At 38.0% G+C, this 115,343-nt stretch carries 114 protein-coding genes (2 of these 114 only partly in view); 43 read left to right on the top strand and 71 right to left on the bottom strand.

Going from position 1 to position 115,343, the window contains the following annotated elements:
• From ACLKML_RS01460 to ACLKML_RS01445, 4 genes are all read right to left on the bottom strand, one after another.
• Positions 1–1,293, bottom strand: the 5' portion of a protein-coding gene (locus ACLKML_RS01460; RefSeq protein ID WP_413283321.1) for a P-loop domain-containing protein. The gene continues 357 nt to the left of window position 1, outside the view; only the first 1,293 of its 1,650 coding nucleotides appear in the window; the start codon lies at positions 1,291–1,293; its stop codon lies beyond the left edge, outside the window.
• Between the two features lie 100 nt (positions 1,294–1,393).
• A complete protein-coding gene (locus ACLKML_RS01455; RefSeq protein ID WP_413283320.1) occupies positions 1,394–3,244 on the bottom strand; it encodes a putative bifunctional diguanylate cyclase/phosphodiesterase in 1,851 nt (616 codons plus the stop codon).
• Positions 3,245–3,473: 229 nt separating this feature from the next.
• On the bottom strand, positions 3,474–4,670 hold the full coding sequence (gene fabV / locus ACLKML_RS01450) for an enoyl-ACP reductase FabV (protein WP_413283319.1): 1,197 nt from the start codon (positions 4,668–4,670) through the stop codon (positions 3,474–3,476).
• Positions 4,671–4,758: 88 nt separating this feature from the next.
• Entirely contained in the window at positions 4,759–5,358 is a 600-nt protein-coding gene (locus tag ACLKML_RS01445) for an arylesterase (protein ID WP_413283318.1), read from the bottom strand.
• On the opposite strand from ACLKML_RS01445, the gene ACLKML_RS01440 reads away from it, so the two are divergent.
• From ACLKML_RS01440 to ACLKML_RS01430, 3 genes are all read left to right on the top strand, one after another.
• Positions 5,357–6,028 carry an ABC transporter ATP-binding protein gene (locus tag ACLKML_RS01440; RefSeq protein ID WP_413283317.1) on the top strand — a complete coding sequence of 224 codons (672 nt, stop codon included), beginning with the start codon at positions 5,357–5,359 and terminating at the stop codon, positions 6,026–6,028. The genes ACLKML_RS01445 and ACLKML_RS01440 overlap by 2 nt on opposite strands.
• 2 nt (positions 6,029–6,030) lie before the next feature.
• Entirely contained in the window at positions 6,031–8,484 is a 2,454-nt protein-coding gene (locus ACLKML_RS01435) for an ABC transporter permease (protein WP_413283316.1), read from the top strand.
• Positions 8,485–8,907: 423 nt separating this feature from the next.
• Positions 8,908–10,362, top strand: a complete 1,455-nt coding sequence (locus ACLKML_RS01430) for an NAD(P)-binding protein (RefSeq protein WP_413283315.1) — start codon at positions 8,908–8,910, stop codon at positions 10,360–10,362.
• Between the two features lie 83 nt (positions 10,363–10,445).
• Here the strand turns inward: ACLKML_RS01430 and ACLKML_RS01425 are convergent, their stop codons facing one another.
• The 4 genes from ACLKML_RS01425 to ACLKML_RS01410 all read right to left on the bottom strand — a co-directional run bounded on the left by ACLKML_RS01425 (position 10,446) and on the right by ACLKML_RS01410 (position 16,008).
• Positions 10,446–11,372, bottom strand: coding sequence for a biotin-dependent carboxyltransferase family protein (locus tag ACLKML_RS01425; RefSeq protein WP_413283314.1), 927 nt, complete (start codon positions 11,370–11,372; stop codon positions 10,446–10,448).
• On the bottom strand, positions 11,360–12,076 hold the full coding sequence (locus tag ACLKML_RS01420) for a 5-oxoprolinase subunit B family protein (RefSeq protein ID WP_413283313.1): 717 nt from the start codon (positions 12,074–12,076) through the stop codon (positions 11,360–11,362). Before ACLKML_RS01420 ends, ACLKML_RS01425 begins: the two co-directional genes overlap by 13 nt.
• Before the next feature lie 7 nt (positions 12,077–12,083).
• Entirely contained in the window at positions 12,084–12,827 is a 744-nt protein-coding gene (locus tag ACLKML_RS01415; RefSeq protein WP_413283312.1) for a 5-oxoprolinase subunit PxpA, read from the bottom strand.
• 418 nt (positions 12,828–13,245) lie between these two features.
• Entirely contained in the window at positions 13,246–16,008 is a 2,763-nt protein-coding gene (locus ACLKML_RS01410; protein ID WP_413283311.1) for a GNAT family N-acetyltransferase, read from the bottom strand.
• 216 nt (positions 16,009–16,224) lie between these two features.
• Between ACLKML_RS01410 and ACLKML_RS01405 the strand changes: the two genes are divergently transcribed.
• Both ACLKML_RS01405 and ACLKML_RS01400 read left to right on the top strand, forming a co-directional pair.
• Positions 16,225–16,809, top strand: a complete 585-nt coding sequence (locus ACLKML_RS01405) for an SPOR domain-containing protein (protein WP_413283310.1) — start codon at positions 16,225–16,227, stop codon at positions 16,807–16,809.
• A 177-nt stretch (positions 16,810–16,986) separates the two neighbouring features.
• Entirely contained in the window at positions 16,987–17,994 is a 1,008-nt protein-coding gene (locus ACLKML_RS01400; RefSeq protein WP_413283309.1) for a D-alanine--D-alanine ligase, read from the top strand.
• Here ACLKML_RS01400 and ACLKML_RS01395 read toward each other — a convergent pair.
• Positions 17,978–18,949 (bottom strand): tyrosine-type recombinase/integrase, encoded by a 972-nt coding sequence (locus ACLKML_RS01395; RefSeq protein ID WP_413283308.1) that lies wholly within the window; start codon positions 18,947–18,949, stop codon positions 17,978–17,980. The two genes, ACLKML_RS01400 and ACLKML_RS01395, sit on opposite strands and share 17 nt — an antisense overlap.
• A 96-nt stretch (positions 18,950–19,045) precedes the next feature.
• Between ACLKML_RS01395 and ACLKML_RS01390 the strand changes: the two genes are divergently transcribed.
• Together ACLKML_RS01390 and yciH are read left to right on the top strand one after the other, a co-directional pair.
• Positions 19,046–19,408, top strand: a complete 363-nt coding sequence (locus ACLKML_RS01390) for a DUF3319 domain-containing protein (RefSeq protein ID WP_413283307.1) — start codon at positions 19,046–19,048, stop codon at positions 19,406–19,408.
• Between the two features lie 2 nt (positions 19,409–19,410).
• A complete protein-coding gene (gene yciH / locus ACLKML_RS01385; protein ID WP_413283306.1) occupies positions 19,411–19,722 on the top strand; it encodes a stress response translation initiation inhibitor YciH in 312 nt (103 codons plus the stop codon).
• Between the two features lie 155 nt (positions 19,723–19,877).
• On the opposite strand, the gene ACLKML_RS01380 is transcribed toward yciH, so the two are convergent.
• From ACLKML_RS01380 to ACLKML_RS01330, 11 genes are all read right to left on the bottom strand, one after another.
• Positions 19,878–21,536 carry a putative transporter gene (locus ACLKML_RS01380; protein ID WP_413283305.1) on the bottom strand — a complete coding sequence of 553 codons (1,659 nt, stop codon included), beginning with the start codon at positions 21,534–21,536 and terminating at the stop codon, positions 19,878–19,880.
• Positions 21,537–22,175: 639 nt separating this feature from the next.
• Positions 22,176–22,346, bottom strand: a complete 171-nt coding sequence (locus ACLKML_RS01375) for a hypothetical protein (protein WP_413283304.1) — start codon at positions 22,344–22,346, stop codon at positions 22,176–22,178.
• A gap of 387 nt (positions 22,347–22,733) precedes the next feature.
• Positions 22,734–22,877 (bottom strand): YoaH family protein, encoded by a 144-nt coding sequence (locus ACLKML_RS01370; RefSeq protein WP_317715854.1) that lies wholly within the window; start codon positions 22,875–22,877, stop codon positions 22,734–22,736.
• Between the two features lie 41 nt (positions 22,878–22,918).
• Positions 22,919–24,100, bottom strand: coding sequence for a conjugal transfer protein TraF (locus ACLKML_RS01365; RefSeq protein WP_413283303.1), 1,182 nt, complete (start codon positions 24,098–24,100; stop codon positions 22,919–22,921).
• A gap of 63 nt (positions 24,101–24,163) precedes the next feature.
• Positions 24,164–25,021: a DUF2861 family protein gene (locus ACLKML_RS01360; RefSeq protein ID WP_413283302.1), complete on the bottom strand. Its 858-nt coding sequence runs from the start codon at positions 25,019–25,021 to the stop codon at positions 24,164–24,166.
• Between the two features lie 4 nt (positions 25,022–25,025).
• Positions 25,026–25,691: a response regulator transcription factor VxrB gene (gene vxrB / locus ACLKML_RS01355; RefSeq protein ID WP_413283301.1), complete on the bottom strand. Its 666-nt coding sequence runs from the start codon at positions 25,689–25,691 to the stop codon at positions 25,026–25,028.
• Positions 25,666–27,258 (bottom strand): sensor histidine kinase VxrA, encoded by a 1,593-nt coding sequence (vxrA, locus tag ACLKML_RS01350; RefSeq protein WP_413283300.1) that lies wholly within the window; start codon positions 27,256–27,258, stop codon positions 25,666–25,668. The genes vxrB and vxrA overlap by 26 nt, the downstream gene beginning before the upstream one ends.
• A 72-nt stretch (positions 27,259–27,330) precedes the next feature.
• A complete protein-coding gene (gene pntB, locus ACLKML_RS01345; RefSeq protein ID WP_413283299.1) occupies positions 27,331–28,707 on the bottom strand; it encodes a Re/Si-specific NAD(P)(+) transhydrogenase subunit beta in 1,377 nt (458 codons plus the stop codon).
• A 10-nt stretch (positions 28,708–28,717) separates the two neighbouring features.
• Complete coding sequence (pntA, locus tag ACLKML_RS01340; protein WP_413283298.1) at positions 28,718–30,253, bottom strand: Re/Si-specific NAD(P)(+) transhydrogenase subunit alpha; 1,536 nt, start codon at positions 30,251–30,253, stop codon at positions 28,718–28,720.
• A gap of 228 nt (positions 30,254–30,481) precedes the next feature.
• The gene (locus ACLKML_RS01335) at positions 30,482–30,760 is read right to left on the bottom strand and encodes an HlyU family transcriptional regulator (RefSeq protein WP_413283297.1); all 279 of its coding nucleotides are present in this window, start codon (positions 30,758–30,760) and stop codon (positions 30,482–30,484) included.
• Positions 30,761–30,858: 98 nt separating this feature from the next.
• Positions 30,859–31,230: a late competence development ComFB family protein gene (locus ACLKML_RS01330; protein ID WP_413283296.1), complete on the bottom strand. Its 372-nt coding sequence runs from the start codon at positions 31,228–31,230 to the stop codon at positions 30,859–30,861.
• A gap of 233 nt (positions 31,231–31,463) precedes the next feature.
• On the opposite strand from ACLKML_RS01330, the gene ACLKML_RS01325 reads away from it, so the two are divergent.
• The 3 genes from ACLKML_RS01325 to ACLKML_RS01315 all read left to right on the top strand — a co-directional run bounded on the left by ACLKML_RS01325 (position 31,464) and on the right by ACLKML_RS01315 (position 33,142).
• The gene (locus tag ACLKML_RS01325) at positions 31,464–31,910 is read left to right on the top strand and encodes a DUF1499 domain-containing protein (protein ID WP_413283295.1); all 447 of its coding nucleotides are present in this window, start codon (positions 31,464–31,466) and stop codon (positions 31,908–31,910) included.
• A 212-nt stretch (positions 31,911–32,122) separates the two neighbouring features.
• Positions 32,123–32,581, top strand: a complete 459-nt coding sequence (locus ACLKML_RS01320) for a DUF3069 domain-containing protein (RefSeq protein ID WP_413283294.1) — start codon at positions 32,123–32,125, stop codon at positions 32,579–32,581.
• Positions 32,582–32,920: 339 nt separating this feature from the next.
• On the top strand, positions 32,921–33,142 hold the full coding sequence (locus tag ACLKML_RS01315) for a hypothetical protein (protein WP_413283293.1): 222 nt from the start codon (positions 32,921–32,923) through the stop codon (positions 33,140–33,142).
• A gap of 79 nt (positions 33,143–33,221) precedes the next feature.
• Here the strand turns inward: ACLKML_RS01315 and ACLKML_RS01310 are convergent, their stop codons facing one another.
• The 3 genes from ACLKML_RS01310 to ACLKML_RS01300 form a co-directional block, all read right to left on the bottom strand.
• Positions 33,222–34,940 (bottom strand): SgrR family transcriptional regulator, encoded by a 1,719-nt coding sequence (locus tag ACLKML_RS01310; protein WP_413283292.1) that lies wholly within the window; start codon positions 34,938–34,940, stop codon positions 33,222–33,224.
• 74 nt (positions 34,941–35,014) lie between these two features.
• The gene (locus ACLKML_RS01305) at positions 35,015–35,248 is read right to left on the bottom strand and encodes a DUF3389 domain-containing protein (RefSeq protein ID WP_413283291.1); all 234 of its coding nucleotides are present in this window, start codon (positions 35,246–35,248) and stop codon (positions 35,015–35,017) included.
• Positions 35,238–35,678: a hotdog fold thioesterase gene (locus ACLKML_RS01300; protein ID WP_413283290.1), complete on the bottom strand. Its 441-nt coding sequence runs from the start codon at positions 35,676–35,678 to the stop codon at positions 35,238–35,240. Before ACLKML_RS01300 ends, ACLKML_RS01305 begins: the two co-directional genes overlap by 11 nt.
• A gap of 86 nt (positions 35,679–35,764) precedes the next feature.
• On the opposite strand from ACLKML_RS01300, the gene ACLKML_RS01295 reads away from it, so the two are divergent.
• Complete coding sequence (locus tag ACLKML_RS01295; protein WP_413283711.1) at positions 35,765–36,547, top strand: M48 family metallopeptidase; 783 nt, start codon at positions 35,765–35,767, stop codon at positions 36,545–36,547.
• Between the two features lie 233 nt (positions 36,548–36,780).
• On the top strand, positions 36,781–37,347 hold the full coding sequence (locus ACLKML_RS01290; RefSeq protein WP_413283289.1) for a PhnA domain-containing protein: 567 nt from the start codon (positions 36,781–36,783) through the stop codon (positions 37,345–37,347).
• Positions 37,348–38,014: 667 nt separating this feature from the next.
• Here the strand turns inward: ACLKML_RS01290 and ACLKML_RS01285 are convergent.
• A complete protein-coding gene (locus tag ACLKML_RS01285) occupies positions 38,015–39,742 on the bottom strand; it encodes a bifunctional metallophosphatase/5'-nucleotidase (RefSeq protein WP_413283288.1) in 1,728 nt (575 codons plus the stop codon).
• A 221-nt stretch (positions 39,743–39,963) separates the two neighbouring features.
• Between ACLKML_RS01285 and ACLKML_RS01280 the strand changes: the two genes are divergently transcribed.
• On the top strand, positions 39,964–41,604 hold the full coding sequence (locus ACLKML_RS01280) for a DUF2813 domain-containing protein (protein WP_413283287.1): 1,641 nt from the start codon (positions 39,964–39,966) through the stop codon (positions 41,602–41,604).
• 96 nt (positions 41,605–41,700) lie between these two features.
• Here ACLKML_RS01280 and ACLKML_RS01275 read toward each other — a convergent pair whose 3' ends face one another.
• Positions 41,701–42,174: a DUF1097 domain-containing protein gene (locus ACLKML_RS01275; protein WP_413283286.1), complete on the bottom strand. Its 474-nt coding sequence runs from the start codon at positions 42,172–42,174 to the stop codon at positions 41,701–41,703.
• A gap of 191 nt (positions 42,175–42,365) precedes the next feature.
• Positions 42,366–43,271 carry a LysR substrate-binding domain-containing protein gene (locus ACLKML_RS01270; RefSeq protein WP_413283285.1) on the bottom strand — a complete coding sequence of 302 codons (906 nt, stop codon included), beginning with the start codon at positions 43,269–43,271 and terminating at the stop codon, positions 42,366–42,368.
• A 214-nt stretch (positions 43,272–43,485) separates the two neighbouring features.
• Between ACLKML_RS01270 and focA the strand changes: the two genes are divergently transcribed.
• A complete protein-coding gene (gene focA, locus ACLKML_RS01265) occupies positions 43,486–44,952 on the top strand; it encodes a formate transporter FocA (protein ID WP_413283284.1) in 1,467 nt (488 codons plus the stop codon).
• Positions 44,953–45,033: 81 nt separating this feature from the next.
• Here focA and ACLKML_RS01260 read toward each other — a convergent pair whose 3' ends face one another.
• Positions 45,034–45,282: a DUF2164 domain-containing protein gene (locus ACLKML_RS01260; RefSeq protein WP_413283283.1), complete on the bottom strand. Its 249-nt coding sequence runs from the start codon at positions 45,280–45,282 to the stop codon at positions 45,034–45,036.
• A 141-nt stretch (positions 45,283–45,423) separates the two neighbouring features.
• Between ACLKML_RS01260 and ACLKML_RS01255 the strand changes: the two genes are divergently transcribed.
• Positions 45,424–46,062: a hypothetical protein gene (locus ACLKML_RS01255; RefSeq protein WP_413283282.1), complete on the top strand. Its 639-nt coding sequence runs from the start codon at positions 45,424–45,426 to the stop codon at positions 46,060–46,062.
• Positions 46,063–46,156: 94 nt separating this feature from the next.
• On the top strand, positions 46,157–46,945 hold the full coding sequence (locus ACLKML_RS01250) for a lipase family protein (RefSeq protein ID WP_413283281.1): 789 nt from the start codon (positions 46,157–46,159) through the stop codon (positions 46,943–46,945).
• A gap of 28 nt (positions 46,946–46,973) precedes the next feature.
• Here ACLKML_RS01250 and ACLKML_RS01245 read toward each other — a convergent pair whose 3' ends face one another.
• Genes ACLKML_RS01245 through ACLKML_RS01235 form a run of 3 tightly spaced genes read right to left on the bottom strand, consistent with a single transcriptional unit; the run spans position 46,974 to position 51,612 of the window.
• Positions 46,974–48,992, bottom strand: a complete 2,019-nt coding sequence (locus ACLKML_RS01245; protein ID WP_413283280.1) for a putative bifunctional diguanylate cyclase/phosphodiesterase — start codon at positions 48,990–48,992, stop codon at positions 46,974–46,976.
• Entirely contained in the window at positions 48,985–49,533 is a 549-nt protein-coding gene (locus ACLKML_RS01240; RefSeq protein WP_413283279.1) for a YfiR family protein, read from the bottom strand. The genes ACLKML_RS01245 and ACLKML_RS01240 overlap by 8 nt, the downstream gene beginning before the upstream one ends.
• Positions 49,534–49,542: 9 nt before the next feature.
• Complete coding sequence (locus ACLKML_RS01235) at positions 49,543–51,612, bottom strand: TonB-dependent receptor plug domain-containing protein (RefSeq protein WP_413283278.1); 2,070 nt, start codon at positions 51,610–51,612, stop codon at positions 49,543–49,545.
• 167 nt (positions 51,613–51,779) lie between these two features.
• Between ACLKML_RS01235 and ACLKML_RS01230 the strand changes: the two genes are divergently transcribed.
• Entirely contained in the window at positions 51,780–51,947 is a 168-nt protein-coding gene (locus ACLKML_RS01230) for a hypothetical protein (protein WP_413283277.1), read from the top strand.
• 100 nt (positions 51,948–52,047) lie between these two features.
• Positions 52,048–52,203 (top strand): DUF2986 domain-containing protein, encoded by a 156-nt coding sequence (locus tag ACLKML_RS01225; protein WP_413283276.1) that lies wholly within the window; start codon positions 52,048–52,050, stop codon positions 52,201–52,203.
• 13 nt (positions 52,204–52,216) lie between these two features.
• Here ACLKML_RS01225 and ACLKML_RS01220 read toward each other — a convergent pair whose 3' ends face one another.
• The 4 genes from ACLKML_RS01220 to ACLKML_RS01205 form a co-directional block, all read right to left on the bottom strand.
• Entirely contained in the window at positions 52,217–52,693 is a 477-nt protein-coding gene (locus ACLKML_RS01220; RefSeq protein ID WP_413283275.1) for an NYN domain-containing protein, read from the bottom strand.
• Between the two features lie 18 nt (positions 52,694–52,711).
• On the bottom strand, positions 52,712–52,843 hold the full coding sequence (locus ACLKML_RS01215) for a hypothetical protein (RefSeq protein WP_413283274.1): 132 nt from the start codon (positions 52,841–52,843) through the stop codon (positions 52,712–52,714).
• A gap of 124 nt (positions 52,844–52,967) precedes the next feature.
• Positions 52,968–53,354, bottom strand: a complete 387-nt coding sequence (locus ACLKML_RS01210) for a nitrous oxide-stimulated promoter family protein (protein WP_413283273.1) — start codon at positions 53,352–53,354, stop codon at positions 52,968–52,970.
• A gap of 344 nt (positions 53,355–53,698) precedes the next feature.
• Entirely contained in the window at positions 53,699–53,890 is a 192-nt protein-coding gene (locus tag ACLKML_RS01205; protein ID WP_413283272.1) for a hypothetical protein, read from the bottom strand.
• 257 nt (positions 53,891–54,147) lie between these two features.
• Here ACLKML_RS01205 and ACLKML_RS01200 point away from each other — a divergent pair, with 257 nt between their 5' ends.
• From ACLKML_RS01200 to ACLKML_RS01190, 3 genes are all read left to right on the top strand, one after another.
• Positions 54,148–55,830 (top strand): AMP-binding protein, encoded by a 1,683-nt coding sequence (locus ACLKML_RS01200; RefSeq protein ID WP_413283271.1) that lies wholly within the window; start codon positions 54,148–54,150, stop codon positions 55,828–55,830.
• A gap of 324 nt (positions 55,831–56,154) precedes the next feature.
• Positions 56,155–56,910 carry an SDR family NAD(P)-dependent oxidoreductase gene (locus ACLKML_RS01195; RefSeq protein WP_413283270.1) on the top strand — a complete coding sequence of 252 codons (756 nt, stop codon included), beginning with the start codon at positions 56,155–56,157 and terminating at the stop codon, positions 56,908–56,910.
• A gap of 484 nt (positions 56,911–57,394) precedes the next feature.
• Positions 57,395–59,476: a DUF4962 domain-containing protein gene (locus ACLKML_RS01190; RefSeq protein ID WP_413283269.1), complete on the top strand. Its 2,082-nt coding sequence runs from the start codon at positions 57,395–57,397 to the stop codon at positions 59,474–59,476.
• A 199-nt stretch (positions 59,477–59,675) separates the two neighbouring features.
• Here ACLKML_RS01190 and ACLKML_RS01185 read toward each other — a convergent pair whose 3' ends face one another.
• Entirely contained in the window at positions 59,676–59,975 is a 300-nt protein-coding gene (locus ACLKML_RS01185) for a DUF2218 domain-containing protein (RefSeq protein ID WP_413283268.1), read from the bottom strand.
• 35 nt (positions 59,976–60,010) lie between these two features.
• Positions 60,011–62,002: a TonB-dependent siderophore receptor gene (locus tag ACLKML_RS01180; RefSeq protein WP_413283267.1), complete on the bottom strand. Its 1,992-nt coding sequence runs from the start codon at positions 62,000–62,002 to the stop codon at positions 60,011–60,013.
• Between the two features lie 127 nt (positions 62,003–62,129).
• Between ACLKML_RS01180 and ACLKML_RS01175 the strand changes: the two genes are divergently transcribed.
• On the top strand, positions 62,130–63,107 hold the full coding sequence (locus ACLKML_RS01175) for a helix-turn-helix transcriptional regulator (RefSeq protein ID WP_413283266.1): 978 nt from the start codon (positions 62,130–62,132) through the stop codon (positions 63,105–63,107).
• 25 nt (positions 63,108–63,132) lie between these two features.
• Here ACLKML_RS01175 and ACLKML_RS01170 read toward each other — a convergent pair whose 3' ends face one another.
• The 5 genes from ACLKML_RS01170 to ACLKML_RS01150 form a co-directional block, all read right to left on the bottom strand.
• Positions 63,133–63,888, bottom strand: a complete 756-nt coding sequence (locus ACLKML_RS01170) for an ABC transporter ATP-binding protein (RefSeq protein WP_413283265.1) — start codon at positions 63,886–63,888, stop codon at positions 63,133–63,135.
• 7 nt (positions 63,889–63,895) lie between these two features.
• Positions 63,896–64,921: an iron chelate uptake ABC transporter family permease subunit gene (locus ACLKML_RS01165; RefSeq protein WP_413283264.1), complete on the bottom strand. Its 1,026-nt coding sequence runs from the start codon at positions 64,919–64,921 to the stop codon at positions 63,896–63,898.
• Positions 64,914–65,849, bottom strand: a complete 936-nt coding sequence (locus ACLKML_RS01160; protein WP_413283263.1) for an ABC transporter permease — start codon at positions 65,847–65,849, stop codon at positions 64,914–64,916. The genes ACLKML_RS01165 and ACLKML_RS01160 overlap by 8 nt, the downstream gene beginning before the upstream one ends.
• Entirely contained in the window at positions 65,846–66,700 is an 855-nt protein-coding gene (locus tag ACLKML_RS01155; RefSeq protein WP_413283710.1) for a siderophore ABC transporter substrate-binding protein, read from the bottom strand. The genes ACLKML_RS01160 and ACLKML_RS01155 overlap by 4 nt, the downstream gene beginning before the upstream one ends.
• Positions 66,701–67,930: 1,230 nt before the next feature.
• The gene (locus tag ACLKML_RS01150; RefSeq protein ID WP_317715796.1) at positions 67,931–68,974 is read right to left on the bottom strand and encodes a GMP reductase; all 1,044 of its coding nucleotides are present in this window, start codon (positions 68,972–68,974) and stop codon (positions 67,931–67,933) included.
• Positions 68,975–69,366: 392 nt separating this feature from the next.
• On the opposite strand from ACLKML_RS01150, the gene ACLKML_RS01145 reads away from it, so the two are divergent.
• Positions 69,367–69,876, top strand: coding sequence for a DUF2301 domain-containing membrane protein (locus tag ACLKML_RS01145; RefSeq protein WP_413283262.1), 510 nt, complete (start codon positions 69,367–69,369; stop codon positions 69,874–69,876).
• 58 nt (positions 69,877–69,934) lie between these two features.
• Here ACLKML_RS01145 and ACLKML_RS01140 read toward each other — a convergent pair whose 3' ends face one another.
• From ACLKML_RS01140 to ACLKML_RS01110, 7 genes are all read right to left on the bottom strand, one after another.
• Complete coding sequence (locus tag ACLKML_RS01140) at positions 69,935–71,416, bottom strand: NAD(P)H-hydrate dehydratase (RefSeq protein ID WP_413283261.1); 1,482 nt, start codon at positions 71,414–71,416, stop codon at positions 69,935–69,937.
• Positions 71,417–71,438: 22 nt separating this feature from the next.
• Complete coding sequence (locus tag ACLKML_RS01135; RefSeq protein ID WP_413283260.1) at positions 71,439–71,873, bottom strand: PAS domain-containing protein; 435 nt, start codon at positions 71,871–71,873, stop codon at positions 71,439–71,441.
• Complete coding sequence (locus tag ACLKML_RS01130; protein ID WP_413283259.1) at positions 71,873–72,877, bottom strand: response regulator; 1,005 nt, start codon at positions 72,875–72,877, stop codon at positions 71,873–71,875. The genes ACLKML_RS01135 and ACLKML_RS01130 overlap by 1 nt, the downstream gene beginning before the upstream one ends.
• Before the next feature lie 140 nt (positions 72,878–73,017).
• Positions 73,018–73,251 (bottom strand): hypothetical protein, encoded by a 234-nt coding sequence (locus ACLKML_RS01125; RefSeq protein WP_413283258.1) that lies wholly within the window; start codon positions 73,249–73,251, stop codon positions 73,018–73,020.
• Positions 73,252–73,488: 237 nt separating this feature from the next.
• A complete protein-coding gene (locus tag ACLKML_RS01120; protein ID WP_413283257.1) occupies positions 73,489–73,872 on the bottom strand; it encodes an NADH:ubiquinone oxidoreductase in 384 nt (127 codons plus the stop codon).
• A gap of 283 nt (positions 73,873–74,155) precedes the next feature.
• Positions 74,156–74,863 (bottom strand): HAD family hydrolase, encoded by a 708-nt coding sequence (locus ACLKML_RS01115; protein WP_413283256.1) that lies wholly within the window; start codon positions 74,861–74,863, stop codon positions 74,156–74,158.
• Between the two features lie 194 nt (positions 74,864–75,057).
• Positions 75,058–75,594 (bottom strand): hypothetical protein, encoded by a 537-nt coding sequence (locus ACLKML_RS01110; protein WP_413283255.1) that lies wholly within the window; start codon positions 75,592–75,594, stop codon positions 75,058–75,060.
• Between the two features lie 229 nt (positions 75,595–75,823).
• On the opposite strand from ACLKML_RS01110, the gene ACLKML_RS01105 reads away from it, so the two are divergent.
• Positions 75,824–76,288 (top strand): CreA family protein, encoded by a 465-nt coding sequence (locus tag ACLKML_RS01105; protein ID WP_413283254.1) that lies wholly within the window; start codon positions 75,824–75,826, stop codon positions 76,286–76,288.
• Positions 76,289–76,514: 226 nt separating this feature from the next.
• Here the strand turns inward: ACLKML_RS01105 and ACLKML_RS01100 are convergent, their stop codons facing one another.
• The gene (locus ACLKML_RS01100) at positions 76,515–77,117 is read right to left on the bottom strand and encodes an OmpA family protein (RefSeq protein ID WP_413283253.1); all 603 of its coding nucleotides are present in this window, start codon (positions 77,115–77,117) and stop codon (positions 76,515–76,517) included.
• Between the two features lie 177 nt (positions 77,118–77,294).
• Between ACLKML_RS01100 and ACLKML_RS01095 the strand changes: the two genes are divergently transcribed.
• From ACLKML_RS01095 to arfB, 3 genes are all read left to right on the top strand, one after another.
• Positions 77,295–77,921 (top strand): thioredoxin domain-containing protein, encoded by a 627-nt coding sequence (locus ACLKML_RS01095; RefSeq protein ID WP_413283252.1) that lies wholly within the window; start codon positions 77,295–77,297, stop codon positions 77,919–77,921.
• A gap of 10 nt (positions 77,922–77,931) precedes the next feature.
• Positions 77,932–78,405, top strand: a complete 474-nt coding sequence (locus ACLKML_RS01090; protein ID WP_413283251.1) for an FKBP-type peptidyl-prolyl cis-trans isomerase — start codon at positions 77,932–77,934, stop codon at positions 78,403–78,405.
• Positions 78,406–78,479: 74 nt separating this feature from the next.
• A complete protein-coding gene (gene arfB, locus ACLKML_RS01085; protein WP_413283250.1) occupies positions 78,480–78,899 on the top strand; it encodes an alternative ribosome rescue aminoacyl-tRNA hydrolase ArfB in 420 nt (139 codons plus the stop codon).
• A 22-nt stretch (positions 78,900–78,921) separates the two neighbouring features.
• Here the strand turns inward: arfB and rlmF are convergent, their stop codons facing one another.
• Positions 78,922–79,938, bottom strand: a complete 1,017-nt coding sequence (gene rlmF, locus ACLKML_RS01080; RefSeq protein ID WP_413283249.1) for a 23S rRNA (adenine(1618)-N(6))-methyltransferase RlmF — start codon at positions 79,936–79,938, stop codon at positions 78,922–78,924.
• Between the two features lie 140 nt (positions 79,939–80,078).
• Positions 80,079–81,722 carry a SulP family inorganic anion transporter gene (locus ACLKML_RS01075; RefSeq protein ID WP_413283248.1) on the bottom strand — a complete coding sequence of 548 codons (1,644 nt, stop codon included), beginning with the start codon at positions 81,720–81,722 and terminating at the stop codon, positions 80,079–80,081.
• A 529-nt stretch (positions 81,723–82,251) separates the two neighbouring features.
• Here ACLKML_RS01075 and ACLKML_RS01070 point away from each other — a divergent pair.
• The gene (locus ACLKML_RS01070; RefSeq protein WP_413283247.1) at positions 82,252–82,707 is read left to right on the top strand and encodes a methylglyoxal synthase; all 456 of its coding nucleotides are present in this window, start codon (positions 82,252–82,254) and stop codon (positions 82,705–82,707) included.
• Between the two features lie 86 nt (positions 82,708–82,793).
• Here ACLKML_RS01070 and helD read toward each other — a convergent pair whose 3' ends face one another.
• A complete protein-coding gene (gene helD, locus ACLKML_RS01065; protein WP_413283246.1) occupies positions 82,794–84,866 on the bottom strand; it encodes a DNA helicase IV in 2,073 nt (690 codons plus the stop codon).
• Positions 84,867–85,186: 320 nt separating this feature from the next.
• On the opposite strand from helD, the gene yccS reads away from it, so the two are divergent.
• From yccS to ACLKML_RS01045, 4 genes are all read left to right on the top strand, one after another.
• Complete coding sequence (gene yccS / locus ACLKML_RS01060) at positions 85,187–87,340, top strand: YccS family putative transporter (RefSeq protein WP_413283245.1); 2,154 nt, start codon at positions 85,187–85,189, stop codon at positions 87,338–87,340.
• A 148-nt stretch (positions 87,341–87,488) separates the two neighbouring features.
• Entirely contained in the window at positions 87,489–87,653 is a 165-nt protein-coding gene (locus ACLKML_RS01055) for a hypothetical protein (RefSeq protein WP_413283244.1), read from the top strand.
• A gap of 119 nt (positions 87,654–87,772) precedes the next feature.
• Positions 87,773–88,054: a hypothetical protein gene (locus ACLKML_RS01050; protein ID WP_413283243.1), complete on the top strand. Its 282-nt coding sequence runs from the start codon at positions 87,773–87,775 to the stop codon at positions 88,052–88,054.
• Positions 88,055–88,356: 302 nt separating this feature from the next.
• Entirely contained in the window at positions 88,357–89,028 is a 672-nt protein-coding gene (locus ACLKML_RS01045) for a PilZ domain-containing protein (RefSeq protein ID WP_413283242.1), read from the top strand.
• Here ACLKML_RS01045 and ACLKML_RS01040 read toward each other — a convergent pair.
• The 5 genes from ACLKML_RS01040 to ACLKML_RS01020 form a co-directional block, all read right to left on the bottom strand.
• Positions 89,025–91,589, bottom strand: a complete 2,565-nt coding sequence (locus ACLKML_RS01040; RefSeq protein WP_413283241.1) for a LuxQ periplasmic sensor domain-containing protein — start codon at positions 91,587–91,589, stop codon at positions 89,025–89,027. The two genes, ACLKML_RS01045 and ACLKML_RS01040, sit on opposite strands and share 4 nt — an antisense overlap.
• Positions 91,586–92,779, bottom strand: a complete 1,194-nt coding sequence (locus tag ACLKML_RS01035; RefSeq protein WP_413283240.1) for a substrate-binding domain-containing protein — start codon at positions 92,777–92,779, stop codon at positions 91,586–91,588. The genes ACLKML_RS01040 and ACLKML_RS01035 overlap by 4 nt, the downstream gene beginning before the upstream one ends.
• A gap of 18 nt (positions 92,780–92,797) precedes the next feature.
• Positions 92,798–93,073 carry a GIY-YIG nuclease family protein gene (locus ACLKML_RS01030; RefSeq protein ID WP_413283709.1) on the bottom strand — a complete coding sequence of 92 codons (276 nt, stop codon included), beginning with the start codon at positions 93,071–93,073 and terminating at the stop codon, positions 92,798–92,800.
• Positions 93,074–93,117: 44 nt separating this feature from the next.
• Positions 93,118–93,783: a YceH family protein gene (locus tag ACLKML_RS01025; protein WP_413283239.1), complete on the bottom strand. Its 666-nt coding sequence runs from the start codon at positions 93,781–93,783 to the stop codon at positions 93,118–93,120.
• 97 nt (positions 93,784–93,880) lie between these two features.
• Positions 93,881–94,045, bottom strand: a complete 165-nt coding sequence (locus ACLKML_RS01020) for a hypothetical protein (protein WP_413283238.1) — start codon at positions 94,043–94,045, stop codon at positions 93,881–93,883.
• Positions 94,046–94,323: 278 nt separating this feature from the next.
• Between ACLKML_RS01020 and ACLKML_RS01015 the strand changes: the two genes are divergently transcribed.
• Complete coding sequence (locus tag ACLKML_RS01015) at positions 94,324–94,638, top strand: DUF496 family protein (protein WP_413283237.1); 315 nt, start codon at positions 94,324–94,326, stop codon at positions 94,636–94,638.
• 351 nt (positions 94,639–94,989) lie between these two features.
• Entirely contained in the window at positions 94,990–95,235 is a 246-nt protein-coding gene (locus ACLKML_RS01010; RefSeq protein WP_413283236.1) for a YgjV family protein, read from the top strand.
• 86 nt (positions 95,236–95,321) lie between these two features.
• On the opposite strand, the gene ACLKML_RS01005 is transcribed toward ACLKML_RS01010, so the two are convergent.
• On the bottom strand, positions 95,322–95,789 hold the full coding sequence (locus ACLKML_RS01005; RefSeq protein WP_413283235.1) for a TetR/AcrR family transcriptional regulator: 468 nt from the start codon (positions 95,787–95,789) through the stop codon (positions 95,322–95,324).
• A 242-nt stretch (positions 95,790–96,031) separates the two neighbouring features.
• Between ACLKML_RS01005 and ACLKML_RS01000 the strand changes: the two genes are divergently transcribed.
• Together ACLKML_RS01000 and ACLKML_RS00995 are read left to right on the top strand one after the other, a co-directional pair.
• The gene (locus ACLKML_RS01000; RefSeq protein ID WP_413283234.1) at positions 96,032–96,340 is read left to right on the top strand and encodes a DUF406 family protein; all 309 of its coding nucleotides are present in this window, start codon (positions 96,032–96,034) and stop codon (positions 96,338–96,340) included.
• A 155-nt stretch (positions 96,341–96,495) separates the two neighbouring features.
• Complete coding sequence (locus ACLKML_RS00995; protein ID WP_413283233.1) at positions 96,496–97,098, top strand: hypothetical protein; 603 nt, start codon at positions 96,496–96,498, stop codon at positions 97,096–97,098.
• A gap of 5 nt (positions 97,099–97,103) precedes the next feature.
• On the opposite strand, the gene ACLKML_RS00990 is transcribed toward ACLKML_RS00995, so the two are convergent.
• Positions 97,104–98,210, bottom strand: a complete 1,107-nt coding sequence (locus ACLKML_RS00990) for a 1-acyl-sn-glycerol-3-phosphate acyltransferase (protein ID WP_413283232.1) — start codon at positions 98,208–98,210, stop codon at positions 97,104–97,106.
• Positions 98,211–98,399: 189 nt separating this feature from the next.
• Here ACLKML_RS00990 and ACLKML_RS00985 point away from each other — a divergent pair, with 189 nt between their 5' ends.
• Positions 98,400–98,996 (top strand): AraC family transcriptional regulator, encoded by a 597-nt coding sequence (locus ACLKML_RS00985; protein ID WP_413283231.1) that lies wholly within the window; start codon positions 98,400–98,402, stop codon positions 98,994–98,996.
• 29 nt (positions 98,997–99,025) lie between these two features.
• Here the strand turns inward: ACLKML_RS00985 and ACLKML_RS00980 are convergent, their stop codons facing one another.
• Together ACLKML_RS00980 and ACLKML_RS00975 are read right to left on the bottom strand one after the other, a co-directional pair.
• Positions 99,026–99,514, bottom strand: coding sequence for a hypothetical protein (locus ACLKML_RS00980; protein ID WP_413283230.1), 489 nt, complete (start codon positions 99,512–99,514; stop codon positions 99,026–99,028).
• Between the two features lie 35 nt (positions 99,515–99,549).
• The gene (locus ACLKML_RS00975; RefSeq protein WP_413283229.1) at positions 99,550–100,083 is read right to left on the bottom strand and encodes a nicotinate-nicotinamide nucleotide adenylyltransferase; all 534 of its coding nucleotides are present in this window, start codon (positions 100,081–100,083) and stop codon (positions 99,550–99,552) included.
• Positions 100,084–100,166: 83 nt separating this feature from the next.
• Between ACLKML_RS00975 and nadE the strand changes: the two genes are divergently transcribed.
• Both nadE and ACLKML_RS00965 read left to right on the top strand, forming a co-directional pair.
• On the top strand, positions 100,167–100,997 hold the full coding sequence (gene nadE, locus ACLKML_RS00970; protein ID WP_413283228.1) for an ammonia-dependent NAD(+) synthetase: 831 nt from the start codon (positions 100,167–100,169) through the stop codon (positions 100,995–100,997).
• A 135-nt stretch (positions 100,998–101,132) separates the two neighbouring features.
• A complete protein-coding gene (locus tag ACLKML_RS00965) occupies positions 101,133–101,468 on the top strand; it encodes a hypothetical protein (protein ID WP_413283227.1) in 336 nt (111 codons plus the stop codon).
• A 94-nt stretch (positions 101,469–101,562) separates the two neighbouring features.
• Here ACLKML_RS00965 and ACLKML_RS00960 read toward each other — a convergent pair whose 3' ends face one another.
• Positions 101,563–102,714 carry a YcbX family protein gene (locus ACLKML_RS00960; RefSeq protein WP_413283226.1) on the bottom strand — a complete coding sequence of 384 codons (1,152 nt, stop codon included), beginning with the start codon at positions 102,712–102,714 and terminating at the stop codon, positions 101,563–101,565.
• 185 nt (positions 102,715–102,899) lie between these two features.
• Between ACLKML_RS00960 and pyrC the strand changes: the two genes are divergently transcribed.
• Positions 102,900–103,928, top strand: coding sequence for a dihydroorotase (gene pyrC, locus ACLKML_RS00955; protein WP_413283225.1), 1,029 nt, complete (start codon positions 102,900–102,902; stop codon positions 103,926–103,928).
• 121 nt (positions 103,929–104,049) lie between these two features.
• Here the strand turns inward: pyrC and ACLKML_RS00950 are convergent, their stop codons facing one another.
• The gene (locus ACLKML_RS00950) at positions 104,050–104,772 is read right to left on the bottom strand and encodes an AraC family transcriptional regulator (protein WP_413283224.1); all 723 of its coding nucleotides are present in this window, start codon (positions 104,770–104,772) and stop codon (positions 104,050–104,052) included.
• 472 nt (positions 104,773–105,244) lie between these two features.
• Here ACLKML_RS00950 and ACLKML_RS00945 point away from each other — a divergent pair, with 472 nt between their 5' ends.
• Positions 105,245–106,162, top strand: a complete 918-nt coding sequence (locus ACLKML_RS00945) for a porin (RefSeq protein WP_413283223.1) — start codon at positions 105,245–105,247, stop codon at positions 106,160–106,162.
• Between the two features lie 237 nt (positions 106,163–106,399).
• The gene (locus ACLKML_RS00940; RefSeq protein WP_413283222.1) at positions 106,400–107,269 is read left to right on the top strand and encodes a patatin-like phospholipase family protein; all 870 of its coding nucleotides are present in this window, start codon (positions 106,400–106,402) and stop codon (positions 107,267–107,269) included.
• 42 nt (positions 107,270–107,311) lie between these two features.
• On the opposite strand, the gene ACLKML_RS00935 is transcribed toward ACLKML_RS00940, so the two are convergent.
• The 7 genes from ACLKML_RS00935 to ACLKML_RS00905 all read right to left on the bottom strand — a co-directional run bounded on the left by ACLKML_RS00935 (position 107,312) and on the right by ACLKML_RS00905 (position 113,808).
• Positions 107,312–107,698: a YbaN family protein gene (locus ACLKML_RS00935; protein ID WP_413283708.1), complete on the bottom strand. Its 387-nt coding sequence runs from the start codon at positions 107,696–107,698 to the stop codon at positions 107,312–107,314.
• A gap of 96 nt (positions 107,699–107,794) precedes the next feature.
• A complete protein-coding gene (citX, locus tag ACLKML_RS00930; protein ID WP_413283221.1) occupies positions 107,795–108,370 on the bottom strand; it encodes a citrate lyase holo-[acyl-carrier protein] synthase in 576 nt (191 codons plus the stop codon).
• 3 nt (positions 108,371–108,373) lie between these two features.
• Positions 108,374–109,843: a citrate lyase subunit alpha gene (citF, locus tag ACLKML_RS00925; RefSeq protein ID WP_413283707.1), complete on the bottom strand. Its 1,470-nt coding sequence runs from the start codon at positions 109,841–109,843 to the stop codon at positions 108,374–108,376.
• 69 nt (positions 109,844–109,912) lie between these two features.
• The gene (gene citE, locus ACLKML_RS00920; protein WP_413283220.1) at positions 109,913–110,791 is read right to left on the bottom strand and encodes a citrate (pro-3S)-lyase subunit beta; all 879 of its coding nucleotides are present in this window, start codon (positions 110,789–110,791) and stop codon (positions 109,913–109,915) included.
• Positions 110,791–111,087, bottom strand: coding sequence for a citrate lyase acyl carrier protein (gene citD, locus ACLKML_RS00915; RefSeq protein ID WP_317715716.1), 297 nt, complete (start codon positions 111,085–111,087; stop codon positions 110,791–110,793). Before citD ends, citE begins: the two co-directional genes overlap by 1 nt.
• Before the next feature lie 397 nt (positions 111,088–111,484).
• Positions 111,485–112,177: a response regulator gene (locus ACLKML_RS00910; RefSeq protein WP_413283219.1), complete on the bottom strand. Its 693-nt coding sequence runs from the start codon at positions 112,175–112,177 to the stop codon at positions 111,485–111,487.
• Positions 112,174–113,808: an ATP-binding protein gene (locus tag ACLKML_RS00905; protein WP_413283218.1), complete on the bottom strand. Its 1,635-nt coding sequence runs from the start codon at positions 113,806–113,808 to the stop codon at positions 112,174–112,176. The genes ACLKML_RS00910 and ACLKML_RS00905 overlap by 4 nt, the downstream gene beginning before the upstream one ends.
• A gap of 351 nt (positions 113,809–114,159) precedes the next feature.
• Between ACLKML_RS00905 and citX (ACLKML_RS00900) the strand changes: the two genes are divergently transcribed.
• Positions 114,160–114,684, top strand: a complete 525-nt coding sequence (gene citX / locus ACLKML_RS00900; protein ID WP_413283217.1) for a citrate lyase holo-[acyl-carrier protein] synthase — start codon at positions 114,160–114,162, stop codon at positions 114,682–114,684.
• A gap of 87 nt (positions 114,685–114,771) precedes the next feature.
• Here the strand turns inward: citX (ACLKML_RS00900) and citC are convergent, their stop codons facing one another.
• Positions 114,772–115,343: the 3' portion of a [citrate (pro-3S)-lyase] ligase gene (citC, locus tag ACLKML_RS00895; protein ID WP_413283216.1), read on the bottom strand. The gene runs 517 nt beyond the window's last position; only the last 572 of its 1,089 coding nucleotides appear in the window; its start codon lies off the right edge, out of view; it ends in the stop codon at positions 114,772–114,774.

The raw sequence follows: 115,343 nt of genomic DNA, 5'->3' as shown, positions 1-115,343 counted from the left end.
AGATTGCTCACTTTCTTGAATACGTTGGCTAGGGTGAAGTTGTACAACTTGTTTTGCTTTGGCTGTTACATCGATTGGTTGATAGTCGTGCATTTGGATTACAGTGTTAGCATGATCGAGGTAATCACCAGACCCGCCCATAACAATTAAAGTAGAAATATCACAATCATCTCTTAACTGACCAATTCTATCTACAAGTGGTGTTATAGGTTCATCACCTTTATTAACGAGCGCCTGCATACGTTCGTCGCGAATCATAAAGTTGGTTGCTGAGGTGTCTTCATCGATAAGAATTGACGTTGCCCCTGATTCTATCGATTCTTGTAACCACGCAGCTTGAGAAGTAGAACCAGATGCATCTTGAGTAGAAAAATCAGCGGTATCTTTATTCATCGGTAGATGATTAATGTAATTCGATAGATTTAGCGAGTGAACGCAGCGTCCATCTTCTGCTTTTATTTTCATTGCACCTGCGTCGGTCACAATACCTTCACGGCCGTCACTAGGAATATGATTGTAAATTGAACGTTCTATTGCAGTGAGTAAGGTGGATTTGCCATGGAATCCGCCACCAACAATTAAGGTTATCCCTTTTTTTATTCCCATTCCTGTAACAACGCCTCTATTTATCGTTTCCAACGCTACTTCGAGAGAAGCTGGAGCGACAAACTTTACGGCGTCCTTCATAGGTAAATCACTGTTACCAGCGAGTCTAGGTAATAAGCTACTATTTTCGATAAATGCAACTAAATTGTGGGTTGCGAGCTGTTGACGTAGATGATCTTGGTCTTCAACGCATTGGCAATGTTTGATAAGAGCATCTTTATCGAGTTCTCTTTCGATAGTCGATTTGCGAATATATTTTGGTAAGTGAAAGGTTAAAATATTAACTGCTTTTTTTGCCAGAATACTGCGCCCTTCAGCGGGTAATTTAATGCGGAATCGCAATTCGATCCCTTCTTGTGTAAATAACACTGTGGTGCTATCGAGCACAGTTTGCCCGGATAAGGCAATAGAAACACTGTTTTCTTGTGCGGCAAATGAGGCAAAGCTACGGGCAATGAAATCGCGTGCAGCAATTTGATATGAACTTGATTGGTCTTTTAGCCACGATAAGCCAGTCAATGACCAAGGCCTTACTGCTCGAACGCGTGAAGCGGATGCATAAGGGTCAGCCTGAACGTAGTCAATATAAAATGTATAATCATCAAAGGAATATTGACCTTTAATTGACTGATAAGCTCGATAATTTTGCTTCTCGAGTTTTTTTAATTTCGCTATTAGTTGATCCATAAATCAAATACTTCTAAGTTCGTATGCGTCAGATTAGCACACTAATAATTATGTAGGTGGCGAATTATAGGTAACGATAAACAAGATAGCCAGTTTAATCTTATTTGCTTATATTTTGAATAAATTCACTGTCCGTCATAGGCTTACCGTATAAGTAACCTTGTGCAAAATCACAACCTTCATTTTTCACAAAATGTTCTTGCTCGATATTTTCTACGCCTTCTATAGTCACGTCTAATTTTAGTTTTTTAGCTATTTGCACTATTGAATGGATAATCTCTTGGTCGTTAGAATTTTGCGTTAGGTTTTGTACAAAACTCTTATCAATTTTTAAACTATTAAAAGGGTAGTTTTTAAGATAACTAAATGACGCACAGCCCGTTCCAAAATCATCTAGTGACAGTGTAACTCCAAGTTGACTTAGACCACTTAGTATTTTTCTTGCTAGGTATTCATTTGAAATCAAACAACTTTCTGTTAATTCAAGTTCCAACTTTGAAGCGGGAAAGTGATAAGTTTGTAATAAATTCTCGACGTAGCTAATAAAGTCAATATTTTGTAACTGCATGGCAGAGACATTAACGGCGATTTTAAAATCGTTGGACAGTGTCCATTCGCTCACGTTCTCGATGGCATGGCGTAGAGCGAAATTACCTACCTCAAAGATGAGGCCGTTTTGTTCGGCTAATTGGATAAGGTTATCATTTGATATGGTCCCAAGTATTGGATGGTTCCAACGTATTAGTGCTTCCGCGCCAACCCAGGCTCCGGTATTTAAGTCGACTTTAGGTTGGTAATATAATTCTATATCTTCGTTTCGTACCGCTTCTAATAAATAACTTTCAATTTCATTGGTGTGCATTCTTTGTTCAGTATGATTTTCTGAGTAGTAGCTGTATTGACGCCCAGTATCTTTGCATGCGAAAGCCGCTTCATTAGCAAAATAGATTAAGTCTTCAACGGCTGTTGAGTCGATGCTGGTCGAAACACCAATAAAAGTATGCAGATGAACATGCTCTTGTTCGATAAGAAAATCAGAATGGCAAATTTCAATACATCGGTGACAAAAATTCTCAATGAAAGGTTGTAGGTGTTTGCTACGGATGACTAAGATGACATTGGCAATACCAATTCGAGCAGTTACCGAATTAATGCAATCTATTTGGCCTATTCGTTCTCGAAATTCGATAAGTAGATCATCGAGTATATTATCACCATGACGTTCTTGAATTTTGCGCCCATTGGAAAAATTGACATGCACAACTGCGAGTTTTTCTTGGTTATTTCGCACAAGAGCGAGCAGTTCATTGGTTCTTTCAATTAATGCTTGTTGGTTGAGAAATCCTGTGCCGATGTCGTGGTTTTTATGATAACAAACTTGTTTCTCTGCGGCTTTACGTTTGTCTATTTCTTTGCTTAATGTGCAGTTTAAGTTGGCAATGTTCTTGGTTTTATTATCACTGCTATTTTTTAGTTGTTCGGTTAATGAGACTAGTCGGCATTGTTGATAAACGGTTGTTAAGTGTGCTTCTATTGACTGTTTACAGATCAATAATAACTTTTCGCCGTCCGCTGTTGATGGCATATCGATGCGGTTGAAAACAATAATTGCAGCAAAAACGCTGTTGTCAGGCCAAAATAGTGTCTGACCAGTATAGGTAAAGTTATCGCTCTTTGTATTGTGGTCGCTTTTTACACTAATCGTACCATTTAACGCTGTTCCATTTTTAGAGTGACGATCTTGTACAATGGTATCAATTAGCGTCGTTAGCATACCAGATGAATTGTGAGGAAAGTTATTACTGCTACAAATGATAAAGGGAGAGGGCTTCTCTTGAACTATGCATGAATAGGTAGCGTTATAAAAATTGTCTAACAGTTCGACTAAATTGTTAAAACTATATATAACATTGGAAGGTAAAGTAAGCTCAGCGGTGTTTACTTTATTCATATAGCTTCTATTATCCATTTACCTTACGCTCCCTAAAGTTAGTTTATCCATTCCGTATGGCTCACTATCATTGTGTATTGAATAACTAACTGTTTTTAATTGACTATATTTTGTAAGTATATGCGATAACTTTAGCATTAGTAGAAAAACCCTCCATAGTGGAGGGTTTGTTTTAAAAATGAGACGGGTGATTTGCAGCTACAGTAACTCAGTGGCTAGCGCAGTGCCGCTATGGTTTGAGTTTCTTGAGTTGATCGATGTCGAAAACCTGTTGGTAATCGACACCTTCTAGGCCAAAACCATTCAGTTTGAGAAACTCATTTTTATAGCCAGCGTAATCAGCTAAAACTTTAAAATTATCGGCATTCATATCCGCAATAATTTGTTGAACCCGGTTTTGTACATCCTCATCGAGTTCAAATTCATCCAGTCTTAATAATCGTTGACCATCAACAGGAACCACGCCTTGAAACAGTTTATCGCTGAATAATCGTTGCATTTGCTGAATACAAGTCTCATGTGTTCCTTTTCTTTTCATGACTTTATAAAGCGCGAGAATATAAGGCGTAAATGCAGGGATAAACACACTCGCTTTAGTCACTAATGCTTTACAAACGGTAGCGTATGCTCCACCGCCATATTTGGCTAGTTTCAGATTGAGGGAATGACTTGTTTGGTGCAAATCTACTTTCGCGCGACCTAGTGTCCCTTCATGGTAAATGGGGTAAGTAAGTTTAGGCCCTATATAAGAGAACGCGATGGTTTTACAACCTTGTGCAATAGAGTCGGAATTAATTAATGTATCTATCCAAGATTCCCAGTCTTCACCACCCATTACTTTAATAGTGGAATTGATTTCTTCATTGGTTGCTGGCTCTACAGTGGTAGTGTGCCAGCTATCGTCTTCTAAGATCACACTGGCACCAGTAAAGCTATCGCCGATGGTTTTTATAGCAGAGTGCCACATACCTTGGCCTGAAGGCTTGGGTCTTACGCCTGTGGCCAAGCTATATATAATTAGATCCACTTCGCCTTCAAAATAGGTTTCTATGGCTTCAATCACGTTGGATCTAATTTCCTCGGAGAAAGCGTCACCAACAATATTGATGGCTTTGCGTCCTTCTGCTTCGGCATATTGACTAAAATAGATGTTGTTGTACCAGCCAGCTGAACCAGCGCCTTTTTCAGAAGGGCCACGTTCAAAAGAGACCCCAATGGTATCCGCTTCACTTCCGCCAAACGTTGCCGCTATTCTTGCCGCAAGCCCAAACCCCGATGAAGCACCTAGAATAAGTATTTTCTTTGCACCATTGTTAGTCGGTTTTGTTGATTTAACGTAGTCTATTTGTTCTTTCACTGCTTGTTTACACCCGGTTGGGTGAGCAGATTTGGCGACAACACCTTTAATAATGGGTTCTATTATCATCAGTCTGTATTCTCAGTTTTCTCGTCTGGATCTCCAATATATAAGTACGTTGTACGTTAAGTTTTGCGCTAGGGCATTTTTTTGGCGACTAATTCAGATATAACGCTAAGCTGTCTGCCACATAATTGGAAATCCACGGTTGAGCTACCTCTTTAGGGTGAAGTCCATCTTGTTTCATCCAATCTTGTTTCAATATGATTTGCTCAAGAAAGAACGGAAGAAGCGGTATTTGGAATTGTTCCGCTAAGTTTGGGTATATATCTTCAAACGCTTGGCTGTAACGTTGTCCATAATTCGGTGGGATCTTTATTTGCATCAAAGCTACTTTGGTACCGTATTGCTGGCTAAGTGAAATAATTTGTTGCAAATTTTTAGTGATAATTTTGGGGTGAAAACCTCTTAATCCATCATTGGCACCCAGTTCTACTAGTATCCATTGTGGTTCATATTGCTTGAGCAGGTCGGGTAGTCTATCTAGCCCATTACCCGAGGTATCACCAGAAATACTGGCATTGACGACTGTGTAATCAAAGCCTTTTTCTGCAAGGTCTGATGAGAGTTTTGTCGGCCAACTGCTTTCAATTGGCATTTGATAACCTGCACTTAAACTATCACCTAACAGCAAAATTGTGTTACTACTTGCAGTACAGGAAAATAGAAGAAATAGTAAAGAGAGTAATCGAGTCATGGCAAATCCCATTATAAAAGCTGAATCATTAAGTAAATTAGTTTCTACTAAACAAGAGCAATTAACAATCCTTGATGACGTAAATTTACAAATTGATGAAGGAGAGTGTGTCGCGATTGTTGGGACGTCTGGTGCCGGTAAGTCAACATTGATGACTTTATTAGCAGGGTTAGATGTGCCGACAAAAGGTGATGTCCATCTAATGGGCAAAGCAATTTCTCAATTGGATGAAGAGCAGCGAGCAGCAATACGTAGCCAGTCAGTAGGATTTGTTTTTCAAAGCTTTCTTTTGATACCGAGCTTAACCGCTATAGAAAATGTAACGCTTCCTTGTCTATTGAAAGGGCAAAATGAAGATACAGAGAGAGCAACAGAGTTACTTAATTCTGTTGGTTTAGCACAACGGGTTGATCATTTACCTTCTCAATTATCGGGTGGCGAGCAACAACGTGTCGCTTTGGCTCGAGCGTTTATGATAAAACCTAAAATTCTTTTTGCTGATGAACCAACAGGGAATTTGGATCAGCATACTGCGGAAAAAATTGTCGAGTTACTGTTCGAGCTTAATAGTAAGCACGGTACAACGCTGGTTCTCGTGACACATGATCCAGAATTAGCCGAGCGATGTGACAAGACCTTCCATATGCAAGCAGGCAAGTTGGTGAACTAATTATGAAGCAGAAATCAGTATTTTCTCTTAATCGACGTTTATTCAGTTGGAGTATGGAAGAAATCCGCCATGGTCAGTTGTGGCCTATTTCTATTGCTCTAACTCTTATCATTGCGTGCGTATTTGCTTTGTCAGCATTAGCTGAGCGAATGGAACAAGTTATTGTTAAACAGGGCAAAGATGCTTTAACTGCCGATCTAGTTTACGCTTCGTCTAATCCCGTTCCTGACACTCTTTTTGATACAATTCGCGTGCAGCCTGACGTGTCTGAGGCACAATTGGTAAGATTTTCTACCATGGCATTTAGCGAAAATGAAATGCAGTTGGTAACCGTAAAAGCAGTAGATTCCGCTTATCCATTGCGCGGCAATTTAATGTTAGATAATGGGACTAGCCAATTAGAGCAGGTGAGTGCAGGGGAGCTTTGGCTGGATGAACGAGTTTTTTCATTACTCGATATTAAACAGGGTGACACTGTAACACTTGGTGATGCTGATTTTGTCGTTAATGGCAAGGTTGTACAAGAGCCAGGTTTGTCTTTTAATCCTTTCCAACAGATGCCTGCTGTTTATATCCATAGTTCGGATATAGAAAAAACAGGCGCATTGCGCATAGGCAGTCGAGTACGATTTAATTTATACCTAACAGGGGATGAACAGAGCTTAACGCAAATAAAAGATTCTGTGACGTTGACTCCTAGTGATCGCTGGCGAGACCAAAGTAATGGCTCCAGAAGTAATGAGATGTTTGAACGTACAACGCAATACTTGTCCCTTACTGTTGCTATTGTCATTATCATGGCCGCAACCACCTTGGTGTTAACTTGTCAAAATTACGTTTCAGGTAGACGGAAAACCATTGCAATGCTTAAAAGCTTAGGTGCCAGTAAATCGTGGTTACGACACTGGTTGTTAATACAGGTGGTTATCCTTTTCGTAATAGGCGCGGTCTTCGGTATTTTTTCTGGATATTTATTGGAAATATTATTAAGGATCCCATTAACCGATTTGTTACCCGATCCGTTACCGAGTTATGGAATAAAACCATATTTAGTTGCTATGGTTTCTTGCGTACTTATTGGTATACCTGCGTTAGGAATACCACTGTTAGGGCTGATTAACACCTCGGCAGCCAACGTGATGCAAGCACAGGAAGGTAAAAAATCGTGGACTGCCTATTTACTTGTGTTGGTGCCAATTATTCCGATGATTATTGCTTATCACAACAATACGTTAGTATGGATTGTTCTTGCGGGTATTGTGTTGTTATTTGCGTTGCTTGGAGTTTTGAGCCTGTTAATCATAAAACTGATTAATAAACTTCCTATTAGTGCTTCAATGAAGCTTGCGGTAAGCCGAATTAATCGTTCTGGTTTAGCCAGTACACTTCAATTTGGCGCATTAGGTTTGTCCTTAATGCTACTGGCAGTAATTTGGTTAGTTAGAACGGACCTACTGCAAGATTGGCAGCAAGCTATACCTGATAATGCGCCGAATGTGTTTTCTATAAATATTGCACCTTATGAAATTGAAGAGTACCTCAAAGCACTAGATAGCGAATCATTAGAGCGCTCTAAAGCCTACCCAATTATTCGCGGTCGTGTGAGTGAAATTAATGACGTAGCAGCAAAAGATTATCAAGGCGCGAAAGCTGATGCAGAATCGTTAAGCCGAGAACTTAACTTTACTTGGGTTGATGATACTTGGGTAAATGATGCTGACAATCAAGCATCTATTATTGAAGGTAAGTGGACACCTAGCTCCGGTGTTTCGGTTGAATCAGAAGTCGCTGCCGATTTGAATATACAGGTTGGCGATGAAATGAGTTTTGTTATTAACAGTAAAACAGTTAATGCGACGGTTAACAGTATTCGACATGTTGAATGGAGAGAAATGAAACCTAATTTTTACTTCATTTTTAGCCAAGATGTACTTGAATCATTACCGGCTACTTGGATGGTTAGCTATAAAGTAGATAACAACAACAACCGCTTACTTAGTGATTTGTCGCGTAATTTTCCTACCGTTAGTCTATTGGATATTCGTGCGATGGGTGAAAAAATCCGTGACTTACTCACTCAGCTTATTTGGTCGATTACGGTATTAGCGTCGTTAGGAGTAGTTGCTGGGCTTTTGCTAATCTTTACATTGCTGCGATTAAGTTTGTCGCAACGACAAGATGAGATTCGTCTTTATAGGACATTAGGCGCTTCAAAGCGTAGAATTCAAAATACTATTTGGAGCGAATATGGCTTGATGGCCGTTGTTGCTGGCTTAGTCGCGAGCTTAGGCGCTGAAATTAGCGTTGTTAGTATTATGAATGTTGGTTTTGAATTAGAAGGACGAGCACATCCAGTATTGTGGGTTGCTTTACCTGTGCTGTCGTTCATTGTTTTAGCTATTGTAATACGTACCTTGATTAAACAACTATTACTGCCGATAAAATCGGCACAATAATGTTTTTTAATTAGGTTATCCTCAATTCCTCATAATAATGTGATGGTTATATGACGTTATTATGAGGAAGCACTTACGAAAAATGAGGTTAATTGTTTGTTTATTATGAGATTAATTTATGTTAGAACAGTAAGCTGTCATAATGATGGACTATTAGGGTAGTTATCCACAGATTCGGTGGATAAAGTTTTGGATAACTTTAGGCCAAATAAACTAAATGTTTCACGACGCCCCTACAGGCTTATTTGTAAGCAAACGGACTAGCTATAAATCATAATAAAAGCGTTTTTGAACAATTTAAGTCAAGTGTTTTTTTATAAAAAAGTCAGTTTTTTTTCAGCGAAATATTTCACTGAAAACAGGTTAAATTTTAGTGTTTATTATTAGTAATATCTCCCAAGGATTAATGAGCTTAGTACGTAAATGAACAAAACAAACAAAACGTCATCAGCACTTAAAATTGGTATCGTTGGCGGTGGCATCGCCGGAGCTACTGCGGCGATAAAGCTGGCTGAACTCGGAATACAGACTTATCTTTTTGAGCGCAAGCCTAGTTTGGTTTTTGGTCCGCCAATATGTCATTTACACGCTGGTGGCAATCTATATCGAGATATAGATGAACAACAATGTATTGATTTGCTTAGACAATCTATACAATCGGTCAAGCTATTCCCACATACCATTAATATTCGTCCCACCATTATCGCGGTACCTAAAGTGGACCAAGGAGAGCCTGAGTCTCTCATCGCTAGGTTAGTGGCGATTCAACAGCATTATGCTGAATTGGTAACAGCAGATAAAACTAACAAGGTGTTAGGCGAGCCAGACGAGTATTATAAAACATACTCAAAGGCACAATTGGTGGCATTAAAAGGGCAAACGCAAAACGGACAACCAAAAATACTGGATGACTGGATGATCCCATTCGTCAACTCAGTTGATCTTGAATCGTTAAAATACCCGGTTGTATTGGTACAAGAATATGGGTGGAGTTTATTTAGACTGGCTTCTACAACAAAGCTAATGTTACAAGATTTTGCTAATGCGCAGGTATTCCTATCAACGGAAGTAACCGATATTCAAGCAACACCAGACCAGTGGACCATTCGTTATTGCAATCAAACCACAGGAAATGCTGAGATTAACGTCGATTATTTAATCAATGCATGTGGGTATGAAACAGGAACACTGGATAACCTGGTTAAAGCGCCACGTAATAGACTGGTAGAATTTAAAGCGGCTTATGTTACTCATTGGGCCGAGAGTAAAGATGTGTGGCCTGAAGTTATCTTTCATGGTGAACGAGGAACGGTGGATGGAATGGCACAGCTGACACCGTATGCCGATGGTATCTTTCAACTGCATGGTATGACAGAAGATATCACTTTGTTCAAAGATGGCTTGGTCGCTAGTGATGCTACTCGATCGGCGCAACCTCAATTACCAGACTATCTACTGACTAAATTGAAAAAAGGTTGGGACAAAACTCAAACAAAGCAAAGAACAGAATTGGCCATTAAGCATATGAGCCGATTTATTCCTTCTTTTTCTAGCGCATCGTTAGCTGGGGAACCTCTTTATGGTGCTCAGCAGATCCCAGGTCTAGACGCGTCGTTACGTTCAGCTGATGTTTCATTCCATGGCACAAACTACGCTAGGGTAGAGATTGTAAAAGGTTCATCAGCTATAGAAGCTGCGATGAAGATAGTAGAACACTTAAAAGAATCTAACATGTTTTATTTCAACTCATCACACTGCGTTACACCGTCACTTGATGGTAATGATGTCGAGCAAGATGCGGTAAAATTAGCAGTAGACCGCGGTTACCCGATAGGGCTTGCGAAAGTCAGCGGTCTAAAAAATCAAGATAGTAGCTGATATTTTAGATTGTAACTAATCAGCTAGCTTGGGCATAATAAGTCAACCTATATAACGTCGACATAACAACGAGTTAACCAATTTTAGTAGCCAAACCGAACAGCCCACGAGCACCAAATATCTTGTAGATGCTTACGGTTACCGCGTATAAATTTTACTTGTTGACCTGGTTTAGCTTGAGCAATTCTTGCATGATCAATACGGGCCAATACGCCAATTTTCGGGTAGCCACCTAAGGTTTGTCGGTCGTTAAGCAAAATTATAGGCTTGCCGTCTGGTGGAATTTGAACCGATCCTAATGCGATGCCTTCAGATATTATTCCGCTGGAAGGGACGTCGATTGGCGCTCCTTCTAGACGATATCCCATTCGGTCACTATGTTGACCCACTTGGTAAGTTTGATTATAAAAATGATGTTTGGCTGATTTGCTAAATAAATTTGCTTGGTAAGATTCAATTAGCCTTAACCTCAATGGTAAATTGTAATCGGGGGTGAAACGAAACGTGAGTTGTTTGGATTCAAGTGGTGTCGAAAGTTTACGGTAAGGGAGTTTATCGTTTTTAGTCAGAGATTGACCATCTTGATTTATCCCACCTAAAGATTCTCGCATTACAGTACTGGTACTGCCTAAATGAGGTTCTATTTGAAAACCATCATTTATTGCCAAATAGGCTCTTAATCCGTTTTTGGGTAGAGAAAACTTTAATGTTTGTCCAGCACAGACGTAGAAAGAGGTCCAATTTCGTATAGCAACGCCATCTAGTTTTGCTTGTAGATCTCCACCACATATGGCTAGCATGCAATTGTCACTGAATTGAAATTCAGCTTGACCTAAAGTTATTTCAAGCGTGGAACAGTTAGGCGGGTTACCGAGCAAATGGTTTGCCCAACAGTAAGCGTATTCATCAATTGGACCACCTTGAGTTACGCCTAGTGGTGAAATTCCATAGCGCCCAAAATCTTGAATAAGACTGAGTTGGCCTGGTCTAATTACCTTTAAATGGGCCATAATTCACCTCCTAACTCGATGAAACGTTCCCGTGTTATTGGTTCAAACTTAACTTTATCACCCACTCGAAATGGCGACAGTGTTTCACTATTGGGATCAAATAGTCTGCTCGGACAATTACCGATAATCTGCCAACCACCTGGTGTAGAGGACGGATAAACCGCTGTTTGGTTGTTCGCTATACCAACGCTCCCTGCGGCAACCTTTAACCTTGGTGTGTCATGTCTAGGTGATTCTAGTTCAGGAACCAGTCCAGAAAGAAAAGCGAAACCTGGTGAAAAACCGATAGAACATACTCTGTACTCAGGTTGAGTATGCTTATCTATTAATGTCTGTAACGACATGGATTTATTTTTTAATAATGTATGTAAATCAGGCGCAACATCTTCAGCGTAATAGACGGGCAAATAGATAATTTTACTAATATTGGTTAATTTGTCTGAGTCAACATTTTGTCCGACTTGAGCAACGATTGTAGTCAAACTCTGTAATAAGTCGGCTTCGCTAGTTCGATACGGCAAATAATCTATCAGCAAGGTTGTGTATGAAGGGGTTAAGTTCATTATGCAATCGGAATGATGGCGATATATCAATTCAGCAACGTGACTAATTAGTACCGCAAGTTGACCATCTATTTTATCTGAAAATCGAATTAATATAGATGACTCGCACACCGCTTCGATTAATATTGGCTGGTTTAACATAGTATCCTCATAATGTGGCGAGAGATTGTTTTATCTTTTGAATACAAGCAATAGAGTACGGATTATCACCATGAATACAGATCGTATCGGCTTGTATGTCGAGTTTTTGGCCTGTAATGGTTGTAACGCTCCCATATTTGGCGATTTGCATAACCTGATAGTAGATATCGTCGCTATTAGTTAATACAGATTGTGGGTGATCTCGTGGAGAAAGTTGTCCATTGTCGGAATAGGTTCTATCAGCAAACGCTTCGAAAAGAAGTGGCACATTAAATCCATCCGCTAGCTCAAGATATTGCGAATTATCCGCGCTAGCGAGAATCATCATTGGTAACGAGTACACTTGTGCTGCCTTAGCAATGGCTTTAAATGTTGACGTTGACCTCATCATGTCATTATAAAGCGCACCATGAGGCTTTATATAGTCAACCGTTGTTCCATGCAAATCTGCGAGTGCTTTAATTGCTCCTACTTGGTACAAGATAAGGTTGATAATCTCTTTATCGCTGTGCGGAATAGAACGCCGTCCAAAACCTTGAATATCGGCATAACCAGGATGTGCACCAATTTTTACTCCGTGTTGTATAGCTAACTGAATGGTATTGGACATAACATTAGGATCGGATGCATGAAAACCACATGCAATATTGGCCATATCTATCCATGGCATCACATCCTGATCTTCTCCGAGCTTCCAAATCCCGAAACTTTCGCCCATATCGCAGTTAATGGTTAACTGATCTGAATGCATTTAAACCCCTTATTCATGGTTGAAACACTGTCAATTGATGATTATATCGCTAAAAACTGTCATTAGCGGACACAATACCAATTGAGAGTATCGCTATTTATCTGTCGGAAATAATATGATGTACTTAGCAATAATCGCTTTTATAACATTAGTAAGACTAATCTTTTAGATATAAGTAGACATTTATAATAAAATTCAGCATTTTTGTGTATTTTAATTAACCAATCTGTTAATGTTGCGCCGATCCTTACTAACACTTTTTAAAACACATTTTAAGGGAAAAATATGGAACTGGCTCTAATAGTCACGTTTATTATTGCTGCTGCATTAATGGTACGCAAAGAGATGAAATCTAAGTAATTAAGCGTACTCATAAATAAAAAGACCGGATTACGGTCTTTTTTTATTACAAAAAGTGTTAATCCAGATCAAGTAACATATCCGCCGTTCCATCTTCAAATTGAACATCAATTTTAAAGCCGAGTTTTTGAGCCAGAGTTAACATACCTCTATTGGTTGGCATGGTCATTCCTGACATTTGTGTTGTCCCTTTATTTCTGCAAAAATCAATAATTCTAGTCATTAGAAGTCGACCTAACCCTTGTCCTTTTAAGTCAGAACGAATTAGAATTGCAAATTCGGCATCAGTATTTTCAGGATTGATTAAAGCTCTTGATACGCCTAATATTTCGCCAACATCTGTCACTGCGACGAAAGCAATTTCTCTATCGAAGTCTATTTGAGTCAAATTAGCTAAAGCTTCATGATTAAATTCACCGACTTCAGTAAAAAAGCGTTTATATAAATCTTCTTTGGATACATTTTTTATGAATCCAGCGTGCGCATGTTCATCTTCTGGAAGGATAGGACGCAGCTTTATACTTTCACCATTTTTTAACGTGACTTTCTCTTCAAGTTCGACCGGATAAGGACGAATTGCTAGTCTTCGGTGAGGGTCGCCTGAAAAAGGTTTTAAGGTTAAATCAGCGTCAATAATAGTTAACGATTTATTGCCAACCAGCAGTGGATGGATATCTAATTCATGTATTTGTGGGTTGTCGATAACCATTTGAGAAAGTCTAACAATGAAATCGCATAGAAGATCGATATCGAGATTACTGGTTTTTTGAGGTCGGATTGAATAGCCTTTAATCGCGCGAATAATAAGGTAGCGAGCCAAAGCCATATTCAAAGGTAAAATACCAACCGCCGCATCAATGCTTTCGTCCCATTCAGAACCTCCTTCACCTAACATAATTACTGGGCCAAAGGTTAGATCTGTTTTTACTTTAATACGTAATTCATACGCTCCAATTCGGCTAGCCATGGCTTGAACTAATAAACCTTGAATATTTGCTGACGGGTAATTGAGTTGAACACCGTCTAAAATAGCTTGAGCGGCATTTTGAACTTCTGTTCGATTACGTAAATTTAACACAACACCATTTACATCGGATTTATGAGCTATATCTGGCGAGCGCAGCTTTACTGCTACAGGATAGCCTATCTTATCTGCTATATAGACCACCTCGGCCGGCTCTTGCGCAATCCATGTTTCTAATACTGTAAATTTGTATTGAGCTAACAGTGGGGCAATTTCGTGAGTATCAAGAACAAAGCTACGATCATTACTATTTGTATCTAAATTATGTGTATCTAAATTATGTGTATCTAAATTATTTATAGCTAAGTTACCTTCATCCAGGTCAGATGTGTTATCACTTGGAATTTGATCGGCTATCCATTGGCAGGCAAACTTTTTGTTTTCTGGCCCTATTTGTTCTGAGTTGGTAGGGGTTTCCATTAGTTGTTTCTGGTTTCTCCGGTATTCCACTAAGTGCATGTAAGCGACCACGGCACTTTCTGGAGTTCGATAAGTAGGAATGCCAGCTTGTGTGAAGAGCAATCTTGCTTGTTTAGCGGTTTTCTCTCCGCTCCAATTCGTCAGAATATTAAAGCGTTTATGCCTAGGATGAGCTTTAATACAGTCGATAATAGCTTGTGCTGTTTCTACTGAATGAGCGACTGCTGAGGGGCTATGCATAATCAATAATGCGTCAATGTCATCGCTATCCAGTAGCGCTTGTATTGAATTGACATATCGATTCTTATCCGCGTCACCGATCATATCAATGGGATTATGCTTTGACCAAGCAGATGGTAAGACTTGGTCTAATTTCTCAATGGTTTCCGAACTGAGTTGGGCGAGTTTACCGCCTCTTTCTAACAGAGTGTCTACCGCCATAATAGAAGGTCCGCCACCATTGGTTATGATACCCAGACGTTCGCCCTTTAAAGGGACTGCGTGAGTGAGAGTTTCTACCGCAGCAAACAATTCGTGGGTATTTCTAACTCTTAGCATTCCGGTACGTCTTATTGCTGAGTCATAAATAATATCCAAAGTATCATTGCCACCAGTATGTCGCTGTGCTGCTTGTCTACCAGCGTGAGTTCTTCCTCCTTTTAGTACCAATATTCTGCGATTTCGTGAGGCGGCTCTAGCGGCGGACATAAATCGACGGGCATCTTTTATAGAGTCGATATATAGTAAAATGGCCGATGTTTTGCTATCAGTACACAAATGATCGAGTAATTCCGCAACATCAACGTCAACGCCATTACCTATAGAAATAAAAGCAGAAAATCCGATATCTTTATCATTGGCCCAATCGAGAATAGTGGTACATACAGCAGCCGATTGAGAAATAAACGCAATGTTTCCACGCGCTGCGCTAACCGGAGAGAAAGAAGCATTGAAATTCAGCCACGGTAGGATTAAACCAAGACTGTTGGCACCTAAAATACGAATATTATGTTGCTTGGCAATTTGCAAACATTCTTCTTCAATGGTCTGTCCATGTTGATTTAATATGTGCATATCAGAAGAGAGGATAATGGCGGCGGAGACTTTCTTGTTGGCTAAAGTTAAGAAAATCTCTTTATTATGAACGGCATTGGTACAAAGAATAGCAACGTCAGGCACGATCGGTAAACTAGCAATATCTGGATAGGCTAACACGCCACAAACTGCTTTGTATTTTGGCGTGACCGGCATGATCGCACCTTGAAAGCCATTATTAAGCAAATTTTTCATAACCACTTCGCCTGCTCTAAATGGCCTATTCGATGCACCAACCACGGCTACTGAAGTAGGATTAAGTAATTTTGCGATATTATTCATAGAAACCTCTAGTACATAGCTCTTATTGCATAATAATAGATTTAATGTCGTATGAGTTGGTTATACTTTAGACATGTGACCAAGCAAGCTAAGTTGTGCTGTTATAGTGTGTCTTAGTTCACAGACTTAATTGAATTGATATAATTATCCGCTTGATTATATTGAATTCAGTAGGCATGATTTGCATAGAATAACAAAAGGAAATCGGTTTTTGCTATGAGAAATATTTCTATACTTACTTTGTCTGCTTTGTTGACTGCATGCTCTTCTGGCGAATTGATAACAGAGGTGACCAGCGAAAGTTATCAAGAAGAATATAATACTAAACAAATGGCAGAGCCGATCAAGGAGATTGACGTAACAAAACAAGTCAATGTTGGGTCGGAAACCGCTAAAAATGTAATCGTTACTAAAAAGAAAATGGTGACGGATCAAGCTAAAGCTTCTACTAGTACTGCTTATACAAACAACACAATGATTAAAATTATTCCACCTTCTGAAAAACAAAAAGTAGAAGCAATGCGATTTGGTTATACCATTCAGGTAGTCGCGGTTAGCAGTGCTCAAAAAGCATCAAATTATGCTAATCGATTACCGCAAGGGAATCCTGTCTGGCAACATCATAAAAAAGTCAATGGCACGGATTGGTATGCTGTTTTATACGGTGATTACGCAACCAAATCAGAAGCAAAAGCAGCAATTCAAACATTACCTTCTTACATACGTGAGTTTAAACCATTTGTAAAAAGCTTAGATGAAATCAAAATTTCCTCTTATCCGAAATTGGTCAAATTAAAGTAATTTCGCTTAAATTCGTTTTGAAACAAAGGATCTTATTTGTATAAGATCCTTTGTTGTATGCTTTTCATGCAAAAAAGAGTTTGGTCGAGGTTTATTTTTATATTTTACTGTACCTAAACGATCAAATGGTTATGATTGAAATTGGTTTAAACGTGTTGTTTTATGGATTGTTTTAAAATGAATAAAATTTCTGTGCTTCTTTTATGTGGCGGTGGTGGTTCTGAACATGAGGTTTCATTACTCTCCGTTGCTTTTTTAGCCGAACAACTCAAGGTGCACTCTGAGTTTGACGTTCATTTAGTTGAAATCACTCAAGACGGATGGTTTTTAAATAGTAAACATGTAAATTTAGATATCAATAAACGCGTTTTAATTTGTAGCCAAAATGAACTTGCTATTGACTACATTATTCCGTGTGTCCACGGATACCCAGGAGAAACCGGGGATTTGCAATCAATGTTTCAGTTGTCTGGAATTCCTTATTTTGGTTGTGATTCGGAAGCAAGTAAAAATAGTTTCAATAAAATCACCTCAAAGCTTTGGTACGATGCGATTGGTATTCCTAATACACCGTATTTATTTTTAGTTGATCTCAAGAAAAGCTCGGTAGATAAAGCTTATAAAGCATTTGAACAATGGGGTAGTGTATTTGTCAAAGCGGCAAGTCAAGGCTCTTCCGTAGGGTGTTACAGTGTAACTGATAGAGATGCATTAATACCCGCGCTTGAATCTGCATTTAACTATTCAGATCAGGTTTTAATTGAAAAATCTGTCAAACCACGTGAACTAGAAGTTGCGGCTTACCAATACCAAGGACAACTGTATATCTCGAAACCTGGTGAAGTTATCGCACCGGATAACGCATTTTACAGTTATGAAGAAAAATACAGCCCTAATAGCCATTCTCTTACCGAAGTGGAAGCGAAAAATCTAACGGTTGACCAATTGAACGATATAGAAAAATATAGTCGTTTAGTCTTTCAACATATGCAGCTGAAAGACTTATCACGCATCGATTTTTTTCTAACCGAAGAAGATGAGTTATTCTTAAATGAAGTCAATACCTTTCCAGGAATGACGCCTATTTCAATGTTCCCAAAAATGCTAGAGAATAACGGGCATAATTTTAGCGATTATCTAGCATGTGCCGTTAAAGCGTCTGTTCATTCTAATCCCAAGGTTTAATTACTTTAAATTTACTCATTTCTTGCTCTGCCATGCGCGTCATTTGTAGATATTGCGCTGGCATAGCAGGGCTTAGCCAGCGACCAAAATCTTGTATATCTTTGATATCAAACCCTTGTTTTTGTAATTCTTGTGTTGCGCCAACACGAGCGGATTGTCCAGTGAATCGATGCGAGTGATCGAGCCCCAATAGATCGCTTGCTCGGCGAAGTATTCGGTATATTGAAGAATCATCAAGTTGGTTTACGCCAATATTGTCGTGCTTATCTATGCGTCTAAACATGTAACCACTCGAAGCATTTAAATTTAAATAATCGAGCCATTTGTTCAAGGCGTTACTAGCTAAATGACTTAATTTGTAATGGTGGTCTTTAACAATAAGCGTATAGGACTGGTCCGATAAACTAACATCGTCAAGTGTTATAATTTTTAACTCTGAGCGCTTTAATGCACATTCAAACATTACGTAGTAAATCGCTAAATCTCTTATTGAGCGTAATGAAGTATGCTTTTCTATAATGCAGTTCAATTGTTCAAGGTGTTGAACTGTTAACGCGTTAGCTTGTCTTGCATCTCCATTTTTCATATTTCGTAACTGCGATAACGTAAAATGAATTTGCCGATGTGAGGTAGGGGAAGGATAGTTGTGTAACTGGTGAATAACTGTAATTGTTACACTGTAGCGTTTTAGTGAGGCGAACTTTCGGTCCTTAGATTCATGTTCCAAAAACATGCGCACTGCAGTAATTGATGCTGGTAGGGCGTGGACATGTTTGCTTTTACAGAAGTCAACAAATCGATTCCAATCTGAAGTTAACGCTAATACCGAACTTGTAGAGTACTGATCCTGAGTTAATTTACTCATATCAGATTTTACAATACGAGAATTAAACTTTTTCGTACTTCTACTTTTTACATTGATATCGATAATAGGAGAAATGTTTTTCTTAACCATAGTGCACTATAACTTAATCTATTTGCACAAAATATACTTGAATATAGCGAAATTACAATTATTATATAATAATCAACTCTTAAAAGAATATTCTATATGGCAACGATATTTCATAGAGGCTATTGCATACAGTCTAGTTCTGGAAAAGATTTATGGCATGTTAGAATTAAAAAACAAGTATTATCCGGAAATTTAACTGCTGTAAAAAAATCAATAGATTGGTGGTGCGATACTGCTACTATTATAGAGCCGAATGAATTTGTTAATATTGCTCCACCAAAAAGTGTCGAGCAACCCGAACAGCAAGAAGAATATCTCGGTGAACATATCAAAAATGATTCAGGAGCGAAAAATTCTTGGTATTGTTTTTTTAATGGTAAATTAGTTAAAGGCTCTAAAGAAGCGATAAAAAAACACATCGATAAACATGTAGCCATTGCAGCAAAGAGAAAAAAATAAAAATGTCATTAGTTTACTCAACAGAAACAGGTCGGATTAAGCCAGAAGAAAGCACCGTTAAGCGTCCATTAGGGGATGGAATTGTTCGAATACAAAGAGAAACCAAAGGTCGTAAAGGCAAAGGTGTATGCGTCATCCGAGGACTCGATTTAGAGGATACGCCACTCAAACTATTAGCAGGAGAGCTTAAGAAAATTTGTGGCTGTGGGGGCGCAGTTAAAGAAGGTCTAATAGAAATTCAAGGTGACAATAGGGAAAAAATAAAAGCGCATCTTGAGAAGAAAGGTTATAAAGTCAAATTAGCCGGTGGCTAGTATTATAGTTTATTAGAAATATCTAGTCTCTAATAAACTAATCGAAGAACAAATTTTTCTATATATCTGGTTCAGATATATTATCTAGACAAAGTTTATAAACTAAGATCACTTCCGCGGTTTTGAAAAACAAACAGCGGAAGCAATAATAAAAGCTAGCCGACCCACAACAGTATCGCTAAGAGTTGTGGTAGTAAAATTCGCAGACACATTACTAATGGATAGACGGTGGCATAAGATAACGCAGATGCACCACTAGTAGCATGTAATCCATTGGCAAAAGCCAGTGCCGGTGGATCGGTCATTGAGCCAGCTAACATCCCACAAATAGTAAGATAATTCAGCTGGCCAAACATTCTTGCAATAACGCCAACCGTCATTAACGGTATAAATGTTATGGCAATTCCGTAGCACATCCAACTCATACCATCGCCATTCACCAAAGTCTCGACAAATCCTCCGCCAGATTTCAAGCCGACAACAGCAAGAAATAATACGATACCAATCTCTCTTAAGGCTAAGTTAGCACTTGGCGGCATAAACCAATATAACTTACCGATACTACCGATCCGAGCAAGAATGAGAGCGACGATCAATGGTCCGCCAGCTAAACCTAATTTTATTGCGGCTGGCAAACCAGGCAAGTAAATAGGTATTGAACCGAGTAAAACGCCAAGCCCTATACCGAGAAATATCGGTAACATTTGTACCTGATTTAGTTTTTGTCGTACATTACCTACAATACCAGCAACTGATTCTATCGCTTCTTTTCTGCCGACTAAATTGAGTATATCTCCAAATTGTAAATGGGTGTCACCAGAGGGAACCAACTCAATACCAGCTCGGTTTAGACGAGAAACTACCACGTCGTACTTTTCTTTGAGTCCTAATTCACTGATTTTTTTACCAAGTACTTTTTCGTTGGTGACAACAAGGCGCTGTGACCTCATATCCGTTCCTTTGGTAGAAAGATTAGCGTTAACTTCTTCACCAATGACCAATACGGCATTTTTGAGCGCGTTTTTATCTCCAACTAGATGTAAATAGTCATTCAAATCGACTCGCGTATCCTCTCGTGGAACAATTAAATCATCACCTCTCTTTAGCCGAGAACAAATAACATCATCGGTGATAAGGGCAGGGATCTCCGACAACTTTAAACCTATTAGATTAGAATTTTTTAAGGCGACGTTTTTAGAAAGCAAGCCGTCTTTTTTTTGGCCGCTGCATGCTTCAAACTCTTGTGCTTCTTTGTCTACATTAACTTTGAACACTAATCGTAATAAATACATGGTAAGCAAAATTCCACAGATACCAAATGGATAAGCGACGGCGTATCCCATACCTGTCATTTCGAGCATATGTTCACTAACACCAAGCTCACCAAGTATTTGCTGACCAGCACCGAGTGACGGTGTATTGGTTACCGCGCCGGAAAACACACCTAAAATAACGGGTAGCGGTACATCAAATAACTTAAAAATAACGACGGTAACTAGTCCACCAAGGAGTACGATTAAAGCAGCAAACCCATTGAGTCTTAATCCTGAACTTCTTAATGATGCGAAAAATCCAGGTCCAACCTGGATCCCGATAGTGTATACAAATAATATGAGCCCGAATTCTTGAATAAAATGTAATGTGTGACTGTCTAGACTTATGTTCAAAGACTGAGCAAAATGACCAACAATGATGCCACCAAAAAGTACGCCACCGATCCCTAAACCAACGCCTCTTATTTTCCAATTACCTATCCATAATCCGAGCACGGCTACTAGCGATAAAATGCTAATAGAAAGTGCAATTTCACTCATAATGAGTCTCCTATAGTTATTAAAACTTGCGATCTACGCATGACATTGCTAGCAATTATTAGCCAGGTCACACGTGGAAAAATTGATTAAGGTAGCGCGTTAGTATCGCTATATGCTCGGTAAGAACTGAATTCGTGTTAAAAGAACGAAAGGAGTGGTTAGAGAGTATTTAAATTATTTTGGCTACTGAGTGCTACCTAATTTATACAGAATATAATACGCTTTAAAGAGGATCAGATAATCAGTGTAGATGGTGATGTGTGCTGTAGAGCAAAAAACAATGTTTTAAAGCGAGACGTTGATCAAAATATTATACAGTTTGCTATACGTAGAAATAAGTTGCTGTATTTAAAGTCATTTAATTTATTAACATATAATGTAACATCTACGCATGTTCAGTTTTAAATTTTACAATTTGGTTAAATTTCGAGACATATAGATTAATAACGTCACTCAATAAAAAGGGCACACAAAAAGATATTCAAGTGCATTACTTTAAATTCAATTTAACATAAGATACATAATGCGCACTATATTTTAATTCCCACTTATTACGCCAACCTGCATTCTGGTAATTGCTGTTCAGTAGTGACGCGCCTGAAATTCACTTTAAATGAATTCACGCTTTCATTCCGTTAACTAGTTTTGATTAGTGCCCAAATTCGACTGCATTCGGTTGGCTTTAACTGTCTCTTCAGACAAACGTTCTTTACAAAAATCCGTATCAAACTCAGCAATAAAGATTAGCATGTTTAACATAAGCTGATGTAGACGTAACGGTATTAACATTTTGCCCGTACCTAATGTCACGGCGTAGAGTCTTTATATCCTTAGTGTTAAATTAGATACCCAACCGCATTATGAGCAAATGGAATAGTGAGCACTTACCATTTTTAATGTCAAAACGAATCATGGAAACCTGAGCAACAATGATTGGATGCTCAGGTAACGTTATTACATTGAGTTGTGCTAGGTACAATATGTAACTTTTTAATATTAAGGTGCGCATAACTATGCAGGGCTAACTGATTGAAATCATGATGTTGTTGCTGTGTTGTATTAGAATAGGATTGTTAAATTTAGTAATTAGCTCAATATAAACCGTTGCATATTGGGATATTTTGATTTAATTTTATTTAGTTATAGTGCGCTATATGAAGATAAGTGGCAGTTAAACAAAGAACTGTCACTTATAATTTATTCGGCTTTTTCTTTACGTATTTGTTCAGCAATAATCTTAATTGCTTCAGCAGTACTAATACCCTGCTCCATTAAGGCTTGGATTTTTTCTACCGCTTCTTGCTGTTCTTGATGTGATAGTGAAGGTAAATCATTAAACATATGTCGCCCCTTTTTTTAAGGGGCTGACTATAAATCGATTTTTAATAGGTGGCAAGAAAGTTTGCGTACGCCCCTATCGAGTTCTCATTTGTATAACTTATCGCTAGATCTAACTCGAACAATCCTAAAGGCGATAAACCTATCCCTCCGGTGATGGTTCCTTCCGAACCATTGTAAGCAAGATTTTTCTTATAACCACCTCGTAGTTGTAGTTGACGGAGGACGTCAATTTCCATACCTACACGTATCCACTGAGTATTGTCTTCAAATTGGTCAAATCTTTTGTCTTCATTAATATCATAGTCAACACTTAAAGAAAAATAGTCGGCGACAAAGCCCGTGCCAATCGTATATTGAGGACGTAGTTGATAAGTATAAGAGCTAGACCCGGTAGTTGTGGAAATAAGTTCAGTTTCAATATCACGTGATATTAAATTAACTCCCGACAAGCCAACTCTAAAAGGACCATAAAACCACATCGCGCCGACATCTAAATTAAAGATACTTTTCGATGTGCTATTTTCAAAAGCATCTAATAAATCATAGTCTTCAACCGAAGCTGAATATACGTAGGTATTGATTCGTTGAATTTTGGGAGAAAGCCCAAACGACATATGTTGGCCAAACACGGTTTGATAACGCGCGAATGATGCACCGGCTTCTAAAATACCGATCGAAACCATATTAATTCGGCTTTTTTCTGCTTGGTCTAAGATGGCTGCATTATTTGACAAAGAACTATCTTTCGTCGCAATGTCAGGTGCAACAAATGTTTCTGCGTAGGCTTTACCGAAAATAGTCGTTGATAAATAGGGGTTAGGAATACCAAATGCGGCAACTGCACCAAATTCTAGTTTGGCATTATCGCCTTGCATATCATTCATTACCGCATCGAGGTCATCAATGTTTTGCTGAGAATAACTCGAAGAATCACTTAAGTCGATGTTGTCAATGAAATCGACCATCGTATCAATATTATCCGCCAACATATTTTCATCATTGTAGCTAATACCGATACCTGGAAGCAGCATTCCTACATCATCATTTCGACGATAAATAGCTGCAAGCGCAGGATTATAAAATGGAGCAGTGAGATAAGTAGCAGAGACAACACCGACACCACCCATCGCGTCACCTCTTGCATCTACAGCGTAGCTGGCAGCGAGCGTTGAGGATGATGCCATTATAGAAGCTATAGTAATAGTTAACTTAAGTTTATTCATTTTAATCGCCGAGTTATCAAGTCATTTGACTTTTTATCGGCGATTTATCGGTAAACTTTAGGATTAATCTGCTGAAATATCGTATGTTTTACTGATAACTTGTTGGTCTTCTATGATGACAGCACCCTGCCATCTATGATGAGTAATCCCAACCGCTAACACATACCTGTCCGCATTGAGTTCGCTGATAGGAAGTTGTTTTGGGTAATTACTTTCATACTCTCTATGCCATACTCGTACATACTCATCGGCGACATAATCATATAATGAAACCGTTAATACTGGTAATACACAGTAGGGATTTAACAAACCAAGTTTGTCCACTGCCCAAGTGTCTTTAGAGTCCCACCTTACTACTTGTTTTGAAATCGATTCAGACATCACAATCCAAACGCTCCAATTATTACCGTTTTTTGCTGTCACTTCGATACGATATAAACCATTAGCCAACCTTTGGGTTAAATCGTAAGTCATTGTATAAGTATTGCGTTCATTCCCTTGCTGAATAACAAAACTGTTCTCATTTGATACGGCGCCATCCGGCCAATTCAACAGACTTACGCTAGCTATTTCTTCAGGTGAAGTAATTTCAACAATTGCTCGTGACACACTTCGGCCTGGGCTTTGTATTGACTGTCTTTTAATTACTACACTGTGGATCCAAGCCGCTATCGGTTCGTTAGAAATACTTTTACCACAGTCACTTTCAAGTGATTTGAGAAGCAAGTCATTAAGATGCTGTTTTACGTAGCCGTCAGGTTCTGATTGCCACACATTAATTAACCCTCGGAAGCTACCTTCCAAATCGTTATTCAGCAGCTTTTGATGAGCCTGATTAAGCGGAGAACTGCTTTCAAACCAATCGTTTGCAGCACTGCACGTACTAAAATACACAGAAAGAAATAATAGATAAAAACGCATCTTACTAGGCTTTCATTTTGTAACCGACGCCTCGAAGGGTTTCGATTTCAAGTCCGGGAATTTTCTGTCTCAGCTGCAAAACATGAGTATCAACTGTACGCGTGGTCGGGAAATGGTTATAGCCCCAGACATGATCTAATAATTCATCTCGTGTAAACACTCGTCCTAAATTACTGGCCAGAAAAAGTAACAAATCAAATTCTGTACGAGTTAAAGTAACCGATACGTCATCTTGAAATACGTCTCTAGTCAATTTATCTATTACTAAGGAGCCAGTAATAACTTTACTTGACTCATCTTCTTCACCTTCTTCTTTGGGCCCACGTAATTGAGCACGAATCCGTGCAAATAGTTCAGCCTCTGCAAAAGGTTTGGTTAAATAATCATTGGCACCTGCATCCAATCCTGAGACTTTATCTTTGATAGTCACGAGTGCGGTTAATAAAATAACCGGTACCCTTTTTATTTCTTTCCATGATGGCAAATGATCAACGGTATCACCATCTGGTAACTGCCTGTCTAAAATAACTAGATCAGCTTTTTCCCACATTGGCGCGACTTCAGCTATAGTTTCAGCATGTAAGCACTCATAACCTGCCTGCTCTAAACTAACTAATAATCCATCCGCCAAATTTTTATCATCTTCAACGAGTAGCAGTGTCTGTTTCACAGGGTATCTCCAATTTAAATGTAGTCGGTGGCCCAATGAGTGTCATTGTGCCTCCCATTCTTCCAACCATAGACTCAACAATTGTTAAACCAAGGCCTAAACCAGCTTTACTGACAAATGGCTTCTTAACGGTTTTCCAATCTTTTTTGGTTAAAGCACCTTGATCTATAACGCGAAATGCGACGGAGTCATCCTTAGAATCAACTCGCAATTGAATTGGTTCAACTCCATACTTTTTAGCGTTATTAATCAAGTTATCTAAACATGTTCCTAGCCAATACACATTGACCTTTATCGCGATATCTTGATCAATAACCAATGATATTGGTTTTTTACTTTCTTCATAGCGATAGCTCAACCATTCTTCAACCGATGGTATCCATTCGGTTGCAAGATTATGGTGTTCCGACTGAAGGTAATCTTTACTTGCTTCGGCTAACTGTCTTAATCGCCTAGTATCTTCGCACAGACGTCTAAATTCATCGTAAACGCTTTCAGGTAAACTCTCAAACTCTCTTCGGAAACCTTCAACGGTTAAAGATAGACTGGCTATCGGAGTCCGAAGTTCATGGGTAAGTATTTGCAAGACTAACATGCGACTTTTCAATTCATCACGTTTTACATTCCAACGGTATATTGCCCAACCTATCACTAAAGTAATGTTTATAACGATCAAAGCGATCATACTTTTCAGCAGTAGGTCGGATTGGTCAGGTAACTCCCAACAAAGATTACCTCGTTTCACAAAGCAATATACATCTTTATTAACAATCGAAAACTTGAGTTCAGATTCTAACGCGTTTTCTTGCCAAATATCCTGCGGAAAAATGTAATACTTACTGCCTCGTTTCAACCAAAGTTCATCACGATCGACAAACATTCGTTCGCCAGCTATTAACGCAAAAATCGCGTCATACCGCATTCGTTGCAATCTACCTAATAGGGTATCAGCATCGGCTGTTGGACGTTCATTTATGTGCATATAAGTGCTAAGTTGCGCAAAGCTTTCTGGGTTTTCATTTACATATCGTTGCGCATAAGTCCCGCCTCCGGGGTGTATTAAACCACTGCGTGCAAACCATTTTTCAGTTAAAGGCGTTCCGCGACAAATTGCTCTAACAAATACAAGTGGTTCCGTAACCAGTGGACTGACGGGTAAGATGCCAGTGCAATCTGTTGATAATTGATACACTTGTTGAATATCTTTTAAAGGATATTTTGCTGTTTGAGGTAACATGTATTCAGGTGAAAGTAATTTTGTCGGAAAGTCGGTTTGCAAAACACGAGCATCGTAGCTGGCTTTGGCACTAGAATAGTCAAACAAGTTGATAAATTGACCAATTCTATCTGGCAAAGTCGTCGCAACAACCCTAAACGGCGTTAAAGCGATTAAAGCAAAATACAAAATATAGCGTAGAGACAATTTGTTCGCCAAAATTACCAAAGAATAGTAATAATATAAACCATTCCAGAACAAAAGCACACAAACCCAAACAAGATAGATGGCAGAAGATCGCTTATATAAAGACAAAGCCAACCTAAACAGGTTGGCTTTGATCGTATTCATTTCGGTTTTTTAAAACAAGACTGTTAACACAATAATATTGCTATAAACCGAATGTCCTTATATAAAATTCTGCTACAGAGCCTTTGAAATAGCGTCGACACTATCTTTTGCATCACCAAATAGCATTTGAGTGTTTTCTTTAAAGAACAATGGATTTTGTACTCCCGCATAACCTGTATTCATTGAACGTTTGAATACAATTACATTTTGCGCATGCCATACTTCTAACACTGGCATACCTGCGATTGGGCTATTTGGATCTTCCAATGCCGCAGGGTTAACAGTATCGTTCGCTCCAATAACTAACACAGTATCGGTGGTAGCAAAATCATCATTTAACTCATCCATTTCCAGAACAATATCATATGGAACTTTCGCTTCGGCTAATAACACGTTCATGTGACCCGGTAACCTACCCGCTACAGGATGAATTCCAAAGCGAACATCAACGCCTTGGTTACGTAGTTTCTCAGTGATTTCATGAACAGGATACTGAGCTTGCGCTACTGCCATTCCATATCCTGGAGTAATAATCACGGATTTAGAATTTTTCAGCATTTCGGCAACGTCTTCGGCATTAATTTCACGATGCTCACCATAATCGGTATCAGAATCAACCACTACTTCTTGACCAAAGCCACCTGCGATAACAGAGATAAATGAACGGTTCATCGCCTTACACATAATGTAAGAAAGAATCGCACCAGAAGACCCTACTAGAGCACCAGTAACAATCAACAGATCGTTAGCTAACATGAAACCAGCTGCTGCTGCTGCCCAACCTGAATAAGAGTTAAGCATAGAAACAACCACTGGCATATCAGCACCGCCGATAGAAGCAACTAAGTGATAGCCGAACACAAAAGCTATTAATGTCATCACGATAAGAGCAAACATACTGCCCTCAGCATTAACAAAAATAACCATAAGCAACAGTGACGAAATAACGGCTGCTAAATTCCATTTGTGTTTGTGGGGAATATTTAGAGGTGATGAAGATATCACTCCGCGAAGTTTACCAAACGCAACAATCGAACCGGTAAAGGTTACCGCACCGATAAATACACCGAGGAAAACTTCAACTAAATGTATATTCAACATCGCTTGGTCTAGAATAATGCCGTGATCTAAATAGCTATTATACCCTACCAATACCGCTGCCAAACCAACGAAGCTATGTAAAATAGCAACTAGTTCTGGCATTTGTGTCATTTCCACTTTTTTAGCAAAGTGAATTCCTATTGCACCACCAATGATCATAGCAACGAGGATCCATGCTAAACCTGATGAATCAGGTGAAAAAATGGTGGCAATCAAAGCAATGGTCATACCAGTAATGCCGTAGTAGTTACCAGCACGAGCGGTTTCTTGCTTGGAAAGACCAGCTAAACTCATAATAAAGAGAACCGCCGCAACAATGTAAGCGGCTTGTACTAATCCTGCAGACATGTGTTACTCCTTAGTCTTTACGGAACATTTCAAGCATACGTTTGGTTACAGTAAAGCCACCAAAAATATTAATACTTGCAATTAATACGGCAATAAAGGAAAGCACTGATACAGCGGTATTTCCTTGGCCAATTTGTAAAAGAGCACCCACCACAATAATACCGGAAATAGCATTAGTCACCGACATCAAAGGCGTGTGCAAGGCATGTGAAACATTCCACACAACGTAGTATCCCACCACGCAAGCAAGAATAAAGACAGTAAAGTGAGCAAGAAACGCCGCTGGAGCGACACTTGCAACCCATGCAAATGCGCCTACTGCAATCGCAATACCCGCAATTTTTTTAACGGGTGACGTTGGCTCTGCAACTTTCACTTCGGCTTTCACTGGCTCTTTAACTTCAACCTTAGGTTGTGCTGATACTTTAATTGGTGGTGCAGGCCAAGTAACTTCGCCCTCTTTAACAACGGTTACACCACGAAGTACAACGTCTTCAAAATTTATGTCAATATTACCGTCTTTTTCTTTACAAAGCAGTTTAAGTAAATTAACTAAGTTGGTTCCATACAGTTGGGATGATTGAGTCGGTAAACGCCCTACCATATCAGTGTAACCTACTATTTTCACACCATTATCAGTAGTGATAACTTTATCCGCTACGGTGTATTCACAGTTACCCCCATTCGCCGCCGCCAAGTCAACAATGACGCTGCCAGAGGCCATACTATCAACCATTTCTTTAGTAATGAGTTTTGGTGCTGGACGTCCTGGAATCAGTGCTGTTGTTATGATGATATCGACGTCTTTTGCTTGCGCTGCGTATAACTCTTGCGCTTTTTTGTTAAACGCATCCGACATCTCTTTTGCGTAACCATCACCAGCGCTGGTATCTTCCTCAAAATCAACTTCAAGAAATTCAGCACCCATAGATTGCACTTGTTCTTTTACTTCGGGCCTTACATCAAAAGCACGAACCACTGCACCTAAGCTACCCGCCGCGCCAATTGCAGCAAGGCCAGCAACACCGGCTCCGGCAACTAATACTTTTGCTGGCGGCACTTTTCCTGCAGCAGTTATTTGTCCAGTAAAGAAACGACCAAATTCGTGAGCCGCTTCTACCACAGCACGATAACCGGCAATATTGGCCATTGAACTCAGTGCGTCCAATGCCTGTGCACGAGAAATGCGTGGCACCGCATCCATAGCCATGACATTAATGTTTTTGCTAGACAGTTTTTCCATCAGCTCAGCGTTTTGGGCCGGCCATATAAAACTGATCAAACTTGCGCCTTCTTTAAGAAAGCCTATTTCATTATCTGATGGCGCATTGACTTTAAGGATCAGGTCAGCCTGCCAAACTTCTTCAGTTGTTACAACTGAAGCACCAGCTGCTGTAAATGCGCTATTGTCAAAACTAGCTAACGCACCAGCATTCGATTCAACTGAGATATCAAATCCCAATTTTATAAGCTGCTCAACCGTTTTAGGCGTAGCAGCAACGCGGGTTTCACCTGCGAGTATTTCTCTAGGCACACCAATTTGCATAGTTATTCCCTACTATTGGCACAGTTAAAAAAAATTTACATAAAACAACGTTTGAACTTAAAGCATTTTGTAATAAAAATACAATTATTCATTACAAGTCGGAGTTCATATCGAAAACATGCTTATAATTTTTTAGTCACATTAAAAACATAAAAGAGTCATCAGAATATATGCTAATGACTCTTGGTAAGTTGATAAAAATCAAGTTGATTGTTTAAATTATCGCGTTTAGAAGATGTCACCTCTCATCTGATCAATAAACATCTTAGCTTTGGTTAACATTAGTTCGTTAGCGGTGTCTTTAGAGGTGACAACATCGGAACGTATAAACGCATGTTCTTGAGTTTCTCCATCGAGCTGCTTGGTAATCCGCCCGGCGATTCTATATTGGCCTGACTCTGATTTTGCCTCTGGATAGATTAAAAAACCTTCATACTCGATAGGTTCTACTTGGTTCTTAGGTGAGCTTTCACTACTCGAGCCAAACAACTTAGAAAAAAATCCCACATGTACTCCTAAAATTTATTGCATTTATACTGATTTAACGACGCTTAATTGAATACAAGTCCATTCACTAAAGACCACTTAGTTGATCAACTAACCTTCTATTGATTAGGCAGTATCGGTTTTTCAAACCACTCTAATCCAGTCTCATCTGAAGCATCATGATTTCGACCAACAGAATAAAGCGAAAGATCATCTTGCTCTCTATCCTCGCGGCGGTCGTGTGTAATCATAGTTTCGGCTGCTGCGATTGCCGCTAGGGCTTGCTGCCTAAATATCAATAATCTCTCTTCTGCTAGCCGAGATAAAAAGTCAATATCATTACGGATATAGACAGGGCGCAATTGATTAAGAGAAAGACACGCTAAATCTGCAAGTTGTTCATTATCATACTTACCAATGTATTCTTCTTCAGCGAGAATCGTCCCAACGAGCGTTTCCATATAATTGTGTACATCAACACTTATTTGCATACTCTATTGCCCACCTATTTCCAACATAATACTCATCTGTAAACTAGCACCATAATAGGCTAACCTCAAGTTTAAAGCGGAAGATGAAGTAGCATGACGCGATCACTACAATCAAGCGAAGTATAAGCAGAATAAAGATAAATTATATTCGATTTACCAGCTAGCATCTGTTAAAACTACTTTCTCTTTTCTTAATCTACAGATTTTAGTTTTTTGAATTAAAGGAAAATCCAATGCTATACAAAGTTGCACTTACGCTAATAGCTGCTCTAATCATATTTATGATTTATAAAAATAACACGACCCCATCCTACCTTGGCTTACATGGTTCAAAATTAGCGCCAATGCCTTCAACGCCTAATGCGGTTTCTAGCCAAACAGAAGATAGTGAAAAAAGTGTTGAGCCTTTATCTTTTGTCACCACTGAAGAAGCAAAGAAAAAAGTAAAACGCGTATTAGCTCAGTTACCAAGTAACGTCGTACAATTAGAACAGCAAGATTATCTACATGTGGTATTTACCACCGATACTATGAGATATAAAGACGACGTTGAACTATATTTCGATCAAGAACAAAAGCTTCTCCATTATCGTTCGCAATCTCGTGTAGGCTATAGCGATAAAGGATTAAATAGAGCACGTTATGAGCAATTTGCTAAACTATATAATGAATTGAACTAAATTTTAAAAACCATTAGTTTACCCAACCGTTAGCAAGCAAATATAAATGTACACTGGGTTGTAATTGTATAAACAACACACAATAAAAGTGACACTGTAGCCGATTTAACAATCAAACACTCATTTAAGGCTTATCAGCTAGCGGAAACTGTTGACTTTTACTCGGTTCTTTTTAGCATGTCAGAATCTACTCTAAAAACAATGAAACTATTATGTCTAATGAAGCCAATATCTCTACTGATAAAAATGTAACAACACCTACAGCTATCGACCTAGAGAGTGTGTCAGCAGAACTTAAAAAGGTGATCGAGTTTGACCAAGTTCCAGATGAAATGCTGAATATGGTTGTTTCTATTCATGAAGTGTCAGAAGACGCTGTGAGAGAATCATGGGACAGTCTACCTGCTAGCGCTCAGAATGTGCTCGACAATTTTGAACAGTTTCACGCATTAATTTCAGTAAGCCAAGCCTTTGCTGGGATTAATTTTATGGAAGAATATAAAGAATTAGATCTACCTAAGGATATGTCAGAACAAGAGCAAGAAGATTATCGCACTCAATTACTAGACCAAGTATTATATAACTGTGTAAAAGATATGGTAAAACAAATCAAAAAAGCGCGAAGAGATCCTGTTCTTAAACGAGATTTTATCGTTGTATTTGAAAAATAGTACCCAATATCGATATCACAGCTAGGTATTCTATTCGGTCCATGTCATGATCGACGTAGACAGTGTCTAGAACACGATTTACGTCGTTACTTACTGGTTTTAGAGTTGCAACTTACTGTCGTGATCGACGCTAAAACTAATGTTAATGGTACTGAACATAAAATTAGTGCCGCTGAAAATAATGTTAGTAACCCTGGAAATAATGCTAGTAACGTTGAAAATGACGAATATGTGACCGAACGTTCAATAATATGGGCCTATATTAATTAAAATCGTTGACTATTATCCACACTAGCTATTAAAGTTAAGTCCGCCATATATACAAGTGTAGGTAGTATTTTGACTGCTAAGAATAAAAAGAAGTCTAATGACAAAGGTAGCGTTTTGACTACAAAGAGTAAAAAAGAGTCTAATAAAAAGGACAGCCAATTGATCATTCGTATTAATGGCGAGCAGAGGGATAATTTTGTTTCTATGTGCGAGGATATGGATACCTCAGCAGCAAGAGAAATCAGGCGCTTTATTAAAACGTTTTTAGCAGAACACAAAGAAGCTGAATAAAAACTCAAATATAGTAAGCCAGTAAATGCACTATTAAAGTAGTTTAACAGTTCAAAGACTGACTTTTAATCGCATTGACTTATTCAGGCTTAACCCATACTTCACTAAAGTCAAACCAACCTAACGCGTTACAAGTTGCATTTTGTAATGTGCCACACTGCCCTCTATTTACTCCTAACCAACAATGAAATAGCGGTATAATTTGATTAGATTGTACTAATTGTTTACCTAACGTTTTTGCGTCAAATTTAGTCGCTTGGTTTTCTCGCCAATCATAAACTAATTTACACCATTTCTCGTAATCTAGAGGATCGCTCATTTGGTTAAGGTGACTGTAATCCATCAACCATCCAACCAGAGCATCGTCTCTATTAGTGCCAATTCCCATCGGTTTTAACCAGATATCAACGCAAGACAAGTCGTCTAGATAATGTTGATATTTGACAAATTCCACACTCAATCCATCTTTGTTCAACAACGCACCGATTTTTTTTGCAAGTTCAGGGAAAACAGGATGTTCACTATGATAGGCAATAGTAATGCAATTTTTAGTCGGCGAAGTTAGCTGATTTATTGGAGGAGACAACTTTTGTGTGGGCACAATAGCATGCTGCCAACCTGGCTTTAACCCGTAAGCTGGTAGCAGCCCCAAGTCAATGATAGTTTGCTCATCTAGAGAACGAAACAAATTAAAAGCAGTTAATGTAGAACAAAAATAAAGTGCCCATTGGTCATCTTTAGCAAGACCATTGTTACGATTCAATAATAAAAAAGTACAACCTGGGTCCAGTTTAACTTCATCGTCATTAATGGCGTCAGCGTTAGGTTGTTGTCCTTGAATGGGATGAGTCAAACTAGGAAAAACCATCGCTGAGTACACTTCATCAATAACCCAAACTTCCACTCTATCAATCAAGGCTCTATAACCAAAATATGAATCAAACGCTTCTAGCACTAATCGCTTATCATCATTAGTTTTCACTTTATATGGCCCGGTTCCGATAGGCTTGAGATCAAAATCCTCTCCCCTCCAGTCAACCGGAGGCATTATTTTCGCCCGAGTCTCAGTGAGTAATAGCGGCAAGTGCCAGTCTATATTGCTTAATTGAATGTCAATCACCCAAGGTAAAGGAGACGATACATCTTGAACATGATCAAACATAGCATGCTCTGCTAACGCACGTATAGAATCTATAACATGTTCAATTGTAAGCAAGTTGCCATTATGAAAGCGGACTCCTGAACGTAAATAGAAGCGCCACATTTTTCCATCGACCGATTCCCAAGTATGGGCGAGATCGGGTTGTAACTCTTCATTAAGATTTAATTTGGTTAAACCACTAAAAATTTGCCGGATAATATTCTGTTCTGAACGTCGATGAAGCTTAACGGGATTAAGCATAGACAATTGACGATAATAAGGTAGCCGTACTATTTGTCGCCCTTCTCGATGAGTAACGCCCAGATAATCTTCTATTACCTTGGTAAGTTTACCGGTATCTTCATTCAAAACGGAAAAGGCACGCTCGATCCGCCCTTCGTCTAAGTATTTTTTCGCTAAATTTTCACTAACATCTTGCTGATTACGTTTAAAAATAATGGTAGAAAGATTGCCTCGACCAGCAGCAGGATGCCATTCTATCCATCCTTCATTAGACATTTTATTAAGAACGATGCGAGCATTTCTGCGAGTACAAAAAAGTATAGAGACAATTTCATCTAACTGAATATCACTATTTTTTCCGTTAAAGTGATCAAACAGAATCTCAAATTGGGTTCTCAGACGCGGGCTACTCATAAAGAGGAAATCTCAACAGGAATACTTTAAAAATCAATGTCACTACTCTAGCACATCACTAAGTCAACCGTAATCTATTCCCATGCAATACCAATGGCTTGCGATAATTTTTCTAACTGTTGTTGGTTGTCGAGTTTAATTGACCACTTGCACCCGCCCGTATTGGCGACCACCACATTAGCCCCGCGACCAAGAAGCTGAATAGCTTCAACTTGTGCCTGCATAGACACACTATACTCACCATTCAAACGAACCGATATTTCGTGTTGATTAGCGACTATTTTTCCTACCGAAAATTCAATTAACATCTTGGTCTCTTTTATGTTTCATTACTGCGATAGTAAGCCGACTGGTACAAACCAATCTGTCTCGCTGATCAACGATATTAATTTGCCAAACTTGGGTACTCGCTCCAAGATGGATAGGTGTCGCAGTGCCCTTTACCGTTCCATTACGCATTGAACGGACATGATTGGCATTAATATCAAGGCCAACGCAATAATATCCATCACTCACGCTAAAATTTGCTGCAACCGAACCTAGAGTTTCAGCCAACACAACTGAAGCGCCTCCGTGCAACATTCCCAACGGTTGATGAGTGAAATGGCACACAGGCATGGTAGCTGAAACTGAGCCGTCCGTTATTTCGCTGTACTCAATTTGTAAATGTTCAATAAGTGTATTTTTCGAACTATTATTCAGAGTATCTAATGAAATTGGCTTTTTCCATATAGACATAAATACTCCTTAAATGATATATGATTAGAAATAGAGAGCTGTTATTATCCGGCTAAATTCACCTTAGCGCTAGGATGTTATACGTGATTCAAATTCAAAAAGCATTAGTTTATACCCTACTCCCTTTGTCATTGATTGGTTGTAGTTCTTCGCCGACGGGTCGATATCAACTTGTCATGTTTTCTGATCAAGAAATGAGTACCTTAGGCGCAGAGTCTTTTGAATCAATGAAACAAACACAAACCATTAGCACCGATAAACAAACTATCGACTACGTGCAATGTGTCACTTACTCTATTTTACCGTACGTAGATACACAAGAAAGTTTTTCCGAATGGGAAGTAGTGGTATTTGAAAGCGATCAGGTTAACGCTTTTGCTTTACCTGGTGGGAAAATTGGTGTCTACACGGGGCTATTAAAAGTCGCTAAAACTCCAGATCAACTTGCTACCGTTATTGGGCATGAAATAGCACATGTTTTAGCTGATCACAGTAATGAAAGAATGTCACAATCTCAACTTGCGAACGTTGGTTTACAAGTCACCAATGCAACATTAAGTAATTCCGAATATCAGCAGGTAACCATGACAGCACTTGGTCTTGGTGTTCAATATGGTGTCATTCTACCTTATGGTCGAACTCAGGAGTCTGAAGCGGATATTATTGGCCTCGAATTGATGGCTAAAGCAGGTTTTGACCCTTATCAAAGTATAGAATTATGGAAAAATATGGCTCTAGCGTCAGGCGGCAGTCAACCGCCAGAGCTTTTATCGACCCACCCTTCGCATACAACGCGTATTAGTGATTTATCGGATAAAGCAGAGACGCTGCCAGAATCAGGTACTGGCACACCAAAATGTACTAGGTAACTATTTATATGTACCAAGTAATTGTTTGTATGTATGTACCAGGTAACTGTTTTTATAACGACCATAAGCTGGTCAGATTACCAGTATCAGTCTACTACATAACATAGTAAAACACCGTTTTGCAATAATGATATTTTTGCTGAATCAATGCATTAAAACTAAATAACCACTTTAATTACAAGCGATAAAGTGGATAATACAGCAAATTTTCAATTTACTTAGGTAATTACATTATGTCTACTGAAGCAACTCTGCTCGAACGCTGCAATTCAGCATGTGAATTATGCGCGTCAACTACTACTTTAACACCTTATATCGTTGCTCCACACTCACAAGTTACCGTCGACCACGCGATCATGCTGTGTGAAACTTGTCAAAGCCAAATAGATGAGCCAGATACTGCCGACGCGAACCATTGGCGTTGTTTAAATGACAGTATGTGGAGCCAAGTTCCACCGGTACAAGTTACTGCATGGCGCCAACTAAAAAGACTATCGGATACAACCGATTGGGCTAATGACCTGTTAGAAATGATGTATCTTGAAGAAGACATCGCTAAATGGGCTGAAATTGGGATGGACGACGACGACGAAAAACCGCGTGACGTAAATGGCGTCGAACTTAAAAAAGGTGACGACGTAACGGTTATTAAAGACCTTCCAGTAAAAGGAACCAACCAAGTTATTAAACAAGGCACCGTTATCCGTGGAATCAGTCTTGGTGATGATCCTCGCTTGGTTTCTGGTAAAGCAAATGGACAATCTATGTACGTTATTGCTGAGTTTTGCCGTAAAAAATAGTCGTTACAATTTGTTTTTGTTGTTCACTTGGTATTAGTAAATTTTACAAGATAGATAAAAATAAACGGCTACACCAATAGCAAACTGGTGTAGCCGTTTCTAAGTATTGTCTTTAACAAAAATCTATCCGATTAAAGTGACATACGTTATGCCAAACTATCTCATCAATCCTAAATCTTTTTGCATATGACTAGAAAGCTCGGTGGAGTAATAGCATTTTTCTAGCGGTTCTTTTACAAAAAGAATGTCTAATAAATGGGTAATCAATCCTTTGATATTAAGTGAGTAACTTCTTCTGTCCGTAGAGGTTGTAGCTATGATTGTTTGCGTGTGCATTACTTGAGTCATAATCGCCTCTCTGGTTAATCTTGATTACGGTTGGTATGTAGGCAATTCTAAGCGTTTATTGCTCAATAATTAAATGACATTATTTAAAAGTTCGCATTAGAAAATATAATATCAAAGCATTTCGAATGCTTTGCTACTAAACATTCATAAACAACAGCTAATAATGCATAAATTATTGATTATTTGACTAAAAATTCATATTAATTATAAATATGGCTGACTACTACAAAAAAACAGTGATTATAAGATCTAGAAAATTTGATATAGATTCAAGTTTTGATAAAAAATAGTAATTAGTTACCTATTAGATAATATACCGCTAGTTTAGCGTTAATTCGTCAACGTTATTAAGCCTATCAGGTTGGTCTTTTAATAGTTGAATAAAGCAATCCGCCATCGAGTATTGAGTAACTATACCGACACCTTCCATTTGTGTTAGCGCACTATACCCCTCTTTTCCTTTCATCGTATACGCTGAAGAGGTACCACAATAGCGGGTATTATCTTCAACCGAACGCCAACCAAATTCTGCATGGTAGATCTTTAAATTCTGGATCCTTTCACCTAATGGATTATCAAAATAATAATCAAAATCAAGATTATAGGTATAAGGATAACTACCGGAACCTGTTCCAACAACGCCATTGTTCAGTGCGTTATTAATTGAGCCCTCTAACGCTAAGGCCAAAAATTTTCCTTTGATGTGATATAAACCGATAGGCACAGCAAAAGGCAGCAATTTACCGGCGATATCGGCAATAGAAATTGGACCAGAATTAATTGAGGTTCTTACACCACCAGCATTGTGCAGAGCAAATTCGACCTGATGACCTGCTTTTTGCATAGTATGAAAAAACGACTGAGCAACAAGAGGAGTAATTTGGCTTCCTCCCTTAGCATCAGGAATTCGCACATGGCGTAAACCCGTTGTTACTTGACCAACTACCGTCTGCTGTAACTCTCTAACCTTGGGAATGTATTTATCCTGTAAAATACTATGTACAACAGGATCCCGTTTACAGATCACAACCTTGGAGCTTTTACGCAGAAAATGGCTGGCTTTGCCATGTAATAGATCGGTATTTTCTCTGGCTAAACTCGCGTCAATACATAAACGTCGACCAAGCAGCAGTTCGTTTCGCCCCGCAAAACGACTTACTTTACCATCCGCATCAAAGTCAATTTCACAATGGCCTAGCGCTTGAGCATGTAATCCAGCATGAACAATACGCGTATTATTGATACACAGTCCGTATTCTGCCTCATTGTTCAAGCCAATATCACTAAAATCACCTTGTAATGTATGAGAATGACCACCAATGATAATCGCTAAGCCGTTAACGCATTGTGCAAGTTGTTTATCAACATCAAAACCAAGATGACTTAATAAAATTATTTTATTGATACCATCATCTTGAATAGCGTCAATAGTATTCTGCACCGTTTGAAAGGTGTCTTCAAAACAGGTGTCAGGATCTGGATTAGAAATATCAGCCATTTTATCCATCGATACACCAAATATGGCGATAGGTTCACCTTGCACTCGCTTAACCAACCAGTTAGCGGTTTTTTTCTGCTCACAATAAGACAATAGATTCGCCTGTTGTTGTAAGCAATGATTTTTATCATGCCGCTCGGCAGACAGATTCCAATTACCCGCGAGTAATGGGAAATTAATTCGTTGTAATAGCTCTGCGACAGGCTGATTGCCCATATCCAGTTCATGGTTTCCTAGTGCCATTGCATCGATTTCAAGGGCATTCAATAGATCGGCATTGGCTTTGCCTTTAAACAGCGAGAAATACAGTGTGCCTTGAAAACAATCACCTGCATGAAAGAACATAAATTCACGTCTATCTGATATTGCCTTGGCTTTTATTTGTTTAGCTCTTGTGGCTATACGCGCAAACCCACCATTACTAACGTAAGGAGCAATGCTTTGACCATCTATTTGGATTTGAAGTTGTAGTGACTGAGGCTCAAAATATGAATGAGTGTCATTGATGTGTGCCAAAGTTAATTTAGCTGATTTATTGTTTTTAGTCATAGTCCATTTGATTTTTTATCATTCCTACCAATGGTAAACCTTCTTTTATGACAATGTAATGAATAATTGTTCAACCCACTAACGAAAAGTGTACATAGTACGATTTAATCTGAACAGTTAGCCTAATTTCTTGGTGATCAGCGTGTTATGTCAGTTTTTGTCGCATAAAGCACACACGTAAATCTATTCTCATATAAAATAAATAAGACAAGGGAGCATATATGCAAATACAACGTATTGAGATCTCGGGTTTTCGTGGCATTCAAAGACTTTCGCTAACACTAGAAGCCTTAACTACTTTAATAGGTGAAAACACTTGGGGTAAGTCCTCCTTACTTGAAGCGTTATCTGTTGCGCTTCCATCTAACGCAAATTTATATCAATTTTCAATGCAAGACTTTCATGTTAACTATGCTATTGCTCAACCGCAAACTCAGCACTTGCAAATTGTTATCACCTTTATCACAACCTCTGCTAATGAAGAACGATCAGGTCGTTATCGAGCACTCAAACCTATTTGGTTAGATGACCAATCTGGTTTTAAAAAAATTATTTATCGAGTAAGTGCTACACGAGAAATCTATAAAATAACGAATCACTATTCTTTCCTCGATCTAAAAGGCAACGTTTTGTCTTTGCATGATTCAGAAAAATTGGCTAAAGAGCTAATTAGCTTGCATCCCGTCATTCACGTTCGAGATTCACGTCATTTTGCAAACAACCAGATACATGATTTAGATAAATTAGCAAACTCAAGAACAGAACAACGATTAGAGAACACCTGTCGTCGTTTACTTTCTATGCCTGGTCATGTGAATAAAGGCGAAATGAAAAGCAGCCTAGAATCGATGAAAAATCTAATCGAACATTATTTTTCATTCAGTAATAAAACCTCACCTAATCCACGAATTCAACGTGAAAGTTTATTGTTTTCAGCGTCGTCATCTGGAAATAATAACCTAATACAAGTTTTAGAAAATACCAAGGACTCTCAAACACGGTTATTAATTTTAGTCCTTTTAAACACTTATCTTAGAGCAAAAGGCCCTCATCAATTACGCAAATACGCTAGACCAATTTTAATTATAGAGGATCCTGAAAGCCGATTGCACCCCACTCACCTTTCAAGAGCTTGGGGACTTTTACAATTAATTCCCATACAAAAAGTGTTAACCACCAATAGCGCGGAACTTCTTGCTGCGGTACCTATTCATTCAATTAGACGATTGATCAGAAAATCGGATAAGACCGTATCTAAATTCGTTCCACCCCATTTACTAAGCAAAGACGAACTTCGTCGTATCGGATTTCATATTCGATTTCATCGAGCCAATGCACTGTATGCTCGATGCTGGCTATTGGTGGAAGGCGAAACTGAGGTTTGGCTATTTAATGAGTTAGCCAAACTTTGTGGTTATAATCTTGCGGCAGAAGGGGTACAAATTATTGAGTTTGCACAATCAGGCATTAAGTCATTAATTAAAGTGGCAAAAGCCTACGACATTGATTGGCATGTGGTTACAGACGGTGATGCAGCAGGAAAAAAGTACGCGGCAGCAGTAATAACACTACTCGGCACAGATTTAGAAAGACACAGGTTAACTGAATTACCAAATAAAGATATAGAGCACTATTTGTATTTAAATGGTTTTGAGTTCTTTTTCAAAGATATGTTAAAGCTCGCTTACGACCAACCTATTCCAGCTAAAAAAGTGATTGCCCGTGTGCTCAAAAAACACGCTAAACCAGATATAGCATTAGCTATCGTCTCAGAATGTGAAAAACAAGGCTCAGCGTGCATTCCAAAATTGATAAAGCAGATCCTTAAACGGGTAATTATGATGGCTAATGGCAACACCTAATTGTCAAAAAACGCCCTTACAATAACTGTATTTTTGACTTATCAATAAACCTTATAGTTCAGTATCTATCGGGTTAGAACTCGAACTTAAGCTGATTCATGTCATTATTGAATGGTCACTTTTATTTAGGCGTTGGCTCAAATACAGACCAGATACTTTCATTACATAACCAAAAATCGCACCCAGAACAATAGATGGAATGACTAATTTCCAATTGCCATCAGTAGCAAAGGTGGCACAAGAGCCAATAAATGTGCCCGGAATATAGTTGAGTAAGCCTTGTTTAGCTTGAATACACATAATAAAAGCAATCAAACCAGCAACAACATAACTTATAATGTCAATGGAAATATACTCAGAACCGTGAATGGCAACCATCGCCCAAAATACGCCACTCAAATTGGTTAATAAGCTAATGTATAAACCTTTAACTCCATCGATTGGAGAAGCAAAAAAACTGGTACACCCTAGAAAGCCAACCCAAGTTAACAAACCGATAGTAACCGATAACCATCCCCAAATGCCTGAAAGAATACCGGTTGTGATCGCGATAGCGAGTAATGTGCTCATGAACTTTTCCACTGAATAAATAGGAATGATTTTTATTGAGCGGATACTAATGTAACAACATAATAATAAATGAGACAAAGATCACTAAAGCGATAAAGAAAATTCATTTGTTTCATTAAAAACGTGACGCAAACGTATGCGCAACACAAGTCGTTAACGATGTAGAGTGACTAGCTATAATGAGTTGTTATCTATAACACACTCGGCCTTCCCTTCATCATTCTTAAACCTTCACGTTTTATACAAGTAGCAAGAGGATTTTCTAGCATATCTACGCGCCAAATAAACGATAACGTCCGTTCCATTTTTAATTCTGGTACATTTAGCGCAACTAGCTTTCCATTTTCTATGTATTTTTCCACATCTAAATAAGGTAAACAGGTAACATATGGCCCATTCGCTACCATACTACGCAATACAGGAACATGTTCGTATTCTCGCCAAACATCAAGATCGGCAATCAAATGATGAATCGAATTATCAAAAATTTCTCGGGTACCGGAACCAATTTCTCTTAATACCCACTTGGCTTGTTCCAATTGCGCTAAACTTACCGTTTCTCTTTTAGCAAAAGGATGGTGAGATGACACCACAACGATCAAGTGATCACGACACCAGGTTTCTTGATGGATACGGCTATCGTCACAACGACCCTCAATAATGCCTAGGTCATATTTATAATTCAGTACATTTTCAATCACGCTATCGGTACTCTTTACCGACAAGTTGATTCTAATCTCAGGAAAATCATTATCAATTATACTGATAAGGTCGGGAATAAGGTGTTCTGCTGGAGTTTGGCTAGCACATAAACCGATTTCACCACTAATTAAATGTTGATCATTAAAGCCTAATTCTATTTGCTGGGCATCTTGTAGCAGCTTTTTGGCTTTAGGGCGTAACCACATTCCCCAATGCGTTAACGCCATTCGCTTCCCTTGCCTTTCAAATAAAGGCTGCCCTAACATTTTTTCCAATTGAGCTAGTGACATACTCGTTGCCGATTGGGTTAAAGCTAGTTTGTCAGCAGCTTGACTCACACTGGCGGTTTGAGCCACCGCTTCAAAAACTGCAAGTTGCTTCAGTGAATATCGCATTCAATCAACCTCGTAAATATATTGATTTAACTGTGTCTATCTAAGTGCGAATAAGTATATCAGTTTCTCTGATGTACTTTACAAATATTATCAATTTTACATATAACCATGCATCGCACTATTCTAGATTAAAACAAACTCATTACCTTTTAAAAGTACAACTTTTTCATTTTATAGAGAGGCGATATATGCAAGATATGACAAGGAGCAACAGATGAACTCTGTGAATAATTCAACGGAACTAAAACAACTATTTTCTCCCAAGGAAATGATGAGTCAAGCTGAACTGTTTGCATTAAGTAAAACTAAGAAAAGCACTAGTATGACGATAAGCCTTGCCATAATGGCGGGACTATTTATCGGATTAGCCTTTCTTTTTTATATCACGGTAACAACTGGCAGCACGTCCACTAGCTGGGGCATTAGTCGCTTCGCAGGTGGCCTTGCTTTCAGCATGGGGTTAATTCTCATTGTGTTAATGGGCGGCGAATTATTTACCAGTTCGGTCCTTTCAAGTATTGCTTGGGCCAACAGACAAATCAGCTTCAAACGCATGGTATTAATATGGGGCAAGGTATACGTCGGTAATTTCATGGGTGCCATATTACTGCTAACACTTGTACTTGCGGCTGGACTTTATCAATCAGGACATGGTCAGTGGGGACTCAACGCATTAAATATTGCTCAACATAAACTTCACCACACGCCAGTTGAAGCGTTTGCGTTAGGCATTTTATGTAACCTACTTGTATGCCTAGCTATTTGGTTAACATTTAGCACCCAAAACGCCATAGGAAAAGCCCTAATGGTTATGTTACCTGTTGCTATGTTCGTTAGTAGTGGCTTTGAACACTGCGTAGCCAACATGTTTATGGTTCCACTCGGTATTATGATTCAAATTACCGCGCCAGAATCATTTTGGCTAGAAGTTGGTGTATCAGCGAGTCAATACTCGGATCTTACATTCTCAAACTTTTTAACCGCTAACCTAATTCCTGTAACACTCGGCAATATTGTCGGTGGTTCTGTGTTAGTCGGTTTATCTAACTGGTCGATTTATGTTCGTCCAGAACTAAAACAAGCACAATCACTCTCTATAAAAACAACTACCCTAACAACGTCACTCAAGGAACTCGCTATGAACACAAACTTAACTGCTAACGATATAATGAATAAAAATCACTATTCTCTACAAGCTGAGATGCCAATTGAATTAGCAATCGACACGTTAACCGATAGAAACATTCAAGGTGCACCTGTGGTTAATGTTCAAGGCAAACTAGTGGGTTTCTTCTCGGTACACGATGTAATGGTGGATTTGTGGTGTCAAGATTACCTACCGTCTAAAGGACAAAAGGTAGTCGATCTGATGTCACGCGATGTAGTCGCCGTTAACCACAACGAATCACTAGTTAACTTGGTTGAGTTCCTATGTATAGACAAAGAACAACTCTATCCAACAACTGGAATGGGTATTGCCACTCAATTTTCATCATTGTCAGTAGAAGAACGCGCCAAGAGCATGAAAATAAATAAACCGCAAACACTCCCCGTACTGAGCGATGGAATATTGGTTGGTGTTGTTTCAAGAATGGACGTTGTTAAAACATTGAGATCCATTTATGGAGAAAGACTCAACGTTGTGGCCGAAGATAAGCAACAACCATTAGAAACAGCCTAATTTACGCGTTTAATACACCTTTGTTGTCGTTACAAGACTTAACGTAAAAACGTATTAGCAATAAAAGAGAGTGATTTATATTTAAAAATCACTCTCTTTTTCTATTTGGTACAACTCATCATTAATGTCTAACAATTTAGTATCCACTATTTTTTGTGAGTCTCGAACCCCTTGATTATAAAAGGCAGGTCCAATTTTAAGTGCAATAAAGTCCAATAAAAAATCCGCATCAAATTGGCCTAATTCAACATCGAGCTCATCTTCAAAATACTGTTGTAATGCAAAAACAATGTCTTGTTTCTGTTTATCTGTAAACGATATTTTATTCATTAACTTTCTCTTTTATGTTAAAAATCAAGTTTCTATAACAACATTCTATTACCAAGTTTCTATAGTAATTCAGCGTAAACACAGTATTATAATCTACTATATATCTACCCCGTAAACTACTTACTGCACTGGAGTATAAAATTGCAAAAGGATCTGGTTATACGCGCTATTCATGATTTTCAAAACGATTGCTTAAAGTTATGTGAACAGCATTATCCTACCGTTCATAACCGAGGTATGAGTGAACATCATTTAGGTCGAGCTTTTGCCAGACGATTGGCCAGCACATTAGAAACGTTTAATTTACCTAGCCAGTTTGAACCGATTGATACTTTGCGTAATTCTGATCATCCTCATCATTATAGGATAGCTTCAAGTGAAGGTACGGTTTGGGTGCTAACGCACCATCTTGCTAGTGCGAGTAGTATATGCAAAGAACACCTTTTGTCCGATATCACCGAATGGCAAGCGGAATACGGTTTTGCCATTCAACCGAATGATCTTTTAGTCTTGTTAGGCGATCACTGGATATCACGTAGTAAGAAAAGTCGAGAACTTATTGACTGGTGGATGGGTGAGATTCCGGATGATTTTTCAGAATATATCGCCCAAGGAATCACTTTATACAAAAGCGATTCAAAACTTGTCAATGAACTTGATAGCCGTTTTCATATTCGTCCCTGTTACTTACGGTTTGGCCATCCACTTGTTCGGTCGCAAGATCAGCAGCTCGTGCGCAAATACATTCAACTATACGCCATCCTGGAATGGCAACATTAACGATTATTTCACTCTCGTAACTTTTCTTTCATATTCATCTGGCATCGTTAGTCATTTATAGGCAAATACATTAGCTAATAAGAGTTACTCTAGAGTGAAGAAACTGAAGCGCTACCAATACGAACGCTATGCCGTTTTGTGTAAGCTCGCTTATCCACGAGTTTTCAAACAAACTAATTACGGCTTTGACCCTACAGGCCAACGAGTTATAAAAAACAAACACGGCAAAATATTGATGCGTATTTTGTGGAGCAAAAAAAACGAAGAAGTGGTGGTGGTGGTCAAAGGCTCTCATAGTCTTTCTGATTGGTTAGTCAACCTCGCCTTTTGGTTAAAAAATTGCCAAAAACACCAATTAAATTACTCTATCCATAGTGGATTCTATCATTTAATGACACAAGAAAGTGTTCCTGCACATAGACAAGATAACCTCGGATTAACCGTATGGGAACGTTTAGAACAAATCCTTGAGCCATTGATTATTCGCGGTAAAAGAGTTTCGTTCACTGGTCATTCGTCAGGTGGTGCAATTGGCTGTGTTTTCGCTGACTATATTGAAATGAAGTATCCAAAGTCGGTTAAACGAGTAGTTACATTTGGCCAACCTGCCATTGGTGACTGGAGATTTAAAAAGCATTATAAATTAGCACACAAAACTTACCGAGTCTGTTGTGATTTAGATATCGTCACCTTCATGCCACCTGTGCCAATTGTATATTGGCATGTCGGTAAAATGTTGTGGTTATACAACGGTAGAATATACGAAAACACACCTTCAATAATTCGACTAAGTCGTTCAATACTGAGCTGGATTATACGGCCATTTTCCTATCATTTAATGAGTAAATACATAAGAAATAAAGATTTTTTTGATGAAAGATAAGTTGTACTTAATAACAAAAGTGGCATTTTTAACTAACTAACTCCTCCACCGGCACTGGTTTTGTATAATAATACCCTTGACCATAACGACAACCATAACTCGCCAACAACTCTGCATGTTGTCGTTCTTCGATCCCTTCCGCTACAACTTTAATCCCTAATTCATCAGCCATATTAATCATCGCTTTGCATAATGCTTGGCTATTAACATCAGAACAAAGGTTCTGCACAAACGAGCGATCTATTTTCAATATATCAATATTAATTTGCTGTAAGTAAGACAAAGAGGAATAACCTACTCCAAAATCGTCTATCGCGATATCTACACCAAGTATTTTTAATTGTTTTAAGCGGTCTCTCACAACTTCATCACTGGTCATCAGTAAATTTTCGGTTATTTCAAAACAAATGAGTTTTATATTTAATTGGTATTGTTCACAATCCTGTAACCATGAATCGATCCACTTAAACCCACCTTTAAATTGCGCTGGTGATACGTTGATATTAATTTTAATATCGCGTTGAAAAAGGTTATGTAGAATAGGAATATGATGCGAGGCATTTTTCACTACCCATTGGCCAATTTCATTAATAATGCCAAATTCTTCAGCAACTGGAATAAAATCGTCCGGATAAACTAATCCTTTCGTTGGATGATTCCAGCGAATCAGTGCTTCTACTTTATCAATGTTACCACTTTGCAAATCAACAATCGGCTGAAAATAGAGTTCGAACTGCTCTTCTAAAAGCGCCACTTTAAGATCAGCAACTAACTGCCTTTTCTCAATCAATTTGTTCATCATTAAAGAATCAAAATAGCTAAAGCAGTTTCTCCCGAGCGCTTTTGCTTCATACATTGCAAGATCAGCACATTTCAAAATTGTTTCGACGTCAGACCCATTTGTAGGAAAGATCGCAATACCAATACTGACAGTAACCAGCACTTCTTCACCATTAATAAAAAACGGATCACTCAATGCATTGTGTATATTGTTAGCCGCACTAGACGTAGCCTCTTGCTGAATAGTATCAGTCATAAGCACAGTAAATTCATCTCCACCTAACCGAGCAACTAGATGAGAAGAATCAATCACTTCTTGTAACCTATTGGCAACCGATATTAAAAGTATATCCCCTTGATCATGCCCTAACGTATCATTCACTTCTTTGAAACCATCTAAGTCTAAGAATAAGATTGAAAAGCCACTTATTTCACCAGCATGGTAAGAGTTAACATGTTGTTGTAATGACTCATTCAGATAACGTCGATTAGGTAGGTCTGACAAACTATCAAAATACGCCTGTCTGTGCAGAAGATCGTTCGCATCTTTTAGCTCGGCTGTTCGTTGCCTAACTTCAGATTCAAGGGTTTTATCTCTATATTCAATATTTTTTAACATTAAATTAAAATAATCGGTCAGCACTCCCAGTTCATCGTTACTAGTTTTTACCGCGCGCAACGAATAGTTGTTACTTTGAGTGACTTGATTCGCGAGTTCTCCTAATCCGGCAATGGGTTTCACAATATAGCGGCTAAAAACGATAGCCATAACTAAACTGATCGCCAACGTTATTGCTCCGATCAAAGTGATAAACATTGAATATACACTGATATGTTCTTGAATAGAGAGATCATTGGCTCGAATGATGAGTTGCCCATAACGAGTATCGTCTAAAATCAGCGACTTTTTCACTACAATAAAATGCGTATTTTGTATTTTTGAATCGATATACGGTGAGGTAATACCAACAAACTGCTTGCCATCTGTTTCTACGACATTGGCATCGACAATAGTGTGATCTGACATCAAAGGAAATAATAATTCGTTGGCAGAATACTCATCTTTAAACACAACCGCAGCGGTAAGTGCTGGAGATAAGATTTCCGCGATAGATTCTAGTCGATGTAATTCTTTGGCTTTAGAATTATTTTTTTCATAGCCAATAATGGTTAGCGCCGACGTTAACACGGCAAATAATGCGATAACCATAAAAAATGCTACGACTTTTATTTCAAGCGAACGTATTTTAGGTACCGGGCTAATCATATTTTGGTCCCTTAATAACACGGCCCAGTCTTAATACTTTTGAACTCATTTTTATTCCAGATTGACTTAATGAGTACGAATCAACTTCAAAACGAACTTTACCACCTGTGATAAATAAATTGATATGACCGCCAGACCCAATAAAACTTTTATTTTCTCCAATCAACATTGTGTCAGCAAAGTTAGGATTATGTACCACTTTATCGACCATGTTGGTATTTTTATTCGTCAAGAAAAACGAATGACAAGTACTGCTAGCAATGCCATCCACAGAGATTAAATGTACCTCGACTAAACGATTTTTCACTTTTTGCAAAGCTAATGTTTTAGATGCAGTGAGCACAAATTGAGGATCGAAACTGCATATAATATAACGCTGGGAATCATTCGGATTAAACCAACTCCCTTCACTATAGCGAGCAAAATTATAAATAAAGCCTGATTTAACCGCATACTCTCGGTCATTAGCCATCGACAACGTCGGTGACATATAAATGACAATATAGAGTATTAAGCGAATCGATTTCAATATTTTACTCATCCTATTACATCAAAAACTAACAGAAATACGTGCAGCAATAGATTGCTCTATGTAAGTAGGAACGGTAAATGTCTCATTGGTATTCGCGTATTCCAAATGATCATCAGCTAGTAAATTATTACCGGTAAGAGAAAACATCCAATTAGGATCAATCATCCATGACCAACTTATATCCAGCACACCAAAATCATTAGTTTGATAAGCATCTCCGTCTTCATAGCGATAAAGTGCAAATAAGTAATGGTCAGAAGTTAATGCGAAGGAAGATTTTATAAACAGTTGAGATAAATAAGTGTCAGAACCAATCGCGGCTTCGTAGTCATCGTCTAAATCATATTCTATCGAGGTAAAACTATAACCCAATTCCGCTTTAAATCTGTCATCCGGCTGCCAACCAAAAACCAGTTCAGAACCATAAGATTTTAACTTAGCATTTGACACAAATGTATGATTGAGGGATGTTTGACTTAACAATGCCATTAATGTAATCAAATCATTATTTTTAATCGCGGTGGTAAGCGCACTAATATCAATAGCATCCTCATCAAAATCAAGCGCCAAAACATTGTCTGATTGGTTATGGAACAAAGAAATATCTACGTTCCATTTTGACTGTAAATAACGATAACCAATTTCACTGGATAAAGTGGTTTCAGCTTCTATATCTTCATTACCATACAAATAAGAAGGTAGGCGAACATCACCAACAAGCGCTTCAAGTGACTCGTCGATATCTCCCACTCCTTGACCTGTTAGCCGAGTTTCACCACTAAACTCAACAAATGACGGAATTCTTACCCCTTGAGAAACAGAAGACCAAAAAACATGATGCGGATTTGGTAACCAAGTTAAACGCGCTATAGGTTGATGCTCCCAACCGGTAAAATCGTTATATTCTGAACGATTACCTATGGAAAAATGAAGTTGTTCTGGAATCAATTCAAACTGAGCTTGAACAAAGGCTCCGTACATTTCGGTGCTACCAAAATCGTCTGCATACGTGACATAAAAGTCGTCCTCATCATCGCTATCAATTTTACTGTATTGATAATTTAACCCCCAATCAAAACGTACGTTATTCACCAAAGTATTCATTTGATACTCAAGTTCAGCAACATCAAAATTTTCATCGTTATAAGCAGACTCACTGTTTAATCCACTATAGCTAAACTGCAGAATTTGGTTAGATAAATTACTCATTCGATGCTCTATGCGATTCATCAATTTTACATCTTCACGTTGGTATTTAGATTCGAACTGCTCTCCTTCATTGGTGTTTGGGTTTGCTAGTGATACGGTTTGTCCATTATCGACTAATGTATAATCTCCTTGAAAAACAAACGAAATATCATCACTAATAATTAGATCCGTTCTAAAGCCAAACGAACTTGTTTTGCCGTAATCAGTTGGTTCTCCGCCTTCTGGACCACCACGTAAAACTGATGAATGCTCAGATTCGCGATCAGAGGCATACACTCTATACGCTCCTTTCTCACCAAGATCAGAGCCAAATCTTCCTACAATTTGATGGTTCAACTGAGACCCTGTCTCAATTTGAATTTTACTCGTACGCGTGTCTTCCGAATGCTTGGTTATTATATTAATAACCCCACTGGTGGCATTACTTCCCCACAAAAGACCTGACTGACCTCTTACTACCTCAATACGTTCAATATCGAATATTGGTAAATTAATACTTTCCCAATCTACACCAGCAAAGCTCGGATTATGCACACTCTGCCCATCAATCATAACCAGCAATTTACTAGAATACCGACCTGCGGTAGCACGTGCTGTAATTGCCCATACATTGTTATCAATCTTGCGAACTTGTATTCCTGGAACCATAGTCAATGCTTGAGGAATAGAGGTAACACCAGATTTAACTAATTCATCATTTGACAATACATATATTGATGCCGCCGTTTCTGATGATGATTGCAGCCTTTTCATCGCTGCAGTCACTTGAACATCTGTATCCATAAGAGATTCAAGATCTAAACTAGGAATGTCTAAAGAGTCTTCATTTGCAAAAACCAAACTAGACAAAGCCCAAGAAGCTAAGTAAATAAAACGCATCAATATTTTTCCTAATTAATATTGTCATACTGATTATGAGCTGAATAAAAAACCAAACTATTTATTATTTTTATGCTACAAGATTAGTATATTCAATATATCAATAATGTGCATTGTATACCAACCCATTTCACTATTAGCTGCATATAAACAAAACGTCATGTGTTGTGCCCAAATCAATAGAACTCTATATTCGATTGGATTTTGTCGTTGCCAATCACTATATGGTTATTGATATTGTTATCACTTTAGGTGCAAATGATTTTTTATACGAACTTAATGTTGCAAAATACTGCGCCTATCTAGGCACAAATCCTATTACTCATGCTCCTTGAAACGAGAAGACATAGACGCCTTTAACAAAGCACCTTATACTCATCTCAATTAGATCATGAAATTGTTCTAGAATTAAAACTGATTAGTGGAAATACTATTTTGAATCGTAAAAAGAAAATCAACCAAACTTTTATCAACAAACAGAAAAAGAAAAATGCCAAATTACATAAAAGCAATAAAGAGAAATATATATCTAAAGCAGACCGGGCCGCATTAGAAAAAATAGACGCAGAAGCAGAAAAGGATCATGAATAGATCCTTTTCCTTTTTATTTAATCAACAAGTCTTGATCAATTTCAAAAAAACGGCTCGATGATTCAATTAATGATTGAGCCGTTAAGTCTTTAACACCGTAGACTTCCACTTGTTTTTGATATTTATTAATAATTCTTTGTGCGAGTAAATCAAAGTCACCATCACCAGATAGAATAATTACTACATCGGCTTGCATAGCTAATTCTACTGCATCAAGAGTGATACCGACATCCCAATCCCCTTTCGCTGAGCCGTCCATTCGTTGAATAAACGGCTTCAATTTAACGTCAAAACCTATACCACGTAAAATATGATGAAACTGACGCTGCTTAGGGTTATTACTAGCAATTGCGTAAGCATTTGCGGCGACAACTTGTCTATTCAACGTCGCCTGACGCCAAAATGCGTTATAGTCAAAATGGCTATTAAAACGATCTCTTGTCGTATAATAAATATTTTGAACATCCACCAATATTGCAACTGATTCCATTAAAATTCTCTTATTTGATTAATTTTCAACGCTATTGCCTACGCAAACCAGCCAATAGACTATTCCTTGTGGTTCAACAAATCCTTGTGGTTCGACAAATCCTTGTGGTTCGACAAATCCTTGTAGTTCGATAAGCCCTTGTGGTTCCATAAATTTACTATTTTTCGACCATCAATCCTATAAGCTTTTGTGATAGAGCGCTAGTATATAGTTGTTTAGTGGTTTTATTGTGCTGCATTTTGCAAAACGTAAGCCCAAGATGAATGAATTTGTTCTAACGTTTAAGTTTGAGGCGATGGTAGCGGTTTGAACCATTCGAAGGTATTACATCTGGTACTTTACGCTTTTCATGACGTAAATGGCGTAATGCTAATATTGGATGCAATATTAGCATTCTGGGCCCTGAATAACGCATGATGAGCCGCATCTGCTCTTTTGGTTCCGGTTTGTAACAATGGATAGGGCATTTATTGCAGGTTGGTTTATCTTCACCGTATGGACAACGATCTAACTTAGTTTCAGCATAAATTAGCAGTTCACGACAGTTATCGCACAGCCCATTTTTATTAGAATGAAATTTGCGACAATATATTTCCACCATCGCGGATACGGTTTGAAATTCAGTATTTAGCTGACCTTGTAATAGTTCACTTCGCTTCATTATTGACCACATTTAGCTGTTATTACTCTTTAAGTACTATTCTTACTCTTTAAGCACTATTCTTACTCTCTAAGCACTATTCTTACTCTCTAAGCACTATTCTTACTCTCTAAGCACTATTCTTACTCTCTAAGCACTATTCTTACTCTCTAAGCACTATTCTTACTCTCTAAGCACTATTCTTACTCTCTAAGCACTAGTATTACTCTTTAATGCATTATCATACTTAGATGAATTTTTCTTGCTTAGTTTTTCACAATAAAGACGAAAGAGTCACGGTATTTTATGCAAAAAACCGAGCTATAGCTCGGTTTTATAATATAGAACAATGAAACTCTGAGACATTAAAAATGGGGAGTAAGGCCTTGTAATAAAAGTACCAGTTCATCTTCGGTTTTAGGCTCTCTCTCAAGTAACACTTCAGGTGAAGCGCCACCTCTCAAAATATAGGCTTTTGTGCCACAGTGGTCATAATGATACCAAAGCCCGTTTACACACACATCTGTATAGCATTTTGGGTCTTGCTTTAATTCCATAATACAACCCTCTCGTTAATTTCACGCTTAAACATTACAAAATGTAAGGTTATTTTTAACTTGAATTGGTCAAGTAATCTATACTCCTTTAGTATAATAGTCTTTGAAATGTGCTGTTACTTGGTAAAATTTAACGTTAATTATTCTGATAAAAGCACATAACTGAACAAAAAGCAGTCACTTAAGGGTATTTACTCTATTGTTTGATTTTCTAATACGTTAACCTTACTTGGTACACAGTTTTGGAAGACACCATAATGCACTCACATAATACATCTTCAGACCACAAACCTTGGCTCAACAGCTATCCTCATGACGTTCCTTCAACGGTTGATTGCGACAAATATCAAAATATTACCGAGATGTTTGAGGCAACATTTACAAAAAATGCCGACAAAGCCGCCTTCGTTAACATGGGTCACTCACTGAGTTACCGAGAATTGGATGACAAAGCAACCGCCTTTGCCGCTTATTTACAAGTGACTCTGAAAATGAAAAAAGGCGATCGTATTGCGTTAATGATGCCTAATTTATTGCAATACCCTATCGCCATTTTAGGTGCACTTAAAGCAGGATTAGTGGTTGTCAATGTTAACCCGCTTTATACCCCCCGAGAACTTCAACATCAATTGAGAGATTCAGGTGCAAAAGCAATCGTTGCAGTAACCAACTTTGGTAATAACTTGCAAAAAGTTATCAGCAAAACGAGCCTAGAACATGTCATCTTGACACGTATCGGCGACGAACTTGCCCCATACAAACGAACACTGGTGAATTTTGCCGTTAAGTACGTAAAAAAGATGGTACCAAAATATAACTTACCTGGTGCTATCTCTTTTAAGCGAGCGTTAACACAAGGCAAAAATTTAGCCTTTATACCACCAGAAATTAGCAATAGTGATCTTGCGTATTTGCAATACACTGGTGGAACTACTGGTTTAGCGAAAGGCGCTATGCTGACACATAGAAATATTATTGCTAATGTGTTGCAAGTCAATGGACACTTTTTACCCAGAACATTAGGGGAAAATGAACACGCCGTTACCCCTCTCCCGCTCTATCATATTTTCGCTAACTCCGTAAGTATGATGCTTATTATGTATTTTGGCGGAACCAATTTACTGATTACTAATCCGAGAGATCTGGATAGTTTCGTCTCCGACTTAAAAAGTTATCCATTTACTATGATGTTTGGTTTAAATACCTTATTTAACGGTTTAAATAATCACGCTGGTTTTCGCTCTTTAGACTTTAGTAGTGCTAACTTTACTATTGCTGGCGGTATGGCGACGCAAAAACATGTTGCCGATGAATGGCAAAAAATCACTGGAATGCCAATAATCGAAGGATATGGTTTAACAGAATGTTCCCCTGTAGTAGCGGGTGGCGTGCATACTCAGCAATCTTTTGTTCCATCTATTGGTGTTCCTTTACCGAGCACAGAATTACGAGTGGTTGATCCCGAAGGCAACCCTTTAGCTACCGGTGAAATTGGCGAAATCCAAATTCGTGGCGCGCAAGTAATGAAAGGTTATTGGCAACAGGAACTTGAAAGTAAAGAAGTAATGAAAGCCGATGGATGGATAAGTTCAGGTGATATTGGCAGAATGGATGAACAAGGTTTCTTTTTTATTGAAGATAGAAAAAAAGACATGATACTTGTCTCAGGATTCAACGTATTTCCTACTGAGATTGAAGAAGTAGCCACCCTGCATCCTAAAATTGTTGAGGCTGCTGCTATCGGTATTAACGATGATATTGCAGGAGAAAGAGTGAAACTTTTCGTTGTTGCCAATGGACATGTCACCATTGATGATATCAAAAAGCACTGTAGACAACATTTGACTGGCTATAAAATCCCTAAAATCATCGAATTCCGCGATGAATTGCCAAAGACCAACGTAGGAAAAATACTGCGCCGAGAATTAAGAGAAAGTTAACCCTAAACGCCACATTACCACTCAGTGTTCGGTGTGGCGTTTACACTTTTCTTCAAATCAGCTGGCTCGTTTGAACGTGAATATCTTCATCTGGTTTTTCTTCTTCTGCTTACTACAAAGTAATTGATTGAAAATTCTTATCAAGGATGCACTCTTACCTATTTTTAATCAGTCTAAAAAATTATTTGTAAATTTATTTATTTGTCATACAATAATATGTAGTATTTATTTGATAAACCATCGGTCACATTTCTTTAGCCATAGAACAATTTGTGGTTACTAGAATGTTGGTTGACTGAAACATCAATCAAGGAGAACATCAATATGTCTAAAAAAGTAGCGTTTATTTCTGGTGCAACAGGTGGTATTGGCTTTCAAGTTGCTTCACGTCTTGGTAAAGATGGTTACGCCGTCGTTCTTAACGGCATTGAAGATGACAAAGGCGCTGCCTGTGTAGCAGAGCTAAAACAAGCAGGTATTGAAGCCGAATATTACGGTTTTGACGTAACGGATGATAAAGCAGTAACTGAAAATATTACGGCTATTGGTGAAAAATATGGTCACATCGACGTTGTAGTAAACAATGCAGGTGGTTTAGGTGGTCGTAGCTCTATCGAAGAAATGACAACCGAATTCTTCCGTTTCGTTATGGCACTCAACCTTGATAGCGCGTTCTTTGTTTCCCGTGCTGCTATTCCTTATTTAAAAAAGTCTGACAATGCGTCAATTATCAACTTTACGTCAAATGCAGCTTGGAATGCGGGCGGCCCAGGTGCGGGCATCTACGGTACATCGAAAGCCGCGGTTCACACATTAACTCGAGCGCTCGCAAAAGAACTCGCTCCAGCAAATATCCGTGTAAATGCGGTTTCTCCAGGTACGATTGACACGCCTTTCCACGCACAAATCAAATCAACAAAACCAGAAGTTTTTGCTTCATGGGCGGATAGCATTATGTTAGGTCGTCTAGGTCAACCTGAAGAAGTGGCTTCTGTAATATCTTTTCTTGTCAGCAAGGATGCATCATTCATCACTGCTGAGACTCTACAAATTGGTGGTGGTCAAGCTTTAGGTATCTAAGGTTACCTAATCTCTGGCACGTTGGACCTTAAGTTGTTACTTTCGTTAATATTAAAGAGCATAACGTTATTTATGCTCTTTTTCATTTTAGTCAATGATCTTTATTATTAGTGAACAACTACACTAATTGTCTCATTTATATTTATCTCTCTTTGCATAATTGACTTCGCTCACAAACTAACGAGTTAATTATCAATTCTGTGTCAAATTTCCCTACGCCATATTGTATTTTAGTAATACAAATGATATAAAAACTCACAATAATTCAGAGTTTATTTCAAGCTCTTAACCGCACCAATTGACGTTAGGTTAAAGGTATTTATTACTTCTAACTTCATACTGAGCAATTTAGTCGTTCAGTAATCTGTTTACGTCTACGTGCGTTCTATTCAAATGCTATAGAAACCCTCAATTTTACTGTAATGATGAGAACGATTTCTTTAGCAACACCTAAGTTTATTAACGCTATAATTAGAGGTTTTAAATGTCTACTGACAAGTCTTTTGACGCCATTAAAGCGATCAAATTAGAAAACGACAAGTCTGCTGGTAATCTTGTTGATTGCATGCCTATTAAAGTCCAAGAAGTTGATACTGATCTTTCATTTCTTGATAACTTAAGCACAGAGCACCCTCGCCTACTTGTTCAGAGCAAAGATATTGCTGCATTTAGAGCAAAGCTTAAGACCGATCCTAGCTACTGTAAATTTGACGCCTTTATGAACAATTCAACTAATAAGTTCATGGAGACAACACCTTATTCAGAGCCGAAACCATATCCTGAAGAAACGGTTGGTAAAGCCTCCTTATGGCGTCCTTATTGGCGACAAATGTATGTAAGTTGCCAAGAAGCGTTTAATGCCACGCGTAATTTATCCATTGCAGGTGTCATCCTTGATGATGCAACCATCATTGCTAAAGCAAAAGCATGGACATTAGAGTTAGCCTCTTATGATCCAGAAGGTGTTACTTCACGTGGTTACAACGATGAAGCGGCTTTCCGTGTTATTGCCTCAATGGCCTGGGGATACGATTGGCTACACGCTTATTTCACAGAACAAGAACGTGAAACCGTTAAACAAGCGTTAATCACACGCTTAGAAGAGATTATGCATCACCTTAAAGTGACGGTTGATCTATTAGCTAACCCACTTAACAGTCATGGCGTACGCAGTATTAGTTCTGCTGTCATTCCTACTTGTATTGCACTGTACAATGAATACCCTAAAGCACGTGAATACATAGAATACTCACTTGAGTATTATGCTGTTCATTACCCACCTTGGGGCGGAAAAGATGGGGCTTGGGCTGAAGGGCCAGATTACTGGAACACTCAGATGGCATTTTTAGGTGAAGCATTTGATTTAATTAAGAGTTACACCTCTATTAACATGTTTAATAAAGAGTTTTATAAAAACACTGGTGACTTTATTCTTTATTGTATGCCTGTCCACTCTAAACGTGCTAGCTTCTGCGACCAATCAAGTATTGGTGATTTCCCTGGTCTAAAACTCGCTTACAATATAAAGCATTTTGCGGGTGTAAATAATAAGCCTGAGTACATCTGGTACTACAACCAACTTAAAGCTCGCGATACCGAAGCGCATACTAAGTTTTACAACTTTGGTTGGTGGGACTTTGGTTACGATGATCTACGTTTTGACTACCTATGGAATGATATGCCAGAAGTCGCTCCATCGAATGATCCACTGCTAAAAGTATTTCCTATTACTGGTTGGGCCGCCTTCCATAATAATATGCTTGATAGAAAAGAACACATTCACATGGTTTACAAATGTAGTCCATTTGGTTCTATCAGTCATTCACACGGTGACCAAAATGCCTACACGTTACATGCCTTTGGCGATACATTAGCGGCAATCACTGGTTATTACGGTGGTTTTGGTGTTGATATGCACATAAAATGGCGTCGTAGAACTTTCTCTAAAAATCTACCGTTATTTGACGGTAAAGGTCAATACGCAGAAAACACCACAACCAATTTCGAAGGCGAACACCAAGATCGTTATTGTATTGAAGCGGGCGGTAAAATTAGCGACTACGATACTGAATCAGACGTTTTATTTGTGGAAGGTGATGCCTCAACGTCGTACCAATTCCATAACCCTGATTTAGAATCTTACAAACGTAAAATTTGGTTTGCGAAAGGTAAAGTGTTCGTCATGCGCGATACTGCAACAATGAAAACCGATCAGGATTTAACTTGGTTGCTGCACACTACTTTTAAAACCAAAACAGCTGAAGATACATTCCAAATCATTGGTGAAAATGGATTACTCGATGTTGCCTTTATCAATGAAAGCAAAGACGCTTTACTATCGATTGAAAACGTAGAAGGGTTTGGCGAAGTTGATCCTAGTGAGTACAAAGATCTTGAAATTCATCGTCACGTAGAAGCGAAATTTAAAGCCTGTAAATCACACAACATTTTAACTCTACTTGTCCCAAGTAAAGTTGATGGCCCTAAAACGGAAGTAAGCTACACGCTAACTGACGATGTTTTAGAGTTAACAATTGACGGTGAACAAGTCATTATTCAATTGTAATTCAATGTTCTATTGTGAAACACTTGCACATCGTTTTGATATGCAAGTGTTTTTTATATCTAAATAGAAAGAAACCGCACAGCCCAACGCAATAAACACATCGCTTGTTAAGCAAACAAAAAAAAGTGGCGAACCATTACAGTCCACCACCTTTACCTTTTACCTAGCCATTCTGTTATGACACTCATTAATCAGTTTATTAAACTGACTGCCAAGTTAATTCTATCGTCTCTCTACGAGAAAACATTTGCACGTGAGATGCCAGAACGTTTTGCACCGCATTTAAGCCTTCTGGCGAATCGGACTGGCACTCCAATCTCAATCGTTGCCCATCACTCTCTAAAGATAGTAGGCAATCTCCCATAGCAAAATTAACTTCCCCATGGCTTTCGTCCCAACGAGATGGCACTTTACGTGCAAAGTGACGACAAAGCGTGACAATGTAACGTGAACTATGTTCTGATTCTATATAAACATAGCTTTTGTTGGTGTTATCCATGAGTTAAGCCTCTTGTATAAAGTGAATCACAACAATTAAAACTGGTACGATGCAGATAGTTTATAGTTAACACCTGGTTCATAGTCATCCAGAGTTTCATTTTTAGCCGACCCTGTTCTAGATGCATGAGAAACATACAGTTCATCAAAGATATTATCGATACCAAATGTCACTTGTAAATCTTCTATGCTAGACGGTTGCCATTGAGCGTATAAATTATGCGTATCGTAACCTTCTTTTACCGCGGAGTCCTCTTCAACATTATCTTCTTCCAATACAACAATAGAGGTCCAACCTAGTGTGGTGTTAATTGAATCTATTTGATAATCCAAACTTAGTGCGATGCTATCCCCAATATCGGCGCTACGTCCATTTCCATCTAGCAATGGTCCACCATTGGTTTTATCTTTACTATCCGATTTAGCATAAGATAACTTAGAGAAAAATGCATCGTATCGGTAGCTAACACTCAATTCGAAACCAGTTAGTTCCGCATCACCAATGTTCTCAATTAAGTAACTGCCGTCACTTTGGTAAGTTTCAGAAATATAGTTATCAATATCAGTTTTAAATACCGTCGCACTTGAACTGATCAAATGTGGTCCAAAATCTTGCGAATATTGAATACCAATCTGTTGGTTCAAGCCTGTCTCTGGTTTTATATCGTCGTCTAGATAAGTAACATCTTGATAGTTAACAAACGTTTCTAACAATTCAGGTCCTTTAAACAGACTTCTTGCATTAGCAAAGAGCGTCACTTGATCGGTGACTGACCAATCAACACCAAGACCCCATGTTAATGCATTGAAATCTGTGTCGCTGGTTTCTGCATCTCTAGCAAAATTCTCATAGCGAAGCCCCCCTGTCCATGCTAATTGATCGGTTAACCACAATTTATCTTCTACAAACAAAATGCTTGATATTGCATTTTCATCCATGGCTTTAACACCACCATATGTGCTGGTGCTATTTTGATTAAGATATTCGGCGCCATAGGTAAAGGTATTGGCTAAACCGGCTAACAATAAATCAGATTGAAATTTAGCTGTTACGCCAATATTTTGGTTTTTTGCCGTATTGAGAGATTGACGATCACTCGGCCACGGATCCATCTCTGATTCATCTCGAGTAATTTCAGTGGTACTGCTGTACACATTCACTTTACCAGTGTGTTTTTCGCCTGACAGTTCATAAGAAAGACTGATGGTATCGCGATCGTAATCGGTTGGAATTAACGAGTCATCACTGAACGCTACATTAGTCGCACCAGACATATCCGGTCTAGGGCTATAATTTCCAGAGTCTCGATACATATCATAGCTGAATTCAAAACGGTGCAGATCCGACGACTCATAACCTAATTTGAATAACATGTTGCCAACATCACCGGCAGAACCATACGTTTTGTCGCCAGCACCATCTTCAAAGTTTTTTCGTTCAACAAAGTTACCATATATCATTGCATCAACATGATCACCGAGCAACCCATAAAGTGTTAACGAACCTTGTTGACTTGCATTAGTGGCATAACCACCAAAAATACGTGCGCCAAAGTTTTCATCATAACGTAGTAAATCTTTAGCATCTTTTGTTTCAAAATAAACTGCGCCACCAAGGCCTGACTGCGTAACAGAGTTATTACCCACTTGTATATCGGCAGACTTCAAAATATCTGGATTTAAGGTCAAGTTACCAATGTGATGGAACATGTTAGCGTGTTGAGATGCGCCATCTAGACGTATATCTAAGTCAGATTCACCTAAGCCACGAATGTTAATTCGTTGATTAACCGAGTGTGTTCCGCCTACATCAACTCCGGGAATATCACGTAACAAGTCAGACATATGGTCCGCTTGTTTTAACGACATATCTTGATCTCCCAAGTATTCAGAACTACTAGAAACTTGTGTCCCCCAGACCGTCATCTCCTCTTGGCTCTCAGTTTCATTAGCAAAACTTTGTCCACTAAGTACTAACGCCACTGCTAAATATAGCTTGTTATAAGCTAATTTATTACTCGTTCTCATTCTATTACCTTTTTTGTATTAATATGTGTAATGATATTCATTATCATTTATAATAATTTCAACAGGCATAAATGAACACTGAAATGTGTTATGCAAAACCATCAATCTATTATGAGAAAAAGGCACTATGAGTAACGATTGCACAAAAAAATTAACAAGTAACCAAGGCACCTTTACTCGCCGTATTCAAAATGCAGATAAACAAGTCATTGTTGTTGAAAAAAAACAGCATAGGTTGAATTTAGTAGAAGGAAGGTTCGTTTCTTATCGGGTAAATAATGGGTTAGTGCTGCACGGTGGAACATTAAACGAATTGGAAGATTACGAGATCATCTCGATGGCTGAAAGCTCGATTATCATCACGGTATTATTAGAAGGGAAACTTGCTTTTGGTTATGACCATTTATCATTTGATCTAAACTCTAATAACCATGGCATGAAAGCGGTTGTGGTAAACCTAAATCAACCATCAAATTTTCGCCGAGTAATGCATCACAAAAACAAAGTCGCTAAACTAAATATCATGTTGCCTGCACAGTGGATAAAAGAACGCTTAGAGCCCACCAGCAATATTCATCAATTTATTAGCCAACATTTGGCTTACCTACCATTAAACGTAAACCACACAATAATGACTTTAACCTCTCAAATACTAAAGCTGCCTGAACCAGAAAAAGTAACCGACAAACTCAGAATGGAAACGCTTGCACAGTTAATTATTGTCGAGGCATTTGAACAGATTTCTCAGAATTACCATACCAATATAGAAAAAGCCCAATCGGATAAATCATCGGACACACTCGATACCCTATTAATGTACATAGAGAAAAATCTGCAACAAGCAATAACGTCGGAACAATTAGCGAGCAAAGCATCTATGAGTGTGTCTAGCTTGCAAAGGAAGTTCAAACAACGTTTTGGCGTGAGTTTACAAGTATATGTTCGGCGACGCAGACTAAACATCGCCAAACAAAAACTTGAAGCAGGATTAATCGGTATTACAGAAGCCGCCTATTCATCAGGCTATAAACATCCTTCTAACTTTACTTGTGCCTTTAAAAAAACCTTTGGTTACCCACCAGCACTAACTACTGATAAAAATTAATATCACTAACAGTCCAACATTAAAATCAATAATAAACGCACACTTTTTGTTCGGCTAGCGTCACTACTTGAAAAGGCGTTTCGTAAATATCCTGCAAAATATCTTCTCGGATAACCTCTTCTACGCTGCCTTCTTTTATTATTTCGCCTGATTTCATCGCAACTATATGATCTGAATAACAGGATGCAAAATTAATATCATGAATAACAATCACTATCGCTTTATTCATTTCATGTGCCAGACGTTTAATGTTACGCATTATCTGTAACGAATGTTTAATGTCTAAATTGTTTAATGGCTCATCGAGTAACACGTAATCGGTATCTTGTGCCATCACCATCGCTATAAAAGCCAGTTGCCTTTGACCACCACTCAACTCATCTAAATAATTATCTTCAATCGCGGTTAATTCTAAATACTCAATCGCATTCCTAATAATATTTTGATCGACAGAGCTTAATTTCCCACCTGAGTATGGAAAACGACCAAATGCAATCAATTCACGAACAGTAAAACGCATGCTTAAATTATTAGACTGTCGTAACACCGCTAGCTTTTTAGCCAACTGTTTAGTGTCCCACTGCTCTATTTCGGTTCCATCTATAAAGACAACGCCAAAATCTTTATCTAACAAGCGACTGATCATCGACAACAAAGTACTTTTGCCCGCGCCGTTCGGGCCGATAATAGAGGTGACTTTCCCTTTTTCGAAACTCACATTATTATCAACAATGACATTTTTACCTGAAAAACGTTTTGCTAAATGTTCAACTTTAATCAATTTACACCTACATTATTCTATTGGTCAGTAAGATACGGAGAAAATACAGCCCACCTAAAAAGTTAATTACAACGCTCAATGTGGTTTGAAAATTAAGCAAGTTCTCTATCACAAACTGTCCGAGTAATAACGCGACTATCGCTAGTAACGAACAGGCAATAAACAACATGTTATGTTGGTACGTTCGCAACCATTCACGCGCCAAATTAGTCACTAATAAGCCAAAAAACAGAACCGGCCCGACTAGTGCGGTAGAAACAGCGATAAGAATGGAACTCAATATTAGAACCTGCTTAGAGACATTTGCCACATCAACACCGAGACTAGTTGCATTATCATGGTCTAACCAAAAGACGTTTAATAGTGCATTCATACGAAATAAGCATACTGCACAAAACGTGATAATAGGAAGACTGATATAAATTAGCTCTGCCTGAACATTGTTAAAACTGGCAAACATGGTTGACTGAACCATAGTATATTCATTTGGATCAAGCATCATGGCGAACATAGTAGAAAAATTTGAAAACAGCTGACTAAGAACAACCCCCATGAGTAATAAAACAATGATATTTTTTCTACCTGAGCGAAAATAGAATTTGAATAGCGTTAATGAAAAGCCAATCATAAGTGAAACACAAATGATAAAATTCAAATATGGATTCAATAAAAATTGACTTAAACCACCCACAAAAAACGCAATCATTACTTGGATCAAAACGTACAATGAATCAAAGCCCATGATGCTAGGCGTCAATATCCGATTGTGAGTAATGGTTTGAAATGCCATAGACGATAACGCAATTGCCGTTCCAGCCAAAATCATCGCTAACACCTTTGGCAAACGCCGAGATAAGAAATATTGATAGTTATCCGGTGTTAAACCTTTACCAACTAATGTCACAACAAGCACAATGGCTATAACCGTTAATAATACAATTTTGAATTGATCATTACGCAGTTTATCTACCGGTCCTTTGTCGGCACAAGTATTATTATCTAATACTTTGGCATTAATTGTTTTTTCAACCATGACGTTCTCTTTTTAACAATAAACTCATAAAAACAAGTCCACCAACAATGCTAATGACAATGGAGATAGGCATTTCATAAGGGAATATAATAATTCTACTTAGCACATCACAAACCAATACGATACAAGCACCTAACAGTGCCGTTGGCGCGATATTTTTTCGTAGATTATCACCAAAGAAATAACTGACTACATTGGGTACAATCAGTCCAAGAAATGGTAATTGACCAACAATCATGACCACTGAAGCTGCCATAACCGACACCAACACCACACCAATTGAAACGATTTGGTTGTATTTTAAACCGAGATTAATAGCGAAACTTTTACCGATTCCCACTGCAGATATGCTCGTCGCGTAAAAATAGGTAAATACCGCAACAGGTATCGCAATATAAAGTAACTCAAAATCCCCTGTCAAAATATTAGCGAAGTTAGCCATCGTCCATCCGGACAAATTTTGCAAAGCGTCGTACTTATAAGCGATAAATATAACAATGGAGTTAATAACGTTGCCAAAAATTATACCGATGAGAGGTACAAATACCGCATTTTTGAATTGAATAGACTGAATGAGTTTAATAAACAATAACGTACCAAGTATGGCGCATAGAAATATAAGCCAAAGCGCGTTTCCATGACCAAATATCAATAAACTTAGCATGTAACCGAACGTCGCACATTCTATTGTTCCGGCGGTAGAAGGTGCAGCAAATTTGTTTTGGCTAATCTGCTGCATTACTAATCCTGCAATGCTAAGCCCTGCTCCAGATAGTAATATCGCAAACAATCGTGGCAATCGGCTGGTGAAAAGTAAATCCCAGGCGTCAGAGTTTCCATTGAATAAAGCGTAGAGTGATAGATCACTTATTCCAACAAATAGTGAGGCGAAACTCAGCCCCACTAATCCAATCAATAACCATCTCACTGTGCTATATCATCAATCATTTGTTGTGTTGCATTAACGCCTGCAATCGCAAGATACCATGCGTTAATATCTAAGAAAATGACCCGATCATTTTTGTAAGCAGGTGTGGCTTTCACTAGATCATTATCAAAGGCGGCACGTGTATTACTCTTTCCTTTGTTGACCAATTTGTCTCGGTCAACCACAAATAGTGTCGAAGGTTTAGCATCACGAATAAATTCATAAGACACTAAGTCACCATGTCGGCTATCTTTAATGTCATGCACGCTTTCTTTGAAGGCGAAATCAGTATAAATAACCGAGAATCGTGAATGTGCACCAAATGTTGTCACGTTACCACCTGAGCTCATCACCGTTAACGCATCATGTTCATTCGCTTGATTATGCTGTTTTATTTTTTCGATCTGAACGTCAAAATCGGCAATCGTCTGTTCTACCTGTGATTCAATGTTAAACAAAGTACCAAGATTACGCCACTGCTGCTGAGTACTCTCCCAATACGACTTTTTATCATCTAACGTGAACACAAGTGTCGGCGCAATCTCTTGTAGCTCTTTGTAAAACTTCGAGCCACGTGCACCCACCACTATGAGATCCGGTTTTAATGTATAAATCGCTTCAAAATCCGGTTCGAACAATGAACCTGTCGACGCAAATTTATCACCATTGTATTTTTCTAAATATTTCGGATACGTCGTACCATGAGAAACAGCGATAGGAGTAATAGCAAAGTAATCTAATGCATCCAGTGCACCTACCCCAATTACCGCAACACGTTTAGGTGGAGTATCTACCGTAGTGGTTCCAAAAAGATGATTAACAGATGCTGCGTGCAGAACTGACGAAGCCATAGATAAGCAACTGACGAGTAAAACAACGATTTTTTTCACTTTAACTATTCCTTAATACGGATGATAAGCATTATTATTAAGATTTAGATAATAAAGATTACTGAAGAATGATTCAAGTATTTGTTTGAATGGTTAGATGATGAAGAAGACACATATTAAAATAATTCCGTCGTTACACACCGAACAACCAATAAAAAGTGATCACTTTTTCATGTTCAATCGAGTCGAAACCATCTCATGTTTTGTATAGAAAATTTAGTTACTATCTTGCTTTATTAAAACCGTAAAGCACGGAACAACGTGATAACAATTGTTGTGTGATTAGAATGGTTTTTGAAAGCCACCTTTTGGCATAAATCGCGAAGCGAAACAGAGAGGTGACGCATTGTTTTACATCACTTAAACTAAGTTTTGTTATCTGCTTACGCAGATCCTCCTAGGTTACCTATTTACCATAAAATAATATAAATTTTACATAACTCTAACTGATTCATTGATATTTTATATTAATTTCCAGTCCTGACTGACCAGTAGGAATCAAAGCATGAAAATTTCTGAATATTTACCCGACCTAGAATTGGACAACTGCATAGAGTGTGGACTTCCTACTAAGGTAACTGGGGTCGTTTACAAAAACATTCAAAGCAATCAGATTTTAGATTGTTTATGCATGTGGTGTTTAGAAAGTAGCAAAGAACAGTTTATTGCGATTTCTCCGTCAATACATTCAACAATGAGGTGACTGAAGGAGTGAACTAATGCTATTAACAACAAAAAATTGCTACTATCAAGATGGTACACGTTATACTAGAGACAATAAATGTGAAGCCTCATCAGCAGTAAACACCTGTGTAGCGTGTTTTATAATTACTATACAGTCACCAACATCTGCAATCGGACTTACGCGTAATTTCACATCGAAACCAAATATTTCTGGTCCCTTAGCGTAATTTTGTTACTCAATTTTAAGCCAGAAAACGGATAAATGTTATTGCCGTAAGAATTAGTTAAATTGCATGCAGAAAAATGAAAAGCTAATTCGAGATCAGTATAAATACCGCTTAGATTTAAATTAATCTCAGATATGTAAAATTGCCTCTTTAAATAAATGTCTAAACTTATATAAGATTATAAAATAAAAAGGCAATATCGCTTTATGCTTATTTGTACAAACTGTTGAAACAACCATTTTATGGTTGTATCAACACAAACAATGAAAATAAGTAAACATTATTCTTTTCCGTAAACGTTGTTTTCTTGTTCTTGTACACGGATAAATGTTGTTCGTTTGGTTAACTCTTTGAGCCTTGCTGCACCCACATAGGTACAAGTTGAACGTACACCACCAAGAATATCAGAAATAGTAGTGTGGACAGTGCCACGGAATGGAATTAACACCGTTTTCCCTTCTGCTGCTCGATACTTGGCAACGCCACCTGAGTGCTTGTCCATTGCAGACTGTGAACTCATTCCGTAGAATTTCATGAATAATTCACCATTCACTTCTACTTTATCACCGCCTGATTCCTCATGACCAGCCAACATCCCACCTAACATAACAAAATCTGCTCCGCCGCCAAACGCTTTAGAAACATCGCCAGCACAAGCACAACCACCGTCCCCAATTATACGACCACCAAGACCATGAGCCGCATCTGCGCATTCAATAATTGCCGACAGTTGCGGATAACCTACACCGGTTTTTACTCGAGTTGTACAGACTGAACCTGGACCAATACCTACTTTTACAATGTCTGCACCTGCTAAGATCAGTTCTTCGACCATATCTCCCGTCACCACATTACCTGCAGAGATCACTTTATCTGGAAATGCTTGGCGAACTTTGGTTACATACTCGACCAAATGTTCCGAATATCCATTGGCAATATCAACACAGATAAAAATAATATCATCGGTTAATGCCATAATATCTTTAGTTTTTTGAAAGTCATCTTCCGATGTACCCGTAGATACCATAACGTTATTTAACGTTGTTTCATCTGCATTTTGTATAAACCTTTTCCAATCATCAACATTGTAATGTTTATGTACTGCTGTCATAACATTATGTTCAGCCAATGCCGCTGCCATTTCAAAACTTGCAACCGAATCCATGTTTGCGGCTATAACAGGCACACCAGACCATTTACGCCCACTGTGCTTAAAGATAAATTCACGCGTTAAATTCACTTGAGAACGGCTTTTCAATGTTGAACGCTTAGGACGAAAGAGTACGTCTTTAAATCCTAGTTTCAGTTCTTGTTCTATACGCATATCTATTTCCTTATCGTCATTAACTTTGTGCCTTGCAACTAATCTAGATTGCATCTGAATACTTGAGTGGCCATTGATCGTCTGGCAACTATTTCAGGCACAAAAAAAACCGGAGCGTTTGCAGGCACTCCGGTTTTCAACATTATAGCGAGCAATTCTTTGCTTACAAGTCTGATAATTTCATAAAATTTATGCTATCATTTTTTATATTGCAAGCTTAATTCCTATCATTTGCTTACTCTTCCTTCGCATGGTTTTTTCTCTGTATTTTGCTTTAATCGCTATTCAATTAAAAAATAGAGTTGTACGATTAGCAATTAAGTCGATCCGCTTCAAGTTCTCATAGCAGAGTATTGTTACCATACATTACTTTAAATTTTTCGATAAAACTTATGGCTGACCCTCATATTAAATCCGACCTAGACTGGCTTGATCATCTCACCGTTATTATCTATAGACTTGGTTTTACACTCTGTTTTCCCGTTGTAGCATTGTTACCTTGGAATACCGGATATCCAGTACAAAACTGGTTATTTATTTGCGCAATAATGTGTGCTTCCTCGTTGCATATTTATATAAAATCATTCCGATTATTACTGCAAATGGCAACTTGGGTAGGCTTAATTTGTGTTCTACTTGGTTACCCAGAAATTGGCCTTGGTGGCGCGTTTATAACGTTGGGGGGGCTGTGTTTTAAAGAATATTTCTGTTTCAAAATACCGGGGTTGCCTTTACAACCTTTTATTTTAGCAGCGCTGTGGTTTAGTTTACAATTGGATGCAGAGCTCATGGCTAAAATATTAGCTATGAGCTCTGCTGTATTATTTCTGGTGGTCAGCATCGCTAAATGGCGTATGCCGAGGCATTTCGATATTGGCGATAAAACTAAGTATCAAAGTTAATATTATCTGTTACAACATTTCGTCGCTAAGTGGATGCTCATGTCGACAACACCTCATTTTATAAATTCACGAGCTGCCTAATATAAGGAAACAAATCAGAAGCCAGTAGACCGCGCTCGCCTTCTTTTTTTGCACATTGATCGGCAGCCGTTGAATGCACCCAAACACCAATTATGGCCGCTTGAGATATTGTGAAGCCTTGTGCGATTAGCCCTGCTATTACGCCTGTTAGTACATCGCCCATGCCTCCACTTGCCATGCCGGGATTTCCTGCGCCACAAACCCAGAACCTATCGCCGTTATATACGATGGTTCCTGCACCTTTCAATACAACAACACCGCCATATTTTAATTGTAACGCTCGTGCAGTTGCAAAACGATCTTGCTCGACTTCTTCCACGGTTGAATTAAGCAATCTTGCGGCTTCACCAGGATGCGGTGTTATGACTCTTCGGCCATTAAAATCGGGTGTTTTAGCTAATATATTTAACCCATCAGCATCTACTACCATTGGTTTTTCAGCCGTTCTAGAATAACCAACTAACGATCTTCCCCAACTGGAATTTCCTAAACCAGGCCCTAAAGCAATAACATCAGCCCACCAGAGATGATCATTGATTTCGCTACTATTGCCACGCCAATCGAAAACCATCACTTCAGGTCTTGCGCTGACCAATGCAGAGACATTTTCCGGCTGGGTAACCACTCTGGTTAGACCGGCTCCAACTCTCATACACGCTTCCGATGCTAAACGAATCGCTCCAAACATTCCACGGTCACCTCCTAAGCAGAGCACTCGCCCATTCTGACCTTTATGTGCGGTCTTGCGCCTCGGTGATAAACATCCTTCAATAACTTGTTTGGTCAATAAATAACAATTGGAACCATCTAATTGTGACAAATCAGGAGAAATTGACAGATCGTCTAAAATAATTTTACCTGAATATTCAGCCGCATGGCCCGTAAATAGACCTCTTTTTAAACCAATTAGGCAAATCGTGTGTGATGCTTTAACACATTTGTTAAAAACTTCACCAGTATCCGAACATAAGCCTGAAGGAACATCAATCGAAATGACATCAAGATCAGAGTCATTTATGCTATGGACTGCCTTTACGTACGCATCACTAAGTGAACCTTTTAATCCTGTACCTACAAGTGCATCTATTATTAACCCGTCATTGACTGGTTGATAATTGTCAAACTGAGTGATCTGCCCGCCCGCTTCTAGCCATAATTTTTGCGCAATGTTGGCATGGCCTGTTACTTTTTCACTATCTCCTAACTGTACAACTGTTACGCTGTAACCAGAAAGTAACGCAAGCTGAGCAACAACATAGCCATCGCCACCATTGTTACCAGTGCCACAATATATTTGCAAACTATTAACATCGGGATACAGTGCCTGCAAGTGGGAAAATACACCTTGTCCCGCTTTCATCATCAACTCAAACATGTCAATGTTGAGTTCTTCGACTATATTTTGCTCACCTGTTTTTATCTGCTCTGCCGTATATAAAGGCATACTCGATTGAGTCACTCTAGTTGCTCCTTAGCAAATTTTAGTTCTTATCCATCATGGCTTCAGCGGTTACATCTTGTATAGAAAGAAATAAAGAATTCACTGCTCCTGTAGGGGTACGCATAGGGTTTAGCGTTACATTCTGGTACATGAAGTCAGCTTGCTGGGTAATTGGTCGCACGTTACGGCATTTAAACAAATAAGGTCGTTGTCTCCATGTTATAAAGCTTCGACAACCTAAATCAAAAACAGGCTTAGATTTAATAACAAACCAATCGCGTTGTATTTCTGGAAAAATATCAAATATAGACTGACCAATAACATCGTTAGACTGTTTACCACTGTGATGAGTCATAAACCCATTCCATACTTGCACGTTAAAATCTTTGTCCAAAACAATCAAACCCAAATCAACATTTTGAACCATATCAACCATCCAATGAAACTGTTCAAATTCCGCTGGTAACCCTATCATTACAAGTCCTCCATTAGATACGCCAGTTTATTGTCTAAAATAGGTAGTGATTCATCAACGAACATAAATAATAGGTCGCAACGGATACTGGTTTTGTCAATATTATAGGAAACTTCAAACGTCATAGTTTTTTGAAAGGAACCAGATGTCGATTCAATAACAGATTCTATAGGGATATGTTGGCCTAACAATACCGGCTGGCTTTGAAAGAAACGCACTTCGGCTTGCTGGCCTAAGCCATTTAAAAAAGAACCAACCAGGATATTGGAAACGTCCATCAGCAATTCTAATTCTTCTAGTTCATCGCTTTCTGCTGGCACTTTCATCAAGCTTTTTAAATCAGTAATGCTAGAATCACTCAACAAAACCAATGCTTCTCCAGCAATTCCCTCACCACTAAATCCTTGGCAAACACCAGAAACCTGATCATTAGCGGCTAAATCAGACAGCGCCATATGCAATTCGGTTACTTCAAAAATATTTACATTGGGTAACGGCAAATGAACAAACACGTCAAAATGCCGGGCTAAAGCATCAGCGGCTCGCCCTATAGACACATTGGCAACTTCCATATAAATATCACGGCGTTTAAGCACTGGAAGGTGGGTGATACTGGTTGAAATAACAGAAGGTATTTGTTCGCGAGGCACTAACGTGTGTAACAATTTCTTTAAATGCTCTTTATCCATCGGTTTTTGGATAAAGTCTTTGGCACCAAGATATTCAACTCTCGCTTTCGCTTTAGGCTGTATATCGCCAGATACGACTACTACATCAATTGAAAGCTTTTGTTGCTGAATTCTCTCTAATGTTCCGTAACCATCAAGCACAGGCATAGTGAGGTCTAAAAACATAAGCTTAAAGTTTTGTCGTCCAAGTAACTCAAGCGCTTCCAACCCATTAACGGCGAAGGTAATATCGGCGTTCAACCAAGTTGGTAACGAACGAGCCATCTGTTTACGGGCTAATGCTGAGTCATCACAAATAAGCACTGGGTAGGACATGCGTCACCATTATTTAACTACAAGGTATATAAGCAATATAGTATCAGATATACAGCAACGCATTATAATAAAAACCGACTGACGCCAAAAACTGAATAAAACACAATTTTAGCCTACGAAAAATATGATTAACCTTTAATTTACGGCCAAAGTGTTAACCCGACAATACGTAAAACAACCGCAAAAAAGACTAAAGCGATCCCTAGTCGATACCATTTGTATTCTGCGATAGATAAAGGAACTCGTCGATAAAACATAGTGACAATACCTTTCCAATCCTGACTTCTTTTACCGTAATGCATTATGCCAGTTAGAACAAACACCACACCAAACACTAAAAAGCCTTTTTCTAACCAATACAGACTCTCGGCCATCTTTGCCACCCACTAATATCAAGTTATTTAAAGACAGTTTATGATTAATTTAGTCATAACGCAGTTGGACTATAGTCTAATTTTTAGTTGCTGGTCTTATCAATTGGCATAGTGAGAAAAGACGCGTTTGCTGAAAAGCTAATCGGCTAGGTAGACACAAAAAAGCCAGCAAATACGCTGGCTTACTATCTAAATAAGAATCATAACGTCCACATTCACTAGGATCAACGCATGATACTAGATCGTATGATGCTCGATGTTATGCTCTGATTTGGTGTTATTATTTGATAGGCTCGTTATGCTGTCGCGATAACTAAACCATAAAAACGTCACTACAAGAGAAAAGAACAAATAAGATAGAGCAAAAACTAATGGCGAACTGATAATCTCAGTATGCACCCCTATTCCAACACCAACCGCGGTAATCACTATTTTTGAGAAAATACCACAAAGTAATAGTAATAAGGCAAGTTGCGGAAAGCGCGTTGTTCTAAAGGCAAACCAATAGCAACTACCAACCGCTAATGAAGCTACCGTTAGGCCTAACATGAACGAATGAAAGTGATCTGCAGAGATCACTCCCGCAGAAATTGAAGCCGCTAAAACCAGAAAAAGTTTCACAATTTACCTCTCATACAACTATTTGAGAATCCTTTCAAAAGTGCAATCTTATATTTCAGGTAATTGTCGCTGTTTTAGCGTAAAACACAACCATATTAGGATGAATTTTTCTTATCAGATAATAAGAAAAAATAATGCAAATAGTTGATAGTGATGTTATCAGTATAATGTGTTGTTTTAAGGAGAGTATTAGTTAGGAAAAAGTGCATATTACAAAAATTTCGCTACTTACGATCGCGATAAAAATTGTAATTAAATATGTCTGATAATGAATAAGTTCGACTTAGTACGATGTACTAGTGCTGTTTTCATCTACTGATAGCGCGGTTATTTCTAACAATTGTGAAAGATCCGCCAAACTTTGTATTTCTAATGCATTATCGGACAAACAAGAATACGCGGCACCATTTGAATTAAAATGAATGGTTGTTATTCCGGCCCTATTACCGGCTACAACGCCTTTGGCCGTATCGTCTATAAATAAGCACTCATTTGTGGAATATCCCATGTTCATAGCAGCATACAATAACAAATCTGGATCTGGCTTCCAACTGTTCGCTTCAAATGCAGAAAAAATTTTGCCATCAAATCGCTCTTTTAAACCGACTAACTGTAAAGATTCTTCCATTTTTTCTTTGCGACTATTAGAAACAACACAATATTCAATTCCAAGTTCGGTTAACTTTTCGAGTAATTGACTAACACCTTTAACTGGCTGAAGTTCATTTAAAAACAGCGTATTTACATGATCTCGGTAGGCTAATTCGACATCATCAATGACGGCATTAATATTCAATCGTTGGATAGTATGAGCTAATATATCAGCGACTTTCCCTCCTTGAAAACCAACCATAAAATCATTGATATTAAGCTGAGGATTATATTTGGAGAATACTTCCATCAACGCTTTGCAACATAACCTTTCGCTATCAATTAACACACCATCACAATCAAAAAGGACACAGCGTATTTTATACAGTCTTTGAGCCATTATAACCTCGGTATTTAACTGAATTTATTTCCAATCAAGTAATTGGGATTATTCAACATAAGATAATAATGAGTGGTCGGTTGAAAAGAACAACAATTTACCAAGAATAATGCTGCATACGCACACAATAAAAACCGAAAAGTTAGTGCTGATCACTTTAATTGAACAATTACGTATAAATAGTAAGCATAATTTCAAACAGGTACATACATTGCCTTAATTGCACTATTTCGATGATTGTATTGCTCCATTACTTTGCTATAAAACAACCTAGTTAAACAACAATGATGAGTTAATGATGCAACATCTGAAATTAGCAAATGTCCCAACTTGTCTTCTGTCAATATCGCACCAATTATCGCTTGATTATTTTTAAATCCGACGTATAAGTCGTGTTGATCAGATAAAATAATTTGAGCAAAAAATTCTAACACAAACTCTTGTTCGCGTTTGTCTTCCCATTGCAATGCTTGCAGCTGAGAAAACATGACAGTAAGCCGATGAAAGTCGACCAAATACAGATCATCGAGCAAACTAGAATCTAACCCATCATCTACATCCAATAGTTTGTAACTAATGGTATTTTCGTGTTTGATATACAGATCACGGCCAAGAATACTTTCAGGTGTAGGAAAGGTAACGTCAACTTGACTTAGTAACCATTGATGTTTTTTGTTAATTAGTTGCGTTAGTTCTGACATAGATTTTGGAGACTCTTGTTTTGAAGGCATAGATATTTACGTTCTCTTATTGAATCATTGCTCAAATATCAGACAACTTAGCATTACCCACACCATCAGAAAAATTTGAGCGGTATCGTCAAAGCATACCTACCCTAAAAATGAACAACAAGTACTTCATTTCATAATGGCTGAATCTCAAACTGCCGCACATTAATTGTAATTGACTTTAACTCAGTGTGATAAACTCTGCTATTAAATTGACTTGTAGGGATTGAAGATGAAAAAACTCCTTGTAGCTTTGGGCTTAACAACCGCACTATTAGGCTGCTCAGATAATGAAGTTGGTGATGTTTCTTTAGGTATTTTCACTATGAAAGACATCAAACTTGATCACATGAGTGATCCTATCGTAACAGGTGTTACTTGCCATGTGGCCTCAATCGAAGCAAACTTTAGCCTCTCTGATCCTAGTGATAGCTCTATAGCTTGTCGACAAACCGGTGAAATAACCGCCGATATGATAGCGAAAATAGATAAGAGCACATCTGGCGATGTTATCTTGACGAAATCAAAAAGTATTTTCTTTAAAAATATGAAAGTTAGACGTATTTACGATTCAGAAAATCAAACCCTACTCTATTTATCGTATACAACCAAAGAAACAGAAGGTAGTTTCAAACACAGCCTATCTACCGTGCCATTGTGGGGAACTAAGGCTTATGTAGAGAAAGGACAACAGTAATTATTCCGACTTTGCTTTGCTGCCTTCAAAGATTAATTAACAAAGATCGATTTACAAGTTGTTAGGTAGAAAAAGAAACATGAGCTAGAAAAGGTTACTGTCCTGTCATTATGACGTAACCTTTTTAATACATGTGTCTTGTCTGAAATATATTATCTTAAATATACTGTGTTGTTATCCAAACAGCCGTAATGTTGTACACCTAGTTATCATTAGTTATTAGTTATTAGTTATTAGGTAAAATCAGGGTCACTTGAACTCGTCGATTACAAGCTCTACCTTGAACCGTTTGATTGCTGCAAGCCGGCATATACTCACCATAACCACGAATATAAATGTTCCCTGAATTAATAGACTGCCGCAACAATACAGATTTAACCTCTGCTGCTCTCCTCTCAGATAGACGCTCATTATTTTTCGTTTCGCCTGTATTATCGGTATGCCCATTAACAATAACTTCGATACTCTTATAATCAACCAACACTGCCGCTAATTTATCTAACCAACTTATGGCCGTTCCAGATAAATGCGCAGAACCAGTTGAGAAATTAATATTTTCATTTAACTCGAGCATGGTATGGCTGCCAGAATAAACATTAAAGCCAATATTCTGTTGTGACAAATAACCAGCGAGTAAATTCATTTTATTCATGCTTGTTGGCTGAATTGATCCCGACATAGCATCAGCTCCCGTGGCAGTCGATGTACCGGCCCACTCAGGATGTTTTAATTGGTATTCACTTTGTGGTGCTGTGTCCAACCTATTTATCTGATCAATGGTTGCACAACCCGTCAATAGGAGAATAATTGCATTAACTATCAATCTCATTTCATCACCAAAGGCATAATTTACATTTAACTTAGACAGATTATCGGCACGATTCAGATTTTCTTGATGAATTATCGATGACTTTGTTTATCTTTTATCATTTTTGTTAGAGGTTTCTTTTATACATCGAAAACAAACGGTAGTATTACCATCAAAATTAAAACTAGGTCTAATGACATGTTAAAAAAAATCACTTACTTCTTGATTACAATCTGGATAACACTCTTTATTACTGCTTGTAGTGACAATAGTAGCCCACAATTGGGAAAACAATACGCTTTGTTGGAAAATGATTTAACCGATTTAACTCTAGATCCAATCACCGAAGTTTTTTCCTTAACTTGCGGCCATTGCTGGAACATGGAAAAATCGATACCTGAGATTGAATCACAAACCGAGCAAAAAGTTGGTAAAGTTCACGTTACTTTCAATAAGAATGCCCAGACTAGCGCACTGCTTTATTACTCGGCGGTAATGCAGTTAAATACCGCTCCGAGTCATCAATTGATTGACCAACTCTTTTCAGCTGTTCAGGCTAAAACCGACACAACTGCACAACAAAAAGAGATCATTGAAAATGTCTTTACCACTAACAATTTAGTGAGCCCATATGATTTTGATAGCCAACAAGGCACTCAACTTGCTAAATATATGCAGCTTGCAACGACCGTAACCAATAAAGCAAATATTAACTCCGTACCGAGCTTTATTATCAAAGGTAAATATCTGCTGATCACCGAGGGTCATCAAGATATTAGCGACCTATCTAAGACAATTAATTACCTACTTTCTCAACCTGAATAAAGGATTCCCTGTGTCAAAATTCACTCTACCTATTATTATTTTTCTTCTGGCAGCATTTTTTATCTATCGCACTTGGAACAACAATAAAATTGTCACTGCCAACACATTAATCGGGCAGACTTTTCTCGAAAAAAATGCCCAAACGGAAGGCGTTATAACGACCGAAAGTGGTTTACAATATAAAGTATTAAAACAAGGCACAGGCACCGAACACCCGACTAAAACGAGTAAAGTGCTTGTTCATTACCATGGAACCTTAATTGATGGAACGGTATTTGATAGTTCGGTTGAACGTAATGAACCTATTTCGTTTGGCCTAAATCAAGTAATTAAAGGATGGACCGAAGGTGTTCAATTGATGGTAGTAGGCGAAAAAATTCGCCTGTTTGTTCCGAGTAATCTAGCGTATGGAAAAGGAGGAACCGGTCCTATTCCTCCAGCTTCCGTACTTATTTTCGATATTGAACTTCTCGAAATCAAATAAATACTTCCTCAAATAGACAGAGTTGTCTTACTACACAAGATGACTCTGTATTTATATTTTACCTAGGAATAGCCATGTTAAAAATTTCAAATAGCGTAGAAATTGCCGATTGGGAAATTCAATTAACCGCGATACGCGCACAAGGTGCTGGGGGACAAAACGTCAATAAAGTATCCAGTGCCATACACTTACGTTTTGATATAAAACATTCAACGCTACCTGATTTCTACAAACAACGCTTGTTGAATAGTAAAGATGGCAGAATAACTAAAGACGGCATCATTATTATTAAAGCGCAACAATTTCGAACCCAAGAAAAAAATCGCGAAGACGCACTTAACCGCTTACAGCAACTAATACTCTCAGCAATACAAATTGACAAACCAAGGCGTGCAACTCGCCCCACACGCTCCTCACAAAAAAAACGCGTGGACACAAAAGTGTTAAAAGGACGCACTAAATCATTACGACAAAAAGTTCGAACAGATAGATAGACAGATAAACTCCATCTGCTATCTACATACGCCTGCTCTTAGTTTGCCACCATTGCTCACGCTGCTCTTCATTTTTAAATGTCCAAGCAATAAATCGACTCACTTTCTGACCTTGACTCATTGTAACTATCTGAATTTCGGCCGCGCCAAGTTTAACCAAATTCTTTTGCATCCAACGAACATTGTCTTTTTTTGAAATCAATGTAGAAAACCACAGCACTTGTTGTGCATATTGCTTGCTTTCAGTTGCCATTTTGTTAATAAATTCGGCTTCTCCTCCCGAGCACCATAATTCAGCTTTCTGACCACCAAAATTAAGCGTTGTATTAAGCTTATTTTGTTCATTCGGGGAAGATGTGCTTCGTTTTGACCGGTTTTTCTTCAAATTATTCAGTTTACGCTCAGTACCAGATTGTGCGTCTTGCAAAGATTTATGAAATGGTGGATTACACATGGTTACATCATAAAGCTCATCCGCTTGAATGATGTTTTTAAACATATATTGATGATCACTTTGCAATCGACATTCTATTTGATCTTTTAGAGCACGGTTGTTCTGCACGATCACATTGGCACAAGATATTGATACTGGATCAATGTCGCTAGCGACATATTTCCAATTATAATCAACGCAACCAATAATTGGGTAAATACAATTCGCTCCCAGTCCAATATCGAGCGCCATGATTAACGAATGATCTAAATTAGGATTATCTCTTTCTAATAGCTCTGAAAGTCGATGAACATAATCTGCTCGTCCTGGTATTGGAGGACAAAGGTACCCTTGAGGAATATCCCAATACGTTACGTTGTAATGAAAAATCAACAATGCTTTATTAAGCAATTTAACCGCAACAGGATCAGAAAAATTGATACTTTTACCACCATGTGGTGGTTCAATCACATACTTTTCTAATTCTGGTAAGACTTGAATTAGAGCACTAAAATCATAACGTCCAATATGCTTATTTTTTTTGTGTAAACCAGCGGCTTGTTTAAGTTTAACAATTTTAGTGGTTGTTTTTTCGGTGTTTTTCATTAGCTCAAAACTACTAAATGAGTATTTTGTAATTTATAACTCATAACGCATTTTATCTCCAATACAATCTTCGTTATTTACCATGCACGGTAACCTATAAATTATGCGTTAACATAATCTTATGGCCAATAGTGCAAGCCTTATTGACGTTGGATGATCGCATTAACGGCGTGTTCAAAATCAGAAAAGTAATAATAGTCGCCAACCAAGTTTAATATACCGCCTTTGGCTAATTTTTTATCGACACGAGGATTAGCCCCAGTGAGCATGACTCTAATGCCTCTTGATTGAAGCGCTTTAATTACTTTTTCTAAGGCTTCAATTCCTGTGATATCAATAAATGGTACCCAATTGAGTCTTATAATTAAATACTCTGGCTGAGTGACTGTTGCAAGCAAAGTGCTTTCTAAGCTATCTACTGCTCCAAAAAAGAATGGTCCATCAACATTATAAATCAAGGTACCTTTCGGCAAAGTCGTTGCACCATTTCGACGCCTTTGCTTATTTATTTCATCGGATGTTTGTTGTGACACCTCAACGCTTGATGCCATACGACGCATGAAATGGAGAATAGCAAGAATAACACCAATGTTTACTGCCACGACAAGGTCGGCAAAAATGGTTAAAGCAAACGTGATCAGTAACACCGCAACATCTGCTTTGGGTGCTGTACGAATCATTTTAATAAAATGATTTGCTTCACTCATATTCCACGCAACAACAAACAAAATTGCCGCTAACGTTGCTAAAGGAATATTGTCTGCCAATGGTGCCAAAACAACAACGATAAATGCCAGTGTAATAGCATGAACAATACCTGCAATAGGGCTATTCCCACCATTTCGGATATTGGTGGCTGTTCTCGCAATCGCGCCTGTCGCCGCAAAACCTCCAAATAATGGCGCAACTATATTTGCTATCCCTTGCCCAACTAATTCTTGATTTGAGTTATGTTTACTACCGACCATTCCATCAGCGACGACAGCAGACAACAATGATTCGATGGCACCTAACATCGCAATAGCAAATGCAGGACCAATAAGGTTAATAACTTGACCCCATTCGAAATGCAATGGTTCAAAAGTAGGGAGCCCTACCGGAATGCCACCAAATGCGGTACCAATGGTTCTTATTCCATCAAATTGAAATATTGCTTGAATCGATGTTGCCAAAACTAAAGCAATCAACGGTGCGGGAATTTTTTTAGTATAAGGCATTTTCGGCGCTAAAATTAATACCATGAGTGATAACACGCCAAACATTGTGGTCGTTAGATGAAGCTGAGGCAACATTTGTACTAAGTGAGCCAGTTTCTCGTGAAAATGTTCTCCTGACACAGCTTGTAAACCAAAAAAATCTTGCCATTGACCAACCCAGATTACTACCCCAATACCCGTCGTAAAGCCTACAATAACCGGCGCTGGAATAAATTTGATTATTGATCCTAACTTAGTCAGCCCAAAGATGAATAGTATAATACCAGCCATCAGAGTGGCTATTTGCAAGCCGATAACACCATGCTCTGCGGTTATACCAGCTAAAATGACGATAAACGCACCTGTTGGTCCGGCGATCTGAACCCGACTTCCACCGAAAAGAGAAACCGCGATACCAGCAATTATTGATGTATATATGCCTTGTTCCGGTTTAGCGCCAGATGCTATAGCAAAAGCCATCGCTAATGGCAGAGCAACTACCCCAACAATAACCCCTGACAATACATTTTTTAACCAATTGTTCTTACTTAATAACCCAGCTTTATACGCTTCTTTAACCGCTATCATGCTATTTACCTTACACCACGACTTAATTTTAAATAACTCATTCTTTAAATAACCAATCCTATAACATTGGACGTGCGCGACTATAACAACGATGTCATGCTGACATTATGATCAAAGCTAAATAAATGTTGGTCTACGTACTAATGGCAACATTTAAATACCATTTCCAATTCATGTTTGTGGATAGTTATTAAGAAATTTATCAGTAACCGAGTAACTTAATATCCATTCCAAAGTTGTAATTAGTGACGTTCATCGCTGTTAAATAATGAATCAATATGATTAGATGGATAATTAAAAATGGGGCCACTGCTTCTTAAAACGCTAAAAGTGTACTCTCATCAGAATTACCTGTATACAATAGATAAAGCACCTAATATTATATTTATATTCAAGTGTTAACTAAATTTGCTCTATGTTGAACAGCTTTTATGTCGAAGGATAATGACGACAAGACTGTGTAATCAAATTTGACAGGTATAACTCATAAACAGCAGTACCTGAGACGGTAATAACAACGGAAATAATAATGAAAGTAACCACAAGAACACTCCCTGCGCATAAACACGTTGCACTCGTTGCACATGATCACTATAAACCAGAACTTTTGCGTTGGGTTAAAGAAAACAAAGACAAACTGCAAAGCCATTTTTTATATGCCACTGGCACAACGGGAAGTATGCTAAGCAAAGAAACAGGATTAGCCATTAAAAGTATGATTTCTGGTCCTATGGGAGGAGATCAACAAATAGGCGCACTTATCGCAGAAGGAAAAATTGATATGTTAATTTTCTTCTGGGACCCATTGAATTCTGTTCCACACGATCCCGATGTAAAAGCATTGTTACGCATTGCCAGTGTATGGAATATCCCTGTTGCAACTAACCGGGCTTCAGCTAAATTCCTATTTGAATCCAAATTACTGGAAGAAGAAGTGACCATCGAAATTCCCGATTATCAATCTTATTTATCCGACAGGACCTGATTTAAGATAGATGTGATATACGATAGATTATCAACAAGGAGCCAAAAGGCTCCTTGTTAGTAGACAGCTTGGATCAGCGGCTAAACTCAATCAATTTGATTTACAATAGCGTAATCAGCACTCAACAATTCAGTGATAAAAGGTGATGGGCTAATATTATACGTGATCCAAACTTGTTGCTTTGCTCGAGTCATTGCCACATAAAATAGTCGTCGTTCTTCCGCAAAAGGATAATCATCACTACTTTCACAGAGCACACTATTTAAATGTCTTTGTCGAGTTTTTGCAGGCAACTGCCCTTCATCCACTGATAATATAAATACATAATCAGCTTCTTTACCCTTACTGGCATGGCAAGTCATGAATTCAATGTTTAAATGAGTAAAGGTACGTTTCCAATCACTCAATAAATCAGGTTTATGGCTATGATTTCGACCTAATAGTAAAACAGATTTTTGGCGATCGGCTATTCTATTTAACTGATCCAACCATTTTTCAATCTTTTTAGCATGACAGATTGTTACGCAATTTTGTTGTTGAAGATGAACACTCTCAAATTCTTTCTCGAGCTGATTCGGATTTTGCTGAATAAATTGATTAGCAACATCTGCAATTTTAGAATTAAACCGATATGTCATATCTAAACTGTGTATTGAGGAGCTAGCAAATCGTTGCGCAAAACCTGTGGTTAAATCGACATCCGACCCAGCAAATTGATAAATTGATTGCCAATCATCCCCCACCGCAAACAACGATGATAACGTCTCCCCTTTTTGGTTACGACATAACGCTTCTACTAGAGCAATTCTATCTGGTGAAATATCTTGGTACTCATCAACCATGATATAGCGCCACGGAGAACAGAATTTTCCTTTCACAATATACTCTGTGGCTCGAGTGATCATGGTATAAAAATCTATATGACCGCTCTCTTTAAGCATGGCTTGCCATGCAACATAACATGGCCAAATTAGAGATAGTTCACTATTTAGTTTAGGATATTCGTCTTGGTCAATTAACTGTTGCTGCAGATATTTTTTTGAACGATGAACACTGCACAATTGATCTAACTGAGTCTCTATCCATGCTAACAATTTACTGTTCTCAGACTGAGATGCTAATTCCTCATCACCTTGGAGAAAAGCTATGGGCCAAACAGATAAATGCTTACGCCATCTTTTTAAATTAACATCTTTAGTCCAATGATCTTTCAACCAATCACTACACCATTTTCTTTTTAATTTCGAATCAGTCGCATAAGGGCTTAACTGTACATTGTTATCTTCAACTGTGTTGATAATTTTAAGACCAAGTTGATGAAAAGTATTAACCGTTACTGCCGTTGCGCCCGATCCAATTTTATTCTTTAGTCGTTGCTGCATTTCTTTGGCTGCGTCTTTGCCAAATGCCAGCATAAGAAGTTGCTCTGGTTGCGCTAAGTGGCTTTGTAGCAAATAGGCAATACGAGCCGTTAGCACACTTGTTTTTCCAGTGCCTGCACCAGCTAAAATCAAATTATAATCGTTATTGAGTAAAACAGCATGTTGCTGCGAAATATTGAGCGGTGAAGATTCGATCTGAGAAAATAGCACTTCCCAATTAACTCTTTCATTTTGAAGCCAAAGCTCGTTTCTTTCATCAACCACTGTTTCAATATCAACCAGCCAAGGTAAAAGTTCATCCATCAACTTAGGTATTCTTTGCTCAGCGTCTTCCAACGATAAATTCATCTCGTTCAATTGCCGTAAAACCTCATCTCGCCAAACGTATACTTGAGAATCTGGTAAATAAGCTGGCTGTTTCTTCAAAATATTGAGTTCTTCTTGCCATTTTGGTTGGCATTGGTTTAATTGCTTACATTGCTGGTTATGCCATTGACGGTATAGATGCGTTGCTTGGCTAGCAAATTGCTTGCAATTTTGCCAAGGTAAACCTTGAACAATCCATGCTGTAAAATGTGATTCCGTTACATAGGAATTAAAAGTCAGCGTCCCCCATACCAGCCCTCTCTCAATGACCACTTCGCCATTCCACACAGAAAACGGGATCCTTTCTTCTTTATCATTCGAAGAAATCACCAAATAATTATCTTCAATCGCAACTTGGTTGTATTGTTTTTGAATAAAAAACTGAGCATAGTCGCTCGCTTTTAATTCCATACCTTCTCCATTTATAACCGATATCCAATGCGTTAACACATGATCCGCGTTTTTACACAAAGCCAATATTTTTACACAATATTAACCTATTTACCTAAGATGAATCTATTAGCCCAAAATCAAATACCTGTCCCGAAAATACTTGCAGGTATTATAGAGCACAGTTAATGGTACTAATCTCACTGTACTATTGAGATAAAATAATAATTATTCACTTTTTGATTGATTTTTTAAGCTATTAACGCAAAATTGCTCAATGCATTCGTGCCAAACGTAAAAACCATTGAATTTAAATCCGTCCAATAAAAAGTTGAACTATCGTGCATATAAAAAGCAATATTCGTCGAGTTTGGGGCGACCCAGCGATAAATCATAGCGTTCTAATACTGATAACATTGCTTGGTGTCACACTACCATGTTGGTACCTCCAAAAACAAGACATGGCGACACTGCTTATTTTAGGTGTCATTGCAGCCGCTTTAGCGGAATCGGACGACAATTTTACGGGACGAATTAAAGCACAATCTTTAACTCTCATTTGCTTCGTAATCGCCACATTCTCAATCGAAATTCTATATAACAGTCCGTTACTTTTTGCACTAGGACTTTTTTCTTCTTCCATTGCCTTCATTATGATCGGCGCAATAGGTCCACGATACGCTAAAATAGCTTTTGGTTCGCTGCTCGTCGCCATTTATACTATGTTAGGCGCAGACACTAGCCCCAATATTTGGCATCAGCCAATTTTACTTTTAACAGGCTCTATTTGGTATTTTTTTGTTTCTACCATTTGGTTCAGTATCGCTCCACTTCGTCCAGTTCAGCAGAATTTAGCCAATGTATTTAAACAGCTTTCTATCTATTTAAATGCCAAACGATCATTATTCCACCCAAGCAATGAGTTAGTCCCTCAACCTTATCGCATTCAAGAAGCTAAACTTAATACTAATACGGTTGATGCACTTAATTTGTGTAAACAAACTTTTCTGTCTCGTTCTAAAAGAGGTTCGGTTGATGGACCCAGTGATCGGTTTTTAAAAATATACTTCTTAGCACAAGATATTCACGAAAGAATGAGTTCAACTCACTATCGATATCAAGATCTCGCGCATTCATTTATTCATTCCGATGTTATGTTCCGGTTTAAATATCTACTTGAATTACAGGCATTGGCTTGCTCTAAAATTGCCACTTGTATTAATTCGGGAGAATCTTATAAACACAGTGCTGAATCTAATCATGCACTTGAAGATATCCAAAAATCAGTCGCTTATCTAAAACAACAACCGACGACTAACCCAACCTCTTTACAGCAGTTGGGCTATTTATATCAAAACCTGATCACTGTGGAAAAGTTACTTTCTAATGTAAGTAATCCAGATGCGATACAAAATAATAGTGATGATACTTTATATGATACCGAAGCACATTCACTCAAGGATATGTGGTTAAGAATTAAATCTAATTTAACGCCGTCGTCACTTTTATTTCGTCATGCGGTCAGGCTATCTATTGCCTTAACTTTAGGTTACGGCATTATCCAGGTTTTTAATATTGAGTTGGGGTACTGGATACTTCTAACAACGCTGTTTGTTTGTCAGCCAAATTACAGCGCAACAAAACAAAAACTAACATCTCGGGTTATTGGCACGTTAGTTGGTTTATTACTTGGTGGGGTATTATTGGCACTATTTCCATCGGAGTTATATCAACTGATTATTATTGTTTTATCTGGTGTGGCATTTTTTGTCTTCAGAGCCAATAATTATAGTTACGCTACCGCATTTATTACCATATTAGTGTTATTTAGCTTCAATCAGCTAGGTGGAGGATATGCAGTTATTTTCCCTCGACTTACAGACACAGTCGTTGGCTGTTTATTAGCAGTCGGTGCAGTGACTTATATCCTGCCTGATTGGCAGTCGAAACGTTTACACAGTGTTATGGCTGAAACTATTGCGGCAAATAAATCGTATTTAGCACAGATCATTGGTCAATATCGACTAGGCAAGCAAAACGATTTAACTTATCGAATTGCACGGCGGCATGCTCATAATCAAGCCTCTTTGCTCAGTTCTGCAATCAACAATATGTTAACTGAACCCGGGAAATATCGCTCGTCCGTCGATGATAGTTTTCGATTTTTAACTTTAAATCACGCTTTGTTGAGTTACATTTCTGCACTAGGAGCGCACCGAGAAAGAATTTCAGACCAATCTACTCATTTACTCATTTTAAAAGCACACCGAGAGATACATTTTCTACTGGACTCATTACAACAACAGCTACTTAATGATTGTGAAGCGACCATTACAAAACAAAGTTACAGTGATATTGAATCAAAACTGTCAGAATGGCGTATTAACGAAGATGGGTCAGCGAATATGGTTTTACAGCAACTGCATCTCATTTTTCGGATGATGCCAGAGTTACAGTCCTTGGCGAATACTTTTGCTAAACGAACAAAAACGTAGACAGTGAATATTAAGGCATCGTCCTATTTGACATTACTTTGATGTAATCTGACACTGCTCTTACAATTCTTTCCCCTAACACAATTATATTTGCTAACAACAAAAACAACGAAATTCAACAACGTTATAGTATTTATAATTGGAGCGGATGATGGGACAAGAACAGTTTGAAGCACTACAAACAGAAGTTGCTCTATTATCACCACATCAATTGCAACAACTTCACGATGAAATTGAAGCAAAACTCGACGATAAAAAGCAACCTCTGATTAATGACGAGGAATTAGATTTAATTTTCAGTCTATTTAGGTAAATAAAATACACTCGCTACATCCGCAAAAATGATTTAAAATAATAGCCTTGAATAGTGCTTCCAATTTGTAATTCACATCATTTAATATTAGTCTTTACTGTGTATGGAAGGAAAATTTTATGGCTATTTCATCTCTGAATTCTGGCGTTGAACTGCTTAAAACATCGGATTTGCTAACGCAAAAAGCAGCAAGTGAGATAGCTGACGTATCCGAACCAACGGACTTACAGTTTAATAAAATTGATAGCCTTAATGAAAACAAAAACCTAATCCCGCAAAAACCATCTATGGAACAATCTATTATCTCTTTGCAGCAAGCGAATAGCTACAATAAAGCTGGAGCAAAGGTCATCCAAGTTTCTGATGAAATTATAGGTACACTACTCGATACTCATATTTAGAGGTTCAAAACTGCTACCCAAGTACAATGCGCAACAGTAATTGCTAAGGGAAAATATACTCCCAGTCCTTTTTTGATATCCAATAATCAATATCAATATAACTTATATACCTAAAACCATTCGAGTTGCATTAAGGCGATAAGCGAGTGAAGCCTCAGGAGTATAGGTAAACTATACAATTAGGGTGAACAACGCAGATGCCAAAGATACAACTTCAAGGGTAACAGGTATAAATAGAGCTATTAAATAACTACAATTAGCGCTAATCTACCCTATAAGTCGTATCGAAAGCTTTAGGGATTATGAGCATTAAAAATAATGATATAACGAAAATAAAAACGTATCTCGAAATGGGTATGCGACTGTCAGTCAAAATTAAGTTCGGCCCAAAAGATGAATACTCTTTTCAATGTAATCTCGTTGGACTCAAGGAAAGTCAGTTTTTACTATTAGATCTCAATCAAAAAACGGTTGAGGATTTAATTACTCGAAAAACTAATAATGTTGCGGTAATAGTACGTGGTATTACTAATACTGGATTAGGCCATATTATTGCATTCAAATCGCAAATTATTTCGATTACATCTCGCCCTACTTGGCTTATGTTTATACGTTTACCCTATAGCTTTGAAACTAAACCGATTAGATCAAGTAAACGTTTTAAGTTAACGTCATCTGTAACGGTTACACATGATGAACTAGAAACTCAAGGTACCATTTTAGATTTATCTGCATCAGGCTGTGGGGTATTTTTGTCAAAAGAAATAGAACTTAATAAAGATTCTACTTTATCCATAACTCCCGAACTAGAGCATTTTCCGGAACAAAATGCCCATTGTAAAGTAGCCAATGTAAAACGTTATAACGGAGGAATATTAGCCGGCTTAAAATTCGACAATGAGATTACAATTGATGACCAACTTAAATTGGAAATATTAGAACTCAGCCTTAGTGACACTGACTCAAAGTTTTAATGTAGATTTAAATAGTGCTCTTTATAATACATTAAAGCACTACGTAATGAGGTTTCTTTAATTGGTTTTATCAGCACATAATTAGCTCCAGCTTGTAAAAAAGCCAATTTCGTTTCAATAAATCCATCCGCTGTACAAGCAAATATAGGGGTTTGTAGGCCGATGTCATCTCTAATGATCTTAGTCGCTTCAATACCATCCATGTTCGGCATTTGATTATCCATCATAATCAGATCAAACGATTTTCGTTTCAACAATTCGATGGCTGAAGGGCCATCCACCACCCATTCCACTTGTAACCCATATTTTTCGCAAAGTGCCTTAGCAATAAACGCATTGGTTTTATTATCTTCTACCAATAACATAGTAAGTGGTTTTTCGAAAAGCGTAATAGTTTGATGTTGGCCAAGCTTCACCTTATTAATATTTTTGCTGCAAATTATTTCTACTGGGATCTGCAATAAAAAACAGGTACCAACATGCTCTTCACTAGAAAGACTAATTTGACCTTCGAGCATTTCAACCAATAACTTCACGATAGAAAGACCTAAACCACTTCCTCCATATTCTCGAATAGAGGTTTTTTCAGACTGAATAAACGGATCATATATGTTTTCTAGATTATCTTCTGAGATTCCAATGCCTGTATCACTGACTTCTATCGTTAGAATATCTGTTCTATTTTCATTTGATTCAACAGAAAATCTAACTTCGATCGACCCACTATGCGTAAATTTGACAGCATTACTAAGCAAATTAAATAATATCTGATTTAATCTTACTTGGTCAGATAATAATAAACTGTCACTATCGACCTGATTAACGACATTTAATGTTATGTGTTTTTCTTCACATAGTGGCGAATAGATATTTTTTATCGAATTAACAACACTGGCGAGCAAAAATTCATTTTTTTCTATTTTTAGTTTACCTTGTTCTATTTTAGAAAAATCTAAAATATCATTTAAAACCGCAAGAAGATGCTCACCACTTTGGCACAAAACATCTATTTTTTCTATTTGATCATAATTGCTAGCAGTTTTTCTCAGCAGTTGCGATATTCCCAATATTCCATTTAGAGGAGTCCTGATTTCATGACTTATTTTGGCCATAAAATCCGCTCTTGCACTGGCTGATTTTTCTGCTTCTATACGCGCTAAATTACTTTGCCTTTCCGCCTCAATTAGTGAAGTGATATCTAGGCCTTGACCAATAATAGTATGTATTTCATCGTCAAGTGAGATTGGCGATAAATTCCACGAATACACAACATTACTGATAGGAATATTTACTCCGGTCAGCACCGCTCCAGTAGACACCATTTTAATATGTGCAATAATTCCTTGTTGAAAAGTTTGGAAATTTTTATCTATATATACGCCGTTCTCCTGAAACGCTTTTTCTGCAGCTGGATTCATTCTAATAATATCGCCTTGATCATTCCAAACAAAAATAGGCGAAAGGGCAAAATTAAATAAATCTTGGAATAATTTTTCTTTTTCTAACAATTCAGAAAACGTGTGCTCTAGCGTATTACCAATATGGTCAAATTCTGAAACGATAGAGCCTTCAAATTTAGCGACTCTTCGTTCATCTCTAGCGATTTTAGCGTACGTCATCAAAGAAGCGAGTTCACTAGTTATTCTTTTTTGAATCAAAATTTTGGCTAAAAACGCAGTAAGAATAATCGAAAACAAAGAAAAAATAAGGCTGATCTTATAGTTATCTTCTAGTAATAAATAACTCTGATTATTCAGTAAAGAATAAACACTGATCGGACTTTCAACACCATCTATTTTTAATTTTATATTATTAAAAATTAATGCGTCACTATTGGTCAACGATCTTTTTTCTGATTCTTGAATCTGAACTAAAATATCCTCGTCAATAGTAACCGTTGAAGCTACTGGTTTTCCATGAGCCAGTAAAACGACTTCTTGAGTATTACTGGCCACCTTAAGGTTTTCAACTAAACTAAAATTATTATTTAATACAGTAATAATAAAAAGTTTACCTAAAACTTGACCAGAGACACTATTGATAAATGGCATTCTTCTAACTAGTAACTGCTTATCACCGGATTCCATTTCTAACGTAACAAAGTGCCAACTATCACTATACGCCACCGCTGAAATCAACTTATTCAGGTGGCCTTTATTAATACCAAAAAACGATGAATTACCATCATCCCATATTAAATTGTGCGACTGAGAAATAAATCGGAAATCGGGCGTATTCTTTAAATCAGCTTGATCTATGGACAAAAAGTAATCGTCTATCTGCAAGAATTTATTTTTCTCTACATGACTAATCAAGGTTTCACTTTTGGTCTGGCTATTCTGATTGGATTGCATGATACCTAAGCGATAATCAATTAAGTTTTGCAATAAAGCAGAAGTTTGAGTGACATTTCGTTTCATTTCTTGATTTACTGCAGTCGAACTAAATTGATAACTAAATCCTAACAGCAAGGCGATTAATAAAGTAAAAACGACAAAAATCAAGCGTGCAGTCCAGCTTGCCATTGAGCGAGGTTGAGTTTTTGTGGAGACAAATATCACTGGTCGGAGTACCTAAAAGCGTATTTCTTTAAACGATCGATTTTTTGTTGACTGTCTTTTTTGCTAACAATTTCAAAATGACCAGAATATACAGTAGGGACCTGTTTACCTTCGATGTCCCATTTAATCGCTTCAGCCATAGCCACTCCTGTATCATCATTCATCCGCATAACAGTGACATCCAGCTTTCCTTGTCGTATCAAATCAAGCTCATTAGCTCCTCCCCCCCAACCATTAACTTTAATGTGTTGTTTATTTAAATCTCGTAACGCTTCCAATGCGCCTAGGGCAACATCTGTAGAACACACATATAAAAAATCAACATCCGGAAATTCAGCGATAGCAGATTTTGCTGCAGCATAACCACTTTGCTTACTGGCTTTAGTATAAAATGAGGATTTAAGGTTAAATTTGTTTAAAGAAGTTTCTCGGACAGAAGAATTGGTGCCAGAAGAAGGGGTTGTTGATAAATTATCGACTAAAGCAGTAGTTTTTGACGCGCTATCTTTTTCAGACATAGCATCAATAAACGTATCCCCTCGAACATCGCTAATATAACCTTGTGAATAATACAACACCGAATAATCTGCACCTTCTGGCATTGACGACTTAAAATAATCCGCCAACGCCATACTGCCCAATAGATGATCAAAACCAAGGTATAAGAAAGGTTGATTTCCATCCCAGGCTTTAACTGGTGTGGTAATATTTTGTAGAATCAGTTTGACATTTGAGCTGTGTAATACATGTTCAATAAATTTTTTATGTCTTCCCGTATCAAGGGTAAAAATCAAATAGTCGGTATTTTGTGTTAACGCATTGTTTAATGACAAATTTTGTTGTCGAGCATCTAAATTGGGTCGAGTAAAAACCTGTTTCAATACATATTGAATATTTAATTCTTTTAAACGAGCTTCAAAAGCACGCATATTCCGTCGCCAATAATCAGACTCCTGCTCACCAGGATAAATTACCGAAATATCCACAGGTTGCTTTTGCATGATGGCGATAGGAGATGACGGTTGTTTGATGATTCTTGCTAGTTCATCGGTTAACTTTTTTTGTTCAGGGAATGTGTCTAAATATTCAGAATACTTCCAATAAGGACTCAGTATTTCAACTGAAAAGGCTTGTTGGGAATGCAATATAATTGACATAACCAATGCTAATAACGTAAACGTCCTATTCATTAAACACCCTGATTATATTTACAATAAACTTTTGAATTTAACAATTTTTTCTTTCTCTGCTTTTTTCATTTTCTTGATTTTGTACTCTAGTTTTAACGCCATACTTTTGTTTGCGAGTCTTTGAGACCATTCCAATATTAACGGCCCCTTCCCTCTCAACGCTTTTGCTCCTTTGCCTTGCTGGTGCATTTTAAAGCGTCTAGATAAATCATTAGTAATCCCACAGTATAGCGCGTTATTGTTATTCCTGATCAAATAAACCCACCAACAGTCATCATCAGTCGATGGGTTTATAATATTATCATTCGCAACCGAATCGGATTTTACATTGACCAAGATTATAGTAATTCTTCAATCAATTGACGAAGTTCAGCTACTTCATTTTTAAGAGCATGCATATCTTGTTCAAGCTGCTCAATTTTACTCGAATCTTGTTGCCTAGTAGCCTGACTACTGCCGTCAGATGAAACAGAAAAACTGGTTAAGTCAACTAAGCCACCAAATTGATGCATATAGCGTGACTCACGTTTGCCTGCTTCTCGAGGTAATTTTACTACGATGGCAGATTCTTGCGCTCCACTCGATAATACATCTAATACGCTTTCAGTCTCTTTTACATCAGTAAATTGGCATAGCCTATTAGTACGGGTACGCAGCTCTCCGGGAGTTTGTGCGCCTCTTAGCAAAAGACAACATACTATTGCTTTTTCTTGTTGTGAGAACTGGAAATCACCAAACTCTGTATTGCAAAAGCGGTGCTGATACTTCGATACTCGACTATTAAACGCACTCTCATCACTGACTAAACGTTTAGATATGAGCAGCTCTACTGCATCCATAACCTCGGCTTCGCTCAACGACATTACTGGTTCCCTGTTACTTTTTTGATTACAAGCGCTGGTTAAGCTATTGAGAGTTAAAGGATACAAATCTGGGGTTGTCGCTTCTTTTTCCAGCAAGCAGCCGATAATTCTTGCTTCTATTGCTGACAATTCGATTTTCATAATTTTTCCTTATTGATTCTGTAGACAAATTGATTCTGTAAACAGAATGTGAGCCTAGTCGTATTAAACTCAATCAATGTTCGATGTTCTACGTCGGCTAGTGTTCGCTATTACTCATTACTTTAATGAATTTCCCGTTGCCGTCAACGACAACGACCATGGTCTTATTGAGCTCTACCTCCAACAGAGATTGCCTTTCCCTTTCTTTCAAGTAAGCGTTCTGTAATCTGTCTGAGTGTTTTTTGTTTTCTACATCGTACATGGTAAAAGAAACCGTAACTTAATGAAATTATTGATTAATAAACAGTGCTAATCTTTGCTCTGTATGTTATCAGATATGATTAATCTGAAAAATTAATTTTCTTGATGCTGCCTATTCTCTTGTAGAGCCATTTCAACGCGAGTCAAGTATTTTACAATGCGTAATTTCTGTGACGAGCATTTACACAAATTGCAGTATTTTTCATATGACTGTGTTGAGATCCTCTGATATGCTTTATCTAGTAAATATCAAAATATTAAAGGTAGGAAGATACTGTTATGAATAACGTTTTTGAAATAGTTAATCAAGCTCGCCGTAAAAATAAACTGAAACGAGAACTGCAAGATAACGAAAAAAAAGTACGCGACAATACTAAACGTGTAGAGCTTTTGGATAATTTACTCGATTATATAAAACCTCAGATGAGTCGCGATGAAATTGTTCTTATCGTCAAAAATATGAAAGCAGATTATGAAGATCGCGTTGACGATTATATTATTCATAGTGCAGAGATATCCAAATCAAGACGAGACATCAGTCGACGTATTAGAGAATTAACAGAAGAAGATAAGCAGACTCAGGGTAAAAAGTAACCCGAAAGTAACAAGCAAAACCCTCACTCCTTTTAATAAAAACGCTTGCTCATTGCAAGCGTTTTTCGATCTAGATTGTTGCATCAGAATCTTAAAAAATGACTCTAATACTAGCAATTAATCATTAGCAGAGGCATTAAATAGCCATATATAACAGGCCAATATTATATTAAACGTTTGCGTAATCGCTAACGTTCTATTTTTACGTTTTACCTGTTTTCACTTCCTAATTAACTTGTTATATTCTTCGCCAGTTTATTAACAATACCATTCGAGGCACGGAGCTTCCTCGCATATCTCAAGAAGAGAAGAATGGGTGCCAGTTATTCGGCATTCTAAGAGGATTAAATAATGGAATTTACTATCATTGAAATTATGGGTTACATTGCTTCTATTATGGTCGCTATATCACTAACAATGAAAAATATCGTCAAGTTACGTATTCTCAACTTTGTTGGTTGTACTTTTTTTGTAATTTATGGCTTGATGATTAGTGCTACGCCAGTTGTGGTGACTAACGCTTTTATCGCCTGTGTAAATGTATATTTTTTGGTAAAGATGTATCAAAATAGACGCTTAGCAACATCAGTAGCTTAGTAAACAATAAAATCTCTAGCTTATTTACAAATCAATAACCACTGTTTGGATATTCATTTTTTTGTTTATGTAGACAGTGGTTGTCGCTAATTTTTATCACTCATAGTTGATAAAGAACGCCCGATAAGCCACTCCAGTTCTCTCTTACTCTGCTTACCAAATTTTCTATTTAACAACTTATAAAGCCGTTTTATACCGTCGCGTCGGATATTTTCCTCTTTGTCTTTTGCCAATATATGATGAAACAAAATTCGCAGAATGGCGTTAAATTCCGGTCTCGATAGTGATTGGATCCAACTCGCTGAAAATTGCTCTAACTGGCCATCTAAAGACAAGTACGATATGAATCTTTTGTATATTCTTCTATCCAACGCGACCATAAAATCCTTTTTTTTGGGAAAGTGATGACTTATGCCTGTTCTGGAAATACCTGTTTGTTGGCTTAGTGTGGTATAAGACATATTATCGTAACCTAACCTAAGTAATTGATCGGCGACAGCATCCAGAATTCTCTGTACTGTTATCTTTGTTTCAGCTTTACTTTTCTTGGGCATATAAAGTCCTAGTCTTACGTCTACTTTCTGTATTTGTTCTAAATATAGTCAGTCGTACCGATTGACTCAGGATAGAGGAATAATTGCTATTTTTGATTGGCATAAACGAAGTAATGCTTTTTTCATTTGCTAACAAGAGAAAATATGAATTATTTAAGTAAGGTTACTTTGCTGTATATTTTTCTGGTTATCTATCAAGTCACTAAGGTAAAATAGAGTGAACTAGAGTAAGAGGAGTCAACATGAGTAAACAAATAAACGACCTTAATGCAGAAAACGAACTATGTGAAGCTTGTGGCGTAACCGCTGAGGTTGGTTTTATTATTGCGGAAGGTGATGAAGTCGCCGAAGTATCCGTTTTTGGTGATTCAAAACAACGTATTGAAATTGAATTTGAAAAGTACTTGTCATTAGCAAAACAAGTTTGCCAAAACGTAAAATATGAAACCACTCCGTTAAATGATCAATCCACTGAACTACATGCTAAGTTCCAGTTTGAAGTAAGCGCAGAGAAACTGATTTTTGAGCTAAAATCTCGTTCTATCGCTTAAAAGATCAGGCAAGGCGAGTAAGGTTATCTCGTTTTGCCACTCTCTTTATTTGTGTGCCTTTTCATTTTCATTCAGCCATCATATTCATAGAGCAATAATTACAAAAGTGATATTTACCGAGTAATCACGGTCGATTTTAACCAGGAAAACCATTTATGTTATTTAGTCGCTGTGCTCTGCTAATACTATTTATTATCCCTTATATTTCTTACGCTGAGCACTTAGATCAATATAAAATACTTAATTATTTAGATAATTATGGCAACCTAAACCTGCGTAATAAACCTTATACTTCTTTGCCTACCGGACTAGAAGTCTTAGGTAATTTAAACATAGCAAAGACATCTATTAGCAAATTACCGCTAGGACTTATCGTAAACGGTAGCTTGGATGCATCGAATAGCAAACTAAAAACGGTAGCTCGTGGGGTTAAAATAGCCGGCTATGCTAATTTTATTGGTTCGAAAATTGAAACATGGCCTGCTGGTATTCGTGTTGGAGGCTACATGAATTTTACCGACACTAACCTTAAATCGTTGCCTGATAAGATGAAAGTAAACGGTGATTTAAGTGTTATTCGTACTCCGCTAAATCAACTACCTAATAATATCGTTGTTTCAGGAAATTTGTATATTGGTGGTTCAAATATCACGACGTTCCCCGAAACTATGACCGTAAAAGGCAATATATTTCTTGGCGGTAATAAAATTACTGTATGGCCTAAAAATTTGCAGTTAGATGGCGCTGTCGCTAAATAAGCACACTATTTTTTGTTATAGACAGGGTTAGCGTACATATTTATTAAGACCCGCTTTGCTCCATCATTAAGTTGACAAAGTTTGCTATCAAAATCTTGTTTTACGTTATCTGTCACTGATTGATCTTCTATACCTGCTGCATATAGATTGACAGGGTACAGTGTGTATAGTTGACGTATTTGAGTATCTATTTCATTTGCAAGTGCTTCTGGCGTTTCAAATTCATCATCAATTACTTCTCCAAATTTTACCGACACACGACCTTTGTATCCTACAATTCCTTTTACAATACTTTCAATATCTTCAAATTCAGATTTTTGATAAGTCCCACGACAATTTTTTTCATCCAGCTCGTTCGCTTTATCGAGGTCACACGGGTCATTTTCATATGAGATAGCTACTGGAACTATGTTCAATGATTTCGTATGGTCAGCAAAACTTACTTTGTTCTTGCGTCCTTCAACATGAAACATTTTCAGTATCGCTGGATCCGTCATATCGTTGCCATCTTTGGCTCTCCCTTCACGCTGCGCAATCCAAATTGAATTGCCGGTATCAAGCGAATGCTTTATGTAAGACGAAAGTTGACCAAGTGCTTTCATGAGTTCTCTAGGCGCTCTAACTGACCGTTTAACAATAAAACTCTTATTCAATTTCATTAGTTCTGTCGCACAGGGTTTTTTTAATAAATTATCACCAATCGCAATCCTGACAGTTTTATGTTGACTGTGATGCAACCCATAATTAATCAGCGCAGGATCCATTGCAATATCCCGATGATTTGAAATGAACAAATAAGTCTTGGTTGGATCTAATGATTGCAAACCTTCAAAATTTACGCCATCCGTCGTATCTTTTAGAACTTGGCTCAAGTACTTTTCCATTTCAAGCTGAACATCTTGTACCGTCCTAAGTTTTCCCCATTTATGCTTTAACAACAATTTAACGACAGGCGACAAGCAATATCTTAACCAAGCAGGCTTGGAAGAAAAACGGTGCTTAAGGATTGCACTTACAAACTCTTGATCACAAATTAGGCGATTAATTGCCGCGCTAATTTCTGAATCATTATAAGGCCGAATATCTTGGTAAATATCTTTTTGAACAGTCATATTCTTCTACATCATTTCGAAAACGTGCTAATTCTACGCATACTTTGCGATACATTCAGCAATAGTATAATTAATAAGTTCAAGGTCAGACCAGAACTCCAATGCTCATTCTTACTATCTCAGTCAAATTTTCTATATTGGCTTTACAATCAATTAGAGGTAACCTAGCGACGATTAACTGGAGCTCATATGAACTACTCTATACAATTTGAATTGATTAATAACCCTTTCATGTCTATTTCTGCGAGGAAAAAAACATTAAAACACCAGTTATTTTACTTATCTAGTGGTATTTTACTGGTTAAAATAGGGAAACATGAATACGCAGTAGAAAGCGGTCAATATTTTTGGATTCCTGCCAACTGTTTAGTCTCAATAACAGCCTTTCCACTGTCTAAATATTCTAAAGTAGAAATTTCACAAAGACTAAATGAACCTTTTGCGACACAAGCTGGGTATGTTTCTGTCCATTCCATTGTTACAAATGCCTTTGAACTATTAGCCAAAACAAACCTGGCTGCCGATTACAAAAAGGTATTACTTCAAGTAATTAAACATGAAGCGACCAATATTAAGCCAAAGCTCACCATTACAGACCTTAGCCAGAGCATTGCACAAGGTCGTTCTCAAATAAGCAAGGAGAACAGCATGGCACTAAAATTACGTGAAGCACGGAAATCCATTCTTTCAGGACAGAATAAATCATCTATTGCGCAGCAAGCATTCAATATGGATATTGACGAATTTGATGTTCTTTGCCAAGCGATATTGGGTGAACGACTGTAATGAAATCGATAGTTTGTCGTTGCTGGAGACTAAAAAGGTAATTCAACTTGGAACATAACATCTGCGGCTTGGTTTCGATGCCAGCGATAGTCAAATCTCATGCGAGGCGCTTCACCATTTTGTTCACCAAAACCCACACTAAATTGCAATCCGTGATTGAGCAACCAATCTTTGTACTCCATCTCATTTTCTATATCACTTAATGCACTTGGCATCCAAACGCCCAGTCCAATGAAGTTGTCCTGTACTTGCCCGGTAACAAAAGGGGAATCTTCTGTCTCTATTGCCCAACTAGACCAGTAATCTTGATTTTTCTGGTCTAGTTCGTTGTTAGAAAAATAATAATCTGTCTCTAATCCTAAATCATTATTTTTTGACAACAAATCACACAAAGAGGATGAACTGGCCGAATTTTTCAGCATCTCAGAAGTATAGTAGAAATCACATGCCTGTGATTTTGACAATATAACCAATTGAATTAAAATAATAATGTTAATTATTTTGACTAACTTGATCAACTAACTTTTTCTCCAAAAACTGATAAGTCTATTGTTCAATAGGGCTGATTGGCGATTAAATACGTCTCAACACTTGGTGTTGTTAAATTCGAAATGCTCGCCATTTGCGTTAAGTTTTTTCTGATCATTGTGCTTCTTACCGGAATTTTTTCTGGGCAAACTAATATTGGCCATTTGGCTAATATTTCTTCATACCGAGCAAATTTAGTAAAATTTAAAAAATTATCCGGACCGATAATAAAGGTGAACTCCGCACCGGGTTGATGACTTTGCAATTCTGAGAGTAACTCGTATGTCGTCACCTTGTGATTTTCTTTATAAAGGGCTTGTTCAATTCTAGACAACATTACTTTATCTTGGTTCAAATCTTTTATAAACAAGTCCACCATATGGCATCGAACGTCAAAATCTAGCATGGTTTTACCCCATGCGTGAGAAATGCTTGGAACAAGCAATATTTGGTCAAAGTGTAACAAAGAGTCAAGGATACTTTTATGGCCAAGACTTGGAGGATTAAAAGCACTACCTAATACTGCTATTTTAAACTGTTTCTCTAATTTTACTGACATTAGCTCACTTTTCACTGTTATTAATTAGGTGGATTTAGGTATGATATTAGCAATTGATACATTTTGTAGGAAAAGGAATCCAAATGGAACATCAAATTCGTGAAGAAATGCGCGTATTACCTTCTATCGATCCTCACTTTGAGATAAATCGTCGTGTGGAATTTATCAAAGCCAAGCTTATTGAATCGGGATGCAAGGCATTAGTATTAGGAATCAGCGGAGGTGTTGATTCAACAACATGTGGCCGCTTAGCTCAACTGGCTATTGACAGTCTGAATGAGGGGAGCGTCGAATCTGAGTATAAATTTATTGCGGTACGGTTACCTTACGGCGAACAAAAAGACGAAGACGAAGCTCAATTAGCGCTTTCATTTATTAAGCCAAGCCATTCCGTCTCGGTAAATATTAAAGCAGGTGTAGATGGGATTCACTCAGCAACGGGTCAAGCATTAGCCGACACCGGTTTGTTACCGACTGATGATGCCAAACATGATTTCGTAAAAGGTAATGTTAAAGCACGGGCTAGAATGGTTGCTCAATATGAAATTGCAGGTTACGCAGGAGGATTAGTGATTGGTACTGATCACTCAGCCGAAAATATTACTGGTTTTTATACCAAATTTGGTGATGGCGCTTGTGATCTCGCCCCACTCTTTGGGTTAAGTAAACGACAAGTTAGAGAACTTGCTGACACGTTAGGCGCACCTCAACTTTTAGTAACCAAGACACCAACAGCCGATCTTGAAGAGCTTTCTCCGCAAAAGGCCGATGAAGAAGCATTGCATTTATCTTATGACCAAATTGATGATTTTTTAGAAGGGAAAAACCTTTCCGACGACGTTAAAAGTAAAATCATCGCAATCTACAAAGCTACTCAGCATAAACGAGAAGCTATCCCAACTATCTATGATTAACAATCAAGTTATAATTCCCACAACTGGTTTTTAACGGAATCAAATTAATAACGTAACTCGTATAGATACCTAAAAAATACAAGTACAAATTGCTTTTTGTACTTGTATTTTATTATTGAATCAAGGGTACAGAGCATGTCTAAAAATAGTCCTCAACTTGTACGTACTTTATCTGAGCTAAAGCCTGGAGTTCAAGTTGAAGATATGATTTCTGGTGACAAATTTGTGGTGTTGGCCAATTACGGCAGTCGAGCGATTGCAGTTCAAAGCATCACTTTAGTCACGGTTAATGACTATGCTTATAAAGATTGGTTTTGCTCTTCAAGCAACCGACCTCTTAATAAGCTAAAAGTCGGAGACATCATCACAAATAAACGAACTTACGTTATCACAGATGTTTCTGACTATATTCTGCACGCCAATAGAAGCGTGGAAATAACCAACCCTACCAGCTATTTATTACTAGATTAACTGACGATATTGCTTGGTATAATCAAACTCTGCGCCACGAGCTGTAAATTTTTACGTCAAAAACTAACGGCTAAACCATTACTCAGATCGAAAGTTAGTTAATAATATCAATATCGGTAAGTGGCACACTGCAACAAGCCAAAATTTTGCCATTTGTTATGTCATCCTCCGTTAGTACAGGGGTGTTTTCTTGGTCAACTAACCCTGATTTTAACGTTATCCTACAGGTACCGCATATCCCTGCACGGCAACTACTTGCGATATATAGTCCTTGTTTTTCTGCTTGTTGCAATATTGATGACTGATTATCACCTTCAAATTCTTGGTTATTTAAGCGAATGGTGACACGTTTAGCTGAGGTTTCATTGTAACTACTTTCTTCACTAGATGGGCTCTCGGTAGCAAATGTCTGACCTGGATTTTGGTCATTGTATGTTGGTTTTTTTTGGTACTCTACTACTTCAACTGGATCATCTAGTTGTATCCTACCTTCATTTAAAGCGACAAGATTTTGACCAAAATAAACCCCACCGTTTTCATCTGCTCTAAACTGCATCAAGGTCTTTAAAGGCTGCTTGTTAGCTTTCATCTGACCTGTATTTGTATCAACAGTTGTTAAAATACAACGCTGACAAGGTTTTACAATTTCAAATTCAACATCACCTATTTTGATGCGCTTCCAACTATCTTCAATAAAAGGTTCTGTACTAGATACAACGATATTGGGTCTAAACTGTGCCATTTGATGAACTTCGCTACTACGCCTATTCAGTTCATCAAGTGACCCTTGGCTTATTACTAATAATGGATAGCCATCAGCAAAACTTACGTTATGACCTAGTTTTTCTCGTACTCTTTGTGACTCTTCTCCAGTATAAAGTAACTGGACTTTTATACCTAAAATACCACTAAACCATTCATTCGCCACATCGCTGGTGGAATACGCAACGAAACTGTCATTCCATACTTTGGTTTTCACTTCTTGCATTGAAAACTGAGTATAAGAAATTGTTAATGGTTCATTTTGATCAAATGTTAGCTTCATACCTTTAGGAGTTAATTGTGCGTTCACTCGAACCAATTGTGGATAAGCGCGTGCGGTAATCATCACTCCATTTTGATCTGCCAACATTAAGCGACGATCAAACACTATCCCTTGTTTTTCCACCCAAGATGTCGAAAGATCAATTCCTTTAATAGACTTAATTGGGTATACACTGATTTGAGAAAGTACACTTTCTGACATTTGTTATCCTTACCGATTGTAAACTTAATGACGCAAACGTTTTCTATTTAAGCCATTTATTCATAAAAATTTGATGAAATACAATAGTTTTTCCACTATTATCCTGACGCTTATATTGCTGTATGTTACGTTTTAATACAACTCATGTAATAAATTTCAATCACTTTACGGTGGAGTAAAAAATAATGACAACTTTGATTATAGATCGCCCCGATGACTGGCATGTCCACCTACGAGATGGAGAGGTATTAGCTGATACAGTACGCGACATTAGCCGCTACAATGGCCGCGCTATAATTATGCCTAATACGGTTCCACCAATAACCAATCTCGAACTTGCAAACGCCTATTATGAACGAATAATGGCTCACAACTCTTGTGAACATTTTCAACCATTGATGACATTATACTTAACCGATAAGACCACAACACAAGACATTATAGATGCAAAAGCATCTGGAAAAGTGGTCGCGGCAAAACTCTACCCTGCTGGCGCAACAACTAATTCCGATTCAGGTGTCACCTCGATAGAAAATCTCTATCCTGTGCTAGAAGCAATGGAAAAAGTCGGCATGCTTTTACTTATTCATGGCGAAGTTACAACGCATGATGTTGATATTTTTGATAGAGAAAAAGTATTCTTAGATAACGTGCTTTCACCGATAGTCGCTCGATTCTCAAAGCTTAAAATTGTGTCTGAACACATTACCACTGCAGACGCTGTAGAATTTGTTAACAATGCAGGCGATAACGTGGCAGCAACAATCACAGCGCATCACTTACTGTATAATCGCAATCATATGCTGGTCGGTGGTATTCGCCCTCACCTATACTGTTTACCAATTCTGAAGAAAAATGTTCACCAGCTGGCGTTGATTGACGCTGCGACCAGTGGTAATAAGAAATTCTTTATCGGTACCGATTCCGCCCCTCACGCCAAAGGCAACAAGGAAACAAGCTGTGGTTGTGCGGGTTCTTATACCGCTCATGCAGCAGTAGAGTTGTATGCTGAAGTATTTGAAAAAGCGGGTAAACTAGAAAATTTACAAGCATTTGTTAGCCATAACGGCGCTGATTTTTATGGCTTACCTCGCAACAAAGATACCATCACTTTAGTGAAAGAATCATGGCAAGTAGAGTCAAGCATCGCATTTGGTAATGACCAAGTCGTTCCAATTCGTGCCGGCGAAATTATCGAGTGGAAAATTAAATAACACCGTTCTAGTTTCGCTGTCGGTTTAGATTCAACTGTGTTAAATAAAGCGATTGAAACATAAAGCGATTGAAACATAAAGCAGTATAGCGATAAGGGCGGTGTAGTCATATTCACCGCCTTTAAAATGTCCTATTTTTATATTGATCAGGAGTTTCTGCTGCATATTTCTTAAACATAGCAATAAAAGGGCTTGCTTGGTGGTAGCCTAGTGTCAATGCAACTTCTTTAACCGACATTCCTGACTTTAGAAGCGTCATGGAATGCAAATATTTAGACCGAATTCGCCATTCTGTAAAGCTCATCCCTAGTTCTAGTTGACAGTATCGAGCTAATGTCCGTTCGGTCGTATGTACAGCGGCGGCCCACTGCTTTAAGGACAAATTATTGGTTGGATCTTGCTCTAACGCTTGTAAAATTGGATTCAGTAACTTGTGATTACTGCTGGGCAAAAAGTGTTGTTGTTCTTCACTTAAATACAATTGATCTAATAGAACATTGACCAACCTTCGATCAGCAACAGATGTCGCCACATTGATAGAACGACGCCTAAAATCTTCAATAATTGCAAAAAATATGGTGGTCAAATTGACTAAACAGGTATGCTTTGGCATCAATTCAGCTTTACTTGCTTCTATGTTAATTGAGCAATAATCGATTGGTTTTTGATTAAAAGTATAATGCGATGCACCAGCAGGAACCCAAACAGCCAAATGAGGAGGAGCAATAAAACGTGTGTTTTCAGCGTATATTTCCAGAAATCCGCCATTAATAACTTGTAGTTGCCCCCAAGCATGAGAATGTAACCGAGTTTCAGTATTTTCTCTAAACGCATCAAAGTTCATAAACACATCGGAAGGTGGTTGTCTTATAGTCAATGATGGATGGATGTAAGGCGAGTTTTTCAAATTGGTAGTCTGCTAACATTTACTGTATGTCATCATCGCTTTGCAGTGCATAAAAATCAAGTCGTTATCTAGTTACGTTACCTTTCCGTATAACGAGGAAGCTTCTGTATTTATATTGTTTGTATATTTTACAGGTTTTATTGCTCTATTAAATGAGCGAGCTTGTTTCTCATTTATTAGATTGTTTACACCCTATTCACAATAATTTGTGTCTCTTTGTCAATTTAACTAAACAATTATTTGATTTTAATACAGTTAACTTGAAATTATCCCTCTCTTTACTAGAGTCCTGAGTAGAAACGCATACTTACCATACAAAATACTCACTACTTAAACTGATCATTAAAAGCATAAAAATACTCAATTACTGTAAACAACGGCTCACCATTTTGAACCTAGGATATCGCAGATGAAAATAACCACACTCGCTACAATCTTTACAACGGTGATTTCAGCATCGTCTCTTGCCGCCACTGTCTATAAAGATGATATGACACAGTTAGATATTGGAGGCAGAGCAGAAGCACGCTTCAATCTTTCTGATAACAATAAGACAGCAACAGAAAATTCATTTGATGATCGGTCTCGAGCCAGAATAAACGTCATTGGTAATACAAAAATTTCTGATTCATTGAGCGGATTTGGAAAGTACGAAGCCGAATTTGATACAGGAAGTGAACTGACTAATCGATATATCTTTGCCGGATTAGGCACTGATATCGGACGTTTTTCTTATGGTAAACAAGATTCGGCTCAAGTTATGTTGACCGATTTCACCGATACGATGGCAACCTTTGGTGCTGATGCCGCAGATTTGACCTATGGTAACCAAGATAAACGTGAAGCGAACTTTTTGTATAGTGGTCAATTTAATGACCTATCAATAAAAGCAAACTACTTAGCCGCACAAAGTGCTGATGATAGCGATCAAAGTTTTGGGGTAGCCGCACTCTATCCATTTGACGCATTTACTATGGGGGCTGGTGTTGTATCCTCAGATGATGATTACCAGTTCAACTTAGCGGGTAATTATAACCTTGATGATTTTGTTTTTGCCGCATTTTTCGCTTTTGGTGAAGTAGAGGATGACAATGCTACAGCACTTGAACTATCCGCAATGTACAATATGGGGAAAGCGAGTTTTGTGATGGTTTACAACAAAAGTGACTATGACGCCAGTAGCAAACGATCTAGTGAAGCCAATAACATTGCAATTGAAGGCGTATACAAATTCAATACCCACTTGCGGACTTATGCAGGGTATAAATTTGAACAAATTGATACATTAAACAACCAATTGCAAGCAGGTATTCGCTACGATTTTTAAGTGTACCGCGTAATAAATTTTGGTTAGATACGCTAATATCTATATCTAGCTCCATACCAATACCACTAAATAACTGATTAGGCGAAATGTGTTCTATAGAGTAAGTCAATTAGCATGAGTCAAAGTTCTTAGATTAAGATAAATGGCACTCAAGTCTGATCTCATTTATTCTCATTATCCAAGTGAAAAAACTCAGTGTATAGTAAAGCTTAGTTTAACAACGGATAATCAGAGAACATGTCAAAATCAGTATCATTAGTGTTAGGAAGTGGTGGAGCGCGAGGGTTAACTCACATCGGAGTTATCCATTGGCTTTTAGAAAATGACTATCAAATCAAATCAATCTCTGGGTGTTCTGCTGGTGCATTAATTGGTGGGATTTATGCAGTAGGCAAGTTAGATTTGTTTGAAAAGTGGGTTACCGCTATCGATAAAGCATCCATGGCAAAACTGCTCGATCTCTCTTGGCAATCAAGTGGCTTATTCAAGGGAGATCGAATTATAAATACACTCATTGAGTTGGTTGGTGACACTAAAATAGAAGATTTAGATATTCCTTTTACTGCTGTTGCCGCTAACGTGAAAGATAAAAAAGAAGTGTGGATAAATTCCGGTCCCCTTTTTGATGCCATTCGAGCCTCTATTTCGCTACCGTTATTTTTTACTCCTTTTGAAATCGAAGGCGAACAACTCATTGATGGCGGTGTACTCAACCCTGTCCCTATTGCACCGACTTTTGGCGATAAAACAGATTTAACGCTCGCGGTGAATTTAGGAGGTAATATCATCAATGTTCCTGAAGTAGTAGAAAACCACACGTCGGCAGAATCCCAACTATCGCTACAAGAAAAAATTAGTCATTACGTCGACAGGCTTCAAGGGTCGGTTATCGATACTATCAATATTAACTTTGATGCTTTTGATATTGCAAATCAGGCGTTTGACGCAATGCAAAGTACAATTGCACGACAGAAATTGGCTACCTACCCACCAGATAAAATAATCGAAATCCCACAAAACATTTGCGGTACATTTGAATTTAACAGAGCAGAAGAAATGATACAGTACGGTTATCAAGCGGCTGAAGATGCTTTCCGACAGGCTTGAATCAGATAGAATACCTGAACCGGTACAAATCAAGGCCAACTTTTAACGAATAGAGGAAGTGGAGGCAACTTTACTGATAGTGAAGGTTTTATAACGAATAATAAACCACGTTTCTATTAATAAAATAGCACTAAGTAGCAGCTTTAGTTCGACGCTCTCAAGCAGCAATACGATGGTAGAAACAATAGACAACCAACTATAAATTAAGATTTTGTATTTCTCTTTTCGAGTCAAACCTTGCTTCAGTTTGATTCGAGTAACCGTTGGACCGAGATAGCGATTATTTTGCAACCACTTTTTAAAACGAGGCGAACTTTTACTAAAGCAAACCATCGCTAGCAAAATGAATGGCACCGTTGGTAATATCGGCAAAAATACACCTAAAAAGCCCAAACCAGTGGCCAACCAACCAACAATAAGTAATAACACTTTTTTCAAAATAGACCCAGTTTAAAATATTTAAGCCGACTTATGACAAACAAAGTCTATTACGAATAGTTGCTAATTTCCAATCTATATGAACATTTACATTACAAGTGATGCCATTTTATTCACTATATCTTGCTTGCTATGACGACGACTGCGTGTGCATATTTTGGCATCATCATTACAGATAATACATTGACGACGAGGTAATCCCATATTGTCACGAGATAAAGCGAATCCATCTACGTCAATAACATCAATATCGAACAAACGCCCAAGTGGGTGTTTATCTTCTATTTGTACCATTTTAGTTTTTAGATCTTGTGCTGATATAGCATCTACCGCCGCAAAAAACTCATAACCTGTATCTAGGTTGAAACTTTGATAATGACAGATGTGAGCCCTAGTTCCGATTTGCTCAGCATTGCGATCTTCTGTAACGTTTTCATTAATGCCATCAGAGTGATGTTGCCGCTGAAAAGAACCAGTAATGACCGCCACCCCTCGTTCAAAGGCGATTTTAGAGATGGTATTAACTTTAACATCCCCTACCATATTAATGGTAAAACTAATAAGAGGAAGGGAATAGCTTTCTAACCATTCTCGTTGCCGATGTGCTCTTACTTCTCTAGAGCTAAGCAACTGCTCTAGAGAAACAACGTTACCTGAATACATAAATTATTCTTTAATTTGTTTGATCGTATCGATAACTGATCCGTCACGATAGCGAATATAACCAACAATATTATCTAAATATTCAATTGGTTTTGCTTTGCCTGTTAATAATTCTGCTCTTTGTTGTAAGGCTTCGATATCGAAAACAGTGATTCCCGCTTTGGTCAAACTTGACTTCACATCTTGTCTAACTGGATTTACCGCCACTCCATGATCCGTGACAACGACATCTATTTGAGAACCTGGCGTGACGACATTAAGCACTTTGTTGACCACTGTAGGAATACGTCCACGAATTAACGGAGCGACGACTATTGTTAAATTAGCCGCAGCAGCAGTATCACTGTGACCGCCTGACGCTCCTCGAATAACGCCATCTGAACCAGTGATCACATTAACGTTGAAATCCGTGTCTATCTCCAATGCACTTAGAACCACCACATCTAAGCGATCAACAACCGCTCCTTTAGAAGACGGATTAGCATATTGATTGGCAGAAATTTCCATGTGTAACGGATTTTTCTCGAGTGAATTTGCCGCGGCAGAATCAAACGACTGCACATCTAATAAGGTTTTGATCAACCCTTTCTCATGCATATTGACCATTGTCGAGGTAATACCACCTAAACCGAAACTAGCCGTAATACCAGACCGAACCATTTTATCTTCTAAAAATCGTGTCACCGCTAAAGACGCACCACCAGAACCAGTTTGAAGAGAAAACCCATCAAAAAAGTATCCCGAAGACTCAATAACATCAGCCGCTTTTCTGGCGATAAGTAGCTCTCTAGGGTTCGTTGTTAATCGAGTGGCGTCACCTCCTATTTTGGATGGGTCACCAACTTCTGATACTTGAACAATCGCATCAACCGTATCCTGCCCTATTGATGCTGGCATATTCGGAAAGGCAACCACTTGTTCAGTAAGCATAATCACTTTTTTGGCATACTGTGCATCTACTTTTGCATAACCTAAAGAGCCACAACGAGATTTTCCCATCGTCGCGTTAGCGTTACCAAATTCGTCACAAGTTGATACCCCTAAAAACGCGACATCTATCTGTAATTCTCCCGTTTTGATTAAATGAACTCGGCCGCCGTGCGAGTGAATATGAACCGGTTGTGGTAATAATCCTCTAGAAATCTCTTCGGCTAGATCACCTCGTAGACCTGATGTGTAAATCTTACTCACAACGCCGTTTCTAATATGGCCAATAAGCGGAGAATGTATGCTTGCTAGAGAACTAGACGCTAATGTTAAATTTTTAAATCCCATCTGAGCAATAATATTCATGACCATATTAATGATCTTATCACCGCCTCTAAATGAGTGATGGAAAGAGATTGTCATTCCATCAGCTAGACCAGAAGCTTTTATTGCCTCTTGTAATGACTGGTATAGTTTTCGACTTTTCTTAGTGTCTTTATCGAGTAAATATGGAGTAATATCGTGTGCGTCAGTAAAAGGTTTCATTGTCGTCTGGCCCAAGTCCATCATTAATTGGTTTGTGCTTATTTGATCCGTAATAGTCATCATGCCACCCTACTGTTTAATACCTGATTCGGCGCGTTTAAGTGTTAAGTGCGCACGCTGTATAATTGGACCATCGACCATTTTGCCATTTAACGACACGACTCCTGAACCCATTTCCTCTGCTTCTTCCGCTGCTTCAATTACCGCATGAGCGTAATCAACTTGTTTCTGTGAAGGGGCAAATACATTATGCAAAATCTCAATCTGACGTGGGTTGATTAATGATTTTCCATCAAACCCAAGTGATTTAATGTGTTCGGCTTCGTTTAAAAAACCTTGCTCATTGTTGGCATCAGAATAAACCGTATCGAATGCCATAATACCTGCGGCACGCGCGGCTTGCAGTATAGAGCAGCGTGCAAACAGTAATTCAGTTCCTTCGGCAGTTCTTTCTGTTCTAAGGTCACGCACGTAATCTTCTGCGCCCAAAGCGATACCAATTAACCTCGGTGATGCCAACGCAATTTCGACTGCATTATTGATCCCTTTTGCTGATTCTATTGCAGCCAGTAGCTTGGTACTGCCAATTTCTCGACCAAATTTGCGTTCTGCAGCTTCAATTTGCTGTTCCATGTCGAATACATCCTGACGTGAATCTGTTTTAGCTAGTCTCACCACGTTTACACCAGCCTTCACTACCGCCTTGACGTCGTCTGCACCATAATTAGAATCCAATCCATTAACACGAACAACGGTTTCTATATCTTGGTATAGTGGATGCTGCAACGCATTCATTACCAACATTCTTGCAGTATCTTTTTCACGAACGGACACAGAATCTTCTAAGTCGAACATAATTGCGTCTGGTGTATAAATAAAAGTATTGCTGAGCATAGCGGCATTGGATCCCGGTACAAACAACATGCTTCTGCGTATTTTTGTTTCCATTACAATGCTCCCCAATCTATTGCTTCCGCACCGCCTGAAGCGCGCATAACAGCCGCTTGTACTCGAGCGCGAATAACACAATCCAGAGCGCCTTTATCATTAACAACGATCGTCGCACTTTCAACACCGAGCTCATGTAATGTATTGTTAACTGTTTGTAAAATTAGATGATCAAACTGCTTTTCTACCGAACTGGTCAATTCAATTTCTAAACTATTTGTTTCAGAGGGCAAAACCTCTACCAGTACGTCACTAGATTCGAGCGTTCCAGCGTACGAACGCTGTTTAATTTGCATGTTAACTCCTCGTGAGTTAATAAAGAGATAGTAAAATAGAGTGAATAACGAAGAAGACATAACACGACTCTATCGCTGTATGATAGGTATTCTCCTTGATAAAGGAGACTTTTTGATGATGAGATTCAAGTTTCGTTGAAAGGTAAAAATAATTTATGCTTTTAATGAATTTTATTCATCTAGTCGAACACTAATAAGTCTGTCGAGCTCGATAGAACAATTATTGATCGTCGCTATGAACTTATGCAAGTATGTACTTATGGAATGGGTTTATTTGAAACAAATAATGGCTTGTTGCTACGATTGAGGCCTTTTGACAAAGTTAAACAATTAACTAACTGGTATATTAACACGATAAATAACCTTATAGGATTATCTACCGTTTCAATAATTACTATTAGTCTGGTTTGACATAAACTCTTTCTGGTCGCCCTACTCGGCCATGTTCATTTTCTGCAACCAGGAAACCACTAGCAGAACAGTATTCTAAATAGCGACGAGCGGTTGTTTTGCTAATTCCGACTTCGGAACCTAAACTTTCAGCCGTGAATTTAACCGCTATATTTTGTATAAAAACCTGTTTGATTTTGTCTAATGTTAACTCACCAATCCCTTTCGGTAGGCTACCATTAGTTTTATCCCTTGCTTGTATATTAAATAAATCGTCGACATGACGTTGACTTATATTATCAAACGCATTGATAGCACTATTAAATTTCAAATACCTGTTTAAAGTTTCTTGTAAACGGTCATAGGCAACAGGTTTTAAAATGTAATCAAAACAACCACAATGCATTGCTTCTTTTACCGTTTCCATTTCACTAGAAGCGGTAACCAGTATCACATCTGCTTTATCGGTGCTTTTATCTGAAACGATTTCACGTAATAAATCGGTCCCCTTCCCGTCTGGCAAATAATTATCTAGGATAATCAATTTAGGTTTTTGTACCTTGATCATTGTTCTTGCCATAGCGAGAGAAGAAGCAATACCAACTGGCCGAAACCTCAACATTTGGCGCAAAAATTGAGCATGTAACTCTGCTATAGGTGTTTCATCTTCCACTATAAGTACATCAATGATATTCATCATTTTTCACCACTATTTGGAATAAAAATAGAAAAAATAGCGCCGGACGGCTCTGCATTATCAACTAAAATAACCCCGCCAGCATTGGTCACATAACGATTGATCAGGTACAGACCAATACCATGTCCCTCGGTATCGTTTTTACTGGTCACTCCGCGACTAAAGATATCTGCGGCAATCTCCGGAGGAATGCCACAACCATTGTCAGATACCTCAATAACGAGTTCATGACTTGCATCGGTAATGAGTAGTGATATCACTTTATTACTATTGGGATTCTTTAGTGTTGCTTCAAACGCATTATCAATCAGGTTACCAATAATAGCGGCCAGTTCATCTATTTCGATTTTTTCATTAAGTCGATGCAGCTGACAAGTTGGGTCAAATTCGAGTTTTAAACCCAACTCACGCGCACGCGAATATTTGCCAAGAAGAATTCCTGCTACTTGCCGACAAGTAAACCTTGAACTAATAAAATCAATCAGTTGTTGTTTTTTACTGTTTTCATAATTGATGACTTTCAATGCAGCTGCGCTATCACCGATTTCAATTAGCCCACCAATAGTTGACAATTTATTGGCGTGTTCATGACGCATTACTCTTAAGTTTTCAGTGTACTGCTTAATTTGACTCAACTCAGCCGTCAATGAATTAATATCATTTTTGTGCCGAAAGCTGATGACCCAACCAATTAACACTTCACCATCAAATATGGCGACGCGGTTGGCAATGAGTGTTTGCTCATTGATAGAAACAATTTCATCTTTTATGTTTTTATCAAAAGGTGTCTGGAAGAAAAATTGAGTCTGGCTGACAAACTCGATAATTTGTCTGGTTTTTAAATACTGGATTTCTTTGTCGGTGCCTAGCAGCTCTCGTGCAGTATTATTCACGGCTAAAATATAACCGTTTTTGTCTATGGCGATCACTCCTTCATAGACAGAACTTAAAATCGATTTTTGCAGGTATAGTGCCAGGGCGATTTCTGACGGTTCCATACCATTCATTTTGGTTTTTATATGAGCGGAAAACAGCCACGCACCGATTAAGGTTAACGCAAATATAATTAGAACTTCAACTATCAGCGGTTGAGCATAAAACACCAACCATTGATCAAATCGATTCAATAGGTACCCTACAGAGACAACGCCGACAATCTCGCCATCAAAGTCTACGACTGGCGCTTTACCTCTTACACCATAGCCTAAACTACCTTCTCGAATCGATATGTATGACTCGCCGCGTTCCAATGCACCAACATTGTCACCACCTTGCATAGGTAATCCAATTCTTTCTTTAACTGGATGCGAAAGCCTAATTCCATTTTCATCGCCAACCACGATAAAACTTGCATCTGAAAGGGCAAATAATCGGTTAATTAATCTTTCAATAGCGGGCAAGTTTTTTATACGGACTTCTTGGATTAATTCAGGATCACTCGCAATTTCTTCTGCTTGAATTAATGCTCGTGTACCAACTTGATGCTCTAAGGTATTGATTAATGCACTATGAAAATTTGCACCCATAAGGGCCGCTTGAAGTATCAACAGCGCAAATATGAGTATAAAAATACGCCCTCTAAAAGACATTCCTGTCGCTAGCCTCTTTTTTAGACGCATGGCTGTACTATCCATAAACTCCATTTTCCATATATAGCAGACCAAAAAATTACCGATAAACGGTATTTGTTATTCGCAATTTAATCAACAGCTAAATGTTATAATTTAGAAAGTAACATTAAATAAAATGTATAATTGGTAATAGATCACAAATATATAACATTGTATTAATATGAAACATATACAAAGCAACAATTAAGCACTATTCCAATTGCTAAATAATTACTAATTTCAGTATCAAAGTTATATTAATTAAATTCATTAAATTCATTAAATACTCTTTTTCTTCCAATATCTGTTGTTATTAGCCATATAAATTCTGCTATTTTTGCTAACGTATTTGTACAACACAGAGGAGGAAAAATAATGAACAGGTCAGTATCACTCTACGATTCCTATTTATGCAAAGAAACCAGGCTCAAAAAACAGCAACAGCTACTGAAGAAGTACGCTTGTCCAGTCATCACATTAAAAGCTCATATGCCTAGAGAATTACGCCGCAACACCTATGTTCCTTCTCTGATTACGCAAGGATTAGAATCGATACAAAATACATTATCTGAACACGGTATGCTGTGTATCGCAAGTGACGAATTTCAGAGTGCCGCCGGCTTAGAACACTACCTTGCGGTACAATGCAGATCGGCTAGCCAATTGAAAAAATTAATGATGAATATTGAAAACCATCATCGTTTAGGTCAGCTGTTGGATATTAATGTTATGAATAGCGAAGGCAAAACTCTATCTCGTGGGTCATGTGAGCTATCAGCTAGGAAATGTATTATTTGTGATAAAATTGCACCTGTGTGTGCTAAAAATCACCGACACAGTATCAAAGAACTGGATGAAAAAATCTGCTCTATGATGGATTTAGTAGAGACTGAGATTTAAACTACAGTTCACTCGAATCGCTGGTGTGTTATCAATTCCCCCTACCAGTAACAGACGAATATGATAAATAAATCAAACACAAAATAGTTATCCCGTTGCTCTATAATGAATTGGGGCAACTCTGGCTTCTTTACAACGTAACTGATAAATATCACTATCGTGGCTAAACAAATTTTTAAGATAGTCGAATGTAGTATTTGGAACCAATTTTTTTAAATCATCCCACTGATTATTAAATAAAAGATGTCTAACCAAAGAAGCAGATATCGGTTGCTGTTCTTTTTCACATCGAGGCAATTCGACTAACGTGACTGGCTGACAATCAAGTGTTGGCGTCGTTAACCATTGATGCATTTGCTGATTATAGAATCGTGTTACAGTACAAATCGGTTCGGTACCAACAAAGCGATGTGTAATACCCAATGCTGGCGCGATATAACCTCTAAACATCTGTAAATCCACTGCCGTATGACAGTAATTAATCACACCGTCGTCTTTTAAGAAATAACTAGGAAATGTTGCTCGAGAGATAATATAGTCTGAACCTGAATGAATAATTACATTAGGGAAATCCTCCACACCCTGTTTAATCATGTTTAATCGGTCTTCATAAGTAAAAAATGACCGATCTTCTTTTACTACAAACAAGTGGACCCAAT

This window comes from Vibrio sp. MA40-2, assembly GCF_047302445.1.
In the GTDB taxonomy this organism is placed as follows: domain Bacteria; phylum Pseudomonadota; class Gammaproteobacteria; order Enterobacterales; family Vibrionaceae; genus Vibrio.
The sequence above is the reverse complement of the archived record's forward strand: the minus strand, read 5'-3'. Positions and strand labels throughout refer to the sequence as shown.

Bases quoted from the DNA above. Each gene is read 5' to 3' on its own strand.
- citX (WP_413283221.1), bottom strand. From the start codon at position 108,370: ATGTATTCAGGTAACGTTGTTTCTCTAGAGCAGTTGCTTAGCTCTAGA.
- ACLKML_RS01105 (WP_413283254.1), top strand. From the start codon at position 75,824: ATGAAAAAACTCCTTGTAGCTTTGGGCTTAACAACCGCACTATTAGGC.
- ACLKML_RS01035 (WP_413283240.1), bottom strand. From the start codon at position 92,779: ATGAATAGGACGTTTACGTTATTAGCATTGGTTATGTCAATTATATTG.
- ACLKML_RS01155 (WP_413283710.1), bottom strand. From the start codon at position 66,700: ATGGCTTCGTCAGTTCTGCACGCAGCATCTGTTAATCATCTTTTTGGA.
- nadE (WP_413283228.1), top strand. From the start codon at position 100,167: ATGGAACATCAAATTCGTGAAGAAATGCGCGTATTACCTTCTATCGAT.
- ACLKML_RS01200 (WP_413283271.1), top strand. From the start codon at position 54,148: ATGCACTCACATAATACATCTTCAGACCACAAACCTTGGCTCAACAGC.
- ACLKML_RS01210 (WP_413283273.1), bottom strand. From the start codon at position 53,354: ATGAAGCGAAGTGAACTATTACAAGGTCAGCTAAATACTGAATTTCAA.
- ACLKML_RS01420 (WP_413283313.1), bottom strand. From the start codon at position 12,076: ATGTTAAACCAGCCAATATTAATCGAAGCGGTGTGCGAGTCATCTATA.
- ACLKML_RS01305 (WP_413283291.1), bottom strand. From the start codon at position 35,248: ATGTTAATTGAATTTTCGGTAGGAAAAATAGTCGCTAATCAACACGAA.
- ACLKML_RS01455 (WP_413283320.1), bottom strand. From the start codon at position 3,244: ATGAATAAAGTAAACACCGCTGAGCTTACTTTACCTTCCAATGTTATA.
- ACLKML_RS01410 (WP_413283311.1), bottom strand. From the start codon at position 16,008: ATGAATAATATCGCAAAATTACTTAATCCTACTTCAGTAGCCGTGGTT.
- ACLKML_RS01150 (WP_317715796.1), bottom strand. From the start codon at position 68,974: ATGCGTATAGAACAAGAACTGAAACTAGGATTTAAAGACGTACTCTTT.
- ACLKML_RS00910 (WP_413283219.1), bottom strand. From the start codon at position 112,177: ATGATGAATATCATTGATGTACTTATAGTGGAAGATGAAACACCTATA.
- ACLKML_RS01330 (WP_413283296.1), bottom strand. From the start codon at position 31,230: ATGCAAATAAGTGTTGATGTACACAATTATATGGAAACGCTCGTTGGG.
- ACLKML_RS01275 (WP_413283286.1), bottom strand. From the start codon at position 42,174: ATGAGCACATTACTCGCTATCGCGATCACAACCGGTATTCTTTCAGGC.
- ACLKML_RS01010 (WP_413283236.1), top strand. From the start codon at position 94,990: ATGGAATTTACTATCATTGAAATTATGGGTTACATTGCTTCTATTATG.
- ACLKML_RS01135 (WP_413283260.1), bottom strand. From the start codon at position 71,873: ATGATAGGGTTACCAGCGGAATTTGAACAGTTTCATTGGATGGTTGAT.
- ACLKML_RS01365 (WP_413283303.1), bottom strand. From the start codon at position 24,100: ATGAATAAACTTAAGTTAACTATTACTATAGCTTCTATAATGGCATCA.
- pntB (WP_413283299.1), bottom strand. From the start codon at position 28,707: ATGTCTGCAGGATTAGTACAAGCCGCTTACATTGTTGCGGCGGTTCTC.
- ACLKML_RS01280 (WP_413283287.1), top strand. From the start codon at position 39,964: ATGCAAATACAACGTATTGAGATCTCGGGTTTTCGTGGCATTCAAAGA.
- fabV (WP_413283319.1), bottom strand. From the start codon at position 4,670: ATGATAATAGAACCCATTATTAAAGGTGTTGTCGCCAAATCTGCTCAC.
- ACLKML_RS00965 (WP_413283227.1), top strand. From the start codon at position 101,133: ATGTCTAAAAATAGTCCTCAACTTGTACGTACTTTATCTGAGCTAAAG.
- ACLKML_RS01310 (WP_413283292.1), bottom strand. From the start codon at position 34,940: ATGAGTAGCCCGCGTCTGAGAACCCAATTTGAGATTCTGTTTGATCAC.
- ACLKML_RS01095 (WP_413283252.1), top strand. From the start codon at position 77,295: ATGTTAAAAAAAATCACTTACTTCTTGATTACAATCTGGATAACACTC.
- ACLKML_RS01245 (WP_413283280.1), bottom strand. From the start codon at position 48,992: ATGATTAGCCCGGTACCTAAAATACGTTCGCTTGAAATAAAAGTCGTA.
- ACLKML_RS01020 (WP_413283238.1), bottom strand. From the start codon at position 94,045: ATGTACGATGTAGAAAACAAAAAACACTCAGACAGATTACAGAACGCT.
- ACLKML_RS01220 (WP_413283275.1), bottom strand. From the start codon at position 52,693: ATGGAATCAGTTGCAATATTGGTGGATGTTCAAAATATTTATTATACG.
- ACLKML_RS01395 (WP_413283308.1), bottom strand. From the start codon at position 18,949: ATGGTTAAGAAAAACATTTCTCCTATTATCGATATCAATGTAAAAAGT.
- ACLKML_RS01325 (WP_413283295.1), top strand. From the start codon at position 31,464: ATGCTATACAAAGTTGCACTTACGCTAATAGCTGCTCTAATCATATTT.
- helD (WP_413283246.1), bottom strand. From the start codon at position 84,866: ATGGAATTAAAAGCGAGCGACTATGCTCAGTTTTTTATTCAAAAACAA.
- citE (WP_413283220.1), bottom strand. From the start codon at position 110,791: ATGGAAACAAAAATACGCAGAAGCATGTTGTTTGTACCGGGATCCAAT.
- ACLKML_RS00975 (WP_413283229.1), bottom strand. From the start codon at position 100,083: ATGTCAGTAAAATTAGAGAAACAGTTTAAAATAGCAGTATTAGGTAGT.
- ACLKML_RS00945 (WP_413283223.1), top strand. From the start codon at position 105,245: ATGAAAATAACCACACTCGCTACAATCTTTACAACGGTGATTTCAGCA.
- ACLKML_RS01235 (WP_413283278.1), bottom strand. From the start codon at position 51,612: ATGCGTTTTATTTACTTAGCTTCTTGGGCTTTGTCTAGTTTGGTTTTT.
- ACLKML_RS01100 (WP_413283253.1), bottom strand. From the start codon at position 77,117: ATGAGATTGATAGTTAATGCAATTATTCTCCTATTGACGGGTTGTGCA.
- citF (WP_413283707.1), bottom strand. From the start codon at position 109,843: ATGAAACCTTTTACTGACGCACACGATATTACTCCATATTTACTCGAT.
- ACLKML_RS01205 (WP_413283272.1), bottom strand. From the start codon at position 53,890: ATGGAATTAAAGCAAGACCCAAAATGCTATACAGATGTGTGTGTAAAC.
- rlmF (WP_413283249.1), bottom strand. From the start codon at position 79,938: ATGAAAAACACCGAAAAAACAACCACTAAAATTGTTAAACTTAAACAA.
- ACLKML_RS01430 (WP_413283315.1), top strand. From the start codon at position 8,908: ATGAACAAAACAAACAAAACGTCATCAGCACTTAAAATTGGTATCGTT.
- ACLKML_RS00905 (WP_413283218.1), bottom strand. From the start codon at position 113,808: ATGGATAGTACAGCCATGCGTCTAAAAAAGAGGCTAGCGACAGGAATG.
- ACLKML_RS00960 (WP_413283226.1), bottom strand. From the start codon at position 102,714: ATGTCAGAAAGTGTACTTTCTCAAATCAGTGTATACCCAATTAAGTCT.
- ACLKML_RS01005 (WP_413283235.1), bottom strand. From the start codon at position 95,789: ATGCCCAAGAAAAGTAAAGCTGAAACAAAGATAACAGTACAGAGAATT.
- ACLKML_RS01000 (WP_413283234.1), top strand. From the start codon at position 96,032: ATGAGTAAACAAATAAACGACCTTAATGCAGAAAACGAACTATGTGAA.
- ACLKML_RS01285 (WP_413283288.1), bottom strand. From the start codon at position 39,742: ATGACTAAAAACAATAAATCAGCTAAATTAACTTTGGCACACATCAAT.
- ACLKML_RS01015 (WP_413283237.1), top strand. From the start codon at position 94,324: ATGAATAACGTTTTTGAAATAGTTAATCAAGCTCGCCGTAAAAATAAA.
- ACLKML_RS01405 (WP_413283310.1), top strand. From the start codon at position 16,225: ATGAGAAATATTTCTATACTTACTTTGTCTGCTTTGTTGACTGCATGC.
- ACLKML_RS00995 (WP_413283233.1), top strand. From the start codon at position 96,496: ATGTTATTTAGTCGCTGTGCTCTGCTAATACTATTTATTATCCCTTAT.
- ACLKML_RS01290 (WP_413283289.1), top strand. From the start codon at position 36,781: ATGTCTACTGAAGCAACTCTGCTCGAACGCTGCAATTCAGCATGTGAA.
- ACLKML_RS01130 (WP_413283259.1), bottom strand. From the start codon at position 72,877: ATGTCCTACCCAGTGCTTATTTGTGATGACTCAGCATTAGCCCGTAAA.
- ACLKML_RS01360 (WP_413283302.1), bottom strand. From the start codon at position 25,021: ATGCGTTTTTATCTATTATTTCTTTCTGTGTATTTTAGTACGTGCAGT.
- ACLKML_RS01165 (WP_413283264.1), bottom strand. From the start codon at position 64,921: ATGGTTGAAAAAACAATTAATGCCAAAGTATTAGATAATAATACTTGT.
- arfB (WP_413283250.1), top strand. From the start codon at position 78,480: ATGTTAAAAATTTCAAATAGCGTAGAAATTGCCGATTGGGAAATTCAA.
- ACLKML_RS01045 (WP_413283242.1), top strand. From the start codon at position 88,357: ATGAGCATTAAAAATAATGATATAACGAAAATAAAAACGTATCTCGAA.
- ACLKML_RS01075 (WP_413283248.1), bottom strand. From the start codon at position 81,722: ATGATAGCGGTTAAAGAAGCGTATAAAGCTGGGTTATTAAGTAAGAAC.
- ACLKML_RS01050 (WP_413283243.1), top strand. From the start codon at position 87,773: ATGGCTATTTCATCTCTGAATTCTGGCGTTGAACTGCTTAAAACATCG.
- ACLKML_RS01175 (WP_413283266.1), top strand. From the start codon at position 62,130: ATGAGTAACGATTGCACAAAAAAATTAACAAGTAACCAAGGCACCTTT.
- ACLKML_RS01370 (WP_317715854.1), bottom strand. From the start codon at position 22,877: ATGTTTAATGATTTACCTTCACTATCACATCAAGAACAGCAAGAAGCG.
- ACLKML_RS01125 (WP_413283258.1), bottom strand. From the start codon at position 73,251: ATGGCCGAGAGTCTGTATTGGTTAGAAAAAGGCTTTTTAGTGTTTGGT.
- citX (WP_413283217.1), top strand. From the start codon at position 114,160: ATGAACAGGTCAGTATCACTCTACGATTCCTATTTATGCAAAGAAACC.
- ACLKML_RS01110 (WP_413283255.1), bottom strand. From the start codon at position 75,594: ATGCCTTCAAAACAAGAGTCTCCAAAATCTATGTCAGAACTAACGCAA.
- pyrC (WP_413283225.1), top strand. From the start codon at position 102,900: ATGACAACTTTGATTATAGATCGCCCCGATGACTGGCATGTCCACCTA.
- ACLKML_RS01415 (WP_413283312.1), bottom strand. From the start codon at position 12,827: ATGCATTCAGATCAGTTAACCATTAACTGCGATATGGGCGAAAGTTTC.
- ACLKML_RS01190 (WP_413283269.1), top strand. From the start codon at position 57,395: ATGTCTACTGACAAGTCTTTTGACGCCATTAAAGCGATCAAATTAGAA.
- ACLKML_RS01025 (WP_413283239.1), bottom strand. From the start codon at position 93,783: ATGAAAATCGAATTGTCAGCAATAGAAGCAAGAATTATCGGCTGCTTG.
- ACLKML_RS01115 (WP_413283256.1), bottom strand. From the start codon at position 74,863: ATGGCTCAAAGACTGTATAAAATACGCTGTGTCCTTTTTGATTGTGAT.
- ACLKML_RS00985 (WP_413283231.1), top strand. From the start codon at position 98,400: ATGAACTACTCTATACAATTTGAATTGATTAATAACCCTTTCATGTCT.
- ACLKML_RS00950 (WP_413283224.1), bottom strand. From the start codon at position 104,772: ATGAACTTTGATGCGTTTAGAGAAAATACTGAAACTCGGTTACATTCT.
- ACLKML_RS01300 (WP_413283290.1), bottom strand. From the start codon at position 35,678: ATGTCTATATGGAAAAAGCCAATTTCATTAGATACTCTGAATAATAGT.
- focA (WP_413283284.1), top strand. From the start codon at position 43,486: ATGAACTCTGTGAATAATTCAACGGAACTAAAACAACTATTTTCTCCC.
- ACLKML_RS01320 (WP_413283294.1), top strand. From the start codon at position 32,123: ATGTCTAATGAAGCCAATATCTCTACTGATAAAAATGTAACAACACCT.
- yciH (WP_413283306.1), top strand. From the start codon at position 19,411: ATGTCATTAGTTTACTCAACAGAAACAGGTCGGATTAAGCCAGAAGAA.
- ACLKML_RS00940 (WP_413283222.1), top strand. From the start codon at position 106,400: ATGTCAAAATCAGTATCATTAGTGTTAGGAAGTGGTGGAGCGCGAGGG.
- citD (WP_317715716.1), bottom strand. From the start codon at position 111,087: ATGCAAATTAAACAGCGTTCGTACGCTGGAACGCTCGAATCTAGTGAC.
- ACLKML_RS01440 (WP_413283317.1), top strand. From the start codon at position 5,357: ATGGCAAATCCCATTATAAAAGCTGAATCATTAAGTAAATTAGTTTCT.
- ACLKML_RS01055 (WP_413283244.1), top strand. From the start codon at position 87,489: ATGATGGGACAAGAACAGTTTGAAGCACTACAAACAGAAGTTGCTCTA.
- ACLKML_RS01180 (WP_413283267.1), bottom strand. From the start codon at position 62,002: ATGAGAACGAGTAATAAATTAGCTTATAACAAGCTATATTTAGCAGTG.
- ACLKML_RS01145 (WP_413283262.1), top strand. From the start codon at position 69,367: ATGGCTGACCCTCATATTAAATCCGACCTAGACTGGCTTGATCATCTC.
- ACLKML_RS01185 (WP_413283268.1), bottom strand. From the start codon at position 59,975: ATGGATAACACCAACAAAAGCTATGTTTATATAGAATCAGAACATAGT.
- ACLKML_RS01380 (WP_413283305.1), bottom strand. From the start codon at position 21,536: ATGAGTGAAATTGCACTTTCTATTAGCATTTTATCGCTAGTAGCCGTG.
- ACLKML_RS01070 (WP_413283247.1), top strand. From the start codon at position 82,252: ATGAAAGTAACCACAAGAACACTCCCTGCGCATAAACACGTTGCACTC.
- ACLKML_RS01270 (WP_413283285.1), bottom strand. From the start codon at position 43,271: ATGCGATATTCACTGAAGCAACTTGCAGTTTTTGAAGCGGTGGCTCAA.
- pntA (WP_413283298.1), bottom strand. From the start codon at position 30,253: ATGCAAATTGGTGTGCCTAGAGAAATACTCGCAGGTGAAACCCGCGTT.
- vxrA (WP_413283300.1), bottom strand. From the start codon at position 27,258: ATGAATACGATCAAAGCCAACCTGTTTAGGTTGGCTTTGTCTTTATAT.
- ACLKML_RS01445 (WP_413283318.1), bottom strand. From the start codon at position 5,358: ATGACTCGATTACTCTCTTTACTATTTCTTCTATTTTCCTGTACTGCA.
- ACLKML_RS01390 (WP_413283307.1), top strand. From the start codon at position 19,046: ATGGCAACGATATTTCATAGAGGCTATTGCATACAGTCTAGTTCTGGA.
- ACLKML_RS01195 (WP_413283270.1), top strand. From the start codon at position 56,155: ATGTCTAAAAAAGTAGCGTTTATTTCTGGTGCAACAGGTGGTATTGGC.
- ACLKML_RS01240 (WP_413283279.1), bottom strand. From the start codon at position 49,533: ATGAGTAAAATATTGAAATCGATTCGCTTAATACTCTATATTGTCATT.
- ACLKML_RS00990 (WP_413283232.1), bottom strand. From the start codon at position 98,210: ATGACTGTTCAAAAAGATATTTACCAAGATATTCGGCCTTATAATGAT.
- ACLKML_RS01215 (WP_413283274.1), bottom strand. From the start codon at position 52,843: ATGGAACCACAAGGGCTTATCGAACTACAAGGATTTGTCGAACCACAA.
- ACLKML_RS01425 (WP_413283314.1), bottom strand. From the start codon at position 11,372: ATGGCCCATTTAAAGGTAATTAGACCAGGCCAACTCAGTCTTATTCAA.
- ACLKML_RS01260 (WP_413283283.1), bottom strand. From the start codon at position 45,282: ATGAATAAAATATCGTTTACAGATAAACAGAAACAAGACATTGTTTTT.
- ACLKML_RS01435 (WP_413283316.1), top strand. From the start codon at position 6,031: ATGAAGCAGAAATCAGTATTTTCTCTTAATCGACGTTTATTCAGTTGG.
- ACLKML_RS01400 (WP_413283309.1), top strand. From the start codon at position 16,987: ATGAATAAAATTTCTGTGCTTCTTTTATGTGGCGGTGGTGGTTCTGAA.